The 115,343-nt window shown below is 54.8% G+C and carries 92 protein-coding genes, 1 riboswitch and 1 other annotated feature (2 of these 94 cut by a window edge); of the genes, 53 read left to right on the top strand and 39 right to left on the bottom strand.

What is annotated here, in order from left to right; genetic code table 11:
• The 6 genes from fucP to ACPXSQ_RS15255 all read left to right on the top strand — a co-directional run.
• A protein-coding gene (gene fucP, locus ACPXSQ_RS15280; RefSeq protein ID WP_426144131.1) for an L-fucose:H+ symporter permease crosses the window boundary here: on the top strand, nt 1-131 show its 3' end. The gene continues 1,195 nt to the left of window position 1, outside the view; only the last 131 of its 1,326 coding nucleotides appear in the window; the start codon falls outside the window, past its left edge; its stop codon occupies nt 129-131.
• Complete coding sequence (locus tag ACPXSQ_RS15275; RefSeq protein ID WP_029570990.1) at nt 128-1,141, top strand: aldose 1-epimerase family protein; 1,014 nt, start codon at nt 128-130, stop codon at nt 1,139-1,141. The genes fucP and ACPXSQ_RS15275 overlap by 4 nt, the downstream gene beginning before the upstream one ends.
• Before the next feature lie 659 nt (nt 1,142-1,800).
• Nucleotides 1,801-3,354, top strand: coding sequence for a pyridoxal phosphate-dependent decarboxylase family protein (locus ACPXSQ_RS15270; RefSeq protein ID WP_019106388.1), 1,554 nt, complete (start codon nt 1,801-1,803; stop codon nt 3,352-3,354).
• A 10-nt stretch (nt 3,355-3,364) separates the two neighbouring features.
• Entirely contained in the window at nt 3,365-4,657 is a 1,293-nt protein-coding gene (locus ACPXSQ_RS15265) for a lysine N(6)-hydroxylase/L-ornithine N(5)-oxygenase family protein (RefSeq protein ID WP_019106389.1), read from the top strand.
• A gap of 1 nt (nt 4,658) precedes the next feature.
• Nucleotides 4,659-7,010, top strand: coding sequence for a GNAT family N-acetyltransferase (locus ACPXSQ_RS15260; RefSeq protein ID WP_426144130.1), 2,352 nt, complete (start codon nt 4,659-4,661; stop codon nt 7,008-7,010).
• Nucleotides 7,011-7,090: 80 nt separating this feature from the next.
• Nucleotides 7,091-8,323: an MFS transporter gene (locus ACPXSQ_RS15255; protein ID WP_015700995.1), complete on the top strand. Its 1,233-nt coding sequence runs from the start codon at nt 7,091-7,093 to the stop codon at nt 8,321-8,323.
• 37 nt (nt 8,324-8,360) lie between these two features.
• Here ACPXSQ_RS15255 and ACPXSQ_RS15250 read toward each other — a convergent pair whose 3' ends face one another.
• The 9 genes from ACPXSQ_RS15250 to atzF form a co-directional block, all read right to left on the bottom strand.
• Nucleotides 8,361-10,478 carry a TonB-dependent siderophore receptor gene (locus tag ACPXSQ_RS15250; protein ID WP_015700994.1) on the bottom strand — a complete coding sequence of 706 codons (2,118 nt, stop codon included), beginning with the start codon at nt 10,476-10,478 and terminating at the stop codon, nt 8,361-8,363.
• Nucleotides 10,479-10,786: 308 nt separating this feature from the next.
• Nucleotides 10,787-11,485, bottom strand: a complete 699-nt coding sequence (gene urtE, locus ACPXSQ_RS15245; protein WP_013024535.1) for an urea ABC transporter ATP-binding subunit UrtE — start codon at nt 11,483-11,485, stop codon at nt 10,787-10,789.
• A complete protein-coding gene (gene urtD, locus ACPXSQ_RS15240) occupies nt 11,486-12,277 on the bottom strand; it encodes an urea ABC transporter ATP-binding protein UrtD (RefSeq protein ID WP_014595297.1) in 792 nt (263 codons plus the stop codon).
• Nucleotides 12,270-13,346 (bottom strand): urea ABC transporter permease subunit UrtC, encoded by a 1,077-nt coding sequence (gene urtC, locus ACPXSQ_RS15235; protein WP_013024537.1) that lies wholly within the window; start codon nt 13,344-13,346, stop codon nt 12,270-12,272. Before urtC ends, urtD begins: the two co-directional genes overlap by 8 nt.
• Nucleotides 13,346-14,911 (bottom strand): urea ABC transporter permease subunit UrtB, encoded by a 1,566-nt coding sequence (gene urtB, locus ACPXSQ_RS15230; RefSeq protein WP_014595298.1) that lies wholly within the window; start codon nt 14,909-14,911, stop codon nt 13,346-13,348. The genes urtC and urtB overlap by 1 nt, the downstream gene beginning before the upstream one ends.
• 77 nt (nt 14,912-14,988) lie before the next feature.
• A complete protein-coding gene (gene urtA / locus ACPXSQ_RS15225) occupies nt 14,989-16,257 on the bottom strand; it encodes an urea ABC transporter substrate-binding protein (protein ID WP_019106391.1) in 1,269 nt (422 codons plus the stop codon).
• Nucleotides 16,258-16,287: 30 nt separating this feature from the next.
• Nucleotides 16,288-16,989 carry a GntR family transcriptional regulator gene (locus ACPXSQ_RS15220; RefSeq protein ID WP_105082590.1) on the bottom strand — a complete coding sequence of 234 codons (702 nt, stop codon included), beginning with the start codon at nt 16,987-16,989 and terminating at the stop codon, nt 16,288-16,290.
• Nucleotides 16,990-16,998: 9 nt separating this feature from the next.
• The gene (uca, locus tag ACPXSQ_RS15215) at nt 16,999-20,616 is read right to left on the bottom strand and encodes an urea carboxylase (RefSeq protein WP_019106393.1); all 3,618 of its coding nucleotides are present in this window, start codon (nt 20,614-20,616) and stop codon (nt 16,999-17,001) included.
• A gap of 6 nt (nt 20,617-20,622) precedes the next feature.
• On the bottom strand, nt 20,623-22,416 hold the full coding sequence (gene atzF / locus ACPXSQ_RS15210; protein ID WP_105082591.1) for an allophanate hydrolase: 1,794 nt from the start codon (nt 22,414-22,416) through the stop codon (nt 20,623-20,625).
• Between the two features lie 270 nt (nt 22,417-22,686).
• Between atzF and sltY the strand changes: the two genes are divergently transcribed.
• Nucleotides 22,687-24,606 (top strand): murein transglycosylase, encoded by a 1,920-nt coding sequence (sltY, locus tag ACPXSQ_RS15205; protein WP_013024542.1) that lies wholly within the window; start codon nt 22,687-22,689, stop codon nt 24,604-24,606.
• 44 nt (nt 24,607-24,650) lie between these two features.
• Nucleotides 24,651-24,971: a trp operon repressor gene (trpR, locus tag ACPXSQ_RS15200; RefSeq protein ID WP_013024543.1), complete on the top strand. Its 321-nt coding sequence runs from the start codon at nt 24,651-24,653 to the stop codon at nt 24,969-24,971.
• Here trpR and yjjX read toward each other — a convergent pair whose 3' ends face one another.
• Nucleotides 24,972-25,490: an inosine/xanthosine triphosphatase gene (gene yjjX, locus ACPXSQ_RS15195; protein WP_013024544.1), complete on the bottom strand. Its 519-nt coding sequence runs from the start codon at nt 25,488-25,490 to the stop codon at nt 24,972-24,974.
• A 60-nt stretch (nt 25,491-25,550) separates the two neighbouring features.
• Between yjjX and gpmB the strand changes: the two genes are divergently transcribed.
• Complete coding sequence (gene gpmB, locus ACPXSQ_RS15190) at nt 25,551-26,198, top strand: 2,3-diphosphoglycerate-dependent phosphoglycerate mutase GpmB (protein WP_014606621.1); 648 nt, start codon at nt 25,551-25,553, stop codon at nt 26,196-26,198.
• A gap of 38 nt (nt 26,199-26,236) precedes the next feature.
• Here the strand turns inward: gpmB and robA are convergent, their stop codons facing one another.
• Nucleotides 26,237-27,103 (bottom strand): MDR efflux pump AcrAB transcriptional activator RobA, encoded by an 867-nt coding sequence (robA, locus tag ACPXSQ_RS15185; protein ID WP_013024546.1) that lies wholly within the window; start codon nt 27,101-27,103, stop codon nt 26,237-26,239.
• 195 nt (nt 27,104-27,298) lie between these two features.
• Here robA and creA point away from each other — a divergent pair, with 195 nt between their 5' ends.
• Nucleotides 27,299-27,772, top strand: coding sequence for a protein CreA (gene creA / locus ACPXSQ_RS15180; protein WP_019106396.1), 474 nt, complete (start codon nt 27,299-27,301; stop codon nt 27,770-27,772).
• A gap of 43 nt (nt 27,773-27,815) precedes the next feature.
• Here creA and arcA read toward each other — a convergent pair whose 3' ends face one another.
• Nucleotides 27,816-28,532 carry a two-component system response regulator ArcA gene (gene arcA / locus ACPXSQ_RS15175; protein WP_013024548.1) on the bottom strand — a complete coding sequence of 239 codons (717 nt, stop codon included), beginning with the start codon at nt 28,530-28,532 and terminating at the stop codon, nt 27,816-27,818.
• A 604-nt stretch (nt 28,533-29,136) separates the two neighbouring features.
• Here arcA and ACPXSQ_RS15170 point away from each other — a divergent pair.
• The 5 genes from ACPXSQ_RS15170 to thrC all read left to right on the top strand — a co-directional run bounded on the left by ACPXSQ_RS15170 (nt 29,137) and on the right by thrC (nt 34,868).
• Nucleotides 29,137-29,835 carry a tRNA/rRNA methyltransferase gene (locus tag ACPXSQ_RS15170; RefSeq protein WP_014606619.1) on the top strand — a complete coding sequence of 233 codons (699 nt, stop codon included), beginning with the start codon at nt 29,137-29,139 and terminating at the stop codon, nt 29,833-29,835.
• Nucleotides 29,836-30,029: 194 nt separating this feature from the next.
• Entirely contained in the window at nt 30,030-30,104 is a 75-nt protein-coding gene (thrL, locus tag ACPXSQ_RS15165) for a thr operon leader peptide (protein ID WP_109707012.1), read from the top strand.
• Nucleotides 30,037-30,161: a sequence feature (Thr leader region), on the top strand. (Overlaps the previous gene by 68 nt.)
• A gap of 25 nt (nt 30,162-30,186) precedes the next feature.
• Nucleotides 30,187-32,649, top strand: coding sequence for a bifunctional aspartate kinase/homoserine dehydrogenase I (gene thrA / locus ACPXSQ_RS15160; protein ID WP_013024550.1), 2,463 nt, complete (start codon nt 30,187-30,189; stop codon nt 32,647-32,649).
• Between the two features lie 2 nt (nt 32,650-32,651).
• Nucleotides 32,652-33,581: a homoserine kinase gene (thrB, locus tag ACPXSQ_RS15155; protein WP_024472265.1), complete on the top strand. Its 930-nt coding sequence runs from the start codon at nt 32,652-32,654 to the stop codon at nt 33,579-33,581.
• Nucleotides 33,582-33,584: 3 nt separating this feature from the next.
• Nucleotides 33,585-34,868, top strand: a complete 1,284-nt coding sequence (thrC, locus tag ACPXSQ_RS15150; RefSeq protein ID WP_013024552.1) for a threonine synthase — start codon at nt 33,585-33,587, stop codon at nt 34,866-34,868.
• A gap of 71 nt (nt 34,869-34,939) precedes the next feature.
• Here the strand turns inward: thrC and yaaA are convergent, their stop codons facing one another.
• Complete coding sequence (gene yaaA, locus ACPXSQ_RS15145; protein ID WP_014592877.1) at nt 34,940-35,713, bottom strand: peroxide stress protein YaaA; 774 nt, start codon at nt 35,711-35,713, stop codon at nt 34,940-34,942.
• A 207-nt stretch (nt 35,714-35,920) separates the two neighbouring features.
• Here yaaA and tal point away from each other — a divergent pair, with 207 nt between their 5' ends.
• From tal to ACPXSQ_RS15130, 3 genes are all read left to right on the top strand, one after another.
• Nucleotides 35,921-36,874, top strand: a complete 954-nt coding sequence (gene tal / locus ACPXSQ_RS15140) for a transaldolase (RefSeq protein ID WP_013024554.1) — start codon at nt 35,921-35,923, stop codon at nt 36,872-36,874.
• Between the two features lie 117 nt (nt 36,875-36,991).
• Nucleotides 36,992-37,579, top strand: a complete 588-nt coding sequence (gene mog / locus ACPXSQ_RS15135) for a molybdopterin adenylyltransferase (RefSeq protein WP_013024555.1) — start codon at nt 36,992-36,994, stop codon at nt 37,577-37,579.
• A 104-nt stretch (nt 37,580-37,683) separates the two neighbouring features.
• Entirely contained in the window at nt 37,684-38,991 is a 1,308-nt protein-coding gene (locus ACPXSQ_RS15130; RefSeq protein ID WP_028714804.1) for an MFS transporter, read from the top strand.
• A 45-nt stretch (nt 38,992-39,036) separates the two neighbouring features.
• Here ACPXSQ_RS15130 and ACPXSQ_RS15125 read toward each other — a convergent pair whose 3' ends face one another.
• The gene (locus ACPXSQ_RS15125; protein ID WP_014592880.1) at nt 39,037-39,597 is read right to left on the bottom strand and encodes an acetate uptake transporter; all 561 of its coding nucleotides are present in this window, start codon (nt 39,595-39,597) and stop codon (nt 39,037-39,039) included.
• Nucleotides 39,598-39,894: 297 nt separating this feature from the next.
• Here ACPXSQ_RS15125 and dnaK point away from each other — a divergent pair, with 297 nt between their 5' ends.
• The 3 genes from dnaK to nhaA all read left to right on the top strand — a co-directional run bounded on the left by dnaK (nt 39,895) and on the right by nhaA (nt 44,488).
• Nucleotides 39,895-41,805: a molecular chaperone DnaK gene (gene dnaK, locus ACPXSQ_RS15120; RefSeq protein ID WP_013024558.1), complete on the top strand. Its 1,911-nt coding sequence runs from the start codon at nt 39,895-39,897 to the stop codon at nt 41,803-41,805.
• A gap of 102 nt (nt 41,806-41,907) precedes the next feature.
• Nucleotides 41,908-43,053 carry a molecular chaperone DnaJ gene (gene dnaJ / locus ACPXSQ_RS15115; RefSeq protein WP_013024559.1) on the top strand — a complete coding sequence of 382 codons (1,146 nt, stop codon included), beginning with the start codon at nt 41,908-41,910 and terminating at the stop codon, nt 43,051-43,053.
• A 256-nt stretch (nt 43,054-43,309) separates the two neighbouring features.
• On the top strand, nt 43,310-44,488 hold the full coding sequence (nhaA, locus tag ACPXSQ_RS15110; RefSeq protein ID WP_426144129.1) for a Na+/H+ antiporter NhaA: 1,179 nt from the start codon (nt 43,310-43,312) through the stop codon (nt 44,486-44,488).
• Nucleotides 44,489-44,970: 482 nt separating this feature from the next.
• On the opposite strand, the gene rpsT is transcribed toward nhaA, so the two are convergent.
• On the bottom strand, nt 44,971-45,234 hold the full coding sequence (rpsT, locus tag ACPXSQ_RS15105) for a 30S ribosomal protein S20 (RefSeq protein ID WP_006117633.1): 264 nt from the start codon (nt 45,232-45,234) through the stop codon (nt 44,971-44,973).
• Between the two features lie 317 nt (nt 45,235-45,551).
• Here rpsT and ribF point away from each other — a divergent pair, with 317 nt between their 5' ends.
• The 9 genes from ribF to ACPXSQ_RS15060 all read left to right on the top strand — a co-directional run bounded on the left by ribF (nt 45,552) and on the right by ACPXSQ_RS15060 (nt 58,703).
• Nucleotides 45,552-46,478 carry a bifunctional riboflavin kinase/FAD synthetase gene (ribF, locus tag ACPXSQ_RS15100; protein WP_013024562.1) on the top strand — a complete coding sequence of 309 codons (927 nt, stop codon included), beginning with the start codon at nt 45,552-45,554 and terminating at the stop codon, nt 46,476-46,478.
• Nucleotides 46,479-46,507: 29 nt separating this feature from the next.
• A complete protein-coding gene (ileS, locus tag ACPXSQ_RS15095) occupies nt 46,508-49,327 on the top strand; it encodes an isoleucine--tRNA ligase (RefSeq protein WP_013024563.1) in 2,820 nt (939 codons plus the stop codon).
• Nucleotides 49,327-49,830 carry a signal peptidase II gene (gene lspA, locus ACPXSQ_RS15090; protein WP_426144128.1) on the top strand — a complete coding sequence of 168 codons (504 nt, stop codon included), beginning with the start codon at nt 49,327-49,329 and terminating at the stop codon, nt 49,828-49,830. Before ileS ends, lspA begins: the two co-directional genes overlap by 1 nt.
• Nucleotides 49,831-49,833: 3 nt before the next feature.
• A complete protein-coding gene (fkpB, locus tag ACPXSQ_RS15085; protein ID WP_426144127.1) occupies nt 49,834-50,304 on the top strand; it encodes an FKBP-type peptidyl-prolyl cis-trans isomerase in 471 nt (156 codons plus the stop codon).
• Entirely contained in the window at nt 50,285-51,235 is a 951-nt protein-coding gene (gene ispH / locus ACPXSQ_RS15080; protein ID WP_013024566.1) for a 4-hydroxy-3-methylbut-2-enyl diphosphate reductase, read from the top strand. The genes fkpB and ispH overlap by 20 nt, the downstream gene beginning before the upstream one ends.
• A gap of 210 nt (nt 51,236-51,445) precedes the next feature.
• Nucleotides 51,446-52,261, top strand: a complete 816-nt coding sequence (gene dapB / locus ACPXSQ_RS15075) for a 4-hydroxy-tetrahydrodipicolinate reductase (protein WP_014606612.1) — start codon at nt 51,446-51,448, stop codon at nt 52,259-52,261.
• A 469-nt stretch (nt 52,262-52,730) separates the two neighbouring features.
• The gene (carA, locus tag ACPXSQ_RS15070) at nt 52,731-53,879 is read left to right on the top strand and encodes a glutamine-hydrolyzing carbamoyl-phosphate synthase small subunit (RefSeq protein WP_014606611.1); all 1,149 of its coding nucleotides are present in this window, start codon (nt 52,731-52,733) and stop codon (nt 53,877-53,879) included.
• 13 nt (nt 53,880-53,892) lie between these two features.
• On the top strand, nt 53,893-57,123 hold the full coding sequence (carB, locus tag ACPXSQ_RS15065; RefSeq protein ID WP_014592889.1) for a carbamoyl-phosphate synthase large subunit: 3,231 nt from the start codon (nt 53,893-53,895) through the stop codon (nt 57,121-57,123).
• 848 nt (nt 57,124-57,971) lie between these two features.
• Nucleotides 57,972-58,703, top strand: coding sequence for a Mig-14 family protein (locus tag ACPXSQ_RS15060; RefSeq protein WP_015700978.1), 732 nt, complete (start codon nt 57,972-57,974; stop codon nt 58,701-58,703).
• A 181-nt stretch (nt 58,704-58,884) separates the two neighbouring features.
• Here ACPXSQ_RS15060 and ACPXSQ_RS15055 read toward each other — a convergent pair whose 3' ends face one another.
• Nucleotides 58,885-59,943 carry an SDR family oxidoreductase gene (locus ACPXSQ_RS15055; protein ID WP_064373201.1) on the bottom strand — a complete coding sequence of 353 codons (1,059 nt, stop codon included), beginning with the start codon at nt 59,941-59,943 and terminating at the stop codon, nt 58,885-58,887.
• A 95-nt stretch (nt 59,944-60,038) separates the two neighbouring features.
• Between ACPXSQ_RS15055 and ACPXSQ_RS15050 the strand changes: the two genes are divergently transcribed.
• The 3 genes from ACPXSQ_RS15050 to folA all read left to right on the top strand — a co-directional run bounded on the left by ACPXSQ_RS15050 (nt 60,039) and on the right by folA (nt 63,043).
• Nucleotides 60,039-60,926 (top strand): LysR family transcriptional regulator, encoded by an 888-nt coding sequence (locus ACPXSQ_RS15050; protein ID WP_014606608.1) that lies wholly within the window; start codon nt 60,039-60,041, stop codon nt 60,924-60,926.
• 262 nt (nt 60,927-61,188) lie between these two features.
• A complete protein-coding gene (locus ACPXSQ_RS15045) occupies nt 61,189-62,328 on the top strand; it encodes a porin (protein WP_426144126.1) in 1,140 nt (379 codons plus the stop codon).
• Between the two features lie 232 nt (nt 62,329-62,560).
• Nucleotides 62,561-63,043 (top strand): type 3 dihydrofolate reductase, encoded by a 483-nt coding sequence (folA, locus tag ACPXSQ_RS15040; protein ID WP_072138579.1) that lies wholly within the window; start codon nt 62,561-62,563, stop codon nt 63,041-63,043.
• A gap of 56 nt (nt 63,044-63,099) precedes the next feature.
• Here the strand turns inward: folA and apaH are convergent, their stop codons facing one another.
• From apaH to lptD, 6 genes are read right to left on the bottom strand one after another with little or no spacing between them, the layout of a single operon-like run.
• A complete protein-coding gene (apaH, locus tag ACPXSQ_RS15035; protein ID WP_013024575.1) occupies nt 63,100-63,957 on the bottom strand; it encodes a bis(5'-nucleosyl)-tetraphosphatase (symmetrical) ApaH in 858 nt (285 codons plus the stop codon).
• Between the two features lie 54 nt (nt 63,958-64,011).
• A complete protein-coding gene (apaG, locus tag ACPXSQ_RS15030) occupies nt 64,012-64,389 on the bottom strand; it encodes a Co2+/Mg2+ efflux protein ApaG (protein WP_013024576.1) in 378 nt (125 codons plus the stop codon).
• A 3-nt stretch (nt 64,390-64,392) separates the two neighbouring features.
• Nucleotides 64,393-65,214 (bottom strand): 16S rRNA (adenine(1518)-N(6)/adenine(1519)-N(6))-dimethyltransferase RsmA, encoded by an 822-nt coding sequence (rsmA, locus tag ACPXSQ_RS15025; RefSeq protein WP_013024577.1) that lies wholly within the window; start codon nt 65,212-65,214, stop codon nt 64,393-64,395.
• Nucleotides 65,207-66,199 (bottom strand): 4-hydroxythreonine-4-phosphate dehydrogenase PdxA, encoded by a 993-nt coding sequence (pdxA, locus tag ACPXSQ_RS15020; protein WP_426144125.1) that lies wholly within the window; start codon nt 66,197-66,199, stop codon nt 65,207-65,209. The genes rsmA and pdxA overlap by 8 nt, the downstream gene beginning before the upstream one ends.
• On the bottom strand, nt 66,189-67,484 hold the full coding sequence (gene surA / locus ACPXSQ_RS15015) for a peptidylprolyl isomerase SurA (protein WP_013024579.1): 1,296 nt from the start codon (nt 67,482-67,484) through the stop codon (nt 66,189-66,191). The genes pdxA and surA overlap by 11 nt, the downstream gene beginning before the upstream one ends.
• A 54-nt stretch (nt 67,485-67,538) precedes the next feature.
• Nucleotides 67,539-69,911: an LPS assembly protein LptD gene (gene lptD / locus ACPXSQ_RS15010; RefSeq protein ID WP_022622261.1), complete on the bottom strand. Its 2,373-nt coding sequence runs from the start codon at nt 69,909-69,911 to the stop codon at nt 67,539-67,541.
• A 182-nt stretch (nt 69,912-70,093) separates the two neighbouring features.
• Here lptD and djlA point away from each other — a divergent pair, with 182 nt between their 5' ends.
• Nucleotides 70,094-70,909, top strand: coding sequence for a co-chaperone DjlA (gene djlA / locus ACPXSQ_RS15005; protein WP_013024581.1), 816 nt, complete (start codon nt 70,094-70,096; stop codon nt 70,907-70,909).
• A 57-nt stretch (nt 70,910-70,966) separates the two neighbouring features.
• Here djlA and rluA read toward each other — a convergent pair whose 3' ends face one another.
• From rluA to polB, 3 genes are all read right to left on the bottom strand, one after another.
• A complete protein-coding gene (gene rluA, locus ACPXSQ_RS15000; RefSeq protein WP_015700973.1) occupies nt 70,967-71,620 on the bottom strand; it encodes a bifunctional tRNA pseudouridine(32) synthase/23S rRNA pseudouridine(746) synthase RluA in 654 nt (217 codons plus the stop codon).
• Nucleotides 71,621-71,657: 37 nt separating this feature from the next.
• Nucleotides 71,658-74,564 carry an RNA polymerase-associated protein RapA gene (gene rapA / locus ACPXSQ_RS14995; RefSeq protein ID WP_041456175.1) on the bottom strand — a complete coding sequence of 969 codons (2,907 nt, stop codon included), beginning with the start codon at nt 74,562-74,564 and terminating at the stop codon, nt 71,658-71,660.
• Nucleotides 74,565-74,719: 155 nt separating this feature from the next.
• The gene (polB, locus tag ACPXSQ_RS14990; protein ID WP_143121498.1) at nt 74,720-77,080 is read right to left on the bottom strand and encodes a DNA polymerase II; all 2,361 of its coding nucleotides are present in this window, start codon (nt 77,078-77,080) and stop codon (nt 74,720-74,722) included.
• Between the two features lie 167 nt (nt 77,081-77,247).
• Between polB and ACPXSQ_RS14985 the strand changes: the two genes are divergently transcribed.
• Nucleotides 77,248-78,012, top strand: coding sequence for a DedA family protein (locus ACPXSQ_RS14985; protein WP_013024585.1), 765 nt, complete (start codon nt 77,248-77,250; stop codon nt 78,010-78,012).
• Here ACPXSQ_RS14985 and thiQ read toward each other — a convergent pair.
• The 4 genes from thiQ to sgrR form a co-directional block, all read right to left on the bottom strand.
• A complete protein-coding gene (gene thiQ / locus ACPXSQ_RS14980; RefSeq protein ID WP_013024586.1) occupies nt 78,009-78,710 on the bottom strand; it encodes a thiamine ABC transporter ATP-binding protein ThiQ in 702 nt (233 codons plus the stop codon). The genes ACPXSQ_RS14985 and thiQ overlap by 4 nt on opposite strands.
• Nucleotides 78,694-80,304: a thiamine/thiamine pyrophosphate ABC transporter permease ThiP gene (gene thiP / locus ACPXSQ_RS14975; protein ID WP_015700969.1), complete on the bottom strand. Its 1,611-nt coding sequence runs from the start codon at nt 80,302-80,304 to the stop codon at nt 78,694-78,696. Before thiP ends, thiQ begins: the two co-directional genes overlap by 17 nt.
• A complete protein-coding gene (gene thiB / locus ACPXSQ_RS14970; RefSeq protein ID WP_015700968.1) occupies nt 80,280-81,266 on the bottom strand; it encodes a thiamine ABC transporter substrate binding subunit in 987 nt (328 codons plus the stop codon). Before thiB ends, thiP begins: the two co-directional genes overlap by 25 nt.
• Before the next feature lie 43 nt (nt 81,267-81,309).
• Nucleotides 81,310-81,414, bottom strand: a riboswitch (TPP riboswitch).
• Nucleotides 81,415-81,449: 35 nt separating this feature from the next.
• On the bottom strand, nt 81,450-83,111 hold the full coding sequence (gene sgrR / locus ACPXSQ_RS14965; RefSeq protein WP_015700967.1) for an HTH-type transcriptional regulator SgrR: 1,662 nt from the start codon (nt 83,109-83,111) through the stop codon (nt 81,450-81,452).
• Between the two features lie 255 nt (nt 83,112-83,366).
• On the opposite strand from sgrR, the gene ACPXSQ_RS14960 reads away from it, so the two are divergent.
• A complete protein-coding gene (locus ACPXSQ_RS14960; protein WP_013024590.1) occupies nt 83,367-84,545 on the top strand; it encodes an MFS transporter in 1,179 nt (392 codons plus the stop codon).
• Nucleotides 84,546-84,588: 43 nt separating this feature from the next.
• On the opposite strand, the gene ACPXSQ_RS14955 is transcribed toward ACPXSQ_RS14960, so the two are convergent.
• Nucleotides 84,589-85,896 (bottom strand): MFS transporter, encoded by a 1,308-nt coding sequence (locus ACPXSQ_RS14955; RefSeq protein ID WP_022622259.1) that lies wholly within the window; start codon nt 85,894-85,896, stop codon nt 84,589-84,591.
• A gap of 192 nt (nt 85,897-86,088) precedes the next feature.
• On the opposite strand from ACPXSQ_RS14955, the gene ACPXSQ_RS14950 reads away from it, so the two are divergent.
• Nucleotides 86,089-87,057 (top strand): LysR family transcriptional regulator, encoded by a 969-nt coding sequence (locus ACPXSQ_RS14950; RefSeq protein WP_426144124.1) that lies wholly within the window; start codon nt 86,089-86,091, stop codon nt 87,055-87,057.
• On the opposite strand, the gene aroD is transcribed toward ACPXSQ_RS14950, so the two are convergent.
• The 9 genes from aroD to leuL all read right to left on the bottom strand — a co-directional run bounded on the left by aroD (nt 87,020) and on the right by leuL (nt 97,172).
• Complete coding sequence (gene aroD / locus ACPXSQ_RS14945; protein WP_072138563.1) at nt 87,020-87,775, bottom strand: type I 3-dehydroquinate dehydratase; 756 nt, start codon at nt 87,773-87,775, stop codon at nt 87,020-87,022. The genes ACPXSQ_RS14950 and aroD overlap by 38 nt on opposite strands.
• 21 nt (nt 87,776-87,796) lie before the next feature.
• Nucleotides 87,797-89,011 carry an MFS transporter gene (locus ACPXSQ_RS14940; RefSeq protein WP_072138564.1) on the bottom strand — a complete coding sequence of 405 codons (1,215 nt, stop codon included), beginning with the start codon at nt 89,009-89,011 and terminating at the stop codon, nt 87,797-87,799.
• 11 nt (nt 89,012-89,022) lie between these two features.
• Nucleotides 89,023-89,886, bottom strand: a complete 864-nt coding sequence (locus ACPXSQ_RS14935) for a shikimate dehydrogenase (protein WP_013024595.1) — start codon at nt 89,884-89,886, stop codon at nt 89,023-89,025.
• 10 nt (nt 89,887-89,896) lie between these two features.
• On the bottom strand, nt 89,897-91,930 hold the full coding sequence (locus ACPXSQ_RS14930) for an FAD-dependent oxidoreductase (protein WP_072138565.1): 2,034 nt from the start codon (nt 91,928-91,930) through the stop codon (nt 89,897-89,899).
• Nucleotides 91,931-92,325: 395 nt separating this feature from the next.
• The gene (gene leuD, locus ACPXSQ_RS14925) at nt 92,326-92,931 is read right to left on the bottom strand and encodes a 3-isopropylmalate dehydratase small subunit (RefSeq protein WP_015700963.1); all 606 of its coding nucleotides are present in this window, start codon (nt 92,929-92,931) and stop codon (nt 92,326-92,328) included.
• A gap of 10 nt (nt 92,932-92,941) precedes the next feature.
• Nucleotides 92,942-94,339: a 3-isopropylmalate dehydratase large subunit gene (gene leuC / locus ACPXSQ_RS14920; RefSeq protein ID WP_014606594.1), complete on the bottom strand. Its 1,398-nt coding sequence runs from the start codon at nt 94,337-94,339 to the stop codon at nt 92,942-92,944.
• A 4-nt stretch (nt 94,340-94,343) separates the two neighbouring features.
• Complete coding sequence (gene leuB / locus ACPXSQ_RS14915; protein WP_013024599.1) at nt 94,344-95,435, bottom strand: 3-isopropylmalate dehydrogenase; 1,092 nt, start codon at nt 95,433-95,435, stop codon at nt 94,344-94,346.
• A gap of 2 nt (nt 95,436-95,437) precedes the next feature.
• Complete coding sequence (leuA, locus tag ACPXSQ_RS14910; RefSeq protein WP_014606593.1) at nt 95,438-97,000, bottom strand: 2-isopropylmalate synthase; 1,563 nt, start codon at nt 96,998-97,000, stop codon at nt 95,438-95,440.
• Between the two features lie 88 nt (nt 97,001-97,088).
• Nucleotides 97,089-97,172, bottom strand: coding sequence for a leu operon leader peptide (gene leuL / locus ACPXSQ_RS14905; protein WP_109707008.1), 84 nt, complete (start codon nt 97,170-97,172; stop codon nt 97,089-97,091).
• A gap of 733 nt (nt 97,173-97,905) precedes the next feature.
• Here leuL and ilvI point away from each other — a divergent pair.
• The 16 genes from ilvI to ftsQ form a co-directional block, all read left to right on the top strand.
• Nucleotides 97,906-99,630 carry an acetolactate synthase 3 large subunit gene (gene ilvI, locus ACPXSQ_RS14900; protein WP_014606592.1) on the top strand — a complete coding sequence of 575 codons (1,725 nt, stop codon included), beginning with the start codon at nt 97,906-97,908 and terminating at the stop codon, nt 99,628-99,630.
• Nucleotides 99,631-99,632: 2 nt separating this feature from the next.
• Nucleotides 99,633-100,124 carry an acetolactate synthase small subunit gene (gene ilvN, locus ACPXSQ_RS14895; RefSeq protein ID WP_014592909.1) on the top strand — a complete coding sequence of 164 codons (492 nt, stop codon included), beginning with the start codon at nt 99,633-99,635 and terminating at the stop codon, nt 100,122-100,124.
• Between the two features lie 196 nt (nt 100,125-100,320).
• Nucleotides 100,321-101,331, top strand: coding sequence for a catabolite repressor/activator (gene cra / locus ACPXSQ_RS14890; protein WP_013024603.1), 1,011 nt, complete (start codon nt 100,321-100,323; stop codon nt 101,329-101,331).
• A gap of 493 nt (nt 101,332-101,824) precedes the next feature.
• Entirely contained in the window at nt 101,825-102,283 is a 459-nt protein-coding gene (gene mraZ / locus ACPXSQ_RS14885; protein WP_014592911.1) for a division/cell wall cluster transcriptional repressor MraZ, read from the top strand.
• A gap of 2 nt (nt 102,284-102,285) precedes the next feature.
• Nucleotides 102,286-103,227 carry a 16S rRNA (cytosine(1402)-N(4))-methyltransferase RsmH gene (gene rsmH / locus ACPXSQ_RS14880; protein WP_014606590.1) on the top strand — a complete coding sequence of 314 codons (942 nt, stop codon included), beginning with the start codon at nt 102,286-102,288 and terminating at the stop codon, nt 103,225-103,227.
• Complete coding sequence (gene ftsL / locus ACPXSQ_RS14875; RefSeq protein ID WP_013024606.1) at nt 103,224-103,544, top strand: cell division protein FtsL; 321 nt, start codon at nt 103,224-103,226, stop codon at nt 103,542-103,544. Before rsmH ends, ftsL begins: the two co-directional genes overlap by 4 nt.
• A gap of 16 nt (nt 103,545-103,560) precedes the next feature.
• Nucleotides 103,561-105,327 carry a peptidoglycan glycosyltransferase FtsI gene (locus ACPXSQ_RS14870; protein ID WP_013024607.1) on the top strand — a complete coding sequence of 589 codons (1,767 nt, stop codon included), beginning with the start codon at nt 103,561-103,563 and terminating at the stop codon, nt 105,325-105,327.
• Complete coding sequence (gene murE / locus ACPXSQ_RS14865) at nt 105,314-106,801, top strand: UDP-N-acetylmuramoyl-L-alanyl-D-glutamate--2,6-diaminopimelate ligase (RefSeq protein WP_022622255.1); 1,488 nt, start codon at nt 105,314-105,316, stop codon at nt 106,799-106,801. Before ACPXSQ_RS14870 ends, murE begins: the two co-directional genes overlap by 14 nt.
• Nucleotides 106,798-108,156, top strand: coding sequence for a UDP-N-acetylmuramoyl-tripeptide--D-alanyl-D-alanine ligase (murF, locus tag ACPXSQ_RS14860; protein ID WP_072136416.1), 1,359 nt, complete (start codon nt 106,798-106,800; stop codon nt 108,154-108,156). Before murE ends, murF begins: the two co-directional genes overlap by 4 nt.
• A complete protein-coding gene (gene mraY / locus ACPXSQ_RS14855; RefSeq protein WP_013024610.1) occupies nt 108,150-109,232 on the top strand; it encodes a phospho-N-acetylmuramoyl-pentapeptide-transferase in 1,083 nt (360 codons plus the stop codon). Before murF ends, mraY begins: the two co-directional genes overlap by 7 nt.
• A 2-nt stretch (nt 109,233-109,234) precedes the next feature.
• Complete coding sequence (murD, locus tag ACPXSQ_RS14850; protein ID WP_116220018.1) at nt 109,235-110,551, top strand: UDP-N-acetylmuramoyl-L-alanine--D-glutamate ligase; 1,317 nt, start codon at nt 109,235-109,237, stop codon at nt 110,549-110,551.
• Nucleotides 110,551-111,765, top strand: a complete 1,215-nt coding sequence (gene ftsW / locus ACPXSQ_RS14845; protein WP_013024612.1) for a cell division protein FtsW — start codon at nt 110,551-110,553, stop codon at nt 111,763-111,765. The genes murD and ftsW overlap by 1 nt, the downstream gene beginning before the upstream one ends.
• Nucleotides 111,762-112,820 carry an undecaprenyldiphospho-muramoylpentapeptide beta-N-acetylglucosaminyltransferase gene (murG, locus tag ACPXSQ_RS14840; protein WP_013024613.1) on the top strand — a complete coding sequence of 353 codons (1,059 nt, stop codon included), beginning with the start codon at nt 111,762-111,764 and terminating at the stop codon, nt 112,818-112,820. The genes ftsW and murG overlap by 4 nt, the downstream gene beginning before the upstream one ends.
• Nucleotides 112,821-112,894: 74 nt before the next feature.
• Complete coding sequence (gene murC / locus ACPXSQ_RS14835; RefSeq protein WP_013024614.1) at nt 112,895-114,370, top strand: UDP-N-acetylmuramate--L-alanine ligase; 1,476 nt, start codon at nt 112,895-112,897, stop codon at nt 114,368-114,370.
• Nucleotides 114,363-115,280 carry a D-alanine--D-alanine ligase gene (locus tag ACPXSQ_RS14830; RefSeq protein WP_013024615.1) on the top strand — a complete coding sequence of 306 codons (918 nt, stop codon included), beginning with the start codon at nt 114,363-114,365 and terminating at the stop codon, nt 115,278-115,280. The genes murC and ACPXSQ_RS14830 overlap by 8 nt, the downstream gene beginning before the upstream one ends.
• A 1-nt stretch (nt 115,281) precedes the next feature.
• A protein-coding gene (gene ftsQ / locus ACPXSQ_RS14825; protein ID WP_426144123.1) for a cell division protein FtsQ crosses the window boundary here: on the top strand, nt 115,282-115,343 show its beginning. Its footprint extends 778 nt past the window's final position; the window shows 62 of its 840 coding nt (coding positions 1-62); it begins with the start codon at nt 115,282-115,284; its stop codon lies off the right edge, out of view.

The raw sequence follows: 115,343 nt of genomic DNA, 5'->3' as shown, positions 1-115,343 counted from the left end.
TGGGATCGATGCAGCTGGCATTCGGCGTATCGCTGCTGTGTTTCGCATGGGTTGGGTTCTATTTTTGGGGCGAGCTGCGCCACAAAAAGCAGCCTCGCCTTAGCGGAAACCTGGCGGAGGAGGGGCGATGAAAACCCGTTTACCGCTTTGTCGCGAACAGTTCACCTACACGCCTTGCCTGCTGCTGGAGAGCGAGGACTTCAGCGTCGAGCTGTTTCGTTATCCTGCGGGCATTGAAGCCATTCGCATTCACAACCGACGGGGCACGGTAATTGTGTTGCCGTTTCTGGGCCAGATGGTGTGGGACGTGAATTTTGACGGCCGCGCATTAACCATGGGACATCGCTTTAAACAGCCGCTGCCGGGTGATTCGATTATCGATACCTATGGCTGCTTTGCCTTTCACTCTGGCCTGCTGGCGAATGGCTGCCCTGCAGCGGAAGACACGCACGCGCTGCACGGCGAAATGGCCTGCGCACGCATGGATACAGCATGGATTGTGCTGGAGGGCGACAGACTTTCGGTGGAGGGCGAAACCGAATACATCAAGGGGTTTGGTCACCACTATCGGGCGGCTCCGGCGGTAAGATTAGGGGCCAGTCAGGCACGACTGGTGCTGGAGATGAGCGTCACCAACCTGGCTGGCGCGCCGATGCCGTTGCAGTACATGTGCCACATCAACAGCGCGTGGGTGGCGCAGGGGCAGTTCAGGCAGACGATACCGGATGAGGCATTTCAGCTGCGCCGCTCCCTACCGGCACATGTGCGGCCCACGCCGCAATGGACCGCTTTTACCGCTTCCCTTGCCAGCGATCCCGCAGCTTTACGCCGGTTGGATCAACCCGAGATGTACGATCCAGAGATTGTCTTCTTTGCCGATCATCTGGCGCAGTACGGTGAGAACGTTCAGTTTGAACTCCATTCTCCGGACGGTTACGCCCTGATGACCCGCTTTTCTACTGCGCAGTTCCCACATGCCACGCGCTGGATACTGCATAACGCGGATCAACAGGTTGCTGCCCATGTGCTGCCTGCCACCTGCCGTCCCGAAGGCTTTGCTGCGGCAACGCGCGCCGGAACGTTAATCGTGCTGATGCCCGGCGAGCAGCGCCATTTTCAGGTCGAAACCGGTCTGCTGTAAAACCCGTAAGGCGACGCTTCAGGGTCGCAACCTTACCGGGTGAAACAGGCTGTTGTTACCGCATCGTCTTTTTCCCCAGGGATTCCGGGAGCGTCATGCGCCCCGGATAATCCCTGTGGCGAAACGCGCTGGATAAGCCTGTCGGTATCTTCGTTCGCGCTGGCTTCTTACTGAAGCCAGCCTCTTCAGACCGGATAAACACACCGATATGCCGCGTCATATCAGAACCCCGCCGTCACGCCTCCTGTTTTTTGCCCGGCTGAGAGCCCTTCTTCTTTTGTTTTCGCACCGATGGAGGTGATTTTCGCCATCTCTTCCTCTTCCAGCGCCGAATATAAGCTGTTTTATGTGATCAAGATCACATAAAAAGACATTAGCCACCTTTATGAGAATGCTTACCCTTTTAAAAGTTGAATGATAATGATTATTATTAATGTTGTCATTATCGTTAAAAAGCGCATATTTAATGCAAATTAACCACATAAAATGTAGTTTTTAATGATTTTTTTAAACATAAATTCTTAATTTTCTTGATCTCATGGGTTAGCCAGCTCGGCTAAAGGTTACTGAATCTGAACTGACTCGCGCGGTCTGGCGCATGCTGCTGCCCTGTTTTCACGGTGGCCGGGCGGCCTACGTCTTTAACAAAGGAACAGGATATGGTGTTACGTAAGCAAAATCTGTCGGTGCCTCGCCGACATCTGCCTGATGAGGTCCTGACTGCTCAGGACTTTATCTTTAACGACGCGCAAATCCCTGCGTGGCATCAGCAAACGCAAGAGGCGCTGGCGCTGATCTCCAGCACCGTTCAGCGCGTTGAAAAGCCCTTCAGCGGTATTCTGCCCCACGAGCTGGCTCCGGCTTTCAGCGCTGTCGATCTTGACCAGCCGCTGGGAAATAACGAGGCCGCGCTGGAAGAGCTGCGGACGCTTTATCTGCGCGATGCCGTCTGGTTCCACCATCCCAAATACGTGGCGCACCTTAACTGCCCGGTTGTACTGCCGTCTCTGCTGGCCGAGCAGATCATGGCGGCAGTCAACAGCTCCGTGGATACGTGGGACCAGAGTGCGGGCGGAACGCTGATAGAACAGAAGGTGATTGACTGGACGCTGGGCCGCATCGGTCTGCCTGCGAGCGCAGACGGCATCTTTACCAGCGGCGGGACGCAGTCGAACCTGATGGCGATGCTGCTGGCGCGCGACAGCTGGTGCGCCGCACATCATCCGGGCCACCTGATCAAACATCAGGGCCTGCCTGCCGATGCGGCAAAATGGCGCGTGTTGACCTCCAGACTGAGCCACTTCAGCATCCAGAAATCGATGGCCATTCTCGGCCTGGGCTACGATGCGGTCATCCCGGTAGCGTATGACGACCATTACCGCATGGACAGCGTGCAGCTTGAGCAGGAGATTCAGCGCTGTCATGAGCAGGGCCTGATCCCCATCGCCGTCGTTGCCACCAGCGGCACCACCGATTTCGGCAGTATCGATCCGCTGGAAAGCATCGCGAAACTTTGTCAGCAGCACGGCATCTGGATGCACGTCGACGCGGCATACGGCTGCGGCCTCCTGGTTTCCGAACAGCATCGCCAGCGCCTCAACGGCATTGAAAAAGCCGACTCGGTGACGGTGGATTACCACAAGTCATTCTTCCAGACCGTAAGCTGTGGCGCGTTCTTTGTGCGCGAGAAACAGCACCTTAGCCATGTGACGCACCATGCTGATTACCTCAATCCGCTTAGCGCCCAGCAGGAAGGGACGCCAAACCTGGTCAATAAAAGTATTCAGACCACGCGTCGGTTTGACGCGCTGAAAATGTGGCTGACCTTACGCATTATGGGGCCGTCTGCACTGGGTGAGGCATTAGATACCATTCTGACGCTGACTCAGGCAACCCATCAGCGGCTGAACGCCCATCCGGCGATTGAGGTTCTGCATGCGCCTGAACTGACCACCCAAATCTTCCGCTTCGTGCCACGCCCTGGCATGAATCCCGCACAGCTGGACGCCATCAACGCCGGTATCCGCAAGGCGCTGTTCCGATCCGGTAATGCGGTGATTGCCGGGACCAAAGTGGAGGGGCGGCAGTACCTGAAATTTACCCTGCTGAATCCCACCACCTCGGTGGCTGACATTGAAGATGTGATCGCCCTGATTGCCCATTACGGTCGAGAACAGGCGCGTGACGTGACATTACCCGTGGCTAACCAGTGAGAACGGTGCAATGAACAACCAGGTGTATGACTTTATCGGTATTGGTATCGGTCCTTTTAATCTCAGCCTGGCCTGCCTGAGCGAACCGGTTGAGGGGCTGAAGGGGATTTTTCTGGATCAAAATTCGGGATTCGACTGGCACACCGGCATGATGCTGGAGAGTGCGCATCTGCAAACGCCCTTTATGGCTGACCTGGTGACGCTGGCCGATCCCACCAATCCCTATAGCCTGCTCAATTATATGAAACAGAAAGGGAAAATTTATTCGTTTTACATTCGCGAAGACTTCTTCCTGATGCGTAAAGAGTACAACCAGTACTGTCAGTGGGCCTGTTCACAGCTGAGTAATTTACGCTGGAACACGCGCGTAGACTATGTAAGCTACGACGATGCCCGACAGTGTTACTGCGTTCGCTCGGTGGATACGCTCACGGGTCAGCAGCAAGAGTGGCTGGCCCGTAAGCTGGTGTTGGGCACCGGACCCACCGCCTGGGTGCCGGCGTGCAGCCGACCGCACCAGTCGCGTTTCACCCATTCCAGCCAGTATCTGGCAGACAAAGCGGAATTGCAGAAAAAAAGCACCCTCACCGTGCTGGGAAGCGGGCAGAGCGCTGCAGAGATCTATTACGATCTCCTGACGGACATCGATCGGTTTGGCTATCAGCTGAACTGGATCACCCGCGCGCCGCGTTTTTATCCGCTGGAATACACCAAACTGACCCTGGAGATGACCTCGCCAGAATGGGTCGACTACTTCCACGCGCTGCCGGGGGAGAAGCGCGATGCGCTGAACGCGCGCCACAAAAATCTCTACAAAGGCATTAACAGCACGTTAATCAACGACATCTACGACCTGATGTACGTCAAGCAACTGGATGGCGCGCTAGACGTTAACCTGTTCACCCATTCTGAACTTACCGGTATGCGCTGGTTGCCAGGCGGTGAATGTGAACTCGCGCTGCATCATCAGGAACAGGATTGTGCTTACACGCGTCGTACTCAGGGCCTGGTCATGGCAACGGGTTATCAGTATCGCCCGCCGATGTTTATCGAAGGCATCAGCCAGCGTCTGCGCTGGGATGAGAAGGGCCGTTACGACGTCCAGCGCAATTACAGTATCGACCTGCACAACCAGGTCTTCGTCCAGAACGCGGAGCTGCATACGCATGGTTTTGTGACGCCGGATCTTGGCATGGCCTGCTATCGCAACTCGGTGCTCCTGCGTGAACTCACCGGGCGGGAAGTTTATCCCGTTGAGCGTCAAATCGCCTTCCAGACTTTCCCGGCCCAAACGGAACACTAATATGTCACAGTCCACACTTTTCACTGCGGCCCGTCCAGCGGGTCAGTTTACTCTTCGTCCCCTGCTGCCCGCTGATGTGAGGCTTATTCACCGCTGGGTCACGCGCGACTACGCCCGCTTCTGGGGAATGCAGGATCACGCGCCAGAGCAGGTCGCCGAATTCTATCAACAGCTGACGGCAAAAGATCCCCATGCGGCGTTAATCGGCTGCTGCGATGGCGAACCGGCGTTTCTTATCGAATGTTATCGTGCCAGTGAGGATGAGGTCGGCAGGCATTATCCCGCCCAGCCAGACGACTACGGCATGCATATTCTGATCGCGCCCGCGGTGACACCGGTCAGCCAGTTTAGCTGGCAGGTGTTCAGCACGGTCATGGACTACATGTTCAGCCGCCCCGAGGTTAACCGCGTGGTGGTCGAGCCGGACGTGCGCAATGACAAAATTCATCGCCTGAATAAACGTGCGGGTTTTCGCTATCAGCACACCATTGATATGGGACATAAAACGGCCTGGTTGGCTTTCTGCCAGCGCGATGATTATCAGCAGGCCCTACTGCAGGATTCACTTATGAATAACACCACACCGCTGTTGAACGGTTCACACCTCACCGGACATGACTGGCTGCAGGCCAACCGTTTACTGATTCGCAAAGCCATTGCCGAATTTGCGCACGAGAAGCTGATCACCCCTGTTGATGTCGGCAGTGGCCGTTACCAGCTGGCCGTGCCGAATGGCGAATCAGAATATGTTTTTTCCGCACAACGGCTGGCGCTTGACCACTGGGAAATCGATGTGGCTTCCCTGCAAAAACAGGAAAACGGCCACCGTTTACCGCTGGATGCGCTGCAGTTTATTGAAGAGTTCAATGCCCAAATCGGCATCCCTCAGGCGCTGTTGGCGACCTATATGGAAGAGATTAGCAGCACGTTGTGCAGTAGCGTGTTTAAACTGCAGAAGAACAATCCAGACAGCCAGGCGCTGGTGAAGGCGGACTTCCAGACCCTGGAGTCGTCGATGACGGAAGGGCATCCCTGCTTTGTCGCCAATAACGGCCGTATTGGTTTTGATGCACGCGATTATCTCGCTTATGCGCCTGAGGCGGCGACGCCGGTGAGATTGATCTGGGTCGCCGTGCATCGACGTAATGCTCACTTCTCCAGCATCAGTGAGCTGAGCTATGCGCGGCTGTTGCAGGAGGAGTTAGGACAGGCTGCCCTCTACCAGTTCGCCGCTCAGCTGGCGAGCAAAGACGTCGTTGCCGAAGACTATATCCTGATGCCGGTCCATCCCTGGCAGTGGCAGAATAAACTGCTGACGGTGTTTGCTGCGGATATTGCTAACCAGGACATTATTTATCTCGGAATCGGTGAGGACCACTATCAGGCTCAACAGTCGATTCGCACCTTCTTTAACCGCAGCCAGCCGCAGAAACGCTATGTGAAAACGGCGCTGTCGGTGCTGAACATGGGCTTTATGCGCGGTCTTTCGCCTTACTATATGGCGACCACGCCCGCGATTAACGAATGGCTGGAAACGCTGGTGGCAAACGATAGCTGGCTCCAGCGCTGTGATTTCCGCATCCTGCGTGAAGTGGCCGCAGTGGGCTATCACAACCGACATTACGAACGCGCGATCAAAGGCGACTCTGCCTACAAGAAAATGTTTGCGGCCCTGTGGCGTGATAATCCGGTCACTGACCTGCAGCCTGGCCAGCGTTTAATGACCATGGCGGCGTTTCTGCATGTCGATCATCAGCAGCAGCCGTTATTACCGGCGCTGATCGCCGATTCGGGGCTGCCAGCGGAACAGTGGATTGACCGTTACCTGAACTGCTATCTCAGCCCGCTGCTGCATTGCTTTTATCAACACGATCTGGTGTTTATGCCTCACGGTGAGAATCTTATTCTGCTGCTGGAAAACAATGTGCCGGTCAGCGCCTACATGAAGGACATCGGCGAGGAGATTGCGGTGATGAATCCGGATGCGGTTCTGCCTGAAAAGGTGCAGCGGCTGGCGGTGGACGTGCCTGAACATCTGAAGCTGCTGTCGATTTTTACCGATGTCTTCGACTGCATTTTCCGCTTTATCAGCGCGATTTTGCATCAGTCTGATACCTTGTCGGAAACCCAGTTCTGGCAGCGGGTGGCGCAGTGCGTCAAGGACTATCAGCAGGCCCATCCGCAGCTTGCCAGTAAGTTCGCCCGCTACGATATGTTTGCGCCCGAATTCACCCGCTCTTGCCTGAATCGCCTGCAACTGGCGAACAATCAGCAGATGATTAACCTGTCCGATCCTGCAGAAAACCTCAAGTTTGCCGGTACGCTGGAGAATCCCATCGCCAAATGGCGGTAACGGGATAATGACCTCCTTTCACATCAGCGCGGTCGCTCAGGCGACCGCGTTTTTTATCGTTTTTCTGGACATTATTCACGATGGCTCTTTTTCAACCGGTCTCGCGCCTCACGCGTCGACATTTCCTGTTCCCCTTATCGCTGGTGTTATTTGAGTTTGCCACCTATCTGGCGCACGACATGATTCAGCCAGGCATGCTGCTGGTCACGCAGGCATTTCACGTGGGTCCGGAGTGGGTCTCCACGTCACTGACCGCTTACCTGATGGGCGGCATGCTGCTGCAGTGGCTGTTGGGCCCGCTATCCGACAAGCTGGGACGACGTCCGGTGCTGCTGGCAGGCGTTGCCTTTTTCATGCTGACCTGCCTCGCAACCCACTGGGTGCAGAGCATTGGGCAGTTTATCCTGCTGCGCTTTCTTCAGGGCATCAGCCTGTGTTTCATCGGTGCAGTCGGTTATGCCGCCATTCAGGAGGCATTTGACGAAGCGCTCAGCGTAAAGATGATGGCGCTGATGGCTAACGTGGCGCTGCTGGCACCGCTGGCCGGGCCGCTGGCGGGCACGGCGTTTCTGGCTGTTGCGGACTGGCGCACGCTGTTTCTGTTTTTTGCCGCCCTGTCTGCTCTGGCATTGACGGGCCTGTGGCTCTCGATGCCGGAAACGGCGGGCGACAGAAACACCTCCGTGTCGCTGAAGTCCCTGGCTGCCGGCTATTACGCCTTGTTAAAAGATCGCCAGGTGATGTGCGGTTCACTGGCCATCGGCCTGGTGACGATTCCCTGTCTGGCCTGGGTAGCGCTTTCTCCCGTTATCCTGATTCACGATCTGGGACTGAGCCGCATGGATTATGCGCTGCTCCAGTTACCGGTCTTTCTGGCGATGATCGCCGGAAATCTGCTGCTGGGGCGGCTTGCCAGCCGTCTGCCGGTTGAACAGCCGCTGCGGCTGGGGGCCTGGCCGATTATGGCGGGTTTGACGGTGGCCGCTGTTGGCACCTTTATCAATGCAGGCAACGCGGCATGGCTGACGGCGGGCCTGAGCCTTTACGGATTCGGCACCGGAATGGTGAATGCCGGGCTGTACCGACTGACATTGTTCTCCAGCCGGGCGGGCAAGGGCAGCGTCGCGGCGATGTTAGGGATGGTCAGTATGGTGGTGTTTGCGCTGGGCATTGAGGCGGTGAAAGCGGCGTACTTCGGTGGCGGAACGGCCTGGTTCAGCCTGATTAATCTGCTGTGCGGGCTGTTATGGCTGGCACTGGTGCGGTCGTTTCTGCGCGAAAAACAGCGGCGACACAGCACCGTAACGGCCTGAGGTGAGACAGGCGGCCTGGTGCCGCCTGTGGGAAGGATCAGAAATCGTAGCCGACGGTGGCAACAATGGTGCGTTCAGCTCCCCAGTAGCAGAAGCCGGTGCCATAGCAGGCGGAGACATAGTCGCGATCGGTCAGGTTATTCGCGTTAACCTGCACAAAAGCCCCTTTCAGGCTGCTGTTCCAGACGCCTAAATCGGCACGTACCGAGGCATCAAACAGCGTAGCGGAAGGCAGACGAGTGGTGTTTTCATTGTCTGCCCACTGCCGACCAATGTAACGGACGCCTGCGCCTACGCTGATCCCGGCATCAAACTGGTATTTCGCCCACGCAGAAGCCATCGAGTTGGGCGTCACGTAAGGCGTATGACCGTTGTTACCGTCGATAGAATCTTTGAAGCGCACGTGGTTGAGCGTAAAGCTCGCCAGCGTGCTCAGGCGCGGAGTGAGCTGATTATGGGCTTCCAGTTCGAGGCCCTGAGAGTGCACTTTCCCGGCCGGTTCGTAATAAGAGCCTACCACCACGCGGTTACCCACATCATTTTGCGTCAGGTCGTACACGGCTGCTGAGTAGAGATCGGACGTGCCCACGGGCTGGTATTTAATCCCGGCCTCGTACTGCTCAGATGTAGTCGGTTTCAGCAGGTTGCCGTCCTGTCCGGAAAGCGATTGCGGCGTAATGGCCTGACTGTAGCTGGCATACGGAGAGATACCGTTATCGAATGCATAGAGCAGCGCCGCGCGACCGCTGACGTGATCGTCTTGACGACGATATTGCGTATCGGTGCTGTACTGTCTGTTTTCAGACACGATCCGATCGTAGCGGCCGGAGAGATCCAGATGCCACTTGTCCCATTTCATCTCATCCTGCAGATACATACCGGTTTGGTAGTAACGGCGCTGTGAGTTCTGGAATACGTAAGCCGGATTCGTCCCCACGGCCTGGCCTGTCAGCGCGTTAAGCTGACTGGCTAAGCCACTGGCATCACGCAAATCATTGGTGTACTGATGATATTCCGCGCCCAGTACGACCTTATGATCTACCGGACCCGTGGCAAAATCGGCTTCCAGTTGATTATCGATCGCGTACGCATTCAGTGAAGAACGTGAACCGGAATAGTAGCGATTAAGCAGTTCAGACTGCGGAGAATCCCAGCCAGCCTGATAAACCTGATCCAAATCGACATTGGAGTGGGAATAGCTGGCATTGGAGCGGAAGGCCCAGGTTTCATTAAAGCGGTGAGCGAACTCCGCGCTGTAAATTTGCTCGCGACGTTTGAACTGATCCAGTGTACTGTCGCCGTCATAAAAACCGGTGCTGAGCTTACGTCCGTTATGCTCGGTTATGCTGCCATCACCCGGCACGGCGCTGTGATAGCCACCGGAAGGATCCTTCTGCAGATAGGCGCGTAACAGCAGTGACGTATCTTCATCCGGTTGCCACAGCAGCGAGGGCGAAATCGCATATTTTTCTTCGCGGGTATGATCGTACTGCGTATCGCTGTTGCGCGTGATGCCGGTCAGACGAAAAGCCCACTGATCGTTGATCGCGTTGGTGTAATCAAATGCGGCGCTGTTGGTGTTATGGGTGCCGGTGGACAGACGGAAATGTCCTTCAGGCGCGTATTGAGGACGCTTAGAGGTCTCCATCACTAAGCCACCGGGAACGGTTTGGCCATACAGGGCAGAAGAGGGGCCTTTGATCACGTCAATGCGTTCGAGGAACCAGGGATCAACCTGCAGCACGTTGTAGCTGCCCGGATCGCTCATCAGCCGCAGGCCGTCCAGGAAAATATTATCCACGTCGCCGCCGTGGAAACCGCGCAACGATACCGTATCGTAGCGGGTGGCCGCACCGGCGAAGTTCGTAAAGGCGCCCGCGGTGTAATTCAGCGCCTGATTCACATCCATCGCACCCTGATCGTCCATTTGCTGGCGCGTGATCACCGAGACTGACTGCCCGGTGGTGATCAGCGGACGATCGGTCTTGGTTGCGCCTTTACTGACGGTCGCCGTATAGCCTTCTGTCGGGGTTGTCGACGTTTCTTCGGGCTTTGCTGTGACCACCAGCGTGTTGGCGGCAAAGGTCACTGCAGGTGTGGCAATGGCGATGGAACACAGCAACGCTAACCGTTTCCGGCAGAAAGGCATTCTCATTGTTTATCCCTTACAAATGGTAGATACGCCGCTCCCGACAGAGGAAAGGAGCGAAAATTGGTGTTAAGAACAGGTTATTTACATTGAATGCAAATGAGAATTATTTCCTTTACTGTTAATCATTACAAGATGTCTTCAGCGTTATTGTTAAAGAAATTGCAGGCTAACGGGGTAAACACGCGTGGAACGTGCGTCAGGGAAGCCTTTTCGGGCAGGTTGTATCGGGCGGGGCGGGGGAGAAACATTCAACACACTTCACGTACAACGTGAAGACAGGCCAGGCGATCTGGCCTGCCGGGGAGGAGATGTCAGATGGCGACCAGACCGCGCACATTCTCCGCCTCCATGTCACTGCCGCGACCGCGCTGGATAATCTCGCCGCGCGACATCACCAGATAGCTGTCGGCCAACTCAGCGGCGAAATCATAGAATTGCTCAACCAGCAGAATCGCCATATCGCCGCGCTGCGCCAACTGACGGATCACCATGCCAATCTCTTTGATCACCGACGGCTGGATCCCTTCCGTCGGCTCGTCGAGGATCAGCAACTGCGGACGACTTGCCAGCGCGCGACCAATCGCTAACTGCTGCTGTTGTCCCCCGGACAGGTCGCCTCCGCGCCGCGACTTCATGTCGAACAGCACGGGAAACAGCTGATAGATCTCATCAGGCACCTGTTTGGCCTGTGAGGCGGAGAAGCGGGACAGGCCCATTAGCAGATTCTCCTCAACCGTGAGACGGGGGAAAATTTCGCGGCCCTGTGGCACGTAAGCGATGCCGGACTGCACGCGCTGATGCGGCTTGCGCGTCCCGATCGGCTTGTCCTGCCAGCGTACCTCACCCGATTTGGCCGGAATCAATCCCATCAGGCATTTCAGCAGCGTGGTTTTGCCCACGCCGTTACGGCCCAGCAGGCAGGTGATTTCGCCTGTTTTTACCTCAAACGACAGGCCGCGTAGAATATGGCTGCCACCGTAATACTGATGCAGTTCAGATACCTGTAACATTTAGCGCCCCAAATAAACGTCGATGACCTGCTCGTTGGCCTGAACCTCGCGCAGCGAACCTTCCGCCAGCACCTTGCCTTGATGCAAAACCGTGACGTAGTCGGCAATGGTTTCCACAAAGCCCATGTCGTGTTCAACCACCATGAGTGAGTGTTTCCCTGCCAGGCTACGGAACAGCTCGGCGGTATAGTCGGTTTCCGCATCGGTCATGCCGGCTGCGGGTTCATCCAGCAGAAGCAGGTGCGGCTCCTGCACCAGCAGCATGCCGATCTCAAGAAACTGTTTCTGCCCATGCGACAACAGGCCCGCCTGGCGGTGACGCGAACCGGTGAGCCGCAACAGGACGAGAACCTCGTCAATCCGATCCCGCTGCTCGCTGTTAAGCCGTGCGCGCAGGCTGGCCCAAACGGTTTTGGTGGTTTTCAGGGCAATTTCCAGATTTTCAAACACCGTCAGCGCTTCAAACACCGTGGGTTTCTGAAATTTGCGTCCGATACCGCGACGGGCAATCTCAACGGGGGAGTGGCTGGTCAGGTCATTATCCTGATCGTAAATGACCCGGCCCTTATCCGGTCGTGTTTTGCCGGTAATCACATCCATTAGCGTGGTTTTTCCAGCGCCGTTAGGGCCGATCACACAGCGCAGTTCGCCCACGCCTATCTGTAAGGACAGATCGGACAGGGCGCGAAAGCCATCAAAAGAGACGGTGACGGCTTCCAGTTGCAGCACCGGATCGCGCTGAACACGATGACGATCGGCGGGAAATGATTGGGTATACGGGTGCTCAGTCATCTTTTCTCCGGCGCAGTAAGCCAATCACGCCACGCGGCAGAAACAGCGTGACCAGAATAAACATCATCCCCAGAAAGAACAGCCAGTATTCGGGGAAGGCAACGGTAAACAGGCTCTTCGCACCGTTAACAATCGCGGCGCCCAGCAGCGGGCCAATTAAGGTGCCGCGTCCACCCAGTGCGACCCAGATAGCGGCTTCGATGGAGTTGGTGGGGGACATTTCACCGGGATTAATAATGCCGACCTGCGGCACATAAAGTGCGCCCGCCATGCCGCATAACACGGCGGACAGCGTCCAGACGAACAGCTTAAAGCCACGGGGATCGTAACCGCAGAACATCAGACGGTTTTCCGCGTCGCGAACCGCAGTCAGCACCCGGCCGAATTTACTGCGTGCCAGGACAAAACCCAGGCCTAAACTGACTAACAGCAATATCACCGTCGCGACAAACAGGCCGATGCGCGTGCCCGTGGCGGTAACATTAAAACCAAGCAGGGTGGTGAAGCCGGTAAAGCCGTTGTTGCCACCAAAACCGGTTTCATTGCGGAAAAACAGCAGCATGCCGGCATAGGTCAATGCCTGGGTCATGATGGAGAAATAAACCCCTTTGATTTTCGAGCGGAAGGCGAAAAAACCAAAGACCAGCGCCAGCAGGCCGGGAACCAGCACAATCAGGCACAGCGCCCAGGCAAAATGCTGGGTGCCCGCCCAAAACCACGGCAGCCGATCCCAGGAGAGAAAGGCCATAAAGGCCGGTACGCCGTCGCCCGCCGCCTGGCGCATCAGGTACATGCCCATCGCATAGCCGCCCAGCGCAAAAAACAGGCCGTGTCCCAGAGAGAGTAAACCGGCATAACCCCAGACCAGATCCAGCGCCACCGCGACCACCGCATAGCACAGAATTTTACCCACCAGGGTTAAGGTATAGGTCGATATCGCCAGCGGATGGGTGGCCGGCAGCAGCGCCAGAAATGGCATGATCAGCAGCATCAGCGTAACCAGTGCGCCAATACCCAGCGTCAGGCGCGGGGCCTGACGAGCCAGACGTAAGGAGATGGGTTGCGTCATTAGTCAGTCACCCTTCCTTTCACCGCAAATAACCCTTGCGGACGTTTTTGAATAAACAGCACGATCATGACCAGAATCAGGATTTTCCCCAGCACCGCGCCGATTTGCGGCTCCAGCACTTTATTGAGAATGCCCAGCCCCAGCGCAGCCACGACGGTGCCGGCCAGTTGCCCCACACCGCCGAGCACCACCACCAGGAAAGAGTCAATAATGTAGCCCTGGCCCAGTTCCGGTCCGACATTTCCCAACTGGGACAGGGCCACGCCGCCCAGCCCGGCGATGCCGGAGCCCAGGCCAAAAGCCAGCATATCGACTCGGCCTGTTGGCACGCCGCAGCAGTCGGCCATGGCCCGGTTTTGCGTTACCGCCCGCACGTTCATCCCCAGCCGCGTGCGGTTCAGCAGCAGCCAGGTCAGGATCAGCACAAACACCACGAACAGAATGACCGCAATACGGTTCCAGGGCAGAACCAGATTCGGCAGCACCTGCAATCCGCCGGACAGCCAGGCGGGGTTCGCAACCTCAAGGTTCTGCGCGCCAAACAGCATCCGCACCAGCTGAATCAGCATCAGGCTGATGCCCCAGGTGGCTAACAGGGTTTCCAGTGGACGGCCATACAGGTGACGGATAATGGTGCGCTCCAGCGCCATACCGATAACCGCCGTTAACCCAAAGGCGACCGGGAGCGCCAGCAGCGGATACCAGCCGATGTAATGCGGCGCGAACTGCTGAAACAGGTTTTGCACCATCCAGGTCGCGTAGGCACCCAGCATCAACATTTCCCCGTGCGCCATATTGATCACGCCCAGCAGGCCGTAGGTAATCGCCAGGCCCAGGGCGGCAAGCAGCAGTATCGAACCCAGCGACAGGCCGCTAAACGCCTGGCCCAACAGATCGCCCCACATCAGGCGGCTTTTAATCTGTTGCAGGCTTTCTGTTGCCGCCTCGCGTACGGTTTCATCGGGCTCCACTGTGGGCTGGGTCAGCCGTTGCAGGCTTGCCTGGGTGTTAGGATCGCCGGACTCGCCCAGCAGTTTCACCGCCCGCAGCCGAACCATGGGCTGAGGGCTGGACAGTTGCAGGCTGGCCGCCGCCATCGCCAGCGCGGCATGCACGCGCGCATCCTTTTCGAGGCTCAGGCGTTGCGTAATCAGCGGGAGAAGATCGGCGGCGGCGTCATTTTGTAACTGCTGTGCCGCACTCAGGCGTACGCTGGCGTCGCTGCTCACCAGTTGATGTGCGGCGAGCGCACTGGCGACCAGCACGCGCAACCGGTTATTCATAAACAGTTTTTTTAGCGCGCCCTTCGGCTGTGATGACGTATCCAGCGGCTGGAGCCCATTACCGGTTTGGCTAAAAGGATGACGATCCTGATCCGTGACCACGGTTTCGGCTTTCAGCGCCTGAAGCAGCGGCAACCGGCTGACATCTGGCGCAGCGGCCCACTGTTGCAGCAATTCCGCCTGCTGAGCGCGGCTCGCCGCGGCGAAGTCGGCCGCCGGTCCGGCGCTGGCAAACAGCGGCAGGAGCAGCAAAAAACTAAAGAAACACAGGCGAAGCGTCATGGGAGAGCCTCATCAAATAGGCGATCATAGGAAGTCCTTACTGCCGCCCCACAGAGAGATCAGGGGCGGCACCTGTCTTACTGAGACGTTTTCACCGGGTGATCGGGTTTTTTGTCATTACCGGGGATATACGGGCTCCAGGGCTGGGCGCGTACCGGTTTGTCGGTTTGCCAGACCACGTTGAACTGACCGTTTTCTTCAACTTCGCCAATCATCACGGGTTTATGCAGATGGTGGTTAGTCTGATCCATCGTCAGGGTAAAGCCATCCGGCGCTTTAAAGGTCTGCCCGGCCATGGCGGCGCGCACCTTATCCACGTCGGTGGTGCCCGCTTTTTCGACGGCCTGCGCCCACATATGGATCCCTACGTAGGTCGCCTCCATCGGATCGTTCGTCACAACGCTGCTGGCATTCGGCAGGTTATGGGCTTTGGCATAAGCACGGTAATCGGCGACAAATTTGGCGTTGGTCGGGTTATCCAGCGATTCGAAGTAGTTCCAGGCGGCGAGCTGGCCGACCAGCGGTTTGGTATCAATTCCACGGAGCTCTTCTTCGCCCACTGAGAACGCCACCACCGGTATGTCGGTGGCTTTGATGCCCTGATTCGCCAGCTCTTTGTAAAACGGCACGTTGGAATCTCCGTTGATGGTGGAGACCACCGCGGTTTTCCCGCCTGCGGCGAACTTCTTGATATTGGACACGATGGTCTGGTAATCGCTGTAGCCGAACGGGGTATAAACTTCTTCGATGTCTTTATCCTGTACGCCTTTGGTGTGCAGGAAAGCCCGCAAAATTTTGTTGGTCGTGCGGGGATACACATAATCTGTTCCCAACAGGAAGAAGCGTTTCGCGCCGCCGCCATCCTGGCTCATCAGGTATTCCACTGCCGGAATAGCCTGCTGGTTAGGGGCTGCCCCGGTGTAGAAGACGTTCGGTGACATCTCTTCACCTTCATACTGTACCGGGTAGAAGAGCAGGCCGTTCAGCTCTTCGAAGACCGGCAGCACGGATTTTCGTGATACCGAGGTCCAGCAGCCAAACACCACCGCGGTTTTGTCCTGGGTCAGCAGCTGGCGCGCCTTTTCGGCAAAGAGCGGCCAGTTTGAGGCGGGATCCACCACCACCGGTTCGAGCTTTTTACCCAGCACGCCACCTTTCGCATTGATTTCATCAATGGTCATCAGGGCGACATCTTTCAGTGGCGTTTCGGAAATCGCCATAGTGCCGGAAAGCGAGTGCATAATACCCACTTTGATGGTGTCAGCCGCCTGGGCGTTCCATGAGAATCCCATACCTGCAACGGTAGCGGAGAGTGCAAAAGCCTTGAGCAATGAACGTCTTTTCATCAATGTTAAACCCCTGGTTAGATGGATGCGTTATTCGATGGGTTGGAGCCTGGCCTGCTGTAACATATGGATCGTGATCTTCCTGACCTCAGCCTTACTGGCGGCAATGTGTTCGCTCAGCATCTGCTGGGCTTTGCCGGTCTGCTGCAAAAAAATGGCCTGTAAAATTTGCGCGTGCTCGCGATACGTCGCCGCGATCCTGTCTTCGCGGGTAAAATCGAGACGACGAATAATGCGGATCTTCTCGGTCAGTTCAGCGTGAATACGCGCGATCTCACTGTTGCCTGCGGCGGCGACCAGCGTCATATGAAAGGCCTCATCGTGCTGCGACACTTTCTTGCCGTCATCCAGCCGGGCGGCCTCACACCAGAACTGATAAAGCTCGCGCAGCCGGGCGGCGCACTGCGCCGGGGGCAGTTCGCACAGACGCTTCACGGCTTCGCACTCCAGTACCGTGCGCAGATCGTACAGCTCTTCGAAATAGGCAAAATCGAAGGTTTTGACCTGCCATCCGCTGCGAAACCACACATCGACATAGCCTTCACGCTCCAGCCAGAACAGTGCCTGCCGGACTGGCGTGCGGCTGACCGCCATACGTTCAGCAATTTCACTCTCGCTGAAGCGGTCACCGGGCATCAGGCGAAACTCAAAAATGTCGTTTTTCAGCGTCTGGTAAACACGTTCCGCCAGGGCTTCCGGACGCGCTTTATTACGGGGTAAACGGGTTGTCATCGGCTCTCCTTATTCCAGCCACAGCAGCGTATCGCCAGGGCTGACGGCGCGCCCTGCCTGACAGGCGATGCGTTTCACCCGACCGGCGCAGGGGGCTGCAATCGCCAGCTCCATTTTCATTGCTTCAACAATCACCAGCGTCTGACCCGCGCTGACGTCATCCCCGGGCTGTACCAGCACTTTCCAGATATTGCCGTTCATATCTGCCTGCACCGCGTGCGCGCTGTCATCTTCAGCGGCGGTATGAGGCGCTTTATCTGGAGGAGAGGCGATCTCCTGTTCCTCCTGCGACCAGCGCGTGACTTCCTGCTCGAAAGCCGCTGCCTGACGCTGGCGAAACGCCGTGATGTCCTGAGCGTTATCCGCCAGGAATTGTTGGTGAGCGGCAAAGTCAAATTCAGTTTCGTCAATACGCAGCGTGGCGCGACCTTCGCGGAAATCGTCACGTAACTGCGTCAGCGCCTCTTCCGTTACGGGATAAAAGCGCACCTGATCGAAGAAGCGCAGCAGCCAGGGTTCGCCTGCAGTAAACTGCGCATTTTTGAGGAACTTGTTCCAGATAGGTAAGGTACGGCCCACCAGCTGATAGCCGCCGGGCGAGTCCATGCCGTAAATGCACATATACATCCCGCCGATGCCGACGGTGCCTTCTGCCGTAAAGGTACGGGCCGGGCTGTATTTGGAACTCAGCAGGCGGTGACGGGGATCGACAGGCACGGCGCAGGGCGCGCCAAGGTACACATCCCCCAGCCCTAAAATCAGATAGCTGGCCTCAAAGATCGTGTCGCGGACCTGGTCGCGGCTGGTTAATCCGTTAATGCGCTGAATAAAATCGACATTATTTGGCAGCCAGGGCGCGCTGGCACGCACGGTTTCTTTATAGCGTTCCACCGCACCGAGCGTCGCGCTGTCTTCAAAGGCCATCGGCAGCCAGACGATGCGTGACGGAACTTTCAGGTGACTGACATTGCCGAGCATCGCTTCCCGTTCCAGCAGCACGTTCATTAACTGCGACTGACTCAGGACCAGGCTGTCGTAGCGAATTTGCAGCGAGCGCACGCCAGGAGAGAGCTCTTCGATCCCGGTAACAGGCTGAGCACGCAGCGCCTCCATTAACAAATGCACACGCAGACGCAATGCCAGATCGAGGACGTTGTCGCCATATTCGATGAGGATGTATTTATCACCGGCCTGGCGATAGACCGCCTTGGGGGAGGTTTCCGTGGCGGCGACAGCGGCGAGCAGGGTGCCGGAACCAAAGCGGTTTTCAGCCAGCGAGGGGACGGCAAACGCGGGCGCAGAGTGCGGCCGCAGCGTGGCAATCACCTGCTTCTGAGCCTGTTCCCGCGCGGTCGCTTCCTCTACGCTGATGGGGTGAAAACGGATGCTGTCACCAGGTTTAACCTGACCGACTTTCCACAGCTCGGCTTTGGCTATCGTTACCGGGCAGACAAAGCCGCCAAGGCTGGGGCCGTCGTGGGTGAGGATCACCGGGAAATCACCGGTAAAGTTGACTGCGCCGATAGCATACTCGCAGTCATGTACGTTGGAGGGATGCAGACCGGCCTCACCGCCGTTAGCGCGAGCCCAGCTCGGTTTTGGCCCGACCAGGCGTACGCCAAGGCGGTTTGAGTTGTAGTGTACCTGCCAGTCGCTGGCAAAAAAGTCGTCGATGGCGGCCTGGGTGAAGAAGTCAGGTGCGCCGTGCGGCCCGTACAGCACGCCAATGTGCCATTCGTTCGTGTAGGTCGGTATCAGCGCCGGGCTGAGCGCCTGGGGGGCGCTGATCGGGGCCGGTGTGGTGCAGGCGGCCAGCAGCGGCTGGGAAACCGGCAGCATATCGGCAACCCGCAGCGTCCGCCCCGCGTGCCCGCCAAACTGACCAAGCGAGAAAGTGGAGCGGCTGCCGAGGTATTCCGGTACGTCAAAACCATTACGGATGGCCAGGTAACAGCGACAGCCTTGCAGCGCGCGGCCCAGCGTGAGCGTTTGTCCCGCATTGACCGTGACAGGCTGCCAGTTTGCAACGGGTTCACCATCCAGCATGGCGGCGCAGTCAGCGCCGGTCAGGGCAATTGTCGTCGCACAATGAAAACGCAGCGTCGGGCCCTGTAAGGTAAATTCCAGTCCTGCTGCGGCCTCATGATTGCCGACGATACGGTTAGCCAGCCGGAAAGCATAGTCGTCCATGGGGCCGGAGGGCGGTACGCCGATATCCCAGTAGCCAAGGCGGCCCGGAACGTCCTGCACGGAGCTAAAGGTGCCGGGCTGCAGAACTTCCACCACCGGGGCCGATGGCGTGAAATCATCCAGAAAACCAGTCCAGACGTTGCCGTTCTGGAAGGCGTCGGTGGCGATGACCTGCCGCAGGTAATCAAGATTGGTGGCGATGCCGTGCAGTTGAGTGGCATTAAGCGCGCGTTGCAGTTTGGCCAGCGCGGCGTCCCGGGTTTCAGCATGAACGATCAGTTTGGCGATCATGGGATCGTAGTAGCTCGATACGTCGCTACCGGTGCTGATTCCACTATCGACGCGCACATCCTCGGGAAAGTGCACATGGGTTAAGACACCGGGACAAGGCTGAAAGTGTTTAAGCGGATCTTCAGCGTAGAGCCGGACTTCGATCGAGGCGCCCTGAGGTGCCTGCTGCAGGCGCGGCCAGTCGATCGCTTCATCGGCAGCCACGCGCAACATGCACTCGACCAGGTCAAGACCCGTGACGCATTCGGTGACCGGATGTTCAACCTGCAGGCGGGTATTGACCTCCAGGAAATAGAAGGCGTCCTGCTGCGCATCGTAAATGTATTCGACGGTGCCCGCGCTGCGGTAATTGACCACCTCGCCCAACCGGACTGCCGAGGCGAGCAGCGCATCGCGGGTTGCAGCGGGCAAACAGGGAGCGGGCGTTTCTTCTACCACTTTCTGGTTGCGGCGTTGCAGAGAGCAGTCGCGCTCGCCCAGAGCGACCACGGTGCCTTTGCCGTCGCCAAAGATCTGTACCTCAACATGGCGGGCATGATCGATGCAGCGTTCAAGAAATACGCCTGCGTCGCTGAAGAACTGTTCGCCAAGCCGGCGCACGCTCTCCCAGGCATGCCGGAGCGCCTCGGCATCCGCGCAGCGCGTCAGGCCGATGCCGCCGCCCCCGGCCGTGCTTTTTAACATCACCGGATAACCAATATGGCTCGCGGCGGCCAGGGCGTCATCCAGCGAGTCGAGCAGCGGCGTGCCTGGCGTCATGGGAACACCGGCGTGCGCTGCCAGTTCACGGGCACGGTGCTTTAAACCGAACTCACCAATTTGCTGCGCTGTCGGTCCAACAAATACGATGCCGGCCTCCTCACAGGCGGCGGCAAACGGCAGGCTTTCAGAGAGAAAACCGTAGCCCGGCCAGACAGCCTGGGCGCCGCTTTCCTGCGCGGCCGCCAGAATTTTATCAATGCGCAGATAGCTGTCGCTGGCTTTGTCACCGCCCAGACAAATAGCGATATCGGCATCTTTGACATGTTGCGCGTTACGGTCGGCATTGGAAAAGACCGCGACGCTGGTAATGCCCAAACGTTTCAGGGTACGGATAGCGCGGCAGGCAATTTCGCCACGATTGGCAATCAGAACGGTGCTGAACATGATTGATTAACTCTCCAGAGAAGCGAGCCAGTTACGCCAGCCGCCGAATTCGGTAATCTCCAGCGCGTGCGTCAGCGCGGAACCTTCACAAATAAAGCCTTTCACCACGCGACCATCGGCAAGCGTGAGGCTGCCAATGCCCAGGGGTTGTGGGATCTCGGCCACGAATTCGCCAAAGCGCGCCAGGGGGATATCCCAGAGCTCGACGGCGATGGCGGCGCCCTGTTCCGCCCGCATCAGTCCCGGCTTTTTGACCGGGCCATCCAGCAGGGCAAACAGGCGATACTGGCTGGCCGTCTGGGTCTCTTCTACCCGGACGGCCTGGCGTTGCGTGAGCTGAAAGTTAAGTGGCATGCCGGTCAGGTGCGCGCCCACGACCGCAAGACGAACATGGTCGTCCGAAGGGGGAAGCGGCGCAGGCTCAGCGGGTTGGGCCTTGCCAGTGGCGCCGCGCGGCAGGGCCATAGCCTGCTGCCAGCGCAGGCCAAACTGCGCCAGCGCGCGGTCATGCCAGGCGGGGGCGATGAGCGTAATGCCCGCGGGCAGATCGTCGTTTCTGAAAGGGGCGGGCAGCGCCAGTGCGGCAAGATCGGCCAGATTGGTAAAGTTGGTGTAAGTACCAAAATGTGAGTTGTAAATCACCGGCTCCTGCTGCATCTCATCCAGGGTATAGATCGTGGGGGACGTGGGCACGACCAGCGCATCAAACGGCGCCAGAATCTGCTGAATCTGGCGCGCCAGCCGGGCACGCAGGTATTCGGCCTCAAAGGCCTCGACGGCACTGTATTTCAGCCCCGTCGAGATAATGCTGTGCACCACCGGATCCATCTTCTCCGGGTGGTTGAGCATCTCGCCTACGGCAGCGGTACGCTCCGCCACCCACGGGCCGTAGTAGAGCTGTTCGGCGAGCTGCGTGAAGGGGGTGAAATCAATCGGATGCAGCGTGGCGCCGTTGTCCTGCAGTGCGGTCAGCGCGGCGTCCCAGGCCGCTTCGGCAGCTGCATCATCAAAAAACACGGGGGCGGCAGGAATTGCGAAATCAGGATGGGATTTCATGCCCGCGGGCGCCGTACGAGGATGAACGCGCGAGTAGGCATCCTGAGCATCGTATCCTCCCGCCAGGCTGGCGACGCGAAAAGCATCGTCCACCGTCAGCGCAAAGACAGAAATTGTGTCGTTCAGGCGGCAGGCAGGAACGACACCGCGCGCAGACAGCCAGCCCTTGGTCGGTTTCAGACCGACAATATTGTTGAAACCGGCGGGCACCCGGCCAGAACCGGCGGTATCGGTACCCAAAGAGAACGCCACCAGCCCTCGAGCCAGTACCGAGGCCGATCCCGAACTGGAGCCGCCGCTTACAAAGTCCGGGTCAAAGGTGTTACATACCGCGCCGTAAGGTGAACGTGTACCGACCAGTCCGGTAGCAAACTGGTCGAGGTTAGTTTTCCCCATCACCACCGCGCCCGCCGCTTTAAGCTGTGCCACCACAAAGGCATCCTCGGCGGCGATGTAACGGAATGCAGGGCAGGCTGCCGTTGTCGGCCAGCCAGCCACGTCAATGTTATCTTTCACGGCAAAGGGAACACCGAACAGTGGAAGGGCATCCGGATCCTGCTGGTAACGCGCCAGGAGCGGCTCAGTTTGCGCCACTAACTGGGCGGGAGTGGCAAGACAGATCCACGCATTATCGTCTGGATCCAGCTCAGAAAGGTGTTCAGCCAGCAGCGTGTGAACCTGCTCCGGGTGTTGCCGAACGCGTTGCTGCCAGTCATTAAGGGTCAAACCGAATGTCGAAGCCATGCAGTGAATTCCAACAGGTATACAAGATGGGATTCAACAGAGCAAAGGACGTGCCAGAATTTTAATGCCATGAATCAATGAGATAATTCGAACAGCCATAAGAAGATGTGATGATAAAACGCACAGTTGTCGCGCAGGCAGTGTGACATCAGGGTGCGTTAAAGCGGTGCGAAGGTAAATTTTGTGAAGAACATGGCAAGAGTGGCTTCCCCTGGTTAGCATGAATAACGTCTGGCACAAAGCCAGCGCCCAGCAACAGAGGAGATTTACGTGGAGAAGTGGCGTAACTGGATGATAGGGATCTGCCTGGTCAGCACGGCCGGCAGCGCATGGGCTGATTCGCTTGATCAACAACGGCAACGATATCAACAAATTAAGCAGGCCTGGGACAGTAATCAGATGGCAACAGTTGAACAGCTGTTACCGACGCTACAGGATTATCCGCTTTATCCTTATTTAGAATACCGTCTGCTGGCGCAGGACCTGGACCAGGAAACCAGCCTGGCAGTACAAAATTTTATTCAAAAGTATCCGACTTTACCGCCAGCGCGCTCGCTGAAAACGCGTTTTGTTAACGTACTGGCGCATCGTCAGGACTGGCAAGGCGTGCTTAACTTCAGCCCCGACGAGCCCACGCCGGTGCAGGCACGTTGTAACTGGTACTATGCCAAATGGTCAACCGGAAAGCAGCAGGCGGCATTTGACGGTGCCAAAGCCATTTGGCTGCGCGGCACGGCCCTGCCGAATGACTGCGATAAGCTCTTCTCCGTGTGGCAGGCCAGCGGTCAGCTTTCTCCCATCACTATTCTTGAACGTATCCGCCTGGCAATGAAAGCGGGCAATGACAGCCTGGTCAGCTATCTGGCCAAAACGCTGCCTGCCGATTACAAGACGATGTCGGATGCATTACTGGCGTTGCAGAAAGATCCTCAGTCCGTCACGACCTTTGCCAACAGCGTGGGCGCAACCGACTTCACGCGCCAGGCCACGATTTTTGCCTTTACCCGCGTTGCCCGTGCCGATATGGAAACAGCCCGTAGCCTGATCCCTGAGCTGGTGCGCGCGCAAAAAATGGGGCCAGAAGATGAGCAGGCGCTGAAAGAGATTGTCGTCTGGCGGATGATGGGCAGCGATCTGACCTCCGAGCAGGCGCGCTGGCGCGATGCGGTGGTGATGAACAGCGAATCGACCGCGTTAGTAGAACGGCGGGTGCGCCTGGCGCTGAGTGAAAACGATCGTCGTGGCCTGAACACCTGGATTGCGCGTCTGCCGGTTGAAGCGAAAGAGAAAGACGAGTGGCAGTACTGGCAGGCCGATTTGCTTTATTCAAAAGATCGCAAAGAAGAAGCCGATGACATTCTGCGTAAGCTGATGAAAGAGCGCGGTTTTTATCCTATGGTTGCCGCACAACGTTTAGGGGTGGACTATCCTCTTCAGGTCGATGCGGCACCCAAACCTGACGCGGCAACCACCCAGGGGCCAGAACTCGCACGCGTGCGTGAGCTGATGTACTGGGGCATGGACAATCTGGCACGCAGCGAGTGGGCCAACCTGATCGGCAGCAAAACCCATGTCCAGCAGCAGATGCTGGCGCGCTACGCAAGCGAACAGGACTGGTGGGATCTGAGCGTACAGGCCACGATCACCGCGAAAATGTGGGACAGCCTGAAGGAGCGTTTCCCGCTGGCATGGCAGGATCTGTATAAGCAGAACACCCAGGGTAAATCCATTCCGCAGAGTTATGCGATGGCGATTTCCCGTCAGGAAAGTGCATGGAACCCGAAAGCCCGTTCCCCGGTGGGTGCCAGCGGACTGATGCAGATTATGCCGACGACCGCAACACACACCGTGAAGATGTTTAGCATCCCGGGCTATGTGAACGCGTCTCAGCTGTTCGATCCGCAGACCAACATTCAGATCGGGACGCAATATCTGGAGTATGTTTATCAGCAGTTTGATAAGAACCGGATATTCGCCTCAGCGGCTTACAATGCCGGCCCGGGACGCGTACGGACCTGGCAAGGCAGTACAGCAGGCAATCTCAACGCCGTCGCCTTTATCGAAACCATTCCGTTTTCGGAAACCCGGGGTTACGTGAAGAATGTGCTGGCCTATGATGCGTACTACCGCTACTTCCTGGGTCAGCCGGACAAGATCCTGTCCGATGCTGAGTGGAATCGCCGCTACTAGCTGTGTTAAGCTTCCGTACTCTTTAGCGAGTACGGAAGCCTCTCATGAATCAACCCTCTGTGCCATCCACGACTGACCCGGCTACGGACGCGCACTGGCTGCGTTTTGTTGAGCTGATGCAACAGGCTTTTGCGGATAACCAGGCGCTGCCGCTGTTACAGCTGATGACGACGCCAGATGAACGAGAGTCCTTTGGTACACGCTTGCGTATCATTGAATCGCTGCTGAATGGCGACATCAGCCAGCGTGAACTGAAAAACGAACTGGGCGTGGGCATTGCCACGATTACCCGCGGATCAAATAGCCTGAAAGAGGCGCCTCCGGCACTGAAGCAGTGGCTGGAAGCACACCTGACGCGTCGCTGATTACTGCTGATAGAACGGATGGGTTAGCGGGCAGAGCGCCAGTATCAGAGCCTGGTGGTAAACGCTGGAGCGGCTGAGCAGGCCCTGGGTCAGGGTGCCGATTGCGCCGCCTTTGTGCTTAATATTGTCGATGCCGGTGAGGCGCGCCATCTCCTCACCCAGTTCGCGTCCTTCACGTAAACCGGCCATCACCACCGGCGGCAGGGTAAAACTGGCCGAACGTGACTCTCCCCGCTGTTTCTGGTTTTCCACCACCATCCAGGCAAAAGCGCACTCTTCTTCAATTCCGGCTTCAATCGCCACCCAGAAGTCGGCTTCCGGACGAACCTGACGGGCATTCATCACGCGCTGGCGTGCGCCAGTTCGCGTTTCGAGGTTGGTTAAAGGCTGTGCCGCAACGCCGCTCTCGACCTCGACCCCTTCGATATGGCAGGATCCCTCGCCGAAAACGTCGTTGAATGCCTGAGCAATCGCACGAATCTTCGCTGGATTGATGGTAGCTGCGACAACATGGTACATAATTAATTGAACCCTCAGGTAATTAAGGCGATTTTGGTCGCAGTATAACGGAAACTAAGCATGCTACAGGTCTATCTTGTTCGTCACGGTGAAACGGTATGGAATGCAGAACGTCGCATTCAAGGGCACTCCGACAGTCCGCTGACGGAAAAAGGTGAGCAACAAGCCCGTCAGGTCGGTGAACGCATCAAAAGCGCCGGTATCACGCATATTATTTCCAGCGATTTAGGGCGCACCCGGCGCACCGCTGAAATCATTGCCGATGCCTGTGGTTGTGATATCACTTTCGACCCGCGACTGCGGGAGCTGAACATGGGCATACTGGAAAAACGATTGCTAGATGAACTGAGCCCGGAAGAAGAGGGCTGGCGTGCTTCGCTGGTGAACGGCAGCGAGGGCGGCCGCATTCCTCAGGGCGAATCCATGACGGAACTGGCGCAGCGTATGCAGGAGGCACTTAATGCCTGCCTGGCGCTGCCGGCAGGGAGCCGCCCGCTACTGGTCAGCCACGGCATGGCGCTGGGCGTGCTGGTCAGCACCATTCTGGGACTACCGGCCTATGCCGAACGTCGCCTGCGCCTGCGCAACTGTTCGATTTCCCGCGTTGATCATCAGCAGAGCGCATGGCTGGCACAGGGTTGGGTCGTGGAAACGGCGGGTGATATTGCCCACCTCGACGAACCCGCGATGGACGAGCTTCAGCGTTAATCGATGATGCCGTCATTACGGCGGCATCACACCAGGTATTAACGGCGAATCGGGATCAGATATTCACAACGAATCTCTGTAGGCGGTTCGCTGCGCTTTTTACCGCCGTGGGTAATAAAGCGCTCGATGTCCTGCCCCATGCGGCGCGTCAGGCCCAGCGTCGGCATGCAGGTACCGTATAACAACAGAATAAACTCCTGAAGTTCAACGCGCGGACCGCTGTAGTTGAACTGAACGTAATCCCCGGCTTCAAGAATGACCTTCTGGCCCGAATGCATATTGGTCGCGCTGTCGGTTGGCACGGCTGTGGTGTACAGAATCTCCTGCTCATCGTCTTTTTCATGACTGGCACGGACCTGGTGCAGACCGTAGAGCACGGGCGGAACCGTATCCGTTTCCAACAGAAACTGTTTCCAGAAATGGACACGCATTTCATCGCGGTAGCTGGAAATTTGTTCCAGGGTACAGGTGTAGCTCTGTGTCTGTCCCACCAGAACGGTCTCCGGCAGGGTGACGAACTGCGATTCCGGCTGCTGATCGTTTCCTAACCGAATGGGTGGGCGAATACCAAATGAATTCCAGTCAGACGAGCGGCGATACCATGCAGGTGTTTGATTAAACTGCTTTTTAAAGGCTCGTGTAAAGGTCTGCTGTGAATCAAACCGATACTGCAAAGCAATATCGAGAATCGGGCGGCTGGTCAGGCGAAGTGCCACCGCGGCTTTGGAAAGACGTCGTGCCCGGATATAGGCGCCAATGGCGTGTCCGGTAACGTCTTTAAACATCCGTTGTAGATGCCATTTAGAATAACCGGCTTTAGTGGAAACGTTATCCAGTGAAAGTGGTTGATCCAAATGGCTCTCCAGCCAGGCAAGCAAATCGCGAATGATACCGGCTTGGTCCATAAAACATCCTCATACTCTGGTGGCGCAGCTAAATGAAGTCGACGAATAATAGCACTTATTGCTTTAAAGACATGTTTGGTTTTGACTGGGATGGTTGTGCTATCTACGCGGGAATTTATACCCTTTTTACGTTGGTTATTGTATCGATTGACAGTACATTACATGCTCATCTATTACATTTGCAATGGTAACTCAATGACAATACCTCGTCTCCTGCTCGTCACCTTCGCGGGTTTGCTGTTTTCCAGTCCGCTTCTGGCTGAAGAGATTGGCTCCGTCGACACTGTGTTTAAGATGTTTGGACCCGACCACAAAATTGTGGTTGAGGCATTCGACGATCCCGACGTAAAAAATGTCACCTGCTACATCAGCCGGGCGAAAACAGGCGGTATCAAGGGCGGGCTGGGATTAGCGGAAGATACATCAGACGCGGCCATTTCGTGTCAGCAAATCGGGCCGGTAGAACTGAGCGAGAAAATTGCCAAAGGCAAAGCACAGGGTGACGTAGTGTTTCGTCAGCGCACATCGCTGATCTTCAAGAAACTGCAGGTCGTGCGTTTCTTTGACAGCAAGCGTAACGCATTAATTTATCTGGCTTACTCAGATAAAGTGGTGGATGGTTCACCTAAAAATGCGCTAAGCGCCGTACCGATTATGCCGTGGCACTAAGGCAATCATTAAACGCCCGTAAGGGCGTTAAATGATTGCCAGCTTAATCCTGCAGGTCACCACAGAAACGATAACCTTCGCCGTGAATGGTGGCGATGATTTCAGGGGTATCTGGCGTGGATTCAAAATGTTTACGGATACGACGGATTGTCACGTCAACAGTACGGTCGTGTGGCTTGAGATCGCGTCCGGTCATTTTCTTCAGCAAATCAGCACGCGTCTGAATCTTGCCGGGGTTTTCGCAGAAGTGCAGCATGGCACGGAACTCACTGCGCGGCAGTTTGTACTGCTCACCGTTGGGATTGATGAGTGAGCGGCTGTTGATGTCCAGCTCCCAGCCGTTGAACTTATAGCTTTCAACCTGGCGACGCTCTTCATTGGGTAAAGGCAAATTCATGGTGCGCAACAGCAGGTTACGTGCACGAATAGTTAATTCGCGTGGGTTAAACGGCTTAGTAATGTAGTCGTCTGCACCAATTTCCAGCCCAAGAATTTTATCGACTTCGTTATCGCGTCCGGTCAGGAACATCAATGCGACATTGGCTTGCTCACGCAGTTCACGTGCCAGTAACAGGCCGTTTTTACCCGGCAGATTGATGTCCATAATAACCAGATTGACATCATTGTCGGTCAACACCTGGTGCATCTCTGCACCATCGGTCGCTTCGTACACGACATAACCTTCCGCCTCAAAAATGCTTTTGAGGGTATTGCGCGTGACCAGTTCGTCTTCAACGATGAGAATGTGCGGGGTCTGCATGTTTAGCTACCTAATTTTGCCAACTAAATTGAAAACAGGGCGTACAGCGGTTAGGTGCTCTCCAGTGCGGAGAACGGCAAGCTTTGCTGAACCGTTGTACAAAAGTAAATTTTGATAAGCTTTTATCAAGGTCAACAACCGTATTCGCCAGCCTGCCGGGGTAAAAATTCCATGCCCTGCGGAATAATAATTTGAAACACATACTAACTGTATTAACAGCAACCTAACAGCAATAACAACAACTGGTAAGCATAAAAACAACGCTTCGTTGACTTATATCAAATGCAATTGTAGCACGTTAACATTTCTGTGAAAAACATCTCAAAAAATAGCGTGCTGGCTGACATTACGTCTCATTTTTGTCCCCGCCAGCCCGGCTTATCACCAAATATGATGTTAGAAACTTACTATTACAGTGGACTGAAATGAAAGGCTTTTATTTTGAAGGTTTTGATAATGTGCACTTTATGATAAAAAGGCGCGCTCCGGCCTTTTTTAACGTGTTTTAACATGTATGTCAGAGTCTTAACATGACCACCTATATCCCTCAATAAAGCAGGTGCGTGTTACACTAGCAGCGTGCACATTTACTGATGGAATGATCATGCTTTTTCCTCTTATCCTCGTCTCACCTGCCCGGGCAGAAAATATTGGCGCGGCGGCGCGTGCCATGAAAACCATGGGCTTTAATGAAATGCGTATTGTTGCCAGTGATGCATGGCAGGATCCGGCCGCCCGCCGCGTAGCTCATGGCGCAGGTGATATTCTGGACAGGATAAAAACCTTTGATACGCTGGCCGAAGCGCTGGCAGACATCGACTTTTCCGTCGCCACGACCGCGCGAAGTCGGGCCAGGTTCCGCTATTATGCAACGCCGCAGCAGGTGGAAGCGCAACTGCGGGAAAAACGTCAGTGGGTAAACAGCATGGCATTGGTATTTGGCCGTGAAGATAGCGGGCTGACCAATGAAGAGCTGGAGCAGGTTGACCTGCTCACCGGCATTCCAATGGCAAACGATTATCCTTCACTGAACCTGGGGCAGGCCGTTATGGTTTACTGTTACCAGCTGTCGGCGCTCAATCAGGTGGCTGCGCCTGTCGCCCCGGCGGCCGATGGTCAGCAGCTCCAAGCACTGCGCCAGCGGTTTGAACAGTTACTGAGCCGGTTAGAGGTGAGTGACGACAATAAAATGGCCGACTGGATTAATCAGCGTATTGGCCTGTTAGAGCAGCGCGACAGTGCGATGTTGCACCGTTTGTTGCATGACGTGGAAAAAAAGCTGGCAGATAAATCCTCGGGTTAAGCGTGACTATACAGTCACAGATGTTAACGAAACGCGGTATAACAAACGATTCACCAGGCTTTTTTTGTTTAACAGCATGCTAAACATTGTGGTCTGTATTTGCGCAACGGATAAAACCGTTGACTTAATGTGCGCTTTGCTTTACTTCTTGACGCAGACGGACAATCAATGACAGACAGAAAAAATAAATCTGAATGCGTAATCACAGCCTGAACACCACAATTATTACCACCACCATTACCATTACGATCGGTAAAGGGGCGGGCTGACGCATCCAGGAAAAACAGAAAAGAAGCCCGCACCTCACGAGTGCGGGTTTTTTTTTGACTCAAAATCAGGAGAGTTGACATCATGCGAGTGCTGAAATTCGGTGGGACCTCGGTTGCTAATGCAGAGCGTTTTCTGCGCGTGGCCGATATTCTGGAAAGTAATGCGCAACAGGGACAGGTTGCCACCGTGCTTTCTGCGCCCGCTAAGATTACCAACCATCTGGTCGCGATGATCGAAAAAACCATTAGCGGTCAGGATGCGCTGCCGAATATCAGTGACGCGACGCGCATCTTTGCGGAGCTGCTGCAGGGGCTGGCCGAGGCGCAACCCGGTTTCGACTATGACGGGCTTAAAAGCCGCGTAGACAGCGAGTTTGCTCAGCTTAAACAGGTGCTGCACGGGATCAGCCTGTTGGGACAGTGCCCTGACAGCGTCAACGCCGCGATGATCTGTCGTGGTGAGAAGCTCTCGATTGCGATTATGGAAAAGCTGCTTGAGGCACGAGGTTATGGCGTCAGCGTTATCGATCCGGTCGAGAAGCTGTTAGCCATCGGCCACTATCTCGAGTCTACCGTGGATATCGCAGAATCAACCCGCCGCATCGAAGCCAGTAAAATTCCGGCTGAAAATATGATCCTGATGGCCGGTTTTACCGCCGGTAATGAGCGGGGCGAGCTGGTGGTGCTGGGCCGAAACGGTTCCGACTACTCTGCTGCCGTGTTGGCGGCTTGTCTGCGTGCCGATTGCTGCGAAATCTGGACCGACGTAGACGGGGTTTATACCTGTGATCCCCGTCAGGTGCCGGATGCCCGCCTGCTCAAATCCATGTCATACCAGGAGGCGATGGAGCTCTCCTATTTCGGGGCGAAAGTCCTGCATCCACGGACTATCGCGCCTATCGCCCAGTTCCAGATCCCTTGCCTGATTAAAAACACGGCCAATCCGCAGGCCCCAGGTACGCTGATCAGCGCCAATGGTGAACAGGATGAATTCCCGGTTAAGGGCATCACCAACCTGAATAATATGGCGATGTTTAACGTGTCTGGCCCGGGGATGAAAGGCATGGTGGGCATGGCCGCCCGCGTGTTCGCGACCATGTCACGCACCGGGATTTCAGTGGTGTTAATCACCCAGTCTTCTTCTGAATACAGCATCAGCTTCTGTGTTCCTCAGAGCGAGCAGGCGCGAGCGCGCCGCGTGCTGGAAGACGAATTCTATCTTGAACTGAAAGATGGATTGCTGGATGCGCTGGACGTTATCGAAAATCTGGCGGTGATCTCGGTTGTAGGGGATGGCATGCGCACCCTGCGCGGGATTTCAGCGAAATTCTTCTCTGCCCTGGCGCGCGCCAATATCAACATTATCGCTATCGCTCAGGGATCGTCTGAACGCTCTATTTCGGTCGTGGTCAATAATGATGACGTCACCACGGGCGTGCGCGTCGTGCATCAGATGCTGTTTGCCACCGACCAGGTGATTGAGGTTTTTGTGGTGGGCGTCGGCGGAGTCGGCGGCGCCCTGCTGGATCAGCTGCATCGCCAGCAGACGTGGCTTAAACAAAAGCACATCGATCTCCGCGTTTGCGGCATTGCGAATTCCCGGGCGCTGTTAACCAACGTGCACGGTATCGATCTCAGCGACTGGAAAGGCGAAATGGCGCAGGCCAAAGAGCCGTTTAACCTGGGGCGCTTAATTCGCCTGGTTAAAGAGTATCATTTACTGAATCCGGTGATTGTGGACTGTACCTCGAGCCAGGCGGTTGCCGACCAGTACGCAGATTTTCTGGCGGAAGGTTTTCACGTGGTCACGCCGAATAAAAAGGCCAACACCTCGTCGTGGGAATACTATCAGAAGATGCGTGTGGCGGCGGCGGGATCGCGTCGTAAGTTCCTGTATGACACTAACGTCGGCGCGGGTTTACCCGTCATTGAGAACCTGCAAAATCTGCTCAATGCAGGCGATGAGTTGATCAGGTTCTCGGGAATTTTATCAGGATCGTTATCCTATATTTTTGGCAAGCTGGATGAAGGTGTATCGCTGTCAGAAGCGACCAGGATGGCACGCGAGATGGGCTTTACCGAGCCCGATCCTCGTGACGATCTCTCTGGTACGGATGTCGCGCGCAAGCTGCTGATTCTGGCGCGTGAAGCGGGGCATTCGCTCGAAATGAGCGACATTGAAATCGAACCCCTGCTGCCCGCGCATCTGAATGCCATCGCCGATGTCGACCAGTTTATGGCGCAGTTACCCGAAGCCGATGCGGCGATTGCAGCCAGGGTGGAACAGGCACGTGCTGAAGGCAAAGTGCTGCGTCTGGTTGGCGTGATCGAAGAGGGCGGGGCATGTAAAGTGAAGATCGATGCGGTTGACGGTAACGATCCGCTTTTCAAAGTCAAAAATGGCGAAAACGCGCTGGCCTTTTACAGCCGCTATTATCAGCCGATTCCGTTAGTATTGCGCGGATACGGTGCAGGAAACGATGTGACAGCTGCGGGCGTGTTTGCCGATCTGCTGCGCACACTGTCATGGAAGTTGGGAGTGTAATGATGGTAAAAATTTATGCGCCGGCCTCAATCGGTAACGTCAGCGTGGGTTTTGACGTGCTGGGCGCGGCGGTATCGCCAGTGGATGGTACATTGCTGGGTGACTGCGTGTCGGTCGAGGCGGCCGACAGCTTTAGCCTGAGCAATGCGGGACGTTTTGTCAGTAAGCTGCCCAGCGATCCCAAAGAGAACATCGTCTATCAGTGCTGGCAGCGTTTCTGTGAAGCGATTGGCAAAACCGTACCTGTAGCGATGACGCTGGAAAAAAATATGCCGATCGGCTCCGGCCTCGGCTCCAGCGCCTGCTCCGTGGTGGCTGGCCTGATGGCGATGAATGAATTTTGTGGTAACCCGCTTGATGAAACTCAGCTCCTGACCCTGATGGGAGAACTGGAAGGGCGCATCTCCGGTAGCGTACATTACGATAATGTCGCGCCCTGCTTCCTTGGCGGTATTCAGCTGATGCTGGAAGAAAACGGCATTATCAGTCAGGCCGTACCCGGATTTGACGACTGGCTGTGGGTCATGGCCTATCCGGGTATTAAAGTCTCGACGGCGGAAGCGCGGGCGATTTTACCTGCGCAGTATGCAAAGCAGGACTGCATCAAACACGGTCGTCTGCTGGCAGGCTTTGTTCACGCCTGTCATACGCGCCAACCTGCGCTGGCGGCTAAACTTATGCAGGATGTCATTGCTGAGCCTTATCGTACTCAGCTGTTACCGGGCTTTGCCGAGGCTCGCCAGGCCGCGCAGGATATTGGCGCGCTGGCCTGTGGAATATCGGGCTCCGGCCCCACGCTATTTGCCGTTTGCAACCAGATGGAAACGGCGCAGCAGATGGCCGACTGGCTGAGCCAGCACTATCTGCAGAACGATGAAGGCTTCGTCCATATCTGCCGTCTTGATACGGCTGGCGCACGTAAACTGGGATAACGCATGAAACTCTACAACCTTAAGGATCATAACGAGCAGGTCAGCTTCGCCCAGGCGGTGAAACAAGGTCTGGGTTCACAGCAAGGGCTGTTTTTTCCGCTCGAACTGCCGGAATTTGAACTGACCGACATCGATGCCATGCTGGAAATGGATTTTGTTACCCGTAGCAGTAAAATCCTTTCAGCCTATATCGGGGATGAAATCCCGGCAGCGCACCTGACTGAACGCCTGAAAACCGCGTTCACCTTCCCGGCGCCGGTTAAGGCCGTCAGCGACGACATTGCCTGCCTGGAGTTGTTCCACGGCCCGACGCTGGCGTTCAAAGATTTTGGCGGCCGCTTCATGGCGCAGATGCTGTCATACGTCAGCGGGTCCGATGAGCAAATTACCATTCTGACGGCGACGTCCGGCGATACCGGTGCTGCCGTGGCTCACGCTTTTTACGGTATGGAGAATGTGCGTGTTGTCATCCTCTATCCGCAGGGGAAAATCAGCCCGTTACAGGAGAAGTTGTTCTGCACGCTGGGCGGCAACATCGAAACCATTGCGATTGACGGCGATTTTGACGCCTGCCAGTCGCTGGTTAAGCAGGCGTTTGACGATCAGGCGCTGAAAAAGGCGATCGGCCTGAACTCCGCTAACTCGATTAACATCAGCCGCCTGCTGGCGCAGATTTGCTACTACTTTGAAGCGGTTGCCCAACTGCCGCAGGAGAAGCGTAATCAGCTGGTGGTCTCCGTGCCAAGCGGAAACTTTGGTGATTTAACGGCCGGCCTGCTGGCGAAATCACTGGGCCTGCCGATTAAACGCTTTATCGCCGCGACCAACGCCAACGATACGGTGCCACGTTTCCTGGGCAAGGGTGAATGGCAGCCTAACGCCACCGTGGCGACGCTGTCGAATGCTATGGACGTTAGCCAGCCAAACAACTGGCCGCGTGTGGAAGAGCTGTTCCGCCGTAAAACCTGGCGTCTGAGCGATCTGGCTTACGGTGCGGTAACGGACGATGTTACGCGTGAAGCGATGCGCGAGCTGGCTAAGCTGGGTTACGTCTCTGAGCCGCATGCGGCAATTGCCTGGCGTCTGTTGCGTGACCAACTGCAGGAAGGGGAGTTTGGTTTATTCCTCGGAACGGCCCATCCGGCTAAGTTCCTGGAGAGCGTGGAAAGCATTCTGGATCAGAAACTGGCATTGCCTGCCGAGCTGGCTGAGCGCGCGGATCTGCCCCTGCTGTCGCATCAGATGGGCGCAGATTTTGCCCAGCTGCGGGCGTTTCTGCTCAAGTAATGCTCTGTCAGTCAGGATGAGGTGGGCTGACCACCTCATCGCTTTTGCAGGGCTAATGCGTCGGGCTGTTGTTACTGCTCGGCGCGTTTAAACACCATCTCATTCTCACGGCTTTCCTCAGCCGCAAAAGCATAGCCATCCACGTCGAACCGCGTAAGCTGCTCTGGCTTCGTCAGGCGATTCTGAATGATGTAACGGCTCATCAGTCCCCGCGCTTTTTTCGCATAGAAACTGATCACTTTGAATTTGCCATTTTTCTCATCCAGAAAGACCGGTTTAATCAGGCGCGCCTGCAGTTTCTTGGGTTTGATGGCTTTGAAGTACTCATCGGAAGCCAGATTGATTAGCACGTCATCGCCCTGACTGGCCAACGCGTCGTTCAGTTTTTCCGTTAACAGATCGCCCCAGAAGCTGTAGAGATCCTGACCGGCCGGGTTAGCCAGTTTGATGCCCATCTCCAGCCGATAGGGCTGCATTAAATCCAGCGGCCGCAGCAGGCCGTAAAGTCCGGACAGCATACGCAGATGCTGCTGGGCAAAGTCGAAATCTTGCTCGCTAAACGTCTCAGCCTGTAAACCGGTATAGACATCACCTTTAAACGCCAGAATAGCCTGACGGGCATTCTTCAGATTGAAATCCGGCTGCCAGCTGTTAAAGCGGTCAGCGTTTAAGTGTGCCAGCTTGTCGCTAATACTCATCAGTGAAGCGACCTGTGCCGGCGAGAGCTTACGCGCAATTTCAATCAGCTGTTGTGACTTTTCTAACAGCGCGGGCTGGGTAAAACGCTGCGTCGTCAGGGGGCTTTCATAATCCAGCGTCTTGGCAGGAGAAATCACCATCAACATCGTCGCTTCCTCAATGAGTCCCTTTTTTTAAGGGGTTAGCCTGTAATTGTTGCCTGCGAGTGTAGCAAAAAAGCCGCAAGGATCGGCAAATCACTCCTATTTGTTCGCGCTATCGTAAACGGCATTCCCTGACCTTGCACCACCGTTACCGCGTGATATTATCCCAACAGCCTTTTATCACCCTGACAGTTAACTAAGAGAAAAAACATGACGGACAAACTGACCTCCCTGCGTCAACTGACCACCGTAGTGGCCGACACTGGTGATATCGCAGCGATGAAGCTGTATCAGCCTCAGGACGCAACGACCAACCCTTCTCTGATTCTCAATGCTGCTCAAATCCCTGAATACCGCAAACTGATTGATGAAGCGATCGCCTGGGCGCGTCAGCAGAGCAGCGATAAAGAACAACAGCTGCAGCTGGTATCCGACAAGCTGGCCGTTAACATCGGTCTGGAAATTCTTAAGCTGGTGCCGGGCCGTATCTCCACCGAAGTGGATGCTCGCCTTTCTTATGACACCGAAGCCAGCATTGCCAAAGCTCGCAGCCTGATTAAATTGTACAACGATGCCGGTATCAGCAACGATCGTATCCTGATCAAACTGGCCTCCACCTGGCAGGGCATTCGTGCAGCAGAGCAGCTGGAAAAAGAAGGTATCAACTGTAACCTGACCCTGCTGTTCTCCTTCGCTCAGGCGCGTGCCTGTGCTGAAGCGGGTGTTTACCTGATTTCGCCGTTTGTTGGCCGTATCCTCGACTGGTACAAAGCTAACACGGATAAGAAAGAGTACGCGCCACACGAAGATCCTGGCGTGGTGTCCGTGTCTGAAATCTACGATTACTACAAGCAGCACGGTTACGAAACCGTTGTGATGGGCGCCAGCTTCCGTAACGTCGGTGAGATCATCGAACTGGCCGGTTGTGACCGTCTGACCATTTCGCCTGCGCTGCTGAAAGAGCTGGCGGAGAGTGAAGGCACACTGGAGCGTAAGCTGAGCTACAAGGGTGAAGTTAAAGCGCGTCCGGCCAAGATGACAGAATCCGAGTTCCTGTGGCAGCACAATCAGGATCCTATGGCTGTGACCAAGCTGGCCGAAGGCATTCGTAATTTTGCCATCGACCAGGGCAAGCTTGAGAAGATGCTGGCAGAAATGCTGTAATCGTTTTACCGTGGCGGCGCTGTCGCCACGGTTTTCCCTTTCCGCCACCGTTTGTTATTCTTCTTAGTACTTCCTTCCCCATGCACCGCACTGCGGTAAATCACAGCGAATATCATCATGAACACATTACGTATCGGATTGATCTCGGTTTCCGATCGCGCCGCGAACGGGATTTATCAGGATCAGGGGATCCCTGCCCTGGAAGCCTGGCTGAACAGCGCGATCAGCACGCCTTTTGAAGTGGAAACGCGCCTGGTGCCCGATGAGCAGCCCATGATAGAACAGACGATTTGCGAGCTGGTCGATGAGCGTTTTTGCCACCTGGTATTGACCACCGGTGGGACAGGCCCGGCCCGGCGTGATGTTACGCCCGATGCCACGCTGGCCGTTGCCGATCGCGAGATGCCGGGCTTTGGTGAGCAGATGCGGCAAATCAGCCTGCAGTTTGTGCCTACTGCCATTCTGTCGCGTCAGGTAGGGGTAATCCGTAAACAGTCGCTCATTCTCAATCTGCCCGGCCAGCCGAAGTCCATCAGGGAAACCCTTGAAGGCCTGAAAGACGACCAGGGCAAGATAAACGTTCCGGGCATCTTCGCGGCTGTACCTTATTGTTTACAGCTTCTGGAAGGCCCTTACGTGGAGACGCACGCGGATGTGGTAGCAGCTTTTCGCCCCAAAAGCGCGATACGTGAGATAAATAACTAAATATTTTGCTTTTCAGGAATAAGCTACAGGCTCGCTGGTGTGGTGATAAATTGACGGTATAGTAAGCGAATCTTTACAACTGTTTTCACTTTCTCTGGACGCTTATGACCACATTTAAGACACCGCGCCTGAAACCCCAGGATTACAAAACGCTGGCACTCGCGGCGCTGGGTGGCGCGCTGGAATTTTACGACTTCATTATTTTCGTTTTTTTCGCTGCCGTGATCGGCGAGATTTTCTTCCCCAGCGATATTCCTGAATGGCTCCGCCAGCTCCAGACGTTCGCCATTTTTGCAGCGGGCTACCTGGCGCGTCCGCTGGGCGGCATCATCATGGCCCACTTTGGCGATAAAGTGGGTCGCAAAAAAATGTTCAGCCTGAGTATTTTGTTGATGGCGCTGCCCACGTTGGCTATGGGCGCACTGCCTGGCTGGGACGCGATTGGCCTGGCGGCCCCCCTGTTAATGCTGCTGATGCGCATGCTACAGGGCGCGGCGATTGGTGGGGAAGTCCCGGGCGCATGGGTTTTTGTGGCGGAGCACGTGCCCTACAAACGTATTGGTATCGCCTGCGGCACGCTGACCGCCGGACTCACTATCGGCATCCTGTTAGGGTCGGTCGTGGCAACCTTAATTAATACCACCATGACCCAGCAGGCCATTCATGATGGCGGCTGGCGCATTCCTTTTTTCCTGGGCGGATTGTTTGGCCTGGGGGCGATGTATCTTCGCCGCTGGCTACATGAAACGCCGGTTTTCATTGAAATGCAGCAGCGTAAAACGCTGGCGCAGGAGCTGCCGCTGAAAACCGTAATCCTTAAACACCAAAAATCGGTCGTGATTTCGATTCTGCTGACCTGGATGCTGTCTGCCTGCATCGTGGTGGTGATTTTAATGGCGCCGGTCTGGCTGCAGAAACAGTATGGTATGGCCCCGGCGCTCACCTTAAAGGCCAACAGCATCGCGATTATCATGTTATGTATCGGGTGCATCGTTGCCGGGCTGTTGGTGGACCGTTTTGGCGCCAGTCGGACGTTGAGCCTCGGTAGCGTGCTGCTGGCATTGTGTAGCGGGATGTTCTATTCCCTCGCGCCTCAGTATCCTGATTACCTGTTTCAGCTCTATGGGCTGGTGGGTTTTAGCGTGGGCGTCGTGGGGATTGTGCCCTTTGTGATGGTACGTGCGTTCCCTGCTGAGGTGCGTTTCACCGGCTTGTCGTTCTCTTATAATCTTTCTTATGCGGTATTTGGTGGCCTGACGCCGATTTGCGTGACGCTGCTGATGAACGTTTCCACCATGGCACCCGGCTGGTATGTCATGACGCTTGCGCTGGTCGGGTTGCTGATCGGTCTCTGGCTCAGACAGGATATCAGCCATGAGCCGAATCTGTGTGACGGGATAAAACAGGCATAAACACGCACGCGGAGCCGGGCTCCGCGTGCTGCCTCGACCATTTGCTTACGCGCCGATGGGCAGAACGATCCGTCCGAAGGTTTCGTTTAGCACTTCACCTATGGCCAGGTAACAGGCGCTGGCACCGCACACCAACCCGACCCAGCCTGCGCAGGGGATCAGCGCGGGAAGATGCGCCAGGTGACCCGTCGCCAGTAACAGGAACAATAACGCCAGCGAGCCGAAAACAAACTGCAGCATCGTTGCGCTCCGCAGCGTGCCAAAGAACATAAACAGGGTAAACAGGCCCCACAGTCCTAGCCAGGCGCCTAAAAAGGTCTCATTGGCCGGTTTCGCCAGCCCCATTTCAGGCAGTAACTGAATAGCCACAAAGCTTAGCCAGAACATGCCGTAAGAGGTAAAGGCCGTCAGTCCAAACGTATTATTCTTTTTAAACGCCAGCAGTCCGGCCAGCACCTGCGCAATCCCACCATAAAACATGCCCATCGCCAGAATGGTCACATCCATGGCAAACAGGCCCGTATTGTGCAAATTCAGTAAAATCGTTGTCATGCCGAATCCCATCAACCCCAGGGGGGCAGGATTGGCCAGTGTTGTCGTTGTCATCGTTCCTCAGCGGTGTTGTTAGCGTAAAAGGCGCTGCCCGCCTCAATGCAGAATAAGCGCGGCGAGCCGCATAATAGTCAGCGTATTCATAGCCGTCTTTGATCCTGGTCTGACAGGGACTGAAAATTTTTTTTCATTTAACCCTTGATGCGCTTCTAAGCGACCCCATTTACTTGTCATCGAGCGTTGTGAACGTTGTAAAAAAAAGCATGTGAGGTTGGGTTGAATGTAAACAACCTGCCCACATAAAAGGTTCACAACCCAAACTGGCAACGAATTTAAGTGGGAGATGTTTAGATGGGTAAGATTATTGGTATTGACCTGGGTACAACCAACTCTTGTGTTGCGGTCATGGACGGCACCAAAGCGCGCGTACTCGAAAACGCGGAAGGCGATCGCACCACGCCTTCGATCATCGCTTACACCCAGGATGGGGAAACTCTGGTCGGACAACCGGCTAAACGTCAGGCCGTCACCAACCCGCAGAATACCCTGTTTGCGATTAAGCGCCTGATCGGCCGTCGCTTCCAGGACGAAGAAGTGCAGCGTGATATCAAAATCATGCCATACAAAATTGTGGGTGCCGATAACGGCGACGCATGGCTGGAAGTGAAAGGCCAGAAAATGGCACCGCCGCAGATTTCTGCGGAAGTCCTGAAAAAGATGAAGAAAACGGCTGAAGATTTCTTGGGTGAGCCAGTGACTGAAGCGGTTATCACTGTTCCAGCCTACTTCAACGATGCGCAGCGTCAGGCGACCAAAGATGCCGGCCGTATCGCAGGTCTGGAAGTCAAACGTATCATTAACGAACCTACCGCCGCGGCACTGGCTTACGGTCTGGATAAAGGCCAGGGCAACCGCACGATAGCGGTTTATGACCTGGGTGGCGGTACATTCGATATCTCTATCATCGAAATCGATGAAGTTGATGGCGAGAAAACCTTTGAAGTGCTGGCAACCAACGGTGATACCCACCTGGGTGGTGAGGACTTCGACAGCCGTCTGATCAACTATCTGGTCGCGGAATTTAAGAAAGATCAGGGCATCGATCTGCACAACGATCCGCTGGCGATGCAGCGCCTGAAAGAAGCGGCAGAGAAGGCGAAGATCGAGCTGTCTTCTGCGCAGCAGACCGACGTTAACCTGCCGTACATCACGGCGGACGCAACCGGTCCTAAGCACCTGAACATTAAAGTGACTCGTTCTAAACTGGAATCACTGGTTGAAGATCTGGTTGCTCGCTCTATCGAGCCGCTGAAAGTGGCACTGCAGGACGCCGGACTGTCAGTTTCTGACATCAACGATGTCATCCTGGTAGGTGGTCAGACTCGTATGCCACTGGTTCAGGCGAAAGTGACCGAGTTCTTTGGTAAAGAGCCACGTAAAGATGTGAACCCGGACGAAGCGGTTGCCGTAGGTGCTGCGGTACAGGGCGGTGTGTTAGGTGGTGATGTTAAAGACGTTCTGCTGCTGGACGTGACCCCGCTGTCGCTGGGTATCGAAACCATGGGTGGCGTGATGACATCGCTGATCAGCAAGAACACCACCATCCCAACCAAGCACAGCCAGGTGTTCTCGACGGCAGAAGACAACCAGTCTGCCGTAACGATTCACGTGCTGCAGGGTGAACGCAAGCGTGCCAACGACAACAAGTCTTTGGGCCAGTTTAACCTGGACGGCATTCAGGCTGCGCCACGCGGTATGCCGCAGATTGAAGTGACCTTTGACATCGATGCGGACGGTATCCTGCACGTGTCGGCGAAGGACAAAAACAGCGGTAAAGAGCAGAAGATCACCATTAAAGCGTCTTCCGGCCTGAACGAGGACGAGATTGCGAAGATGGTTCGTGATGCTGAAGCGAACGCAGAATCTGACCGTAAGTTCGAAGAGCTGGTGCAGACCCGTAACCAGGGCGACCAGATCGCGCACAGCACACGTAAGCAGCTGGATGAAGCGGGCGACAAGCTGTCAGCTGATGATAAAGCGCCTATCGAAGCTGCACTGAGCGCGCTGGAAACTGCGCTGAAAGGCGAAGATAAAGCAGAGATCGATGCCAAAATGCAGGCGCTGATGGAAGTATCCAGCAAGCTGATGGAAGCGGCACAGCAGTCTCAGGCAGGTGCAGCGGATGCCCACGATGCGTCAGCGAAGAAAGATGACGACGTGGTTGATGCTGAATTCGAAGAAGTGAAAGACAATAAGAAATAATTGCCCCTGACCGGGCGCGACGGTTGCCCTGACAGCCGTTGAAACCAGCACGGGCGTAGGAGTTTTCTCCACGCCCGTGCGATCATGTTAAGGGCTAAATAAATGGCGAAGAGTGATTACTACGAGATTTTAGGCGTCGCCAAATCTGCAGACGAGCGTGAAATCAAAAAGGCTTACAAACGCCTGGCGATGAAACATCATCCGGACCGCAATCCCGGTGATAAAGAATCTGAAACCAAATTTAAAGAAGCGAAAGAAGCCTACGAGATTCTGACCGACCCTCAGAAGCGTGCGGCCTACGATCAGTACGGCCATGCTGCCTTTGAACAAGGTGGTATGGGCGGTGGCGGATACGGCGGCGGCGGCTTTGGCGGCGGCGGTGCAGATTTCAGCGATATCTTTGGCGACGTTTTCGGTGACATCTTTGGTGGTGGCCGCCGTCAGCGCGCAGCCCGTGGTGCAGATTTGCGCTACAACATGGAGCTGACGCTGGAAGAAGCGGTTCGCGGCGTGACCAAAGAGATCCGTATACCGACGCTGGAAGAGTGTGACGTTTGCCACGGCAGCGGTGCCAAAGCGGGCACCAAACCGCAAACCTGTTCAACCTGTCATGGTGCAGGCCAGGTACAGATGCGTCAGGGCTTCTTCACCGTACAGCAGGCTTGTCCGACCTGTCACGGTCGCGGCTCGGTGATTAAAGATCCGTGCAATGCCTGTCACGGGCACGGTCGCGTAGAGAAATCGAAAACCCTGTCGGTAAAAATTCCTGCCGGTGTGGATACGGGCGACCGTATTCGTCTGAGCGGCGAAGGTGAAGCCGGTGAGCAGGGCGCACCTGCGGGCGATCTGTACGTGCAGGTGTCGGTGAAAAAACACCCGATCTTCGAGCGTGAAGAGAACAACCTCTACTGCGAAGTACCGATTAACTTCGCGATGGCCGCCCTGGGTGGCGAGATTGAAGTGCCGACGCTGGACGGTCGCGTGAAGCTGAAAGTCCCGGCAGAAACCCAGACCGGCAAGCTGTTCCGCATGCGCGGGCGCGGTGTGAAATCGGTGCGCGGCGGTGCGGTAGGCGATCTGCTGTGTCGTGTGGTGGTGGAAACGCCAGTCAGCCTGAACGACAAGCAGAAAGCGTTGCTGCGTGAGCTGGAAGAGAGCTTTGGTGGGCCCAGCGGCGAGCATAACAGTCCGCGCTCCAAAAGCTTCTTCGACGGCGTGAAGAAATTCTTCGACGACCTGACGCGTTAATCGCGTTACTGACGTCAGACCCGATGAAAGCGGAGAGGAAACTCTCCGCTTTTTTTTGCGTCCTGCACTGCTGAAACGGTTTCTCGCACAGACCAGCCCTGCACCTTTCACGGCTATCCGGTTCTCCCGTCGGGTTGTCGGGCTGTTGTAGCCAAAAGTCTAACGTAATGTAAAAGCGACTAAATAAGCTTTTTATCAGGTTCGTTGAATCGTTACACTGCTCAGCATTCTGTATTACGCTCAGGAGGAGTGCATTTTGTCAAAACCTCGTCGAATTAAGCATTTACTGAAAAGTTTTATTGAGAGCGATGCCAGCAACGGCATGGTGCTCATTCTGGCTGCGGTCGTCGCTATGATCCTCGCCAATGGCGCTTCCACCGCCCAGTGCTACCAGGCTTTGCTGGATACACCGGTACAGATTCGCTTCGGCGAACTGGATATCAGTAAAAATCTGCTTCTATGGATCAACGACGCCCTGATGGCACTGTTCTTCCTGCTGATTGGTCTGGAAGTGAAGCGCGAGCTGATCTCAGGCGAACTCGCCAGCCGCGATCGGGCCATCTTTCCGGTGATTGCCGCGTTAGGGGGAATGGCGGCACCAGCACTGGTGTTTTTGCTGTTTAACCACGGTGATGAGATTGCCCGAAATGGCTGGGCGATCCCCACCGCGACGGATATCGCGTTTGCGCTCGGAGTCCTTGCCCTGCTTGGCTGCCGTGTGCCGACCGCCCTGAAGGTATTCCTGATGGCGCTGGCGATTATTGATGACCTGGGTGCCATCGTGATCATCGCGCTGTTTTACACCAGCGATCTGTCTTTGATGTCTCTGAGCGTGGCGGCAGGCGCTATCGTGGTGCTGGCGGTGCTGAACCGCTGTAACGTGCGGAATATCGCCATCTATATGCTGGTCGGCATAGTGCTGTGGACGGCCGTGCTGAAATCGGGCGTCCATGCTACGCTGGCGGGCGTGATCGTGGGCTTCTTTGTCCCGCTGGAAGAGAAAGACGGCCATTCGCCTGCGGAACATCTGGCACATGGATTAATGCCGTGGGTGAACTGGCTGATTCTGCCGCTGTTTGCCTTTGCTAACGCTGGCATTTCGCTGACGGGCATCACCTTTGGCGATGTGCTGTCGCCAGAGCCGCTGGGCATCATCCTGGGCCTGTTAATCGGTAAGCCGCTGGGGATTACGCTGTTTTGCTGGCTGGCGGTGAAGCTGAGGCTGGCAGCCTTGCCGAGCGGCACGACTATTCGCGATATCATGGCGATTGGCGTGCTGTGCGGTATTGGCTTTACCATGTCGATATTTATCAGTTCGCTGGCCTTTGACGCTGCCCACGAACAGTTAGTGACGTTCTCTAAGCTGGGTATCCTCAGCGGTTCGTTGCTTTCCGCCGTTCTGGGTTACACTTTATTGCGAATCAAGCTGCGATAAAAATCCATTGCTGCAACACATTCATCCGGTGTTGCAGCAATGCTGGTTCCTGTCTCAACATCTCAACATCTCAACATCTCAACATCTCAACATCTCAACATCTCAACATCTCAACATCTCAATATGGCCTGTGACCCACGATGACATCGCGCGTTGACTGGCTGTTATCGCGTTACTCTGCGGCCGGTCTGAACTCGCAAGGACGCCGTGATTGACCTTTTCTGTTCACCCTGGACCTGATAACCCGACGGAGGGCTCGTGAGAGAGGCTGTCCGGAGCGCTACGAGCCTGAACCTGGGGCAGCATTGTTCGGCTGGTTGAGAGCAGTGCAGAGGCGTTGGGTTGTCTGGCAGGGCAGGGCTGGAAGATAAAGTCAGGAAGATAAAGTCAGGAAGAGACAGTCGCCTGGCGGCGCTAAACAGCAGGCATAAAAAAACCGGCTTAGCGCCGGTTCTTTCAACAAAGCGATGAACAAATGGCGATTAAGCCAGTTTGTTGATCTGTGCAGTCAGGTTTGCTTTATAACGTGCAGCTTTGTTTTTGTGGATCAGACCTTTAGCAGCCTGACGGTCCACAATTGGTTGCATTTCATTAAATGCGTTCTGCGCAGCAGCTTTGTCGCCTGAAGCGATCGCCGCGTATACTTTCTTAACGAAGGTACGCATCATAGAGCGACGGCTTGCGTTATGCTTGCGACGTTTCTCAGATGTTACGGCACGTTTCTTAGCTGATTTGATATTAGCCAAGGTCCAACTCCCAAATATGTTCGATAGAGACAAATCAAAGGCCGAGGACTATGCCTTTTGGACCTTCTGTTGTCAATGGATTTGTGCAAATAAGCGTCGTTTACAAGTGATAACCTGTATGACACTCGGTTACGTATTTGATGGCGCAAGATTCTACCAGCTTCCGCTCCCTGAATACAGTATTTCGCAACAAAATTCTCTCAGCGGCTTTGCAAGGCAGTAAATACGGCCTGTAACGCATGAAAGGCGTGTTCACGGGTTAACCTTGGCGGCTTTCGAGGGTATAATCCGCCGATTTCCACCGGTTTGAGTCAGCCATGAAGTTTATCCGCGGTATTCATAATCTTAACGCGCAGCATCACGGCTGCGTTTTGACCATTGGTAATTTCGATGGTGTGCACCGCGGTCATCAGGCGCTGATGGGGCGGTTGCTGGAAGAGGGACGGAAACGTAACCTGCCAGTGATGGTGATGGTGTTTGAACCCCAGCCGCTTGAACTGTTTGCGGGCGAAAGCGCACCCGCCAGGCTCACTCGCTTGCGAGAGAAGCTAAAATATCTGGCAGAAATCGGCGTGGACTCCGTGCTGTGCGTGCGTTTTGACCATCGCTTTGCCGCGTTGTCGGCGCAGAGTTTTATCAGCGAACTGCTGGTGAACAAGCTGGGCGTGAACTATCTTGCCGTCGGGGATGATTTCCGCTTTGGCGCTGGTCGCCAGGGGGATTTCCTGTTATTACAGAAAGCCGGCGCCCAGTATGGCTTTGATGTGGTTAGCACAGAAACCTTTTGTGACGGCGGTAAGCGCATCAGCAGCACGGCGGTGCGTCAGGCACTGGCCGAGGACAACTTAGCGCTGGCGCAGTCACTGCTGGGCCATCCTTTCAGTATCTCTGGGCGCGTCGTGCACGGTGATGCACTCGGACGCACGCTGGGGTTCCCTACGGCTAATCTTCCTTTACGCCGCTGCGTGTCGCCGGTTAAAGGCGTTTATGCGGTGGAAGTCCATGGGCTGGGGCCACAACCCCTGCCTGGCGTTGCCAATATCGGCACCCGCCCGACGGTAAAAGGTTTGCGCCAACAGCTTGAAGTTCACCTGTTGGACATCAATATGGATCTCTATGGTCGCCACATTGATGTGGTGTTGAAGCAGAAAATACGAAACGAGCAGCGCTTTGCTTCACTGGATGCGTTGAAAGAGCAAATTGCGAAAGATACGGTAACGGCCCGACAATTTTTTGGTCTGTAACCTGAGCGAAAAACGGAATCGAGAATCTGATGAGTGACTATAAATCAACCCTGAATTTGCCGGAAACGGGGTTCCCCATGCGTGGCGATCTGGCCAAGCGCGAACCGGGAATGCTGCAACGTTGGTATGATGACAACCTGTACGGCATCATCCGCGAAGCCAAGAAAGGGAAAAAAACCTTTATCCTGCATGATGGCCCTCCTTATGCGAACGGCAGCATTCATATTGGTCACTCTGTTAACAAGATTCTGAAAGACATTATTGTGAAGTCTAAAGGCATGGCAGGTTACGACTCGCCGTATGTGCCAGGCTGGGACTGTCACGGTTTGCCTATCGAGCATAAAGTTGAGCAGATGATCGGCAAGCCGGGCGAAAAAGTCAGCGCCGCCGAATTCCGCGCTGCCTGCCGTCAGTATGCCGCCGAACAGGTTGAAGGGCAGAAAGCCGACTTTATTCGCCTGGGCGTGCTGGGCGACTGGGATCGTCCTTACCTCACCATGGACTTCACCACCGAAGCCAATATCATTCGTGCGCTGGGTAAAATCATCGGCAATGGCCACTTGCACAAAGGCGCCAAGCCGGTGCACTGGTGCATGGATTGCCGTTCTGCTCTGGCGGAAGCCGAAGTGGAATACTACGACAAAACCTCCCCCTCCATCGATGTGATGTTCAATGCCGTTGATGCGGACAGGGCGCGCGCAGCCTTCGGTGTGACCGCCTCAGAAGGCCCGGTTTCGCTGGTGATCTGGACGACCACGCCGTGGACCATTCCGGCTAACCGCGGTATTTCACTGCATCCCGAGTTCACCTATCAGCTGGTGCAGATTGCAGGACGTAGCCTGATCCTGGCAAAAGATCTGGTTGAGAGCGTCATGAAACGCGCGGGCGTCAGCGACTGGACCGTGCTGGGCGAATGTCAGGGCGCGGCCCTGGAATTGCAGCTGTTCCAGCATCCTCTGCTTGAGCAGATCCAGTCCAAAGTCGTATTAGGTGAGCACGTCACGCTGGATGCCGGTACGGGGGCTGTTCATACCGCGCCAGGCCACGGCCCGGATGACTACGTGATTGGTCAGAAATATGGTCTGGAAACGGCTAACCCGGTCGGCCCTGATGGTGCCTACCTGCCGGGGACGTATCCGGGACTCGACGGCGTTAACGTCTTTAAAGCCAATGATATGATCGTTGAGCTGTTGAAAGAGAAAGGCGCATTGCTGCACGTTGAAAAACTGCTGCACAGCTACCCACACTGCTGGCGCCATAAAACCCCGATTATCTTCCGTGCCACGCCGCAGTGGTTTATCAGCATGGATCAGAAAGGCCTGCGTGCTCAGTCATTACAGGAGATCAAAGGCGTGCAGTGGATCCCGGACTGGGGTCAGGCGCGCATTGAGTCCATGGTTGCCAACCGGCCTGACTGGTGTATTTCCCGCCAGCGTACCTGGGGCGTGCCAATGGCGCTGTTCGTACACAAAGAAACCGAAGCCCTGCATCCGGATACCCTGGCGCTGATGGAAAAAGTGGCGCAGCGCGTTGAGCAGGATGGCATCCAGGCATGGTGGGATCTCGATCCGCGCGATCTGATGGGCGACGATGCTGACCACTACGTGAAGGTGCCGGACACGCTGGACGTCTGGTTTGACTCAGGTTCCACCAGCTATTCGGTCGTGGATGCCCGCCCGGAATTTGGTGGCAATACACCGGATATGTATCTGGAAGGTTCCGATCAGCATCGTGGCTGGTTTATGTCGTCGCTGATGATCTCGACCGCGATGAAAGGCAAAGCGCCTTATCGCCAGGTACTGACGCACGGTTTTACCGTCGATGGTCAGGGCCGCAAGATGTCCAAATCCATCGGCAATACCGTTGCACCCCAGGATGTCATGGACAAGCTGGGTGCGGACATTCTGCGCCTGTGGGTTGCTTCTACCGATTACTCGGGTGAGATGGCGGTATCCGATGAAATCCTGAAACGCTCTGCGGATGCCTATCGTCGTATTCGTAACACCGCGCGCTTCCTGTTAGCCAACCTGAGCGGCTTTAACCCGGCCACCGATCTGGTTAAACCGGAAGAGATGGTGGTGGTCGATCGCTGGGCGGTGGGACGTGCGCAGGCGGCGCAGGCGGATATCATCGCCTCTTACGAGCACTACGATTTCCACGAAGTGATTCAGCGCCTGATGCAGTTCTGCTCCATCGAGATGGGCTCCTTCTACCTGGATATCATTAAAGATCGTCAGTACACCGCGAAAGGCGACAGCCTGGCCCGCCGTAGCTGCCAGTCAGCGCTGTGGCACATTGTTGAAGCGCTGGTACGCTGGATGGCACCGATCATGTCTTTCACGGCCGACGAAATCTGGGGCTATCTGCCAGGCGATCGGGCGAAGTATGTCTTCACTGAAGAGTGGTATACCGGCCTGTTTGGTCTGCCAGAAAACGAAGCGCTGAACGATGCGTACTGGGCAGAACTGCTGAAAGTACGTGGTGAAGTGAACAAGGTGATCGAGCAGGCGCGTAGCGACAAACGTATCGGTGGCGCGCTGGAAGCGTCCGTTACTCTGTATGCCGATGCGGACCTGGCGACGAAACTGCAGGCGTTAGGTAACGAACTGCGTTTTGTGCTGTTGACCTCCGGTGCTCAGGTCGCTGATTACGCAGAGGCAGAGGCTGAAGCGCAGCAGAGCGAACTGGTAAAAGGGCTGAAAATCGGCCTGCATAAGGCAGAAGGCGAGAAATGCCCGCGCTGCTGGCACTACACGACTGACGTCGGTCAGAATCCGGAGCACGCTGCGGTGTGCGGTCGCTGTTACACCAACGTAGCCGGCAACGGCGAAGAGCGTAAGTTTGCCTGATGAGTAGACCTGTTTTCTCCACCGGATTGCGCTGGCTGTGGCTGGTGCTGGTTGTTATCGTTGTTGATTTCGTCAGCAAGCAGTGGGTCATGAACAACATGATGCTACATGAAACGCAGCCGCTGATGCCGTTCCTTAACCTGTTCTATGCGCATAACTATGGCGCGGCGTTCAGCTTCCTCGCGGATAAAGGCGGCTGGCAGCGCTGGTTCTTTTCCGGCATTGCCCTGGCGATCGTGGTGTCGTTACTGGTCATGATGTACCGCAACAGCGCCAGTCAGAAGATCGCCAATATCGCCTATGCCTTAATCATTGGCGGCGCAGTGGGCAATCTGTTTGACCGTTCGTATCATGGCTTTGTGGTAGATTTTATCGATTTCTACGTCGGTAACTGGCACTTTGCTACATTTAATATCGCTGACTGCGGCATCTGTATCGGGGCCGCGTTGGTGGTGCTGGAGGGCTTTTTCAATCCTTCCAGCAAGCAGGTTAAAAAAGGGTAAACCATGACTGAGTCTGTAAAGGGCGACAGCGCGGTATTGTTGCATTTCGTCATGAAGCTGGAAGACGGCTCAGTGGCGGAATCCACTCGTGCCAACGGTAAACCTGCGCTGTTTCGTCTCGGCGACGGTAGCCTGTCCGGCGCGCTGGAGCAGGCACTGTTGGGATTGACGCCGGGTGAAAAACATCAATTCACGCTGGCACCAGAAGACGCGTTTGGTAGCGTCAGCCCCGATCTTATCCAGTACTTTTCCCGCCGTGATTTTATTGACACGGGAGAGCCTGAGATTGGCGCCATCATGCTGTTTACCGGAATGGGCGGTAGTGAAATGCCGGGCGTGATTCGGGAAATTTCCGGTGATTCAATCACCGTGGATTTCAACCATCCGCTGGCAGGCCACCGCGTTCAGTTTGATATTGAAGTGCTGGATATCGATCCGGTACTGGAGGCGAACAATGCAAATTCTGTTGGCTAATCCACGGGGTTTTTGTGCAGGTGTAGATCGCGCCATCAGCATTGTTGAAAACGCACTAACGCTGTTTGGTGCGCCGGTGTACGTCCGGCACGAAGTGGTTCATAACCGCTACGTGGTGGACAGCCTGCGCCAGCGCGGCGCGATCTTTATTGAGCAGATCGCGGAAGTGCCTGATGGCGCTATCCTGATTTTCTCTGCCCACGGCGTCTCGCAGGCGGTACGCAATGAAGCAAAAGGGCGTGATCTCACCGTCTTTGATGCCACCTGCCCGCTGGTGACCAAGGTGCATATGGAAGTGGCCCGCGCCAGCCGTCGGGGTGAAGAATCGGTGCTGATTGGCCACGCGGGCCATCCGGAAGTGGAAGGCACCATGGGGCAGTACAACAACCCTAAAGGTGGGATGTACCTGGTGGAGTCGCCGGACGACGTCTGGAAGCTGGACGTTAAAGATGACAACCGCCTGTCCTTTATGACCCAGACGACGTTGTCGGTGGATGACACGTCAGAAGTGATTGATGCGCTGCGCGCTCGCTTCCCGAAAATCGTGGGCCCACGTAAAGATGATATTTGTTATGCCACCACCAACCGTCAGGAAGCCGTGCGGGCGATGGCCGAGCAGGCCGATGTGGTACTGGTAGTCGGATCGAAAAACTCCTCTAACTCCAATCGCCTGGCCGAACTGGCCCAGCGCATGGGCAAAGCGGCGTATCTGATTGATGATGCGGCGGACATTCAGCCTGAGTGGGTGGTTTCTGTCGATTGTGTTGGCGTAACGGCGGGCGCTTCGGCTCCCGATATTCTGGTTCAGAACGTGATTAGTCGCCTGCAGGCCTTGGGCGGTGGTGAAGCGAGAGTGCTGGAAGGGCGGGAAGAAAACATTGTGTTTGAAGTGCCCAAAGAGTTGCGGGTTGACGTCCGCAACGTGCAGTAATCCGCACACGTTAAGCAATGAAAAGGCCGACTCTGTTCGGCCTTTTTGCTTTTCAGACCGGGCGGCGGCGGCGGAAATTGCTTTTACTGATAATCCGCCCCACCTGGCATAAAAATTCTTATTATCCCCGAGAAAGAGTGGCGCAGTTGTTATCTCATGGTTAACCTGATTGCGCTTGCATGCATAGATTTGTTTTAGGAATGAATAAATATGAAGAATATCCGCATTGCCATCGTGGGCGCGCCGGGGCGCATGGGGCGCAATCTGATTCAGGCGGTTGCTCAGCTGGAAGGCGTTGAGCTGGGCGCAGCGTTAGCCCGACCGGGCTCCTCGTTGATCGGCAGTGACGCAGGTGAACTGGCCGGTATCGGCCACGCTGGCGTTACCCTGAGAGATGACTTACGCGCCGTCGTCGATGATTTTGACGTCGTGATTGATTTCACCCGCCCGGAAGGAACGCTGGAATACCTTGCCATCTGTCGTGAGCACCGCAAAGCCATGATCATCGGTACGACAGGCTTTGATGACGCCGGTAAAGCAGCGATTCGCGACGCGGCGGCGGATATTGGCATTGTGTTTGCCGCTAACTTTAGCGTAGGCGTTAATCTGGTCCTGAAGCTGCTGGAGAAAGCCGCCAAAGTGATGGGCGATTATGCGGATATTGAAATTATTGAAGCGCATCATCGCCACAAGGTGGATGCGCCCTCCGGCACGGCGCTGGCGATGGGCGAGGCGATTGCAGAGGCGATGGACTGGAAACTGGATGAACATGCCGTTTACAGCCGTGAGGGCCATACCGGTGAGCGCAAAGCGAATACCATTGGTTTTGCCACTGTGCGGGCAGGAGACATTGTCGGAGAGCATACCGCGTTATTTGCCGACGAAGGGGAACGCATAGAGATAACGCACAAGGCGTCCAGTCGCATGACCTTTGCCAATGGCGCCGTAAAGGCTGCAATTTGGCTGAGTGAGAATAAAACCGGGCTTTACGATATGCGTGACGTGCTGGATTTATCAAGTTTGTAATGAGTTTTACCTGTGTGATGTGGTGATTTCAATCGCTAATAAATTGATTGAGAAGGGCAATTTTTTAATTGCCCTTAATTTTATCTAAAAAATAGTCGCTTTAACCTTTTTTTTCATTGTGATGAATGAAAGTTGGGTTTTTATTCCTTTCGCTTCTCAGTAAACCTGCTAATTTTGACCATTTGGTCAAAATTAGCAGGTGGTTTTCCCGGAATAAACATCGAGTGCGATCGGCAAACGTTTATTCGGCTGTGTTTACCCCTGTTTTTAACGCTTATCCTCTTCATTTTCGCTCTGAGCCTGAAAAGATGTTAAAAATGTTGCTTCAGGGTGGACAAGTATCAGGACGATCATTAGAATGCGCGCAATTTGCCAAAAATTGACCACTCAGGCAGTTTTTGCATTGATTCAGATCACTATTTTGAATTAATATGCAGATATTGTGACTGTTTATTCCCTGGAGGATGTTTTGATTAAGTCAGCGCTCTTGGTTCTGGAAGACGGAACCCAATTCCACGGTCGGGCCATCGGGGCTACAGGGTCGGCAGTGGGGGAAGTCGTTTTCAATACGTCAATGACCGGTTATCAAGAAATCCTCACTGATCCCTCCTATTCCCGCCAGATTGTTACTCTCACTTATCCCCATATCGGCAATGTTGGTGCTAACGCCGCCGATGAAGAATCCAGTCAAATCCATGCGCAGGGCCTGGTCATTCGTGACCTGCCGCTAATTGCCAGCAACTACCGTAGCGAAGAAAGCTTATCGGCTTATCTGCAGCGCAATAACATCGTGGCGATTGCCGATATTGATACGCGCAAGCTGACGCGACTGTTACGGGAAAAGGGCGCGCAGAACGGCTGCATTATTGCAGGCGATAATCTGGATGCGGCTCTGGCCTTACAAAAAGCGCAGGCTTTCCCTGGCCTGAAAGGCATGGATCTGGCAAAGGAAGTGACGACGGCTGAAACCTATGCCTGGCAGCAGGGGAGCTGGACACTGGAAGGGGATTTGCCAGAACAGAAACAGGCAGAAGCACTGCCTTACCACGTCGTCGCTTATGATTACGGCGCGAAACGCAACATCCTGCGTATGCTGGTGGACCGCGGCTGCCGCCTGACAGTGGTGCCGGCCAAAACGCCAGCAGAAACGGTCCTGGCGATGAATCCGGACGGTATCTTCCTCTCTAACGGCCCTGGCGATCCTGAGCCCTGCGATTATGCCATTGAGGCGATTCAGGCCTTCCTGAAAACCGATATCCCGGTGTTTGGTATTTGCCTGGGCCACCAACTGCTGGCCCTGGCCAGCGGCGCGAAAACCGTCAAAATGAAGCTGGGCCACCACGGCGGCAACCATCCAGTTAAAGATTTGGACAACAACCGCGTCATGATCACGGCGCAGAACCACGGCTTCGCGGTGGATGAGGCGAATCTGCCTGCGAACCTGCGTGTGACGCATATCTCCCTGTTCGATAAGACGGTGCAGGGCATCCATCGCACCGATAAGCCTGCGTTTAGCTTCCAGGGCCATCCGGAAGCCAGCCCGGGACCGGGTGATGCTGCACCGCTGTTTGACCACTTTATTGAGTTGATTGACGCATTCCGTTCGAAAGCAAAGTAATCAGGAGCTAATCATGCCAAAACGTACAGACATAAAATCCATCCTGATTCTTGGTGCCGGTCCGATTGTGATCGGTCAGGCCTGCGAATTCGACTATTCCGGTGCGCAGGCGTGTAAAGCCCTGCGTGAAGAGGGTTACCGCGTCATTCTGGTGAACTCCAACCCGGCCACCATTATGACCGACCCGGAAATGGCCGATGCAACCTACATTGAGCCGATTCACTGGGAAGTGGTACGTAAAATCATTGAAAAAGAGCGCCCGGATGCGGTGCTGCCCACCATGGGCGGCCAGACAGCGTTGAACTGTGCGCTGGAGCTTGAGCGTCAGGGCGTGCTGGAAGAATTCGGCGTCACCATGATTGGTGCAACCGCAGACGCTATTGATAAAGCAGAAGACCGTCGTCGTTTTGACGTGGCGATGAAAAGCATCGGTCTGGATACCGCGCGCTCCGGTATCGCGCATACCATGGATGAAGCGCTGGCAGTGGCGGCCGATGTGGGCTTTCCCTGCATTATCCGTCCGTCTTTTACCATGGGCGGCACCGGCGGCGGCATCGCGTATAACCGCGAAGAGTTTGAAGAGATCTGTGAACGCGGCCTCGACCTTTCCCCAACCAACGAGCTGTTAATTGACGAATCGCTGATTGGCTGGAAAGAGTATGAGATGGAAGTGGTGCGTGACAAAAACGACAACTGCATCATTGTCTGCTCAATTGAAAACTTTGATGCCATGGGGATCCACACGGGCGACTCCATCACGGTTGCGCCCGCGCAGACGCTGACCGACAAAGAGTACCAGATTATGCGTAACGCCTCGCTGGCGGTGCTGCGTGAGATTGGTGTGGAAACCGGCGGCTCCAACGTACAGTTTGCGGTGAACCCGAAAAATGGTCGTCTGATCGTGATCGAGATGAACCCGCGCGTGTCACGTTCCTCGGCGCTGGCCTCCAAAGCAACCGGCTTCCCGATCGCGAAAGTGGCGGCAAAACTGGCGGTTGGCTTTACGCTCGATGAGCTGATGAACGACATTACCGGTGGACGGACGCCGGCTTCGTTTGAGCCTTCAATCGATTACGTCGTCACAAAGATTCCTCGCTTCAACTTTGAAAAGTTTGCTGGTGCGAATGACCGTCTGACCACGCAGATGAAGTCAGTGGGCGAAGTCATGGCGATTGGTCGCACCTTCCAGGAGTCGGTGCAGAAAGCGCTGCGCGGCCTGGAGGTTGGCGCGAATGGTTTTGATCCGAAAGTTCACCTTGACGATGCGGAAGCCTTAACCCGTATCCGTCGTGAGCTGAAAGATGCCGGTTCCGATCGGATCTGGTACATCGCCGATGCCTTCCGTGCGGGGATGTCGGTGGACGGCGTATTCAATCTCACCAATATTGACCGCTGGTTCCTGGTGCAGATTGAAGAGCTGGTTCGTCTTGAAGAGCAGGTAGCGCGCGAAGGCGTGAACGGTCTGAACGCCGATTTCCTTCGCACGCTGAAGCGCAAAGGTTTTGCCGATGCGCGCCTGGCCTCACTGGTGGGCGTGGCAGAAGGTGAAATTCGTAAGCTACGTCAGCATCACAATCTGCATCCGGTTTACAAGCGGGTGGATACCTGCGCGGCAGAATTCTCGACCGATACAGCCTATATGTACTCTACCTATGAGGAAGAGTGCGAAGCGAATCCTAACCAGGATCGTGACAAGATCATGGTACTGGGTGGTGGACCAAACCGTATCGGCCAGGGCATTGAGTTTGACTACTGTTGTGTTCATGCGGCACTGGCGCTGCGCGAAGACGGTTTCGAAACCATCATGGTGAACTGTAACCCGGAAACCGTCTCCACGGATTATGACACCTCTGATCGCCTTTACTTCGAGCCGGTAACGCTTGAAGACGTGCTGGAAATCGTCCGCATCGAAAAACCGAAAGGGGTGATTGTGCAGTACGGTGGTCAGACGCCGCTGAAACTGGCTCGCGCACTGGAAGCCGCTGGCGTACCGGTCATCGGGACCAGCCCGGATGCGATTGATCGGGCAGAAGACCGCGAACGCTTCCAGCAGGCCGTTGACCGCCTGAACCTGAAGCAGCCTGCCAACGCCACCGTTGCCACCCTGGAGCAGGCGGTAGAAAAAGCTGCCGGGATTGGTTATCCGCTGGTGGTCCGTCCCTCGTACGTGCTGGGCGGACGTGCGATGGAAATCGTCTACGACGAAATAGACCTGAAGCGTTATTTCCAGACGGCGGTGTCGGTTTCTAACGATGCGCCGGTCTTGCTGGATCGCTTCCTTGACGATGCTGTAGAAGTCGATGTGGATGCCATCTGTGATGGTGAGCGTGTACTGATCGGCGGCATCATGGAGCACATTGAGCAGGCAGGCGTTCACTCAGGTGACTCGGCCTGTTCTCTGCCGGCCTACACGCTGAGCCAGGATATTCAAAACGTAATGCGTCAGCAGGTTGAAAAGCTGGCGTTTGAGCTGAACGTTCGCGGCTTAATGAACGTGCAGTTCGCGGTGAAAGACAATGAAGTCTACCTGATTGAAGTTAACCCACGTGCTGCGCGTACCGTTCCTTTTGTGTCAAAAGCGACGGGCGTACCGCTGGCGAAAGTCGCCGCACGCGTGATGGCAGGCAAAACGTTGGCAGAGCAGGGCGTCACCGAAGAGGTGATTCCGCCTTACTACTCTGTCAAGGAAGTGGTGCTGCCGTTTAACAAGTTCCAGGGCGTTGACCCCATTCTGGGGCCAGAAATGCGCTCAACCGGTGAAGTCATGGGCGTGGGCCGTACCTTTGCAGAGGCCTTTGCCAAAGCGATGCTGGGTGCGCAAAGCAACATGAAGAAAACCGGACGCGCGCTGCTGTCGGTCCGTGAGGGCGATAAGAAACGTATCGTTGACCTGGCCGCGAAGTTGCAGAAGTTTGGCTTTGAGCTGGATGCCACTCACGGCACCGCTGTGGTGTTGGGGGAAGCGGGCATTAATCCTCGCCTGGTTAACAAGGTTCACGAAGGTCGTCCACATATTCAGGACCGGCTGAAAAACGGCGAATATGCCTACATCGTGAATACCACGGCAGGCCGCCAGGCTATTGAAGACTCCAAGCTGATTCGTCGTAGTGCGCTGCAATACAAAGTTCATTACGACACTACGCTAAACGGGGGTTTTGCAACGGCCATGGCGCTAAACGCCGACCCGACTGAAAAAGTGATTTCAGTACAGGAAATGCATGCGCAGATCCTTGCGCATAAATAGCGCTGGCTGAGTGGCTGTAATAGCCCCTGTGGTAGGACGATTTGCCAGTGTGCTGGCTTAACGCTCCTCGCAGGGGCTTTTTTTTTGAGAGATCGGGCCTGAACTGAGCAGTTCTACAGGCACGGGTAAAGATCACCCTCCGCTGAGTGCGTTTCTGTCTTAGCAGGCAGCGTGGAGGCTGTACCTGCCTGCGGCAAGTGCCGCCTGTAAAAAAGGGCATCGCCTTTAGAATGGTTGGTGAGTCTGGGGTTGGTCAGAAAGTAGTCTTTTCCCAACAGAACAGGATGAACCCTGTTTCTGGGCAGCGATTCTCAGGTCAGCGCGACATTTCGAATAAACCGGTATTTTTTTAATATTCTTTTCAGGCTCATGAACGTTTCTGAGTAAACAGACTTTAATTAAATAGGTTTTTTAAATATTGATGCCTTGATGTTTAAATATGCATTAATATTTTTAATTATTTACGATCTGTTTCTTAACGTTCTACTGTATTTTCGCTATTTGATCGTTGCTCAACCGATTTTAAACAAACCCGCATTACTGCTTACAGTGCTCGATAATCACCTGTTCAGCCGCAGCGCTTATCTTTAAAATACCCTGTATTTTTCATGGTTTACATATCCAGAGAACCCATTCGCTTCTCTGAAGTTTACATGCTTGATTAAGAGTTAGCGCCTGACATGTTTATTCCCAAGTTTTTCAGATGGGGGCAGTGCTCTTTTGAGGATTATCAAAGAGCCTGTAATCATTTTGGTTATAACTGCGAGTCCGCACCGGAATTTATTGCCTTTAAAATGCGATGTGGGCAGTCCTTTGACTTTTATTCTTATCAAAGGAAAGGGAAAACGATGGGGAGCGTCTGCGTTGAAAAGGGCTGGCTTGCCAACGATGGCAGACATCGGCAGCGTTCGCTTCCCGCGCTACTGGCTCCCTCAACCTCTGTCTATGTGCCGTTTTGCAACGAGGCGTCGAAAAAGGTGCTTTTACCTTTCCGGTGCAAGTCGCTACATCATTTGCAGCGTCATCGCTTCCTCAATACCTCCTATAGCCTGTTTAGTAAGAGCCATGCCGCTTTTACCAAGAGCCCTGTCGCCGACTTTTCCCGTAAAACGGTCTCGACACGGGAGAGAGAGCTCAGAAAGTTTCTCAATGACGGGGGGAGTTTTCTCAATGTCAGCCAGCTTGACGGGGAACATATTTTTGAGGTGTTTGAGATTCTCTATCAGGCGAGACGCAATCAGGCCATCGCGGAGAGGGCCATTAATAAAGCGTTTTTCCGGGAGTTTCAGCCCTGTTTCAAAGGCTATATGATGTTCCTGCATAATGAACCTGTTGCACTGCAGCTCCTGCTTTCTGTCTCGAGCAGTGCCGGGATGTTCGTTGATTTTATTAATATTGGCTACCGGATAGACAGCAATGCTGGCGCGGTGGGGACAATGCTGATGTGGAAGAACCTGACAGCCTTGTATCAGGAAGCAGCAGAAAAGCAGCTTCCTCTTCATTACTCCTACGGTTCGATGTCCGGAGACTATAAAAACCGCTGGTGCCATTCGGTTAATAACGGCCGGGTCATCATCTGATTGATCCGTTCTGTCGGCGCGTTGACATACCTCTGCGTCGTGAAGCCAGTTTAGCGTGATTCGACCAGGTGCCTGATGGCCCTGTTTTTCCGCTCCCGTGGGCGGCTTTTGCCTGCGAAGCGCGATTGATCAATGCTCCCCTGCCAGCGCTGCGGCAGGGGAAAATGGCTCGCTGCATGCCTCAGGGAATAATGTTCGCCATCCTGAACTGAGTAAACAGGCGGATAAACATCTCATCCGTGGCGCAAAATTCGGTAAACCCTGCCCGCCTCAGTTTGCTGCCATCACCAAACATATCGTAATCCCAGCTAAAGACAAAATCGGCGAACTGACCGTCACTCAGCCTCATGATGTCAGCCTCAACCAGCTGTTTTTTTTCCGCCAGGGCATGCCATGTCCTGCGGTAATCGCCGAAAAGCTGCTGAAATGACAACGCAACCGGGGGCGCCGTCTCCAGTTCAAACCAGCCTGCAATGAGGGGCCAGAGCTCACACCATCGCCAGATATCACCGTTATTGATGTTAAATGCTTGATTCCTGGCGGAGGATGCGGTCGATGCCCACAAGGTGGCGGCAGACAATAAGCTATCATCGGTGTGATCGATAATGCTGTGCCAGGTGCGCTGCGACCCTGGAAAGCGCAGGGGCAGATTTTGCGCTTTGCACAGTGAAGCGTATATCGCGATACTCAGCGCAAGATTCATGGTATTGCCGGTTAACGCGCTGCCGACAACGCCAGGACGAAGTGCATGCCAGTGCCAGGTTTTATGATGCTGAAAGCGGCACAGCCAGTCCTGTTGCGCCGTATTGAATTCGGCGCCGGGAATAGCGGCATCGCTTTCTCTGGCGGGGGTTTTGAACGGGCCAAGATGAGCGCCGTAAATTTTGTAGCCCTGCATCAGGCTCACCGTTTCCAGCGGAGCCACGTTCTCAACCTGAGTGACCAGGTTACGTAACATGGTGACGTTGGGTTCAACCATTTCCCGCCAGCTCGCGGCATTAAGCCAGGCGCTGTAGAAAATGTGGGTAACGTGCCGAAGGGGCTTGAGGGCGCGCGCAGTGTCTTTTTCATTGAGCAGATCGACGTTAACAAACGGCACCGTGCCCCGGTCAGCGCCTCCTGCGCGAGACAATCCAATAACCTGCCATTCATTCTGCAACAGCGTTTTAACCAGGTTGCTGCCGACGATACCGCTTGCACCCGCAACCAGTGCGACTTTAGATTGAGGCTTCTGTGACATTTTTTGTCCTCCAGTTTGGTTGCAGACAGCCTGCTATAAATTGTTTTTTGCCGGTATCCCCGAAAGCTGATGTCACTTATAAGAGAAATGCGTAAATGAATAACAAGCTCAATGCCATTCGAACGTTTTTACGCGTGGCTGAGGCGGGGTCTTTTTCTGAGGCAGCACGCCAGTTGAATATCAAACAGTCTGCGGTCAGCCAGCAGATCGCCGCGCTTGAGGCTGAACTCGGCGTAGTGCTGCTGCACAGGACGACGCGGGTGAGGGTACTGACAGCGCAAGGAGAATATTACCGGCGTAAGATGCAGCCCATACTTGAGGCAATGCAGGCGGTCGAGAACCAGCTATCCCCTGTCGCACAGCAATGGCAGGGCAAGATAAACGTTCAACTCCCGGGCGGATTAGGGCGTTTGTTTCTTCCTCATCTGCTCGGATTGCAAAAAGCGAATCCGGGTTTGCATCTGACGCTCTCGCTTGATGACAGGATATCCGACCTGGCCAGAGAAGGCGTGGATGTGGCGTTCCGCCTTACTCAGGATGCGCCGGAAGTGTATCCGGCACGGAAAATCGCGCGTATTGAAACACCGCTTTTCGCATCACCGGATTTCCCGCCGCTCAATTCACTGGATGCATTGATGTGCCAACCGCACGTGCGTTTCAGCAGCATTGCCGAGTCTGCGCCATTGCGGCTTGTCAGGGGCGATGAAACCGTAGAACTGGCCGTAAAGACAGCCTTCAGGGCCAATAGCAGTGAAGGGTTATTACAGGCGTTGCAGGCGGGAATCGGTGTAGGCGGTATGCAATTACCCCTTGCAACTGAGGCGTTGAAATCCGGCTCGCTTATCAGGGTGTTGCCAGCGTATCGCTATCCCGATCGCTTTGTGTATGCCGTTTTCCCGGATGCGCGCTTTATCCCTCCCAGGGTTAGAGGCATCGTCGCGTTAATCGAAAAAGTGCTGGTCGATCTGCCAGGGGCAAACTAAATACGGCTCACAGCCAAAGGGAAGACCGGCGATGTAACGCATTCTCAGTCAGGCTGCTGATGCGGCCCACTGGCGCTGTATCAACCCGTTCATACTGGGATAAGCGGCAGCAATCTCAAATAAATTTGATTTAATTTTTAGCCAATAATGCCCAATCTGCTCATTCGCACAAATCTATAATACAAAAAACTACCAGGCTGACATTGACCGCTGTAATATCCGGCTCGCTCATTATTAGAGCGTAAACAGGATAGTTATAACAATGAAAGCGCGTTCTTTTTCACTGAGTGCAGTGGCTGCACTCCTGGCTCTGGCGTCTTTTTCCAGCCAGGCTGAAATCACTCTTCTCAAACAAGACCCACAAGCAGGCGATCCCCTTAGCCGTCTCGATTTTAAATTCGGTGGCAGTATTCGTCCTCAGTTTAACCATCAAACCGGCGTGAATGATAAATCCTATAAGCGTAATGGCTTTGACGGTGGTTCACGTTTCCGCTTTAGCGCGGATTACTACCTGTTCGACGATATCAGTTGGACCAGCTACTACGAGCTGGGCGTTAACATTCCGGCCGTATTCAACTGGGATAATCACTACGCTGAAGGGGCGCATGAAACCACGCGCCGCCAGCTCTATACCGGCCTGAAAAGTAAAACCTGGGGCCAGTTGACCTTTGGTCAGCAGAACAGCGTTTATTACGACGTTGTGGGTGCCAAGACGGATATCTGGGATTACGACATGCTGGCCCAGGCACCGGGTAACGGCATTAACGGTGATTACGACGGTTCATACCGTTCTCGTAAGCAGCTGAAATACAAAAACAGTTATGGTGCAGTTGATCTTTATGCCTCTTACCTGTTTAGCGATAACGAATATTTGCCGGGCAATGGACTGCGCTACAAGCGTCAGGGCGGCGGTTCGCTGGGCGTGAATTACAACATTACGCCAACGCTGGCATGGGGCACGGCTTGGAACTACACCCGCGCCAGCATGCGTGATCCGGTCACGGGCAACAATAAAGATTACGACCAAAACATTTTTGGCACGGCACTGAGCTGGACGCCGGGTAACTGGACACTGTCAGCAGGCGGTGGCTGGTATCAAAACTTCCTGACGACCAAACAGCGCAACGTGAATAACTATTTTGCGGACGATGCCTGGGGCATCGAATATTACGCCGGATACAAAATCCCGGTGGCGCAATATGGTGTCAAAGCCTTTCAGCCTTACGTGATGGGCGACCGTTTAGAATACGTGAATGGCCGCAACTACCAGCGCATTGACAATGGCCTGGGCGTAACGTTATTCCTGGACTACGGTTTCCGTGTGGATTACGAACATGTCTTCACTTCCAGTACGGACAATCAGGGCGATATGAACCTGGTTCGTTTCCGCTACGATTTCTGATGACACACAACGGCTCCCCAGGGAGCCGTTTTTATTATCATGATTTATAGCGAGGTGACGCCATTATCTGGCGACTTTTGCGGTGGACTTGCCCTTCTTATGGAGTAAAACCCTGTACAACGTCTGAAACATGGTGGCAATGCCGCTTTATGCAATAAGCACCTTCCTGCTATCGACGAAGGTTTAACCTTTACGTATCATGGCGCCTGTTTTTTTCAGCGAGCCTTTTAACATGATTAGTCTTATCGCGGCATTAGCAGCAGATCGCATTATTGGAATGGAAAACGCCATGCCGTGGGACCTGCCTGCAGACCTGGCGTGGTTTAAGCGCAACACACTGAAAAAGCCAGTTATTATGGGCAGACTGACCTTTGAATCTATTGGTCGTCCATTGCCTGGCCGGCTCAACATTGTGGTCAGCAGCAAGCCGGGCAGTGCCGAAGGCGTAACCTGGGTAACTTCGCTGGCCGACGCCATCAGTGCGGCGGGTGAGGCTGAAGAGATCATGGTCATTGGCGGCGGCCGCATCTATGAGCAGATGCTGGCGCGCGCCGACCGTCTTTATCTGACGCACATTGATGCGGAAGTGGAAGGCGATACGCAGTTCCCGGATTACGAGCCGGATGAGTGGCACTCCACGTTCAGTGAGTTTCATGATGCCGATGAGCAGAACTCGCACAGTTACTGCTTTGAGATCCTCGAACGCCGCCGTTAATTTACGCGCAGTAAATAACGCCTTGTTGTGACAAGGCGTTTTTTTATGGCTGCGCGTTAGCGGGTTGACGATTGCGGAGTAAGATCGTCCGGTACGGACAACTGACGGTTCGATGGCTGAACATAGTAGCGTTGGGTTTCCCAGTGCAGGAGCGTCAGGTTCCCGCCCCAGCAGCATCCGGTATCCAGACCAATAATGCCCTCTGGCGTGCCTTTCCCTTCCAGCGACGCCCAGTGACCGAAAACAATGGTGTGATCGCGTGCGACCGGGCCTTCAATCATGAACCAGGGTTTTAACGGCGGCGGGGCGGATTCCGGCGCATCCTTACAGATCATGTCTAGCTGACCGTTAGGAAAGCAGAAACGCATACGGGTTAGTGCGTTGGTCGAGAAGCGCAGGCGGGCCAGGCCGGTCAGGGATTCATTCCAGTTATTCGGCATGTCGCCGTACATCGCGTCAAGAAACAGTGGGTAACTGTCGCTGGACAGCACGGCTTCCACTTCGCGTGCGCACTGTTGTGCTGTATCCAGATCCCACTGAGGCGTAATGCCGGCATGGCCCATCACCAGCTTTTTCTCTTCATCGACCTGCAGCAACGGCTGGCGACGCAGCCAGTTAATCAGGTCATCGGCATCTTCCGCTTCCAGCAGCGGTGTCAGGCGATCTTTGGGTTTATTACGACTGATTCCGGCATAAACGGCCAGCAAATGCAGATCGTGATTACCCAGCACCAGACGGACGCTGTCACCCAATGACTTTACGTAGCGCAGAACCTCCAGCGAGCCGGGCCCTCGCGCCACCAGGTCACCCGTCAGCCATAAGGTATCCTGACTGGGATCGTAATTAACCTGGTTCAGCAGAGCACGTAATTCATCATAACAACCGTGAACGTCGCCAATCAGGTAAGTATTCATAGAGGATTATCCAACTCAGACAGTCGCCCGCCAGGCGGGCGAAGGGCGCCAGTATCAATGGATGTGGGTTTGAATCGCGAGGCGGAATACCGGGATCTCGACGTGGAATTCATCGCCTTGCTCATCGACCATCACATAGTGACCTTGCATGGTGCCCATCGGGGTTTCAAGAACAGCACCGCTGGTGTACTGATATTCATTTCCCGGTGCAATATGCGGCTGTTCGCCTATGACGCCTTCACCCTGAACTTCCGTCTCACGGCCGTTGCCGTTAGTGATGAGCCAGTAGCGTCGGAGCAGTTGCACTGAGGACCGGCCTACGTTGCGAATCGTGACGGTATAAGCAAAGACATAGCGCTCATCTTCCGGTGAGGACTGTGAGGCGACATACAGACTTTGTACGTGCAGCGATACGCGGGCCGGTTCACTCATGGGTTACTCCTGGGGTTGATCCAGATGATCTGCCAGCCAGTTTGCTAACTGGCAATACTGCGCGACCGAAACATTTTCGGCACGCAGGCTGGTGTCGATTTCCAGCTCATCCAGTGCGCCAGCAACGACCATATGGCTCAGGCTGTTACGCAGCGTTTTGCGGCGTTGACCGAATGCTTCAGTGGTAATGCGGCTCAGAATACGCACGTCTTTGACCGGATGAGGCGGTGTCATGTAAGGGACTAACCGCACAACCGCCGAGTCCACCTTCGGGGGCGGGGTAAAGGAGTGCGGCGGCACTTCCAGCACCGGAATCACCTGACAATAGTACTGAGCCATTACGCTCAGACGACCATAGGCTTTGCTGCCGGGACCCGCAACCAGACGATTAACCACCTCTTTCTGCAGCATGAAGTGCATATCTTTAATCGAACCAGTATAGCTGAACAGATGGAACATCAGCGGGGTCGAAATATTATATGGCAGGTTACCGAAGACCCGCAGCGGCTGGCCTTTCTCTTTGGCCAGCGCAGCGAAGTCAAACGTCATGGCGTCCTGCTGGAAAATCGTCAGCTTGGGCCCTAAAAACGGATGAGTTTGCAGGCGTGCAGCCAGATCGCGATCTAACTCCACCACGGTTAAACTGTCCAGGCGTTCGCCCACGGGTTCAGTAAGTGCACCCAAACCCGGACCGATTTCCACTATTGCCTGATCGCGCTGTGGATGGATGGCGGAGACGATGCTGTCGATAATATATTGATCGTTCAGGAAGTTTTGCCCGAAACGTTTACGGGCGTAGTGCCCCTGATGGACGCGATTATTCATTACTGCTCTTGATCATAGTGATGGCGAGGTTAAGCGCCGTGATAAAGCTGCCCGCGTCAGCCTGACCCAACCCGGCTAATTCAAGCGCGGTGCCGTGGTCGACTGAGGTACGGATAAACGGCAGGCCGAGGGTAATATTAACCGCCCGACCAAATCCCTGAAATTTAAGCACCGGTAACCCCTGATCGTGATACATCGCCAGCACCGCATCGGCATGTTGCAGATATTTGGGCTGGAACAGTGTATCCGCAGGCAGCGGACCGGTGAGTTGAATGCCTTGCTCGCGCAGCGCATTGAGTGCCGGGATGATCGTGTCTATCTCTTCCCGCCCCATGTGACCGCCTTCTCCGGCATGGGGATTCAGTCCGCAGACAAAAATATGCGGCTGAGCAATGGCAAACTTATGCTTGAGATCCTGATGCAGAATGGTGATGACTTCATGCAGACAATCGCGGGTGACGGCACCAGCAACATCTTTTAACGGCAGATGCGTAGTGGCAAGCGCGACACGCAGTTGCTCGGTGGCCAGCATCATCACCACGCGCTGCACGCCCGCGCGCTCGGCAAAAAATTCGGTATGCCCGGTAAACGGAATGCCCGCGTCGTTAATCACGCCCTTGTGAACGGGGCCAGTAATTAAGGCAGAAAACTCCCCGGATAAACATCCGTCGCAGGCGCGTGCCAGGGTTTCCAGCACATAGTGGCTGTTGGCGACGCATAGCGTGCCGGGCGTGACCGGCTGCGGTATTTCAACGGGGAGAACGGTGAGCGTGCCAGCCTGTTGCGGTTCGGGTTCGCCTGCGGCGTCGTAAACGCGCAGCGTCAACGGCAAACCCAGCTGAGCAGCACGTTGCAGCAACAGCTGGGGAGAAGCACACACAACCAGTTCAACAGGCCAGGCTCGCTGAGCCAGTTGAACGGCAAGATCGGGACCAATCCCGGCGGGTTCGCCGGGCGTGATCACCACACGAAAATCACTGCGCATTGTTATCCAGGATTTTCACGTAAGCGCCGGCGCGCTGTTCCTGCATCCAGGTTTGCGCTTCTTCCGCAAACTTACGATTAAACAGCATACGGTAAGCGCGCTCTTTCTGGGCTGCATCGGTTTTATCCACCTGACGCGTATCCAGCAGCTGAATCAGATGCCAGCCAAAAGAGGAGTGGACCGGCTGACTGGTTTCGCCTTTTTTCAGACGCAGCAGCGCATCGCGGAATGCCGGGTCAAACACTTCTGGTGAGGTCCAGCCCAGATCGCCGCCCTGATTAGCCGAACCCGGATCGTCGGAGAACTGTTTGGCGGCCGCGGCAAAGGTCGTCTTACCACTGCGAATGTCGGCAGCGATCTGTTCCAGCTTAGCGCGAGCCTGATCGTCAGTCATGATCGGAGACGGCTTCAGCAGAATGTGGCGCGCATGCACTTCGGTAACAGAGACGTTTTTGCTCTCGCCGCGCAGATCGTTCACCTTCAGGATATGGAAACCCACACCTGAACGGATAGGGCCAACAATGTCGCCCTTCTTCGCTGTGGTCAGCGCCTGAGCAAACAGGGTAGGCAGCTCTTCGATTTTTGCCCAGCCCATGTTGCCGCCCTTCAGCGCCTGAGAATCGGCGGAGTAGGTCACGGCCAGCTTGCCAAAGTCTGCGCCACCTTTCAGTTCCGTTATCAGCTGTTTTGCCAGCTTCTCCTGATCGTCAACCTGCTGCTGCGTAGGGTTTTCCGGCAGAGGCAGCAGGATATGACTGATATTCATTTCAGTGCCCTGCGTATTCTGAGCGCCAACCTGCTGCGCCAGCGTATCGACTTCCTGCGGCAGGATAGTGACACGACGGCGGACTTCATTATTACGCACTTCAGAGATCAGCATCTCTTTACGGATCTGAGCACGATAGGTGTTGTAGTTCATCCCGTCGTAAGCCAGGCGGCTTCTCAGCTGATCAACGCTCATGCGGTTTTGCGCGGCGATATTCTGAATAGCCTGATCCAGTTGCTGATCGGTAATCTGTAAACCGGCTTTATCACCTAACTGCAGGATGATCGCGTCCATGATCTCACGTTCGAGGATCTGATGGCGCAACGTCTTATCATCAGGCAACTGTTGACCTGCCTGCTTCGCCTGAGATTTAACGGTGCTCATCATGCTGTCCACGTCACTCTCGAGGACCACGCCGTTATTCACTACAGCTGCAACTTTATCAACCACTTGTGGTGCTGCGAACGCGGTGTTGGCACTGAGCGCCACACCAAGAATCAGCATTCTCCAGTTCTTCATACTTTATCCATTATTGGTTCCGCACTGCGGGATTGCCTGTCAAACATCACAACATCAGAATGCACGCTGATAAGGGATGATACCCTGACTCAGCATCTGGCCGGTTCCCAGGCCATAATTTGAGCTCAGGCCACGTAACTCAATGTTGAATGAGATTTGGTTGTCATACTTACTGTCGTTGTTTTCCCAACCGTTGATTTTGCGCTCATATCCCAGACGAATTGCGTAGCAACAAGAGCTGTACTGCAGGCCAACCAACTGTGATGCAGGACGATTATTACGCGTATCATAGTAATACGCGCCAACCACCGACCAGGCATCATGAATCGGCCAGCTCGCCGTCGTACCGACCTGTGAAATCCCGTTTTTATAAATCGGGTTATTCACCAGTGAACTGTCGTTCAGCGCAGAAGCAACATACTCCGGGCTACTGTAACGGTAGCTCAACTGCACCATACGGTCAGCATCACGGCGGTATTCCAGCACGGTATTTCCCTGTGCCACGTTATTCAGGCGGGTATCGTACTGCAGCCCGCCGCGCACGCCCCAACGGTCACTTATCTTCCAGTAGCTGTCACCCGCCCACAGAAGACTACCGGTATCGTCTTCTTTATTGACCTGGTTAACACCCGTACGAGAAGGCGTGAACGAATAGATTTGACCTACAGAAACGTTAAAACGTTCAACCAAATCGGTATCATAAATTCGCGTAGTGACACCGGTGGCAACCTGGTTGGCCGAAGCGATGCGATCCAGGCCGCTGTATGAACGATCGCGGAACAGGCCGGTATAGTCGGTTTGCAGCAGAGTGGAGTCGTAAGGGTAGATATCACTCTGGTTACGATACGGGATATACAGGTACTGAACCCGGGGTTCCAGCGTCTGCGTGTAGCCCTGCGCCCAGTCCATATCGCGGTCAAACACCATACGACCGTCAACTTTAAACTGTGGCAAAGTCCGGTTAACAGAGTCTTTCAGCACGCCACTGCTTGTACTGGTTGGCGCAAAATTCGTGTTGTAGTAATCAACATCTTTCTGCTGATAGTGCGTCGCCAGAAACTTCGCTTCGGTATCCAGACTGGCCCAACCGTTGGACAACGGCAGATTAATCGTGGGCTCAACATGTAAACGCGTGGTTTCAGGATAGTTGCTGTTGACGTTGGTAAACTTGACGGCCTGCGCATAGATGCGGGTGTCGAACGGACCCACATCGTTCTGGTACCAGTTCAGATCCAGTTGCGGGAAGGCGCGATAGACGTTGCTGTTGCTCGTGTTGCCAAAAATCTGGAAATCTTTGGTCGACAGCGTTGCGTCCCAGTTGGTATCCGCATAGCCCACGCTGAATTTTTGCGAGGCGTAACCATCTGTCGAACTATAGTAAGGCGAGGTCAGATCGTTAAAATAATACTGATCGCTGACTTTGGTGTAGTCAGCACTGAAACGCCAGTGTTGGTCGTAAACACCAGAGTGACGCCAGTAAAATAACCAACGGTCCGAACTGTCATTTTGGGCAATGCCGCGTGCAGCTTTGTCGTTGTCATACTGTTTATCTGAGGCCAGATAGTCAAACTCAACGATGCCTGCGCCAGCCTGTGTCAGATAACGGAACTCATTCTGTAATTGCAGCCCGCGATTACTCATGTAATGCGGCGTAATGGTCGCATCGGCCTGCGGCGCGATGTTCCAGTAGTAGGGCAGAATGAACTCAAAACCGTTGCTGCTGCCGTATTTAGCATTGGGGATCAGAAAACCGGAACGGCGACGATCGCCCAATGGCAATTGCAGATAGGGGCTGTAAAACACCGGAACGGAACCCAGTTTAAAGCGCGCATTCCAGATTTCAGCCACTTCTTCCTGACGATCCTGAATGATCTCAGAACCCGCGACGCTCCAGCTGTTGCTGCCGGGCAGACAGGAAGTGAAGGTGCCGTTTTCCATGATGGTGTAACGGTTTTCACCGCGCAGCTTCATCTGATCGCCCGTTCCACGGCCCTGACGGCCTACCATCTGATAATCGCCGTTCCAGACGTTGGTATCTTTGGTATTCAGATTTGACCAGGCTTTCGGACCTTTCAGGATGACCTGATTATCATCGTAGTGCACATTACCTAGCGCATCGACGGTACGAACGGGAACGGTCTGACCTTCAGGCTGGCGTTGGTGAAGCTGTACTTCATCTGCCAGCATGCGGCTGTTACCCTGCTGCACATCCACATCGCCTGTGAAGACCGCATCGTCAGGATAGTTGCCTTTCAGGGAATCCGAGTGAATAGTAACGGGCAGCTGATTAGGATCGCCGTTAACCAGGGGGCGATTGTAGCTCGGCACGCCTAACATACACTGCGACATTAAATCATCGGCGAAGGCTTGCTGGCTAATGGCTGCGCCGATCATGGTGGCCAGCAGAGTAGGTATATGTTTTTTCATACGCGGTATCGAGAATTCCATGAAAACTGGCATCATGCCGACAATCGGGTCAGAGACTAACGCACTGCCTGGCGTTGCGCCAGTGTTAATCCTTTTCTGTCCGCGCTGCCGTTAGGCGCTGAGATAAATGACAGGTATGATAATGCAATTTTCAGCCGTAAGCATGGCGAATTGAGGAGTTTATGCGCTACTGGGGAAAAGTAATAGGTTTAGTGCTTGGATTGCTGTCCGGCGCAGGCTTTTGGGGAATTGTTATTGGTCTGATCATTGGGCATGGATTTGACAAGGTTCGCGGCGCGCAGAGCAAAGCTTACTTCTCAAATAATCAGACCCGGCAGTCACTCTTTTTCAGCACGACTTTTCAGGTCATGGGGCACTTAACCAAGTCGAAAGGGCGCGTAACCGAAGCGGATATTCAGATTGCATCGCTGTTTATGGATCGCATGCAGCTGCATGGCGATGCCCGAATGGCTGCACAGCGCGCCTTTCGCGAAGGCAAGCAGGGGGAATATCCGCTCCGTACCAAACTGCGTGAATTGCGCAGTGCCTGCTTCGGACGTTTTGATCTGATTAGGATGTTTCTGGAAATTCAGATCCAGGCCGCGTTTGCCGATGGGTCGCTGCATCCCAATGAACGTCAGGTGCTGTATGTGATTGGTGAAGAACTGGGGATTTCTCAGAGTCAGTTCGACCAGTTTCTGCGCATGATGGAGGGGGGACAGCAGTTCGGCGGCGGTCGCAGCTATTCACAGCAGGGCGGTTTTCAGCAGGCGCAGCGAGGCCCGACGTTATCCGATGCCTGTAACGTTTTGGGTGTGAAAACCACCGACGATGCCACCACCATCAAACGCGCCTATCGCAAACTGATGAGTGAACATCACCCGGATAAGCTGGTGGCGAAAGGTCTGCCGCCCGAAATGATGGAGATGGCGAAACAGAAAGCGCAGGACATTCAGTCGGCTTACGATCTGATTCGCAAAGAAAAAGGCTTTAAATAAGTGAGATGCGCGCCCGGCTGATGGCGAGGGCGCGCGAAGCATTAGCATCATGGCAGATTAAAAATCGGCAGGCTGCCTGAAGGTCATGGCATTACCAAACGCCGGGTGCGTGATGGTCAGCGATTCGGCGTGCAGCAGAAGACGATCTGACATGGCTTTTGCTTCCGGATGTGCGTAAAAACCGTCACCCAGAATCGGATGGCCCAGCGCCAACATATGTACGCGCAGCTGATGCGAGCGCCCGGTAATCGGTTTGAGCGCGACGCGCGCGCTGTTATCGTCACCGTATTCCACAACCTGATAGTCGGTTTGCGCCGACTTGCCGGTGTCGAAACACACTTTCTGCTTCGGGCGATTAGGCCAGTCGCAAATCAGCGGTAAATCCACCATGCCCTTCTCCTGCGCCGGATGGCCCCAAACCCGGGCCACATAGGTCTTTGCAGGCTCGCGTTCACGAAACTGACGTTTAAGCTCGCGCTCTGCGGCCTTTGTCAGGGCGACCACAATCACGCCGCTGGTCGCCATGTCCAGCCGATGCACAGATTCCGCCTCAGGATAATCGCGTTGGATCCGCGTCATCACGCTGTCTTTGTGCTCGTCAAGCCGACCGGGTACCGAAAGCAGGCCGCTGGGCTTATTCACCACCATGATATGGGCATCCTGATACAGAATGTGCAGCCAGGGCTCAAGCGGCGGATTGTAGGGTTCCATACTCTATTCCAAAAAAGAGGGCCTTGCGGCCCTGAACTTATTGATGCGTAACCACAATCAGACGCAGTGCATCCAGTCGCCAGTTCGCTTCATCCAGACTCTCCAGTACCTGCTGGCGATTCGTTTCCAGCGCCTCGACCTCATCGTCACGGATGTTGGGGTTAACGGCTTTCAGTGCTTCCAGACGTGATAACTCGGCCCCCAGCTTTTCGCTCGCCTCGCGCCGTGCCGCGTCAATAACGGCACGTGCTTCACTGACGACTTCTTTTTCAGCCAGCGTCAGGATCGCGTGAACGTCCTGCTGTACGGCATTCACCAGCTTACTTCCGGTGTGGCGGTTAACGGCATTCAACTGGCGGTTGAAGCTTTCGAATTCCACTTTACCGGCCAGGTTCGTCCCGTTGCGATCCAGCAGCAGGCGCACCGGCGTAGGGGGCAGGAAGCGGGTTAGCTGCAGATGTTTCGGTGCCTGGGATTCCACCACGTAGATCATCTCGACCAGCAGTGTTCCCACAGGCAATGCCTTGTTCTTTAACAGCGACAGCGCACAACTGCCGGTGTCACCTGACAGAATCAGATCCAGGCCATTACGGATTAACGGATGTTCCCAGGTAATAAACTGCGTATCTTCACGCGACAGGGCCTGATCGCGATTGAAGGTGATCGTACAGCCGTCTTCCGGCAGGCCAGGAAAGTCCGGAACCAGCATATGATCTGAAGGTGTCAGCACGATCAGGTTATCACTGCGGTCTTCCTGATTAATGCCGACGATATCAAACAGGTTAAGAGCAAAGTTAACCAGTTCGGTATCATTATCCTGTTCGGCAATGGTATTGGCCAGCGCCTGGGCGGCTTCACCACCGTTAGAGTTTAGCTCCAGCAGGCGGTCGCGGCCCTGTTCGAGTTGGGATTTCAGCGCATCATGCTGCTTACGGCATTCGCTAATGAAATCATCAAACCCGTCGCTGTTTTCCGGTGCGGCCAGGTAGTTAATCAGCTCTGCGTTGACGCTGTCGTAGATGGCTCTGCCGGTCGGGCAGGTGTGCTCGAACGCGTCCAGCCCTTCGTGATACCAGCGCAGCAGCACGGCCTGGGCCGTTTTCTCCAGCCAGGGGACCAGAATCTGAATATCGTGCGCCTGGCCAATACGATCCAGTCGGCCAATACGCTGTTCCAGCAGATCCGGGTTAAACGGCAGATCGAACATCACCAGACGGCTGGCGAACTGGAAGTTACGGCCTTCGGAACCAATTTCGGAGCACAGCAGGACTTGTGCGCCGTTCTCTTCAGAAGCGAACCAGGCGGCAGCCCGATCGCGTTCAATGATCGACAGCCCTTCATGGAACACGGCGGCGCGAATCCCTTCACGTTCACGCAGCACCTGCTCCAGTTGAAGTGCTGTAGCGGCCTGAGCACAGATCACCAGCACTTTTTCTTTACGGTTGCTGGTCAGGTAACCCATGAGCCATTCAACGCGCGGATCGAAGTTCCACCAGGTGCCGGTATCGCCTTCGAACTCCTGATAAATCTGTTCCGGATAGAGCAGATCGCGCGCGCGCGCTTCTGCGCTTTTACGTGTGCCCATAATACCGGACACCTTAATGGCCGTTTGATACTGAGCCGGCAGGGGCAGACGAATAGCGTGTAACTCACGTTTCGGGAAGCCTTTCACCCCGTTGCGGGTATTACGGAACAGCACGCGGCTGGTACCGTGGCGATCCATCAGCATGGAAATGAGTTCGCTGCGCGCGTCCTGTTTGCCTTCACGATCGCTGTTTGCCACCTGCAGCAGCGGTTCAATATCCTGCTCGCCGACCAGCTCATTGATCATATTCATCTCGTTTTGTGAGATGGCATGATCGGCCAGCAGCGATGTCACCGCATCGGCAATCGGGCGGAAGTGCTGCTGCTCTTCAACAAAGGCGGCAAAATCATGAAAACGGTCGGGGTCAAGCAAGCGCAGGCGCGCAAAATGACTCTCCATGCCCAGCTGTTCTGGCGTCGCGGTCAGTAACAGGACGCCCGGCGTTTTTTCAGCCAGTTTTTCGATCACCTGATACTCGCGGCTTGGTTCGCCTTCGGACCAGGCCAAATGGTGCGCTTCATCCACCACCATTAAATCCCAGTCGGCGTCCGCCAGCTTATCCAGACGCTGTTTGTTGCGACGCACAAAGTCCAGCGAGCAGATAATCAACTGTTCGGTGTCAAAGGCATTGTCGCTGTCGTGCTGCGCTTCAGCGTAACGATCGTCGTCAAACAGGGCGAAGCGCAGGTTGAAGCGGCGCAGCATTTCTACCAGCCACTGATGTTGCAGGGTTTCTGGCACGACGATAAGTACGCGTTCAGCACGGCCTGCCAACAGCTGCTGCTGGATGATCATGCCGGCTTCGATGGTTTTCCCCAGGCCGACCTCATCCGCGAGCAGGACGCGCGGCGCATGGCGGCGGCCTACGTCGTGGGCGATATGCAGCTGGTGGGGGATCAGATTGGTACGCATGCCGCGCAGGCCGCTGACGGGTAGGCGATACTGCTCACTTTGATATTTACGTGCGCGAAAACGCAGGGCGAAGCGATCCATACGGTCGAGCTGGCCTGCAAACAGCCTGTCCTGAGGTTTGCTGAACACCAGTTTGCTGTCGAGCATCACTTCACGCAGCATGACGTGGGTTTCTTCGGTATCAAGGCGCGTGCCGATATAGGTTATCAGGTCATTGTCATTGCGTACTTCATCGACCTGCATCTGCCAGCCTTCGTGGCTGGTAACGGTATCACCCGGATTAAAAATCACGCGGGTGACCGGCGAGTCGCTGCGAGCGTAGAGGCGATTTTCCCCTGTGGCCGGGAACAGCAGGGTGATCATGCGCGTATCAATCGCCACCACGGTGCCTAATCCCAGTTCACTTTCTGTATCACTAATCCAACGCTGACCTAATGTAAAAACCATATAATTTTTGCTCGAATTTTTAACGTTTTTGAAGGTGTTCCCCATTCTCAGGCAATAGCATTTCATCCAGGCAAAAGGGCCTGGTGCGTCATGTCAGAGCAGTGAGTTTTGAGGAAGGGCGTTATGGTACTGGATGGCAGGGCATTCGTCACCTGTCAAAAAAGGCCTAACTGCCCGGTAATGAGTGTAGCAAAGTCGCCATCGACAAAAGGCAGAATGCCTTCGGCTACGGGCTGCAGCTGTTTAGTCACGTAGTGATCGTAGTCCAGCGGCGTGGTTCGGGCCTCTACCGGCTCGGGGCCGCCAGTGGCAATCACATAACTAATGCGGCCCCCGGTCTGATATTGCAACGGACGGCCCAGCTTACGATTCTGCTCATCAGCCAGACGGGCGGCGCGGACATGGGGCGGCACATTGCGTTCATACTCGTTCAGTGGGCGGCGCAGGCGCTTTTTATAAATCAGCCTGTCGTCCAGCTCACCTGCCAACAGCTGGGCCACCGTGTTACGAACATAGTCTTCCCACGGCTGGCGATGAAATATGCGGCTGTAAAGCTCCTGCTGAAACTGCTGCGCCAGCGGCGTCCAGTCGGTACGTACCGATTCCAGTCCTTTGAACACCATACGCTCACTTTCGCCTTCCCGAATTAAGCCCGCATAGCGTTTTTTACTGCCCTGTTCAGCACCGCGAATCGTCGGCATCAGGAATCGGCAAAAGTGATTTTCATACTCCAGCTCCAGGGCGCTGGTCAGGCCGTATTGCTGCTGCAGATGTTCACGCCACCAACCGTTGACCTTCCCGGCCAGTGCCCGGCCAATTGCCTCTGCCTCGTCTTCATCCCGGGCGGATTTCAGCCAGACAAAGGTCGAATCGGTGTCGCCATAAATCACATCGTAGCCTTCGGCTTCAATGAGTTCACGGGTTTGCTGCATGATGGCATGACCGCGCAGCGTAATAGACGAGGCCAGGCGAGGGTCAAAAAAGCGGCAGGCGCTGGTGCCGAGCACGCCGTAAAACGCATTCATGATGATTTTCAGGGCCTGCGACAGGGGTTTATTGCCCTGTGTTTTTGCGGTTTCGCGCCCCTGCCAAATCTGCTCTACGATGGCGGGCAGGCAATGCGTCTCACGTGAGAAGCGCGCCTCGCGAAAACCGGGCACCGAGTCCGCATCCGTTGGGTGCGCCAGACCTTCGATGAGCCCGACGGGATCGATCAGAAAGGTGCGGATAATCGAGGGATACAGGCTCTTATAATCCAGCACTAACACGGAATCATACAGGCCGGGCCGGGAATCCATCACGTAGCCGCCGGGGCTGGCTTCCGGCGCCACATCGCCCAGATTCGGGGCGACAAAACCGGCCCGGTGCATGCGGGGGATGTACAGATGACCGAATGCCGCGACGGAGCCACCGTGGCGATCGACTGCCAGCCCGTTAACGGCAGCGCGCTCCAGTAAAAACGGCATGATCTCGGTTTTATGAAAGATGCGCGTGACCAGCTCGCAATCCTTCAGGTTGTAGCGCGCCAGCGCCGGTTTATCGTTGGCAAAACGCCAGTTGATCTCTTCCATGCGCTGCCATGGGTTATCAATGGCTTTGCCTTCACCGAGCAGCTGTTGCGAAACAGATTCCAGACTAAAAGAGGGAAAATCCCAGAAGGCGGATTTCAGGGCATCAATGCCGTCAATAATCAGGCGACCTGTCGCCTGGGCAAAAAACACGCCGGGTTTAAACCCATGCTCGCGCCACTCCAGCGCGGCCTGCTGGCGGCCAAGACGTAACGGAATGCCGTAGCGATCGGCGTGTTTCTGCAGCACGCGCAGGTCAAACTGCACCACGTTCCAGCCGATGATCACATCCGGATCGTTATCGGCAAACCAGCGATTCAGCGCCTCCAGCAACTGCGGGCGGCTCTCAAGATAGATAAGTTCGAAATCCAGTTCGCTGGCGTCGCCGTTAGGCGGTCCCAGCATGAAAACCTGGCGCTGCCCGCAGCCTTCCAGACCAATACAGTAAAGCTCGCCATGCTGGGTCGTTTCAATATCCAGCGAGACCCACTTCAGCGGGGGCCGGTAATCGGGATGGGGTTTCAGACGGGCGTTAACCCATGCGTCGCCCTGAATGTCACCATCAAACCACACGGGCGCGGTAATAAACCGTTCCATCAGGTAGCGTTCGGGTGGACGAATGTCGGATTCATACAGGGGGATACCGCTTTCGCGCAGTTTCTTTTCAACCCACTGCAACTGGCGATGCTGCCGGCAGTACAGGCCAAATACTGGACGGCGGCGAAAATCTTTTAATTGCAGAGGCTGCATCCGCAGCTGGCGCTCGCCCTGCAACAGCGTGTCGACCTGCGCCTGATATTCACAGGGAATAAACGTCACGGATTCCTGCAAAGGCAGCACAACGCGCTGAGCACCCTCGTCGGTGGCCAGCCACAGCGTAATTTCTGTGCCTTGCGGCGTGTCGCGCCAGTGACGGCTGAGCAGAAACCCTGCGCGGGGCTTATTCACGTATTCTCCAGGCAGATAGCGAGTCGGACATCTCATTGACCAGTATAACATGGATATTTATACAGTGTCTTCCGGTGCGTTTTGTCAATATTGGCCTACAATTCTTGCCTTGACGCTGTGATGTCTGCTCTGGACAATCCAGCCTTCTGCTTTTTCTGAGGATTGATATGGAAGCCTGGGTTGAACACCTGATTACACAGTCGCTGGAGTGGGCGCTGTTTGCCGTCGCGCTGGTGACGTTTCTGGAGTCATTGGCGTTCGTGGGGCTGTTACTCCCTGGCACCGTCATGATGGCGAGCCTGGGTGCGCTGGTGGGCAGTGGACAGATCGGCTTATATCCCGCCTGGGCCGCGGGCTTCATTGGCTGCCTGCTGGGCGACTGGGTTTCCTATGGCATTGGCTGGAAGTTTCAGGGGCCGCTCCATCGCTGGAAATACCTGCAAAAGTACAAAGGGCTGCTGGATAAGACCGAACACGCGCTGTATCAGCACAGCATGTTTACCATTCTGGTCGGGCGCTTTGTCGGGCCAACCCGGCCGCTGATCCCGCTGGTGGCGGGCATGCTGGAATTGCCGGTACGCAAATTTCTGCCCCCCAATCTGATCGGCTGTATTTTATGGCCACCGCTCTATTTATTGCCGGGTATTCTGGCAGGCGTCGCGATTGATGTTCCGAAAGAAGCCCAGGGCGGCCATTTCATCTGGCTGTTATTAGGCGTTGCTATCCTGGTATGGCTGGGATGCTGGCTGTGCTGGCGCTGGTGGCGCAGTGGAAAAACGCGCGACTGGGCGACGGCGTATTTGCCACCCGAACGTCTGCGCTGGCTGGCGCCGCTAAGTTTTGTGGTGGCCGTTGCGGCGTTCGTCGGCATCCAGTTTCATCCGATGATGCCGATTTTCCGCCACCTGTTGTGGCAGGTCTTTATCGGTTAACGGCGCGGGATGCCGAGCACATCGGCTTCCCGTATGTTCCCTGACAACAGTGCGTCCGTCGATCCCTGCCAGTAAACGCGTCCATCCACCACCACCACGCTACGTGGCGCTATCTGCTGTGCGTCTTCAAGACTGTGCGACACCATCAGCAACGTAATCGCACGGGTTTCGCAGACGGTGCGTACCAGATTAAGCATCTCGCCGCGCAGGGCCGGATCGAGCGCCGAAAAAGGTTCATCCAGCAGCAGCACCGGGCGATCGCGCAGTAAACAGCGTGCCAGGGCAACGCGCTGGCGTTGTCCTCCCGAGAGCTGGCCCGGCAGGCGTGACAGCATCTCACTGAGTCCGACCTGCTGCGCAATGGTCGTCACCTGCTGGCGCTGATCTGAGGTCAGCTTCAGACCGGGATGTAAGCCCAGCCCCAGGTTCTGTTCTACGCTCAGGTGCGGAAACAGGTTATTTTCCTGAAACAGCATTGATACCGGGCGCTGGGCGGGCACGCTATTCGTATGGTCAACACCGTTAATCGTCAGGCTGCCCTGGCTGACGGGCAGAAAACCGGCAATCAGGTTTAATAACGTACTTTTACCTGCCCCGCTTGGGCCGAGAATCGCCAGTCGTTCGCCGCGCCCGGCGTGAAGGGAAAAACGCATCGGCAAATGCTGATACAGGTAAGTCAGATTATTCAGTGTCAGCATGGCGGCCCGGTAATTTTTCCATCAAGGTGAACAGAGACAGGCAGAGTAGCAGCAATAACAGTGCAGTAACGGCACCATCGGCACCGCGATAGGCGCCTATCTGCTGATAAAGGTAGAACGGCAGCGTGCGGAAATCGGCATTACCAAACAGCGCTACGACGCCAAAATCACCAATCGACAGCACGCAGGCAAACGCCAGCGCCTGCGCCAGCGGACGTTTCAACGCCCGCAGTTCAATCAGCCACAGGCGGTTCCAGCCGCTGATGCCCAGTGCCCCGCACAGGTGTGCGTAACGTTCAGCGATATCCCGCATCGGGTTTTCCAGCACTTTCAACGCGTAGGGAATCGCGATTAACGCATTGGCAAAGATCACCACGCCATCCGCGGAGTCCGGCAAGCCGGTCGTGGCGTTCAGTAGCAGGAAAAAGCCGGTTGCCAGCACGATACCGGGCATTGCCAAAATCAGCATGCCGCTGGTGTCCATGATCTGTGCGGCGAGTGTATGCCGCCGCAGGCGCAGCTCCCGGCTGCTCCACAACAGCATGGTGGTCAGGACCAGACACAGCACGCCGGCGCCGAGCGCGATACGTAACGAGGTCAACGTTGCCTGCCATAACGCCGGTTGCTGTAACGCGCCCCGAAGCCCGCCATCCAGACCATTTACGATCACCGCCAGCAGCGGTGGGAGTAGCAGCAGCAGGGCGAAAAAGATGATGGCGGCGTCGCTGACGCGGGCCAGCGTGGAATCCTGAGGATCGCGCCAGCCGTTCAGTTGCGGGCTACCTGCCGGAATGGCGTTGCTGAAGCGCTGGCTGAGGAGCACCAGCACCAGGCAGCAGCTGAGCTGAATCAGCGCCAGGAGCGCCGCGCGGCCCGGATCGTAGTCATAGCTTAACGCCTGGAAGATGGCCAGTTCGATGGTGGTCGCCTGCGGCCCGCCACCCAGCGATAGCACGGTGGCAAAACTGGCAAAACAGAGCATAAAGATTAATGCCCCGGTGGGCAGGAGCTGGCGGCGCAGCCAGGGCCATTCAAGCAGCCGGAAATGATGCCAGCCACGTATGTTCAGTTGGGCAGCAAGCTGACGCTGTTCGGCAGGAATGCTTTCCAGCGCCTGCAGCATCAGGCGCGTGGCCAGCGGCAGGTTGAAAAACACATGGGCCAGTAAAATTCCCTGAAGCCCGTAAGGCGAGAAGTGATAGTCCACGCCAAGCCAGGCGCAAAGCTGTGCCAGCCAGCCCACCCGACCATAGACGGTGAGCAGGCCGAATACGGCCACCAGCACGGGCAGAACCAGCGTCATGGCGCACAGGCGCAGCAACACCTGACGTCCGGGAAAGCGCCGCCGATAAAGGGCTCGGGACAATGGAATGGCCGGCAGCAAGGAGAGCAGGGCGGAAAGCAGCGCCTGCTTAAACGAAAAGCCAATAACATGATGCAGATACGTATCCTGCAGGACAGACCGCCAGTTGGTCGCTGGCGCCGCCATCCACAGTGCTGTGAAGGCCAGCAGCGCCACGCTGCAGAGCAGCAGCGTGGCGAGCGAACCCGGAATCAGCCAGAAAGGGATTAACGGCTGACGGCGCGTTGCCATTGGCTAACCCATTGCGAACGGTGGCTGGCAACCTCTTCCGGTGAAAACTGCAATGTTGTCTTTGGCACGCTGAGCGAGGCAAACCCGGCGGGCAGGTCAGTTTTGATCACCGGATACATCCAGTTCCCGGTAGGGATGGTGTTCTGAAAGGCTGGCGTAACCATGAATTGCATAAACTGTTCTGCCAGTTTGGGCTGCTTGCTGTTCGCCAGTCGGGCGGCCACCTCAACCTGCAGATAGTTGCCTTCGGCGAAGGATGCCGCAGCATAGTTATCTTTTTTCTCTTCAATGATGTGATAAGCCGGTGACGTGGTATAGCTCAGCACCAGATCGCTCTCGCCTTTAAGAAACAGGCCGTAGGCTTCACTCCAGCCTTTGGTGACCGTGACGGTTTTCTTCGCCAGCTTTTGCCAGGCCTCAGGCGTGTTGTCCCCGTAAACCTTTTGCATCCACAGCAGCAGGCCAAGGCCTGGCGTGCTGGTGCGAGGATCTTCATAAATCACGCGCCATTTCTCTGGGCTTTCGACCAGTTCTTTCAGGCTTGTAGGGGGATTTTTTAGCGTGTTTTTGTTGTACACGAATGCGAAATAACCGTAATCGAACGGCACAAAGGTGGTGTCCTTCCAGCCGCCGGGCACCTGCAGCTCACGGGTATCCACGTCGCTTTTGGCAAACAGGCCGGTTTGCTGCGCGGCCTGCAGAAGGTTGTTATCCAGGCCTAGTACCACATCGGCCTTTGTGTTCTTGCCTTCCATACGTACACGGTTCAGCAGCGAAACACCGTCTTCCAGCGCGACAAATTTCAGCTCGCAACCGCACTGGGCTTCAAAGGCTTTTTTGACGGCCGGACCCGGCCCCCAGTCAGCGGAAAAGGCGTCGTAGGTGTAAACCGTCAGGACAGGTTTGGCCGCAAAGACCGGGGCAGAAAGTAACAGCAGCACGGGCAGGACGTTTTTTAACACTTTGCGCTCCTAGGGCGGCAGGGTTGAGTCGCAAAGGATCTGAGCAAAACAACCTCTCAAATCCCTACGTCGGTATTAACCGATTCAGGTTCGACGGGTATTTCTCAGCGCCCTGACACTGTGGAAAGGGGCACCCCGTTGAGAACGCCACATTCTAGTCATTAAATGCGCAAGGGGAAAGGCTCACAGCGTAGGCGGGGCAAACCAGGCGGATTTAAAATCAAACCAGCCCAATGTATTCATCCGCACGCCGCGCATACTGCGCTGGCCCTCCAGCAGCAGCCAGTGATGAAACAGCGGATGAAGCCAGCTATTTTCCACCAGATATTTACCCCATTCAGCGAGGGAGAGCGTTTTTTCACGCCAGCGCGTGGCATCCTGCTGCCAGTTAACAGGCAGACAGTGCTGCATCAACGGCGTTTCGTATAACAGGGCAAACAGGGAATATTCGAGGGGCAGGGTAAAATTGACGCTACCCAGCCAGATATCACTCTCGCCTTCGCCCTGATGCCAGCTTTCGTAACTGACTTCCCGGGTGTTCAACGTAACGCCCTGTTCTGCCAGCAACGGACGTAAGGCATCCGTAATACTGACATGCTCAATATGCTGGTTATACCAGGTTAACGTCAGGCTCGTGAGGCCCGCCGGTTTGTCCACTGGGGTCAGATCGCGGCGATGGTGCCAGCGGGGTAGCAGGCCGTAAGCCGGGAACCAGTAGCGCTGATAACCCCTGCCCGCATTATTGAGGAGTGCAATCGGGTTAAGCAGGTCGCTGAGCCAGCGTCGAATGTCTCGATCGGCCATTTTTTCTGAACGCTGATCGAACAGTAAATAGTAGCAACCTTCTTCAAGCCGGCTCTCTTCCTGTTTCTCATCGGCTTTTTCGCCCTGCAGGCGAACCCCTGCATAAACCAGCTCGTCACTGATCTCTGGCAGTACCCACACCGACACATCATCGATCAGCGCGCGATAGCCAAAGTAGTCGTCAAACGCTTCTATCTTCAACTGGCTGTGCTGATTACGGACGACCCGATAAGGACCTGTTCCCACAGGTTGACGGGCAAAATCGCGAATTTCAGGCCATTCCCGTGGCAGAATCATGGCGCTGACGCTGCCCAGCAGCCAGGGCAGCCAGCTGTCGGGCTGATCCAGATAGATATCCAGGGTCCAGGGGGCCGGTGAGTCGAGCCGTTGGATATGAGAAAACAGGGGATACTGACGCAGGCGTTCCAGGCTTGCGATCACATCGGCCATGTCCAGCTCCCGGCCATGATGAAATCGAATGGCAGGACGTAAAAAAAAGCGCCAGTGGAGATCGGATGTTTGCTGCCAGTGATGGGCGATATCGGCCTCGATTTCCCCCTTTTCCTCATTTATGCGCGTCAGGCCGCTAAAGATCTGGCGGGCAATATGGGTTTCCGAACGGCGCAGGGGCGAACCGGGTAACAGATTCAGCAGAGGGCGATAATAGAGGACGCGCAAAATATGTTTGCCCTGGCGGAAGCTCCGCCCCAGGTGGGCGCTGATCATCTGTCTGACCTGATCTTTATCCCCCACCAGCTGGACTAACTGATCGATACGATCCTGCTCCAGAAGATCTTCGGCACGCTGCTGCTGGAGCGCCAGCCCGGTGTAGCAGAAGGTCATCAGGGAACGTTTGCCCCGTCCGGCTTCGGCCTGCCAGGTGAGCCAGCCAGCCGCTTGCATTCTGTTGAGCAGGTTTCGCATATGGCGACGCGAACAGTGCAGCAAATCAGCCAGTTCGCCCAGGGTTGTTTCCTGTGGTTGTCCCTGGCAATTTTGCCACAGACGAATGAACTGCTGCTTCAGACGTGATGACGACATAAAAGAGGAACTCCCTGATAAAGGTGCTCTGTTTTTCTTACCCCATTTTAGAGGCAATCTTTCCTGTATTGGAAGAGCGGGAGGCATTCAGTAATGAATGGTGCTCTGACATGGACTGGCAGCGATGTCTGTCCCTTCTGAGTAGTGTGTTACGATTTCGCCAGCAGGGTTATTCTGCTGGTTTTTTTTACGTTGCAGGTTTGGGTCGGGGTTCCATTGTTCCCGTTTCTCCCGTTGTTCTGTCAGGGATAAGGCATGAAATCTTTGTTATCGTTCTCGCGCCGTTTCAATCCGGTCTTTTTGGCTTTTATGGTGACCGCCTTTATCCTCGGCGTGGCCGGTGCGCTGCAGGCGCCGACGCTGAGCCTGTTTTTATCGCGAGAAGTGCAGGTGCCACCGCTGTGGGTCGGGCTGTTTTTTACCATCAATGCCATCGCCGGCATTGTGGTCAGCATGATGATCGCAAAGCGCTCCGACAGCGTCGGCGATCGGCGGAATATCATCTTAGTGTGCTGTATCCTTGCCCTGGCAAACGCCATACTGTTCGCGTTTACCCGCCATTACCTGACGCTGATAACGCTGGGCGTGCTGTTATCGTCGCTGGCGAACGTCGCCATGCCGCAGCTCTTTGCGCTGGCGCGAGAATATGCCGACAGTTCCTCGCGCGAAGTGGTGATGTTCAGTTCCATTATGCGCGCTCAGGTGTCGCTGGCGTGGGTGATTGGGCCACCGCTGTCGTTTGCGTTGGCGCTGAATTTTGGTTTCGTTACGCTGTTCAGCGTGGCGGCCGGCTTGTTTTTTCTCTGTTTCCTGCTGATCTGGTTTACCGTGCCCTCGGTGCCGCGTGCGGCTTCCCTGATGCAGTCGGGCGGGATCCCCCTGAGCGGCTGGCGGATTCGTGACGTGCGCATTTTGTTTGCCGCATCAACGCTGATGTGGACCTGTAACACCATGTACATTATCGATATGCCGCTGTGGATCAGCAACGATCTGGGCCTGCCCGAAAAGCTTGCCGGTCTCTTAATGGGCACGGCCGCCGGGTTGGAAATCCCGGTCATGATCCTGGCCGGTTTCTATGCCAAACGTTGGGGTAAGCGAAAGATGATGGTGGGCGCGGTGGCCTCCGCCGTTGTGTTTTACAGCGGCCTGATTCTGTTTCACAGTCACCTGGCGCTGCTGGTCCTGCAGGTGTTCAACGCTCTGTTTATCGGCGTTGTCGCGGGCATTGGAATGTTGTGGTTTCAGGATCTGATGCCGGGGCGGGCAGGCGCAGCCACAACCCTGTTTACCAACAGCATTTCGACCGGCATTATTTTGGCGGGGTTATTTCAGGGCATACTGGTTGAACATTTTGGTCACGGCAGCGTGTACTGGGTGATCGCCGCGATTGCTTTACTGACGCTGGGAATGATACGCAACGTTAAAGACGTTTAATAAGCACGTTCCCCCGGCAGAACAGTGCCGGGGGAACGGTGCTTTAGAGCACAATCCGCTTAATATCGCCAATGATAAAGATATAGGCGACTAAGCCAATCACCGCAGTGATGCCGATATACACGAGCGCATAAAAAAAGCTGCTTGTCATTGAAATGATAATGCCGATAATCAGGGGCGCTAAAATCGAAGCCATATTGGCGCAAAAGTTAAATATACCACCAGTGAGTCCTGCCATAGAAGCCGGGGCAATATCTGCGATTATTGTCCAGCCCAGACCGACCATGCCTTGTCCAAAAAAGGCAATGGACATAACGATGATAACGGCGCTGTCTGAACTCATCCAGTTAGCCGCAATAATCGTGCCGGAAAGCACCAGGCCGCTAATAACCGGAAGTTTTCGGCTCAGATTAATAGATCCTGTTGCATTCAACAGTTTATCTGAGAGCCACCCGCCAAAGATAACGCCTACAGCGGCAGCCATAAATGGCCATACAGAGAAAAAGCCCACCTGAAGCCATTCCAGTTGCCGTTCTTTCGCTAAATAGGTGGGAAACCATGTCAGAAAAAACACCAGGGTAGTATTTCCAGCGAATTGTCCGAGACTGGCACCAATAATTTGCCGGCAGCAGAGTAAACGTTTGGCATCGGGCCAATTAAAGGGCGTGTTTTTTAATGTTTCAATGGGTTCATTATTGATAATGTAATCAATTTCTTCCTGATTGGCTTTTTGGGATGCTTCAGGCTCATGGTAAAGTCGCCACCAAATAAACGTGAACAGAATACCGGCTCCGCCGGTAATAAAAAAAAGGCTGCGCCAGCCGTGATACTCCAGAATGAGATAGAGTAAGGGCGAGAAAGCCGCCAGACCAATATATTCCCCGACGGTATAGGTTGCGGTGGCGCGGGCACGTTCATGACGCGGGAACCATTTTGCCACTACGCGACTGTTAACCGGAAAACAGGGTGCTTCGCTCAATCCCAGCCCCAGTCTCAGGAAGATCAAAGACTTGAGCCCAAGAGTAAATGTTTGCAGTAGAGTGAAAATCGACCAAAACAGCACGGAAAGGGCGTAGGTCAGTTTGTTACCAAAGCGATCTAAAAACATCCCTCCGGGGATTTGTGCCAGCGTATACGTCCAGGCGAAGGCAGAAAAAGCCACGCCCATCATAGCGGGATCGATTTCAAGTTCGCGGGTGATTTTTGGCGCAACGATGCCTAAAATTGTCCGATCAAGATAGTTAATCATTGTGCCAGCGGATATTAATAGCAGAATGATTATTCTGACTTTCGTGGGTTTATTTTTCGGCGTGCGCCTGCCAGCGTGTTCCTCATTGTATAACTTTTCCATGATGTATCCCTGAAGTTTAAACTATTTTTTGATGTTTTTTTTACATTGAAAAATAGTCTGATATTGCTAATTTTTTTGTTTCTTTATAGCATTTTTTAAGCGTCATTAATTTTGACCTGAGTACATAATTAGTCCTTTTAACGGTGATAAAGTAGCGATAGCAGATTTACTTTTCATTCAAAGGCAAATGCCATGAACCTCAAGCAACTTTATTATTTTAAACTCCTGTCAGAAACGGAGCATTACACGGAAGCGGCATCCAGTCTTTTTATCACCCAGCCCTCTCTTAGCCATGCTATCGCTGAGTTAGAAAAGGAGTTAGGCGTTTCACTCTTTTTCCGTCAGGGCAGAAATGTAAGGATTAGTGAAAGTGGGAAATGTTTTTTACCCTATGTTGAGACAGCACTGTCGGCACTGGAAAATGGCAGGGATAGGCTAAAAAACAATCACCTTCTGTGCCGGGAAAATATCCGAATTGGGTTTATCTATACAATGGGAGAATATGTTATTCCGCAAATTATCAACAATTACTCCCAACACTTTCGTCATAATGATGTGACATTCTCTTTTAAACAGGGGACGTCAGTTGCGTTGTTGCAGTCACTCAAAGCGGATAAGGTTGATATGGTCATCTGTTCGCGGATTGGCGACGATCCTGATATTGAATTTATCCCGGTTATTGAACAAGAATTAGTGGTAGTGACAGCGAAAGATCATCCGTTAGCGCGTCTTCACGAAAGCGACGTTGATTTAGCGGAAACCATCCATTATCCCTATGTCTATTTTTCAGAAAGTAGTGGGCTACGTCCGTTTATTGACGACATCTTTCACCAGCAAACGCTGTCACCGGATATTGCCTGTTATGTGGAAGAGGATTTAGCAATGGCCGGGTTGGTCAGTATCGGCTATGGTATTGCCATCATGCCAAGAATTGCGGCGCTCACGCACTACAATCTCCATATCCTGACGATCAAAAATTCGCTTCCACCGCGTTATATTTGTCTGGCGACAATTAAAACAAAAATGCTTTCACCGGCGGCGCTGAGGCTAAAAAACTTTATTATTACTCACAGTGATGTCGCCAGGAAACATGCCCAAAGCGCGGCTTTGGGCATGTCCGCCGCTAGGAAAGCGTCTCCATCATCTCCCGCAGTTGTGTAACGGCGATTTGCCCTGGTGCCGAGGACTGGCCCAGGGTGCCAAACGTCATTGCGGAACCGAACAGGCGTCCGGTGACCCGACTGACTCCGCCCATTTTTCCCATCGACATCGTGATAAGCGGCCGCGTTGCGTAGTGCTCTTTCATTAACAGGGTCGCAGACAGCAGCGTCAGCACATCCTGAGGTGTTTGAGGCATTACGGCAATCTTGGGCAGGTCTGCACCTAAATCCTGCATGCGACGTAACCGGTAAATGATCTCTTCCTTCGCGGGCGTTTGGTGAAAATCATGATTACTCATAATGACCTTAACACCTGCGTTATGCGCCTCGCTTACCAGCGAACGGATGCGTGACTCATCGTTAAACAACTCAATATCAATCACATCAGCCAGCCCGCTTAAGGCGGCCGCGCGGTTGAGCGCGAAGTATTGGTCATCACTGATGTCCATTTCGCCACCTTCTTTTTTACTGCGGAAGGTAAAGAGCAGCGGCGTTTCCCCAAGTTGCTGACGAATGTCGGCCAGCGCCAGCAAGACTTGCTTCTCGTCTTTACCCTCGATGAAGTGGTCGACGCGCCATTCGATAATGTCTGCCTGTGCGGAAGTCAGTAACTGTGCTCTGGCCTGAAGCTCCTCGCGAGTGCGGCCTGTCAAGGGCACACAAAGCCGCGTTTGCCCTGCCTGAAAGACGATGTTTTTAACCCTAACCGTTTGAGTCATAGTCATTCCTGTTTTAACTGTTCAACTAGCCGCTGTAGCGGACTGACGGCGTGTTTCCGCACAATGACGTTGAAATTGGCGGGAAGCGATATAAAGCGCAAGGATAAAACCTGTCACCGCAATAATCAGATCAAACCACATGATGCTGGCGATACTGGTTCGTGAGAGATGCGCTGTAAATAAAGGGATGGTAAAGCTGGCCAGACTGCCGGCGGTATAAAACACGCCTGTCGCAAAGCCTTTCGCTTGTGGAAAACTCATCGCCATAATCGTTGCACCCAGTTGCATAACGCCGCCCGCGGCCGCAAACCCAAATACGAACGCAAAACCGGTAACAATCAGTGGTGTTGGATAGAGGCAGACGATCAGCAGTGAGAGGGCCGACAGGAAGGTGTAAATGACCATCGCGATGGCTGAGCTCAACACTTTTTTCACCATGACCGCAGTGACGAATACGCAGGTCAGCGATCCTGCCGTGTAGATACTGAGTAACTTCACCGATGCGGTGTAGGGCATGCCCGCGACAAACTGCCCATACTGTGCCAGCCATTGGCTCACCAGATAAAACGTCGCCATGCTGATATAGCCGTAAAAGGTGAACACAACCATATCCAGCTGATACAGACGACTACGCGGTGGCGCGGTCACGCTGGCTGATGTTTCCGAGACTTTCTGTACCCGGTGATCGGGAAACGGCATTTTGATCAGGTAGATTCCGCTCATCGTCATTAAGGCTGCTGCCAGAACGAATGACCAACCAAACCACAAATCCGCCCAGATAAGCAGGCTAATGATAAACGGCAATAAAAATTGTCCGGCGGAGACAAACGCTTTTATCAGCACGTTAGCGCGGCTGGCGTAGTCCGGGAAGGCCTCCATCAGCGCCGGATAGGTGGCAGAATCAAGGAAACTGTTAGCCATTCCTGCCAGCACGCCAAAGAAATAGGCCGTATAAATATCCCGGGTAAACAGGATACCGATGAAAAAGGCCACGTAACTGATGATGCCAAAATAGACAAAAGGCTTACGGCCAAAACGATCCGACAGAAAACCCGTAACGATGGTAATCAGTTTGCCAATGCCCAGTGAGGAAATCACAATCGATACGCCCGCCGCATCGGTATTCCATTGTGCCTGCAGGTTAGCCATGTTGAGAGTGATGACCAGCACGCCCATGCCATGAATGAGGTAATTGAGATACAGCCCGGCGGCGGTGGGAATATACTTGTTTTTCATCTCAGCCATCCTCAAAAAAGGATGTTTTTGATGTGATCAACCGGCATCGGTTTTCCCGTCCAGATTTCGAACGCGCTTGCGCCTTGCCACAGCATCATGCCGAGACCGTTAATAATACGGCAGCCTTTTTTCTCGGCCGTCTCAAGCAAATGTGTTTTACGTGGGATATAGACCACATCGGAGACAATAAGCTCAGGACGCAGGAAGCTCTCGTCGGGAAGCAGCATCTGTCCTTCAAAGGGTTTCATGCCGACGCCGGTCGCATTGGTCAGAATAACGCTGTCGTTAATTTCAGCACGCAAACGATCGTGGTCGTCGAGGTCAAAAAGGTGAATCTCACAGTCAGTATGGGCGCGAATCTTCGCAACGGTTTCCTGGGCATTTGCAAAGAATTTATCGCGTTGGTTAAAGACCGAGATCGCCTTAACGCCATCCAGGGCGGCCTGAACGCAAATGGCCGTTGCCGCACCGCCCGCGCCCAGAATCGTCATCTTTTTGCCCAGAATATCGATGCCCTCTTCAGCGAGGGCGCGCATATAACCTGTCCCATCCGTGATGTGCCCGGTCAGCACGCCGTTATCATTGACGACGGTATTCACCGCGCCCACAAGCTGTGCTGCGGGAGACAACTTATCCAGATAGCGGCAAACCTCCGTCTTATTGGGCATGGAAACATTGCATCCGCGCAGCTTCAGCGCACGAAAACCCTGCACCACCTTCTCCAGTTCCGCAGTGCCGACCTCAAAAGCCAGATAAACATAGTCCAGCCCAAGGTGCGCGAAAGCTTCGTTGTGCATGGTTGGCGACATGCTGTGGCGAATGGGGGTGGCGATCAGCCCAATCAGCTCGGTATGCCCGGTAATACGTTCTGCCATGATAGTGTCCTCAGTAAGTTAAAAGTGGAATGCTTGTCGCTTCGTGGCTGCCCAGTGCGCCAGTCTCTTCCAGGGCATCCAGTACGTTGCGTCCTTCGCGTACACCATCAATAATTCGCCGGGCTTTCAGGCTGTCGCCGATGTTCATTATTTTGATATGTCTGGCGGTGGCCCAGCGCTCAACGGCCTCGAAACCGCTGCGGTTGGGGCACATCCCCAGACAGATAAAGCCGTAGTCGAAGGCGATGTCGAAGGTGTGGTGGGCGTTTTTAACGCGGAAGCGATCGGGTTTGACCTCAATGAGCTGCGTGTCCATGTGTTGTTCTACCTGGTGCTGTTCAAGCAGCGCTAACATGGCACTCTTTGTGATGATGTCGAGGTCGCGTCCTGGTGAATTCTGCATTTCAATCAGTACTGCTTCAGCGCCCCGGGTGGCAAAATACTCGATGACATCCAGTCCAACGGCACCGCCGCCGACCACGGCGATACGTTTGCCTTGCAGAGCGCTGAATGTATCCAGGTGTTGAATCATGCCCGTAATCGTGAACACGACGCTGCCGGGGCGGTCGATCGTCTCATGTAATCCCGCAATGGGCGGCAGCAGGGGGACAGAGCCCGTGGCATTAACAATTAAGTCGGGACGCAGAACCTCAAGCTGCTCGGGCTGAACCTGTTGTCCCAGATGCAGTTGCAAATTCTCCAGCCGGGCCATACGGTTGCGCAGGAATTGCGGAAAATCGGCAATACGTTTTTTTTCGGGTAATCGTGCGATCTCGACAGCCAGCCCACCGATATGGTTTTTGGCTTCGAACAGCCAGGTCTTGCACCCTACCTCTGCGGCGGTGCAGGCGGCTTCGATGCCTGCCGTGCCAGCCCCGATCACGACGACACGCGTCGGTCGCTTGACCTGGCGCTGCTTATAAGCGTCGCCATGGATGATATCGGGGTTAACTGAGCAGCGAAGGGGAAGAGAGCGGGCGATGCGATGGTCGGCGCATCCAATATTGCATGAGATACACTTACGCATCGTCTCCTCATGCCCACTCTGTACCTTTTGTACCCAATCCGGTTCAGCAATCAACCCACGACCAATGGCGATCAGGTCTGCGTCACCCTGAGCAAGAATGTCTTCAGCAAGTTGCGGGGTGCGAATATTGCCTGCGACAACGGTGGGCTTATTAAATCTGGTGCGAACGGCACGTGACAGATAGCGTTTCCAGCCATCCTCTTGAGACATTTGGTCTATCTGTAAATACAGGTTGTCATTCTGCGCCGCTGACACATTGATGATGTCGACCTTTTCCTGACAACGTTCAAGAATGTGTAGCGAATCTTCCAGCGTGTTTCCGCCTTGTAAGAAATCATCCGCGCTGATACGCAGGCTGATGGGGAACATCGGTCCCACGCAGGCCCGAACTTTGTCGACAATCAGGGTTAAAAAGCGCGACCGATTCTCGATATTGCCACCAAATTCATCAGTACGCTGATTAAACAGTGGAGATAAAAACTGACTGATTAAATAAGAGTGACCGGCATGAATCTCTACGCAGTCAAAATTGGCGCGTCTGATGCGTTCTGCTGCGTCGCCAAATTTGTCAACCGCCCGATATATTTCCTCATGCGTCATCGGACGGGGAATATTACCATTCTTTTTGGAGGGGACCGCGGAGGCGGAAATGGGCATTTCCCCATTGAGGCGATAGGCATAGGCTGATGCACCGGCGTGGTTTAACTGGATGGCGACACAGGTTCCATGTTTATGCAACGTCTCGGTAAGTTTGTATAAGCCAGGAATATACTGATCATTATCAATGCGCAGTTGTGTGGTGCCGTTCGACGCGAAGGGAAAATCCACACAAATATTCTCAATCGTAATGAGCCCAGTGCCGCCCCTGGCACGAAGTGAATAGTAATCAAGCTGTTCCTGAGACACTTCGCCATTCAGACTGGCCAGGTTGGTGCCCATTGGCGGCATGATGACACGGTTTTTTAACGTCATTCCGTTGATTGTGAGCGGGGTAAACAGGTGAGGATAAGCGTGCATACAGAGTCTCCACAAAAGATCCGACAGCCAGGCTGAGACGATCTCGATGTGTTTTGCGTTAATCTTTATCTGTGGCGATGATAGCGAGGGAGAATGAGCGGAAATAATGCTTTTTTTTCTACAAGCTATAGGTGAGCTCTATGGAGTTAACGATCAAATAACATAAAAATGAAAATGATATTAATTAAATCAGCAAGCCATTTACGTCTTGTGAAAAAAGAGAAGGGAAAGTTGAGAGGAAAATGATGCGAGTCAAAATATCAACGTTGTTGCTGAATAAATAACAGGAGTTCTGCAATAAAATAAATCGCGATTAATTGTTTTAGCGCAGTTTTTGCCAGATGAAAAAAAGCCCGAACGGCAGAGCCGAACGGGCTGGTTACATTATTTACGCGTTAACGCATAAAGGCAGGCTGGTTACTTTCGTAAGCCGAGATCGCGCTTTCGTGCTGCAGCGTCAGGCCGATACTGTCCAGCCCGTTCAGCATGCAGTGACGACGAAAGTCATCAATCTTAAAGCTGTAGGTGTTGTTGCCCGCTTTCACGACCTGCGCTTCCAGATCCACTTCGAAGTGGATACCCGGATGCGCATTCACCAGCGTAAACAGCTCCTCCACCTGCTCATCGCTCAGCGTAACCGGCAGCAACTGGTTGTTGAAGCTGTTGCCATAGAAAATATCGGCAAAGCTGGGCGCAATCACGACTTTAAAGCCGTAATCGGTCAGTGCCCAGGGCGCATGCTCACGTGACGAACCACAACCAAAGTTTTCCCGCGTCAGCAGGATAGAAGCACCTTTATACTCCGGAAAGTTGAGCACGAAATCCGGATTGGGTTCAAGGCCGTGATCGTCCAGGAAACGCCAGTCATTAAACAGGTGGGCGCCAAAGCCTACGCGGGTGACTTTCTGCAAAAACTGCTTTGGAATGATGGCATCGGTATCGACGTTAGCGGCGTCCAGTGGAACCACCAAACCAGTATGTTGGGTAAATTTTTCTGCCATGATGGTGTCCTTATGTCAGGCTGCGAATGTCGGCGAAATGGCCATTAACGGCGGCAGCGGCGGCCATTGCCGGGCTAACCAAATGCGTCCGTCCGCCACGGCCCTGGCGGCCTTCAAAGTTACGGTTACTGGTTGAGGCACAGCGCTCGCCGGGGTTCAGACGGTCGTTGTTCATGGCCAGACACATTGAGCAGCCGGGCAGGCGCCACTCAAATCCTGCTTCAATAAAGATCTTATCCAGCCCTTCCGCTTCGGCCTGTGCTTTAACCGGGCCTGAACCCGGCACCACCAGTGCCTGAACGCCAGGCGCGACCTTACGCCCTTTGGCAATCGCGGCGGCGGCACGCAGATCTTCAATGCGTGAGTTTGTGCAGGAGCCAATAAAGACTTTATCAATGCTGACATCGGTCAGTTTGATGCCGGGTTGCAGATTCATGTAAGCCAGCGCTTTCTCCGCAGAGGCGCGCTCGACCGGATCGGCAAACGAAGCCGGATCGGGAATCTGCGCATCCACCGCGATCACCTGGCCGGGGTTGGTTCCCCAGGTCACCTGCGGTGCAATCTCTTCCGCATGCAGCGTCACCACGCGGTCAAACTTAGCGCCTGGGTCGGACTTCAGCGTGCCCCAGTACTCAACGGCCTGCTCCCATTTTTCACCTTGAGGTGAAAACTGGCGACCTTTCAGGTAAGCGAAGGTGGTCTCATCCGGGGCGACCAGACCGGCTTTTGCGCCCATCTCGATAGCCATGTTGCACAGCGTCATGCGGCCTTCCATGCTCAACGCTTCAATCGCCGAGCCACAGAATTCAACAACGTGGCCGGTACCGCCTGCGCTGCCGGTTTTACCAATAATCGCCAGTACGATATCTTTCGCCGTAATGCCCGGCGCAACCGTACCTGTCACTTCAATCTTCATGGTTTTGGCACGGCCCTGTTTCAGGGTTTGCGTGGCAAAAACATGCTCAACCTCTGACGTACCAATACCAAAGGCCAGTGAACCAAAGGCACCGTGCGTCGCCGTGTGGGAATCGCCGCAGACAATGGTCATGCCGGGCAGCGTCATGCCTTGCTCTGGCCCAATCACATGCACGATGCCCTGGAACGGGTGATTCAGGTCATACAACTGCACGCCGAATTCGGCACAGTTTTTCATCAGTTCCTGCATCTGAATACGCGCCATTTCACCCGAAGCATTAATATCTTTGGTCTGGGTGGACACGTTGTGATCCATGGTGGCAAACGTCTTTGAAGGCTGACGAACTTTACGACCGTGGGCACGCAAGCCATCAAAGGCCTGTGGCGAAGTCACCTCATGAATCAGATGACGATCGATATAGAGCAACGGTGTTTCATTCGGCGCTTCGTGAACGACATGTGCATCAAATAACTTCTGGTATAAGGTTTTCATTTTATTATTTTTCCTCGGCGATAAAGCGGGCAATGATGCTGCCCATCTCATCTGTGCTGATCGCAGGGCCGTCACCGGCCAGGTCTTTGGTGCGATAGCCTTCCGCTAACGCCCGGCTGATGGCGCGCTCAATAGCGGCGGCGGCGTCATCGGCATTCAGGCTGTAGCGCAGCAGCAGCGACAGTGACAGGATCTGGGCAATGGGATTAGCAATATTTTGCCCGGCGATATCCGGCGCCGAGCCGCCAGCCGGTTCATACAGGCCAAAACCGTCTTCGCTCAGGCTGGCGGACGGCAACATGCCCATTGAGCCGGTGATCATCGCGCACTCGTCTGACAAAATGTCGCCAAACAGGTTAGAGCACAGCAGCACGTCGAACTGAGAAGGATCTTTGATCAACTGCATGGTGGCGTTGTCGATGTACATGTGGCTCAGCTGAACATCGGGATAATCTTTCGCGATCTCGTTCACGATTTCCCGCCACATAACGGATGTTTGCAGCACGTTAGCTTTATCGACAGAGGTGACTTTATTACGGCGCTTGCGGGCGGACTCGAAAGCCTGACGCGCAATGCGTTCGATTTCAAAACGATGATAGACTTCGGTATCAAAAGCGCGCTCGTGCGGGCCGCTGCCTTCGCGTCCTTTCGGCTGACCAAAATAAATGCCGCCGGTCAGTTCACGTACGCACAGGATATCGAAACCGCGTGCTGCGATATCGCTGCGCAAGGGACAAAAAGCTTCCAGGCCGCTGTAGAGCGCCGCAGGACGCAGGTTGCTGAACAGCTTAAAGTGTTTACGCAGCGGCAACAGCGCCCCGCGCTCGGGTTGAGAGGCCGGGGGCAGGTGCTCCCACTTAGGGCCACCTACCGATCCAAACAGGATTGCGTTGGCCTGTTCGCAGCCTGCAACGGTAGCCGGTGGCAAGGGTTCGCCGTGACGGTCAATGGCGATACCACCGACGTCGTACTCACTGGTGGTAATACGCAGGTTAAAACGCTGACGAATCGCATCCAATACTTTGATAGCCTGGGCCATCACTTCCGGGCCGATTCCGTCGCCCGCCAGTACTGCGATATGTGAAGAGTTTGACATGATTACACCGTTTCCTTCTGATCTTTAGACTTGCGCTGTAACTCTTTCTCGACCTGTTTGGCTCGCCAGATGTTGTTTAATGCGTTCACCATCGCTTTGGCAGAAGACTCGACGATATCCGTCGCCAGACCGACGCCGTGGAACTTACGATTGTTGTAGCCCACCACGATATCAACCTGACCCAGCGCATTCTCGCCGTGGCCTTTTGCCGTCAGCTTGTAATTAACCAGCTCTGCGTTGAACTGGGTAATTCGGTTAATGGCCTGATAAACCGCATCAACCGGACCGTTACCGGTCGCCGCTTCTGATTTCGTTTGTTCGCCGCAGCCCAGATTCACCGACGCGGTGGCCGTGATACTGGAGCCTGACTGCACATTGAAATCATTCAGTTGGAAAAATTCAGGCTCTTCGTTTTGTTTATTAATGAAAGCCAGCGCTTCCAGGTCGTAATCAAACACCTGACCTTTCTTGTCCGCCAGTTTCAGGAAAGCGTCATACAGGGAGTCCAGATTGTATTCGCTTTCTGTGTAGCCCATCTCTTCCATACGATGTTTTACCGCTGCGCGGCCAGAACGGGATGTCAGATTAAGCTGAATTTTGTGCAGGCCAATGGATTCTGGAGTCAGGATTTCATAGTTTTCACGGTTTTTAATGACGCCGTCCTGATGAATGCCCGAAGAGTGGGCAAAGGCGTTAGAACCGACCACCGCTTTATTAGCCGGGATTGGCATGTTGCAGATCTGACTAATCATCTGGCTGGTACGATAAATTTCCTGATGGTGAATGTTGGTGTGAACATTCATGATCTGCTGACGGGTTTTAATCGCCATGATCACTTCTTCCAGTGCGCAGTTACCGGCGCGCTCACCTAACCCGTTCAGCGTACCCTCCACCTGACGCGCGCCAGCCTGCACGGCAGCAATCGCGTTGCCGGTCGCCATACCTAAATCATCATGGGTATGAACAGACAGGATGGCTTTATCGATGTTTGGCACGCGGTGAATTAACTGGCTGATAATGTTGGCGTACTCGTTTGGCAAGGTGTAGCCAACGGTATCCGGAATGTTAATGGTGGTGGCACCGGCATTAATTGCGGCTTCGACCATGCGGCACAGGTCGTCAATCGGTGTACGGCCACCGTCTTCGCAGGAAAACTCCACATCGTCCGTGTAGTTACGGGCGCGTTTCACCATGCGCACCGCACGTTCAATCACTTCAGGCAGGGTGCTGCGCAGCTTGGTGGCAATGTGCATGGGTGAGGTGGCAATAAAAGTATGGATACGGAAGGCCTCGGCGACGCGTAAAGACTCGTAGGCGGCATCAATATCTTGTTCAACACAGCGTGCCAGGCCGCAAACCCGGCTGTTTTTAATCGTGCGTGCAATGGTTTGCACGGATTCAAAATCACCCGGTGAGGACACAGGGAAACCGACTTCCATAACATCAACGCCCATACGTTCCAGCGCTAACGCAATTTGCAGTTTTTCTTTCACACTCAGGCTGGCTTGTAATGCCTGTTCACCATCACGCAGAGTGGTATCGAAAATAATAACTTGCTGGCTCATCGTGTTCATCCTTTTGCGTTTCTTGCCTTGCAACGAGCATAAAAAAACCCGCGACAGGCGCGGGTTTTTAACTTTTAGCAGGTTCGAATCAGTGTTTGATTTCGCCCACAAGTCTACCGCGCAGATAAGTTGCGTTTAGTAGTAGACCTGATAGACGGAAAGAACGTGACATGTTTCAAACCTCGTGAATTTTTTGCTGCCTCTATTGGTACTGGAATCGCCAATCAATGTCAACCATAAGCGAAGGGTTATTTTTTTGTCACAGTAAAGAAAAATGTTCTGACATTTAACGCCTGCGCAGAGTATTAAACGAGACCCTTTGCACGCGCGGCGTTTAGTGCCGACGATCCGGGCCTGAAGGGCTACGGTGATGGAGTAATGCAATGAAATATAATGATAATTTACTGTCGTGGCATTATTTTACCCAGGCGGTTTTGTTTAAAGGCAGCATAATCGAATGTGCATGACGCGTTTATAAGAGACTTACGCCATAAAAGTGCCCGACCAAAACACGGCTGCCTGAAGGCCTGCATCATATGTTTTTTTTATTTCTTAGATACGGCTGGAAAAAATATCAATCCCAGCATTTTCCTCTGCTATTAACAGACGTATTTAGTTTAATAATCGTAAGCCAAAGTTGGCGAGCAGAGCCTTTGTATCCTGTGCCCTTTAATAAAAGGCGTTTGGCGTTTGCCAGCCCGTTTTTCTGCGGTTATGGTAATCGACCTACTCTTAGAAAAATAACCCAGCAGAATTCTCTGTATCGGGACAGCAGAAATGAATTCTGCTGTCTTTGCAAAAACATAAGGTTTTGATCTTAATTGGCGAATAGCAGGGCAGGATGCATGTGGCTAGCGGGAAAGCAGTCGTCAGTAGATTCAGTTCCTCAAGCCGGGAGGCAGAAAATGGAGATGTTGTCAGGAGCCGAAATGGTCGTCCGGTCGTTAATCGATCAGGGCGTTAAGCAGGTATTCGGTTATCCGGGTGGCGCAGTGCTCGACATTTACGATGCGCTGCAGACCGTCGGCGGTATTGATCACGTTCTGGTTCGTCACGAGCAGGGCGCCGTGCATATGGCCGATGGCCTGGCTCGCGCAACCGGCGAAGTGGGCGTGGTGCTGGTAACGTCGGGTCCGGGCGCAACCAATGCGATCACCGGTATTGCGACGGCCTATATGGATTCTATTCCGTTGGTTATTCTGTCAGGTCAGGTGCCTTCATCCCTGATCGGCTACGACGCCTTCCAGGAATGTGACATGGTCGGTATTTCCCGTCCGGTGGTGAAACACAGTTTCCTGGTGAAAAATACCGAAGAGATCCCGACGGTACTGAAAAAAGCCTTCTGGCTGGCATCCACGGGGCGTCCTGGACCGGTAGTTATCGATCTGCCAAAAGATATTCTCAATCCTGCCAATAAGCTGCCTTATCATTATCCGCAGGAAGTGAGCATGCGCTCCTATAATCCGACGATTCAGGGGCATAAGGGCCAGATCAAGCGTGCGTTAAACACGTTGCTGGCAGCGCATAAGCCGGTGATCTACGCCGGAGGCGGCGCGATTACCTCTTCGTGCGAAGCCGAACTGCTGCAGCTGGCCGAGCGCCTGAATATTCCGGTTACCACGTCATTGATGGGGCTGGGCGCGTTTCCCGGCAGTCATCGTCAGTGCGTAGGCATGCTTGGCATGCATGGCACCTACGAAGCAAATATGACCATGCACAATGCCGATTTGATCTTCGGGGTGGGCGTCCGTTTTGATGACCGCACCACGAACAATCTGGCGAAGTATTGCCCGAACGCTACCGTGATGCACATCGATATCGATCCTACTTCCATTTCAAAAACGGTGGCGGCCGATATTCCGATCGTTGGGGATGCCAAACAGACGTTACAGCAAATGCTCGAACTGCTTGACCAAAGCGAAGCGAAGCAGCAACTGGACAGTCTGCGCGACTGGTGGCAGTCGATTGAAACCTGGCGTGGTCGTCAATGCCTCGAATACGATCGCACCAGCGACAAAATCAAACCGCAGGCGGTTATCGAAACCATTTGTCGTCTCACCAACGGGGAGGCCTATGTGACCTCGGATGTGGGTCAGCATCAGATGTTCGCCGCCCTCTATTACACCTTCGATAAACCCCGTCGCTGGATCAACTCCGGTGGTCTCGGCACCATGGGCTTTGGCCTGCCTGCCGCACTGGGGGTGAAAATGGCCCTGCCTGACGAAACCGTCATCTGCGTTACGGGCGATGGCAGTATTCAGATGAACATCCAGGAGCTCTCTACCGCACTGCAGTACGATTTGCCGGTGTTGGTGCTGAACCTGAATAACCGTTTCCTGGGCATGGTGAAGCAGTGGCAGGATATGATCTATTCTGGCCGCCACTCTCAATCCTATATGGAATCGCTGCCTGATTTTGTTCGTCTGGCAGAAGCCTATGGCCACGTGGGTATTGCCATTAATCATCCCGCTGAGCTGGAAGAGAAGCTGGCCATGGCGCTGGAAACCCTGGCGACAGGACGGCTGGTCTTTGTTGACGTCAACGTTGACGGCAGCGAGCATGTTTACCCGATGCAGATTCGCGGTGGCAGTATGGACGAAATGTGGTTGAGCAAAACGGAGAGGACATAATTATGCGTCGCATTTTATCGGTTTTGCTGGAAAACGAATCCGGCGCATTGTCTCGCGTAGTGGGCCTGTTTTCACAACGCGGCTATAACATTGAGAGTCTCACCGTTGCGCCCACTGACGATCCTACGTTGTCACGCATGACGATTCAGACCGTGGGCGACCAGAAAGTGCTGGAGCAGATCGAGAAGCAACTGCACAAGCTGGTCGATGTACTGCGCGTCACGGAGTTGGGGCAGGGCGCTTACGTTGAACGTGAAATTATGCTGGTGAAAATTCAGGCAACGGGCTATGGCCGTGAAGAGGTAAAGCGCAGCGCCGAAATTTTCCGTGGACAGATCATTGACGTCACGCCTTCGCTTTACACGGTTCAGCTGGCAGGGACGAGCGACAAGCTGGATGCCTTTTTGAACACCGTCCGGGAAGTGGCGGAAATTGTTGAAGTAGCCCGCTCGGGGATTGTGGGCGTGTCTCGTGGTGAGCGCATTATGCGTTAATGACGCACTGGTAGCCTCAGCGAAATTTGCAACCCGGCGAAATGCCGGGTTTTTTCTTTTTAATGCGTAAGACAGCCAACCATCGGAAAAGCGGTTGCTACGCGCACTTTTCTGCTGTTAGATGTGCTAGAAAGGATGTCCATAGCTTATCTGCGGATTAACGATCAGCTTAAGCCTGTTTAATGGTGGGGTTACAGTGAAACTGGATGAAATTGCGCGTCTGGCGGGTGTATCGCGCACCACGGCCAGTTACGTTATTAATGGGAAAGCACGGCAGTATCGTGTCAGCGACAAAACCGTTGAGAAAGTCATGGCGGTGGTGCGCGAGCACAATTACCATCCCAATGCGGTAGCGGCAGGTCTGCGCGCCGGTCGCACGCGCTCGATTGGGCTGGTCATCCCCGATCTGGAAAATACCAGTTACACGCGTATTGCTAACTACCTTGAACGCCAGGCCCGCCAGCGCGGCTACCAGCTGTTGATCGCCTGTTCTGAAGATCAGCCCGATAACGAGATGCGCTGTATTGAACATCTGCTGCAACGCCAGGTTGATGCGATTATCGTTTCAACGTCGCTTCCGCCCGAGCACCCTTTTTATCAGCGCTGGATTAATCACCCGCTGCCGATTATTGCGCTGGACCGGGCGCTGGATCGCGAACACTTTACCAGCGTGGTGGGTGCCGATCAGGATGATGCCTTTGCGCTGGCTGCTGAATTGCGTCAGCTTAAAATCAGTAATGTGCTGTTTATGGGCGCGTTACCTGAATTGTCGGTCAGTTTTCTGCGCGAGCTGGGCTTCAGAGATGCCTGGAAAGAGGATGAGCGCCCGATAGATTACATTTACTGTAACAGTTTTGAACGCACTGCCTCCGCAGCCCTGTTCGAAACCTATCTGGAAAATCATCCAATGCCAGATGCGCTTTTCACCACTTCTTTTGGCCTGCTGCAGGGCGTTATGGATGTTACGCTGAAACGTAACGGCCGCTTACCGGCCGACCTGGCGATTGCCACCTTCGGCGATCATGAGCTGCTGGACTTTCTTGAATGTCCGGTCCTGTCTGTGGGTCAACGTCATCGTGATGTCGCCGAACGGGTGCTGGAATTAGTGTTGGCTTCTTTAGATGAGCCCAGAAAACCCAAACCCGGTTTAACCCGAATTCGTCGTAATTTATTACGGCGGGGACAATTAAGCAGAATTTCTAAATAAAATCAGGGCAGCAATGCGTCTGCCCCTGACTATTACCTGCTGTTTTTAAACTCTTTCCTTACAAAGTAAAAAAGCGTCAGCGCTAATCATCTATGCTAACAAATTAACTTAACAGACCATTCTTGTTTACTTACAACTTAGCCGCTGTTTAAAACCCCCGTCCGCGCGCGTGCCGCTGTGCATCCTTTAAGAAATCCCCTAAAATGCGTCCCCTGTCTCAAAACGACGCGCCGCCGTTCGGCCGGAATAAGCGCGCTAATTTTAGCCATGCTGTTTCGGGGCAGGTTTTTTTATTCAGTTATTCATTAGTTTAATTTTGATTAATCATCTTTTGGCGTTTTGAAACCTTCCCAGCGTTAATTCCCGCCTCGGTAAATAATCATATTCACCTGCCGCTCCGGCTTGACAATGATTTCCTACGATCCTTAAACTCGTTTTGTGGTAAAAAGTGGGATAAAGTGGTGTTATTGGGTAATTGAGGGGTGAGACTGGCATGTTCCGTGGAGCAACGTTAGTCAATCTCGACAGCAAAGGACGCCTGGCGGTACCAACCCGCTATCGCAATTTGCTGAACGAGGAATCACAGGGGCAGATGGTGTGTACCATCGACCTCCACCAGCCATGCCTGTTGCTCTACACCTTGCCCGCCTGGGAAATCATTGAGAAGAAGCTGGCGAGTCTTTCCAGCATGAATCCTCTGGAGCGCCGCGTGCAGCGCTTGCTGTTGGGGCATGCCAGTGAATGTCAGATGGACAATGCGGGCCGCTTACTGGTGGCGAATACGCTTCGTCAGCATGCAAATTTAAGCAAAGAAGTGATGCTGGTTGGGCAGTTCAACAAGTTTGAACTGTGGGATGAACAGACCTGGTATCAACAAGTCAGGGAAGATATTGACGCAGAACAGTCAGCTCAGGCGCCTTTATCTGAGCGGTTGCAGGATTTATCGCTATAGCTATGCAGGAAAATTACAAACACACCACCGTGCTGTTGGATGAGGCGGTTAATGGCCTCAACATCAAGGAAGACGGAATCTACATCGACGGCACTTTTGGTCGTGGCGGTCACTCACGCTTAATTTTGGCGCAGCTTGGCGCCAGCGGAAAGCTCATCGCCATTGACCGTGACCCGCAAGCTATCGCCGCGGCGGCTGAGATAAAGGATCCGCGCTTTTCCATTGTTCACGGCCCTTTTTCCGCCCTGGCGGACTACGTGGCAGAGCGTGAACTGGTTGGGCGCATCGACGGCATCTTGCTGGATCTGGGGGTTTCGTCCCCGCAGCTGGATGATGCTGAACGTGGCTTTTCTTTTATGCGCGACGGACCGCTGGATATGCGAATGGATCCAACGCGGGGCCACTCTGCCGCCGAATGGTTAATGCAGGCGGAAGAAGCCGATATCGCATTTGTGCTGAAAACGTATGGGGAAGAGCGTTTTGCAAAACGCATCGCCCGCGCCATCGTCGAGCGCAACCGTGAACAGCCAATGACGCGCACGAAAGAGCTGGCAGAGGTGATCGCCGCGGCCACGCCGATTAAAGACAAGTTTAAACATCCGGCCACCCGCAGCTTCCAGGCGATTCGGATCTGGATTAACAGCGAACTGGAAGAGATCGATACCGCCCTGAAAGGCGCGGTCGAGGTCCTGGCTCCACAAGGGCGTTTGTCCGTTATTAGCTTCCATTCGCTGGAAGACCGTTTAGTAAAACGCTTTATGCGCGATCAAAGCCGGGGTCCGCAGGTGCCGCGCGGACTGCCAATGACCGAACAGCAGCTCAATGCGCTGGGCGGTCGTCAGTTAACGTTACTGGGCAAGATGGTACCGGGTGACGCCGAGGTGAAAGAGAACCCCCGTGCGCGTAGTTCCGTTTTACGCATCGCGGAGAGAACCGACGCATGATCGGCAACGAAAGGCACAGCCTACCCGGCGTTATCGCCGGGGATATTTTGCGCAAAGGCAAAATTCCGCTGCTGTTGCTGATTGCTGTACTGGTTTCTGCCGTGTTGGTGGTCACCACTACGCATAAAACGCGCCTGTTAACTGCCCAGCGAGAGCAGCTGGTGCTGGAGCGCGATGCGCTGGACATTGAATGGCGCAATTTGATTCTGGAAGAGAACGCCCTTGGCGATCACAGCCGCGTTGAGCGGATCGCCACCGAAAAGCTGCAGATGCAGCACGTTGATCCTTCGCAGGAAAACATCGTGGTGCAAAAATAAGGATCTGTTACTGCTAATGAACGGCGTAAAAAGAACGCTGAAGTTAAAAAAACCAGAAGATAAAGCCAGCTTTGTAAGCTGGCGTTTTGCGTTGTTATGCGGTTGCATTTTGCTGGCGTTAGGTGGGCTGCTGTCCCGGGTTGCATGGCTGCAGGTAATCAATCCAGACAAGCTGGTTAAAGAGGGCGATTTACGCTCCTTACGCGTTCAGGCGGTGCCGACCGCGCGCGGGATGATCAGCGATCGCGGTGGCCGTCCGCTGGCGGTCAGCGTGCCGGTTAATGCGATCTGGGCCGATCCTAAAGAGCTGCACGATGCCGGTGGCGTCACGCTCGACAGCCGCTGGAAAGCGTTGTCAGATGCGCTTTCCATCCCGATCGATCAGCTGGCCGCGCGCGTAAATGCCAATCCCAAAGGGCGCTTTATTTATCTGGCGCGCCAGGTTAATCCCGCCATTGGGGAATATGTTAAAAAACTCAAGCTGCCGGGCATTCACCTGCGCGAAGAGTCCCGTCGCTACTATCCGGCGGGGCAGGTCACCTCACACCTCATCGGCTTTACCAATATTGATGGCGAAGGCATTGAAGGCATCGAAAAGAGCTTCGATAAATGGCTGACCGGCGAGCCGGGCGAGCGAACCGTACGTAAAGATCGCTATGGCCGTGTTATCGAAGATATCTCCTCTGTAGACAGCCGTGCCGCGCATAACCTGACGCTGAGCATCGACGAACGCCTGCAGGCGCTGGTCTACCGCGAACTTAATAACGCGGTGGCGTTTAACAAAGCGGAATCAGGCACGGCGGTGCTGGTGGACGTTAACACCGGTGAAGTGCTGGCGATGGCCAACAGTCCGGCATACAACCCGAATAATCTGAGCGACACGGCCAAAGACCTGATGCGTAACCGCGCCATCACCGACATTTTTGAACCCGGTTCAACGGTGAAGCCGATGGTAGTGATGACGGCGCTGCAACGTGGCGTGGTGAAAGAGAACAGCGTGCTGAATACCGTTCCCTACCGCGTCAACGGCCATGAAATCAAAGATGTCGCGCGCTATAACGAACTGACTTTGACAGGTGTTTTACAGAAATCGAGTAACGTCGGTGTTTCACGACTGGCGTTAGCGATGCCCTCCTCAGCACTGGTAGAAACTTACGCGCGCTTTGGGCTGGGCAAACCGACCAATTTGGGGCTGGTCGGGGAAAGTAGTGGCTTATACCCTAAAAAACAACGGTGGTCTGACATAGAGAGGGCCACCTTCTCTTTCGGCTACGGGCTAATGGTAACCCCGTTACAGTTAGCGCGAGTCTACGCAACCATTGGCAGCTTTGGCATTGCCCGTCCGCTGTCGATAACGAAAGTTGATCCGCCGGTAGGCGGAGAGCGCGTGTTTCCTGAGGCCCTCGTGAAAACCGTGGTCCACATGATGGAAAGCGTGGCGCTACCGGGCGGCGGCGGGGTGAAAGCCGCCATTAAAGGCTATCGCGTCGCGATCAAAACCGGTACGGCGAAAAAGGTCGGCCCGGATGGTCGTTACGTGAATAAATACATTGCGTATACCGCAGGCGTTGCGCCTGCCAGTCGCCCTCGTTTTGCGCTGGTGGTGGTCATTAACGATCCCCAGGCCGGTAAATATTATGGTGGTGCGGTTTCTGCACCGGTGTTCGGTGCCATCATGGGCGGCGTGCTGCGCACCATGAACATCGAACCGGATGCCCTGCCGACCAATGACAAAAACGAGTTGGTGACAAACAGAAGTGAGGAATCAAGTGACAGATCGTAACCTGCGCGACTTACTCGGACCGTGGGTGCCTGACGCACCTGCGCGCCCGTTGCGTGACATGACTCTGGACAGTCGCTTAGCGGCTGCAGGTGATCTGTTTGTTGCAATTGCAGGCCATCAGGTTGACGGACGCCGGTTTATTCCTCAGGCAATTGCGCAGGGTGTGGCGGCCGTTATCGCGGAAGCGGAAGGGGAAGCAAGCGACGGTGAAATTCGGGAGATGCACGGCGTGCCGGTGATTTATCTGGCGCAACTGCATCAGCGCCTTTCTGCCCTGGCAGGCCGTTTTTACCAGCAGCCGGGCGAAAAGCAGAAACTGATTGGCGTGACCGGTACGAACGGCAAAACCACTACCACACAGCTGCTGGCGCAGTGGGCCAGCCTGCTGGGTGAAACCAGCGCGGTGATGGGGACAGTCGGCAATGGTCTGGTCGGGCAACTGGTCCCGGCCGAAAACACCACCGGTTCAGCGGTGGATGTGCAACATAACCTGGACGAACTGGTCAGGAAGGGCGCATCGCTGACGGCAATGGAAATTTCCTCGCACGGGCTGGTACAGCATCGGGTCGCAGCGCTGCCGTTTTCCGCTGCCGTCTTTACGAATCTCAGCCGCGACCATCTTGATTATCACGGTGACATGCAGCAGTACGAGTCCGCTAAATGGCTGCTGTTTTCCGAACATCAGGTCGGTGTGGCCATTATCAATGCTGACGATGAGGTCGGTCGCCGCTGGCTGGCAAACCTGCCAGACGCTGTGGCCGTCACGATGGAAAATAATCTGCAGCCCGGCTGTCATGGCCGCTGGCTTCGTGCGACTGACGTGAATTATCACGACAATGGTGCGCACATTCGTTTTGACTCCAGCTGGGGAGAGGGCGAAATGAACAGTCGCCTGATGGGCGCCTTCAACGTCAGCAATTTACTGCTGGCGCTGGCGACGCTGCTGGCGCTGGGCTACGCCCTGGACGATCTGCTGCGCGTAGCGGCAAGACTGCAGCCGGTGAACGGACGCATGGAGGTCTTTAGCGCCACCGGTAAACCCACCGTGGTAGTGGATTATGCCCATACGCCAGATGCATTAGAGAAAGCGCTGGAAGCGGCGCGGCTGCATTGCAAAGGTAAACTATGGTGCCTGTTTGGATGTGGCGGCGATCGTGATAAAGGTAAGCGCCCACTAATGGGAGCGATCGCTGAGCAATTTGCCGACATCGTGGTGGTGACAGATGATAACCCACGAAGCGAAGATCCGCAGGCTATCGTACAGGATATTCTGAGTGGGCTGCTTGACCCTGGCCGTGCCCGCGTGGTCGCCGGTCGGGCGCAGGCCGTGACCAGCACCATTATGCAGGCCCAGCCCGATGATATCGTACTGGTGGCTGGAAAAGGTCACGAAGACTATCAAATTATTGGCAATCAACGCCTGGATTACTCCGATCGTGCCACGGTCGCCACACTGCTAGGAGGCGTAGCATGATTCCGGTTTCATTAAGCACATTGGCAGAGATCGCCAGCGGCACCCTGCACGGCGATGACCTGGTTTTAAATGACGTCACGACGGATACCCGTAAGGTCACCGCAGGCAGCCTGTTTGTGGCCATCGTGGGCGAGCGTTTTGATGCCCACGACTTTGCAGAAGATGCCATCGCCAAGGGTGCCAAAGCCTTGCTGGTGAGTAAGCATTTACCTGTCTCAGTGCCTCAGGTGGTTGTAAAAGATACGCGTATCGCCTTTGGTAAGCTGGCAGCATGGGTGCGCCAGCAGGCCACTGCCCGCGTTGTTGCGCTGACCGGCTCATCCGGCAAAACGTCAGTGAAAGAGATGACCGCGTCCATTTTGCGTCAGTGCGGCGAAACGCTGCATACCGCCGGTAACCTGAATAACGATTTTGGCGTGCCCATGACCTTGCTGCGTCTCACGCCAGAACATCAGTATGCCGTCATTGAGCTTGGCGCCAATCATCAGGGCGAAATCGCTTACACCACTGACCTGGTTCGTCCGGAAGCGGCACTGGTCAATAATCTGGCCGCCGCGCACCTCGAAGGCTTCGGGTCGCTGGAAGGTGTAGCAAAAGCGAAGGGTGAAATTTTTTACGGCCTGCCTGCCAGGGGAACGGCCATTTTAAATGCTGAAAGCAATGACTGGCCGCGCTGGCAGGAGAACCTGCACGGTAAAACGGTCTGGCGTTTCTCGCCTCAGGCCGCAGACTGTGACTTCGGTGCGCATGATATCCGCATTCGTCAGGATGGGACCCATTTTGTGATGCACACGCCCCGTGGAGAAGCCGACATCATTCTGCCGTTGCCCGGGCGGCACAATATCGCCAATGCGCTGGCCGCTGCTGCGCTCGCCCTGTCGGTCGATGCGCCGCTTAGCGCAGTTCAGGCGGGCCTGAAAAGTCTTCAGTCCGTTCCCGGCCGCTTATTCCCTGTTCGCCTCTCTGAGCATCAACTCATTCTGGATGACAGCTATAACGCCAACGTAGGATCGATGGTTGCGGCGGCACAGGTGCTGTCTGAGATGCCGGGCTACCGTGTGATGGTCGTGGGCGATATGGCTGAATTAGGTGATGAAAGCGAAAAGTTTCATCGTGAAGTCGGGCTGGCGGCTAAAGCTGCAGGGCTGGATCGGGTGCTCAGCACCGGTCAGTTCAGCCACTTCCTGAGTGAAAGCAGTGGCGTTGGCGAACATTTCAGCGATAAAACCGCGCTGACTGAACGTTTACGCCAGCTGCTGTCCGAACACCAGGAAATGACCGTATTGATTAAGGGCTCGCGTAGTGCCGCCATGGAGCAGGTAGTACAGAGTTTACAGGAGAAAGGAACATGTTAGTTTGGCTGGCCGAGCATCTGGTCGCATTTTATTCCGGCTTCAACGTCTTTTCGTATCTGACGTTTCGCGCCATTGTCAGCCTGCTGACCGCACTGTTTATTTCACTGTGGATGGGCCCACGGCTGATTGCGTGGCTGCAAAAACTGCAAATCGGCCAGGTTGTGCGTAACGATGGTCCGGAGTCGCACTTTAGCAAGCGCGGTACGCCGACCATGGGCGGCATCATGATTTTGACGTCGATAACCCTGTCAGTATTGATGTGGGCTTACCCTTCCAACCCGTACGTCTGGTGCGTACTGGTGGTGCTGGTGGGCTTTGGCGTGATCGGCTTTGTCGACGATTACCGCAAAGTGGTCCGTAAAGACACGAAAGGGCTGATTGCGCGCTGGAAATATTTCTGGATGTCGGTGATCTCTCTGGGCGTCGCTTTTGCGCTTTACCTGGCCGGAAAAGATACCCCGGCGACCGAGCTGGTGGTGCCTTTCTTTAAAGATGTTATGCCACAGCTGGGCTTGTTTTACATCGTACTGGCTTACTTCGTCATCGTCGGCACCGGCAATGCCGTTAACCTCACCGATGGTCTGGACGGCCTGGCGATCATGCCGACCGTCTTTGTTGCGGCGGGCTTTGCGCTGGTTGCCTGGGCAACGGGTAACGTGAAATTCGCAGAATATCTGCATATTCCTTATCTGCGCCACGCTGGCGAACTGGTAATCGTCTGTACCGCTATCGTGGGGGCGGGCTTAGGGTTCCTCTGGTTCAACACCTATCCGGCCCAGGTGTTTATGGGGGATGTCGGATCGCTGGCGCTGGGCGGCGCACTGGGCACCATCGCCGTGCTGCTGCGTCAGGAATTTTTACTCGTGATCATGGGCGGCGTGTTTGTTGTTGAAACCCTGTCGGTGATCCTGCAAGTGGGATCGTTCAAGCTCCGCGGGCAACGCATTTTCCGTATGGCGCCGATTCACCACCACTATGAACTTAAAGGCTGGCCGGAGCCGCGCGTGATTGTGCGCTTCTGGATTATTTCGCTCATGCTGGTGCTGATTGGCCTGGCGACGCTGAAGGTACGTTAATCATGGCTGACTATCGCGGGAGAAAAGTTGTCATCATCGGACTGGGCCTGACCGGGCTGTCCTGTGTTGATTTCTTTGTAGCGCAGGGCGTAACGCCACGCGTGATGGATACCCGTATGTCACCGCCCGGGCTGGACAAGCTGCCTGAGCAGGTGGAGCGCTATGTGGGCGGGATCAACAGCGACTGGCTGTTGGCTGCCGACCTGATTGTTGCCAGCCCCGGTATTGCGCTGGCACATCCGGCGCTGTGCGAAGCCGCGGATGCGGGCATCGAAATCGTGGGCGATATTGAGCTGTTTTGCCGTGAAGCACAGGCACCCATCGTGGCAATTACCGGTTCGAACGGAAAAAGTACGGTCACCACCTTAGTCGGCGAAATGGCGAAGGCCGCAGGCTGGCAGGTCGGTGTCGGCGGCAACATTGGCTTACCCGCCCTCAGCCTGCTGAAAGCGCCTGCGCAGCTCTATGTCCTTGAACTGTCGAGCTTTCAGTTGGAGACCACTCACAGCCTGAAAGCCGCAGCGGCCACCATCCTTAACGTGACTGAAGATCATATGGATCGCTATCCGTTAGGTATGCAGCAGTATCGGGCAGCAAAACTGCGGATTTACGAAAACGCGCAGGTCTGTGTCGTGAACGCGGATGATGGCATGACGATGCCGGTACGCGGCGCTGACGCGCGCTGCGTGAGTTTTGGCATCGATATTGGCGATTATCACCTTAATAAGCAGCAGGGCAGCATCTGGCTGCGCGCCAAAGGCGAGAAGGTCCTGAATACCGACGAAATGACGCTGGTAGGCCAACATAATTACACCAATGCGCTGGCGGCTTTAGCGCTGGCAGATGCGGTAGGGCTGCCCCGCTCAACCAGCCTGTCTGCGCTGGCAGCGTACTCTGGACTGCCACACCGCTTTCAACTGGTTCATCAGAGTCGCGGGGTGCGCTGGATCAATGATTCAAAAGCGACCAACGTTGGCAGCACGGAAGCGGCACTGAAAGGCTTACAGGTTAACGGCACGCTCTGGCTGCTGCTCGGGGGCGATGGTAAATCGGCTGATTTCTCGCCGCTAGCCACTTATCTGCAAGGCGATCGTATCCGGCTGTTCTGCTTTGGTCGCGATGGCGATGCGCTCGCCGCGCTGCGGCCTGACGTGGCGGTGCGTACCGATACGCTGCAGCAGGCCATGGAGCAGATCGCCAGACAGGTCCAGCCGGACGATATGGTACTGCTTTCCCCCGCCTGTGCCAGCCTCGATCAGTTTCGCAATTTTGAACAGCGCGGTGACGTCTTCGCGCAGCTGGCCAGGGAGTTAAGCTGATGCGGATTCCTGGTGCAGGCATAGTGAATTATCTGTCAGGTCGCCTGAGCAACTGGGTGATGGGGTCGCGTGAGAGCGACGATACCTCACTGGTGCTCTACGATCGTACGCTGCTGTGGTTAACCCTGGGATTAGCCGCGATTGGTTTTGTGATGGTGACGTCGGCATCAATGCCGGTAGGTCAGCGTCTGAATGACGATCCGTTCTACTTTGCCAAGCGTGATGCGTTCTACATTGCGCTGGCATTCGGCATGGCGCTGGTCACGCTGCGCGTTCCGATGGATTTCTGGCAGCGCTACAGCAACATAATGCTGATGGTTTCCGTCGCCATGCTGCTGATTGTGTTGGTGGTGGGCAGTTCGGTAAACGGTGCGTCACGCTGGATTGCCTTGGGGCCGCTGCGTATTCAGCCCGCCGAGTTATCTAAACTCACGCTCTTTTGCTATCTCGCCAGTTACCTGGTGCGCAAGGTAGAAGAGGTGCGAAATAACTTCTGGGGCTTTTGTAAGCCAATGGGCGTGATGGTGGTGCTGGCCGTACTGCTGCTGGCCCAGCCCGATCTGGGGACGGTGGTCGTGCTGTTTGTCACTACGCTGGCGATGCTGTTTCTGGCGGGGGCCAAACTGTGGCAGTTCCTGGCCATTATCGGCTCCGGCATCTTTGCTGTGGTGCTGCTGATCATCGCCGAGCCATACCGTATGCGCCGTGTCACCTCGTTCTGGAATCCGTGGGAAGATCCGTTCGGCAGCGGCTACCAGCTGACGCAGTCTCTGATGGCGTTTGGCCGCGGTGAATTCTGGGGGCAGGGGCTGGGGAATTCGGTTCAGAAACTGGAGTATTTGCCCGAAGCCCATACCGACTTTATTTTCTCCATTATCGGAGAAGAACTGGGTTACATCGGTGTGGTTTTAGCGCTGTTAATGGTATTCTTCGTGGCTTTTCGTGCGATGTCAATTGGCCGGCGCGCGCTTGAACTTGATCAACGTTTTTCCGGCTTTTTAGCCTGTTCAATTGGCGTGTGGTTCAGCTTTCAGGCACTGGTCAACGTGGGCGCTGCGGCTGGTATGTTACCGACCAAAGGTCTGACGTTGCCGCTGATTAGTTACGGTGGCTCGAGTTTGATCATTATGTCGACGGCCATCGTATTTTTGTTACGTATTGATTATGAAACGCGTCTGGCTAAAGCGCAGGCGTTTACCCGAGGTGGTCGATGAGTGGTAAACGATTGATGGTAATGGCAGGTGGCACCGGTGGACACGTTTTCCCGGGGCTGGCTGTTGCCCATCATCTGAAAGCGCAGGGCTGGGAAGTTCGCTGGTTAGGCACTGCAGATCGTATGGAAGCCGATCTGGTACCGAAGCACGGTATCGACATCGACTTCATTCGTATCAGCGGATTACGCGGCAAGGGCATCAAAGCCCTGCTGTTGGCACCGGTGCGTATTTTCAACGCCTGGCGTCAGGCTCGCAAGATTATTAAAGCCTGGAAGCCTGACGTTGTGCTGGGCATGGGTGGCTATGTTTCGGGGCCGGGTGGCCTGGCTGCATGGAGCTGCGGTGTTCCTGTGGTGCTGCATGAGCAAAACGGGATCGCCGGGCTGACAAACAAGTGGCTGGCAAAAATCGCCACCAAGGTTATGCAGGCGTTTCCCGGCGCCTTTCCTCACGCAGAGGTGGTAGGAAACCCGGTACGTACAGACGTGCTGGCACTGCCCTCACCGGCTCAGCGTCTGGCCGGGCGCAGCGGCGCTATCCGTATTCTGGTGGTGGGTGGCAGCCAGGGCGCACGTATCCTTAACCAGACCGTGCCCCAGATTGCGGCTCTACTGGGTGAGCAGATTACCGTCTGGCATCAGACCGGAAAAGGCGCGTTGCAGGACGTTCAACATGCTTATCAGCAAGTGGGTCAGGACCATCACAAGGTGACCGAGTTTATTGATGATATGGCAGCGGCCTACGCCTGGGCAGACGTCGTGATTTGTCGCTCAGGTGCACTGACGGTGAGTGAGATCGCCGCGGCAGGATTACCGGCGATCTTCGTGCCGTTTCAGCATAAAGATCGTCAGCAGTACTGGAATGCCTTGCCGCTTGAGGGCGCAGGTGCAGCCAAAATTTTTGAGCAGCCGCAGTTTACAGCGGAGGCGGTAGCGGAAACGTTGCGTCACTGGGATCGACCAACATTACTCGCGATGGCTGAAAAAGCCCACGAGGTGGCGGTACCCGATGCGACTGAACGGGTCGCGCAGGAAGTGGCTCGCGCCGCACATTAACGCATCAGGTCAGCCTGGCTGACCCGTGCTCATATTGAGCACAAACTGAATGAGTAGGTAGGTAATAAAGCGTAATGAATACACAACAACTGGCGAAACTGCGTTCTATCGTGCCCGAGATGCGTCGCGTCCGGCACATTCACTTTGTCGGCATCGGTGGTGCTGGCATGGGCGGTATTGCCGAAGTGTTAGCGAATGAAGGTTACCATATCAGCGGTTCTGATCTGGCGCCAAATCCGGTGACACAGAATCTGATCAATCTGGGCGCGACCATTTACTTTAACCATCGCCCGGAAAACGTAACGGATGCCAGCGTTGTCGTGGTCTCCAGTGCGGTGGCGCAGGACAACCCTGAGCTGGTGGCTGCACGCGAACAGCGAATCCCGGTCATCCGCCGCGCAGAGATGCTGGCAGAGCTGATGCGTTTTCGCCACGGTATTGCGATTGCCGGCACGCACGGCAAAACCACCACGACGGCGATGGTCTCGAGCATTTACGCGGAAGGCGGTCTGGACCCCACCTTTGTGAATGGGGGGCTGGTAAAAGCCGCAGGCACGCATGCACGTCTGGGCAGTAGCCGCTACCTGATCGCCGAAGCGGACGAGAGCGATGCGTCATTCCTGCACTTGCAGCCAATGGTCGCCGTTGTCACCAATATCGAAGCGGATCATATGGACACCTATCAGGGCGATTTTGAAAACCTGAAGCAGACGTTCATTAATTTCCTGCACAATTTGCCGTTTTACGGTCGTGCGGTGATGTGTGTTGATGATGCCGTGATCCGCGATCTGCTGCCGCGTGTCGGCCGCCAGATTACTACTTATGGTTTCAGCGACGACGCCGACTTTCGCATCGAGGCGTTTGAACAACGCGGCGCGCAGGTTCATTTCAGCCTGATTCGTCAGGACAAGGCGCCGTTACAGATCACTCTGAATGCGCCGGGTCGACACAATGCTTTAAACGCCGCCGCCGCCGTGGCGGTGGCCAGCGAAGAAGGGATTGAAGACAGCGCGATTCTGGCTGCGCTGGAAAGCTTCCAGGGTACCGGTCGTCGTTTCGACCAGCTGGGTGAGTTTCCTACGGAGCCGGTTAATGGGCAGCCTGGCACCGCCATGCTGGTGGACGATTATGGTCATCATCCCACGGAAGTTGACGCCACCATTAAAGCCGCGCGAGCGGGCTGGCCGGATAAAAAACTGGCGATGGTGTTTCAGCCGCACCGTTATACCCGCACGCGTGACCTGTTTGATGATTTTGCCAACGTGCTGTCTCAGGTTGACGTTTTGCTGATGCTGGATGTCTACGCCGCAGGCGAAACGCCCATCCCAGGCGCAGACAGCCGTGCACTGTGCCGCGCCATTCGTCATCGCGGCAAGGTCGATCCTATTCTGGTGCCGGAACATGATGCGCTCGTTGAAATGCTGGCGCCTTTGCTGTCAGGCAACGATCTGATTCTGGTTCAGGGGGCAGGAAACGTCGGTAAAGTGGCGCGGAAGCTGGCTGAATGCAAACTGCAGCCAGCACGCAAAGTGGAGGGCCGTCATGACTAAAGTTGCCGTTTTAATGGGCGGCACGTCAGCCGAGCGCGACGTGTCCCTGATGTCCGGCGGTGCCGTGCTGGCGGGCCTGCGTGAAGCCGGTATCGATGCACAGGGTATTGATACTCGTGACGTTTCAGTGCTGGAGTTAACCGCGCAAGGTTTTGAAAAGGTGTTTATCGCCCTGCATGGTCGCGGCGGCGAGGACGGCACGCTTCAGGCGGTGCTGGAATTCCTGCAGTTGCCTTACACCGGCAGCGGTGTGATGGCTTCCGCCGTCACCATGGACAAGTTGCGCACCAAACTGCTGTGGCAGGGCAGGGGACTGCCGGCGGGTAAATTTGTCTGGATTACGCGTGAACAGATGCAGAGCGGTCTGGATGCGGCGACCGAGGCGGCGATTAGCGCATTGGGATTACCCCTGTTCGTGAAACCGAGCAGCGAGGGATCCAGCGTCGGCATCAGCCGTGTAAACCAGTTAAGCGATCTGTCAGCTGCGCTGGAAGAGGCGTTTCGCCACGACGACAATGTGCTGGTCGAAGCTTTTCTGAGCGGTGAGGAATATACCGTTGGCATTCTGGGTGACCAGATTCTGCCCGCGATAAAAATAAAGACCGCCAGCGAGTTCTATGACTATGAAGCGAAATACATTTCTGACGATACTCAGTACTTCTGTCCAGCCGGGCTGAGTGCCGAGCGCGAGGCGGAATTACAACAGCTGGTGTGGTCAGCCTGGCGTGCACTCGGATGCAGCGGCTGGGGACGCGTTGATGTCATGACTGACGATCAAGGACACTTCCAACTGCTGGAAGCGAACACCTCACCGGGCATGACCAGCCACAGCTTAGTGCCGATGGCGGCAAAGCAGGCCGGGCTGACATTTTCTCAACTGGTCGTACGTATTCTGGAGTTGGCCGACTGATATGTCACAGGCGGCGATGAATGTACGTAATCGTGAAGCGCAGGAGCGGGCACGCACCGGTCG

Origin of the sequence: Pantoea sp. EEL5, from assembly GCF_049892805.1 — a bacterium.
GTDB lineage: Bacteria > Pseudomonadota > Gammaproteobacteria > Enterobacterales > Enterobacteriaceae > Pantoea > Pantoea ananatis.
This window is presented reverse-complemented; position numbering and strand designations above follow the sequence as displayed.

Coding starts and splice junctions, on each gene's coding strand:
- ACPXSQ_RS15275 (WP_029570990.1), top strand. CDS start 128: ATGAAAACCCGTTTACCGCTTTGTCGCGAACAGTTCACCTACACGCCT.
- ACPXSQ_RS15270 (WP_019106388.1), top strand. CDS start 1,801: ATGGTGTTACGTAAGCAAAATCTGTCGGTGCCTCGCCGACATCTGCCT.
- ACPXSQ_RS15265 (WP_019106389.1), top strand. CDS start 3,365: ATGAACAACCAGGTGTATGACTTTATCGGTATTGGTATCGGTCCTTTT.
- ACPXSQ_RS15260 (WP_426144130.1), top strand. CDS start 4,659: ATGTCACAGTCCACACTTTTCACTGCGGCCCGTCCAGCGGGTCAGTTT.
- ACPXSQ_RS15255 (WP_015700995.1), top strand. CDS start 7,091: ATGGCTCTTTTTCAACCGGTCTCGCGCCTCACGCGTCGACATTTCCTG.
- ACPXSQ_RS15250 (WP_015700994.1), bottom strand. CDS start 10,478: ATGAGAATGCCTTTCTGCCGGAAACGGTTAGCGTTGCTGTGTTCCATC.
- urtE (WP_013024535.1), bottom strand. CDS start 11,485: ATGTTACAGGTATCTGAACTGCATCAGTATTACGGTGGCAGCCATATT.
- urtD (WP_014595297.1), bottom strand. CDS start 12,277: ATGACTGAGCACCCGTATACCCAATCATTTCCCGCCGATCGTCATCGT.
- urtC (WP_013024537.1), bottom strand. CDS start 13,346: ATGACGCAACCCATCTCCTTACGTCTGGCTCGTCAGGCCCCGCGCCTG.
- urtB (WP_014595298.1), bottom strand. CDS start 14,911: ATGACGCTTCGCCTGTGTTTCTTTAGTTTTTTGCTGCTCCTGCCGCTG.
- urtA (WP_019106391.1), bottom strand. CDS start 16,257: ATGAAAAGACGTTCATTGCTCAAGGCTTTTGCACTCTCCGCTACCGTT.
- ACPXSQ_RS15220 (WP_105082590.1), bottom strand. CDS start 16,989: ATGACAACCCGTTTACCCCGTAATAAAGCGCGTCCGGAAGCCCTGGCG.
- uca (WP_019106393.1), bottom strand. CDS start 20,616: ATGTTCAGCACCGTTCTGATTGCCAATCGTGGCGAAATTGCCTGCCGC.
- atzF (WP_105082591.1), bottom strand. CDS start 22,416: ATGGCTTCGACATTCGGTTTGACCCTTAATGACTGGCAGCAACGCGTT.
- trpR (WP_013024543.1), top strand. CDS start 24,651: ATGAATCAACCCTCTGTGCCATCCACGACTGACCCGGCTACGGACGCG.
- yjjX (WP_013024544.1), bottom strand. CDS start 25,490: ATGTACCATGTTGTCGCAGCTACCATCAATCCAGCGAAGATTCGTGCG.
- gpmB (WP_014606621.1), top strand. CDS start 25,551: ATGCTACAGGTCTATCTTGTTCGTCACGGTGAAACGGTATGGAATGCA.
- robA (WP_013024546.1), bottom strand. CDS start 27,103: ATGGACCAAGCCGGTATCATTCGCGATTTGCTTGCCTGGCTGGAGAGC.
- creA (WP_019106396.1), top strand. CDS start 27,299: ATGACAATACCTCGTCTCCTGCTCGTCACCTTCGCGGGTTTGCTGTTT.
- arcA (WP_013024548.1), bottom strand. CDS start 28,532: ATGCAGACCCCGCACATTCTCATCGTTGAAGACGAACTGGTCACGCGC.
- ACPXSQ_RS15170 (WP_014606619.1), top strand. CDS start 29,137: ATGCTTTTTCCTCTTATCCTCGTCTCACCTGCCCGGGCAGAAAATATT.
- thrA (WP_013024550.1), top strand. CDS start 30,187: ATGCGAGTGCTGAAATTCGGTGGGACCTCGGTTGCTAATGCAGAGCGT.
- thrB (WP_024472265.1), top strand. CDS start 32,652: ATGGTAAAAATTTATGCGCCGGCCTCAATCGGTAACGTCAGCGTGGGT.
- thrC (WP_013024552.1), top strand. CDS start 33,585: ATGAAACTCTACAACCTTAAGGATCATAACGAGCAGGTCAGCTTCGCC.
- yaaA (WP_014592877.1), bottom strand. CDS start 35,713: ATGTTGATGGTGATTTCTCCTGCCAAGACGCTGGATTATGAAAGCCCC.
- tal (WP_013024554.1), top strand. CDS start 35,921: ATGACGGACAAACTGACCTCCCTGCGTCAACTGACCACCGTAGTGGCC.
- mog (WP_013024555.1), top strand. CDS start 36,992: ATGAACACATTACGTATCGGATTGATCTCGGTTTCCGATCGCGCCGCG.
- ACPXSQ_RS15130 (WP_028714804.1), top strand. CDS start 37,684: ATGACCACATTTAAGACACCGCGCCTGAAACCCCAGGATTACAAAACG.
- ACPXSQ_RS15125 (WP_014592880.1), bottom strand. CDS start 39,597: ATGACAACGACAACACTGGCCAATCCTGCCCCCCTGGGGTTGATGGGA.
- dnaK (WP_013024558.1), top strand. CDS start 39,895: ATGGGTAAGATTATTGGTATTGACCTGGGTACAACCAACTCTTGTGTT.
- dnaJ (WP_013024559.1), top strand. CDS start 41,908: ATGGCGAAGAGTGATTACTACGAGATTTTAGGCGTCGCCAAATCTGCA.
- ribF (WP_013024562.1), top strand. CDS start 45,552: ATGAAGTTTATCCGCGGTATTCATAATCTTAACGCGCAGCATCACGGC.
- ileS (WP_013024563.1), top strand. CDS start 46,508: ATGAGTGACTATAAATCAACCCTGAATTTGCCGGAAACGGGGTTCCCC.
- lspA (WP_426144128.1), top strand. CDS start 49,327: ATGAGTAGACCTGTTTTCTCCACCGGATTGCGCTGGCTGTGGCTGGTG.
- fkpB (WP_426144127.1), top strand. CDS start 49,834: ATGACTGAGTCTGTAAAGGGCGACAGCGCGGTATTGTTGCATTTCGTC.
- ispH (WP_013024566.1), top strand. CDS start 50,285: ATGCAAATTCTGTTGGCTAATCCACGGGGTTTTTGTGCAGGTGTAGAT.
- dapB (WP_014606612.1), top strand. CDS start 51,446: ATGAAGAATATCCGCATTGCCATCGTGGGCGCGCCGGGGCGCATGGGG.
- carB (WP_014592889.1), top strand. CDS start 53,893: ATGCCAAAACGTACAGACATAAAATCCATCCTGATTCTTGGTGCCGGT.
- ACPXSQ_RS15060 (WP_015700978.1), top strand. CDS start 57,972: ATGGGGAGCGTCTGCGTTGAAAAGGGCTGGCTTGCCAACGATGGCAGA.
- ACPXSQ_RS15055 (WP_064373201.1), bottom strand. CDS start 59,943: ATGTCACAGAAGCCTCAATCTAAAGTCGCACTGGTTGCGGGTGCAAGC.
- ACPXSQ_RS15050 (WP_014606608.1), top strand. CDS start 60,039: ATGAATAACAAGCTCAATGCCATTCGAACGTTTTTACGCGTGGCTGAG.
- ACPXSQ_RS15045 (WP_426144126.1), top strand. CDS start 61,189: ATGAAAGCGCGTTCTTTTTCACTGAGTGCAGTGGCTGCACTCCTGGCT.
- folA (WP_072138579.1), top strand. CDS start 62,561: ATGATTAGTCTTATCGCGGCATTAGCAGCAGATCGCATTATTGGAATG.
- apaH (WP_013024575.1), bottom strand. CDS start 63,957: ATGAATACTTACCTGATTGGCGACGTTCACGGTTGTTATGATGAATTA.
- apaG (WP_013024576.1), bottom strand. CDS start 64,389: ATGAGTGAACCGGCCCGCGTATCGCTGCACGTACAAAGTCTGTATGTC.
- rsmA (WP_013024577.1), bottom strand. CDS start 65,214: ATGAATAATCGCGTCCATCAGGGGCACTACGCCCGTAAACGTTTCGGG.
- pdxA (WP_426144125.1), bottom strand. CDS start 66,199: ATGCGCAGTGATTTTCGTGTGGTGATCACGCCCGGCGAACCCGCCGGG.
- surA (WP_013024579.1), bottom strand. CDS start 67,484: ATGAAGAACTGGAGAATGCTGATTCTTGGTGTGGCGCTCAGTGCCAAC.
- lptD (WP_022622261.1), bottom strand. CDS start 69,911: ATGAAAAAACATATACCTACTCTGCTGGCCACCATGATCGGCGCAGCC.
- djlA (WP_013024581.1), top strand. CDS start 70,094: ATGCGCTACTGGGGAAAAGTAATAGGTTTAGTGCTTGGATTGCTGTCC.
- rluA (WP_015700973.1), bottom strand. CDS start 71,620: ATGGAACCCTACAATCCGCCGCTTGAGCCCTGGCTGCACATTCTGTAT.
- rapA (WP_041456175.1), bottom strand. CDS start 74,564: ATGGTTTTTACATTAGGTCAGCGTTGGATTAGTGATACAGAAAGTGAA.
- ACPXSQ_RS14985 (WP_013024585.1), top strand. CDS start 77,248: ATGGAAGCCTGGGTTGAACACCTGATTACACAGTCGCTGGAGTGGGCG.
- thiQ (WP_013024586.1), bottom strand. CDS start 78,710: ATGCTGACACTGAATAATCTGACTTACCTGTATCAGCATTTGCCGATG.
- thiP (WP_015700969.1), bottom strand. CDS start 80,304: ATGGCAACGCGCCGTCAGCCGTTAATCCCTTTCTGGCTGATTCCGGGT.
- sgrR (WP_015700967.1), bottom strand. CDS start 83,111: ATGTCGTCATCACGTCTGAAGCAGCAGTTCATTCGTCTGTGGCAAAAT.
- ACPXSQ_RS14960 (WP_013024590.1), top strand. CDS start 83,367: ATGAAATCTTTGTTATCGTTCTCGCGCCGTTTCAATCCGGTCTTTTTG.
- ACPXSQ_RS14955 (WP_022622259.1), bottom strand. CDS start 85,896: ATGGAAAAGTTATACAATGAGGAACACGCTGGCAGGCGCACGCCGAAA.
- ACPXSQ_RS14950 (WP_426144124.1), top strand. CDS start 86,089: ATGAACCTCAAGCAACTTTATTATTTTAAACTCCTGTCAGAAACGGAG.
- aroD (WP_072138563.1), bottom strand. CDS start 87,775: ATGACTCAAACGGTTAGGGTTAAAAACATCGTCTTTCAGGCAGGGCAA.
- ACPXSQ_RS14940 (WP_072138564.1), bottom strand. CDS start 89,011: ATGAAAAACAAGTATATTCCCACCGCCGCCGGGCTGTATCTCAATTAC.
- ACPXSQ_RS14935 (WP_013024595.1), bottom strand. CDS start 89,886: ATGGCAGAACGTATTACCGGGCATACCGAGCTGATTGGGCTGATCGCC.
- ACPXSQ_RS14930 (WP_072138565.1), bottom strand. CDS start 91,930: ATGCACGCTTATCCTCACCTGTTTACCCCGCTCACAATCAACGGAATG.
- leuD (WP_015700963.1), bottom strand. CDS start 92,931: ATGGCAGAAAAATTTACCCAACATACTGGTTTGGTGGTTCCACTGGAC.
- leuC (WP_014606594.1), bottom strand. CDS start 94,339: ATGAAAACCTTATACCAGAAGTTATTTGATGCACATGTCGTTCACGAA.
- leuB (WP_013024599.1), bottom strand. CDS start 95,435: ATGTCAAACTCTTCACATATCGCAGTACTGGCGGGCGACGGAATCGGC.
- leuA (WP_014606593.1), bottom strand. CDS start 97,000: ATGAGCCAGCAAGTTATTATTTTCGATACCACTCTGCGTGATGGTGAA.
- leuL (WP_109707008.1), bottom strand. CDS start 97,172: ATGTCACGTTCTTTCCGTCTATCAGGTCTACTACTAAACGCAACTTAT.
- ilvI (WP_014606592.1), top strand. CDS start 97,906: ATGGAGATGTTGTCAGGAGCCGAAATGGTCGTCCGGTCGTTAATCGAT.
- ilvN (WP_014592909.1), top strand. CDS start 99,633: ATGCGTCGCATTTTATCGGTTTTGCTGGAAAACGAATCCGGCGCATTG.
- mraZ (WP_014592911.1), top strand. CDS start 101,825: ATGTTCCGTGGAGCAACGTTAGTCAATCTCGACAGCAAAGGACGCCTG.
- rsmH (WP_014606590.1), top strand. CDS start 102,286: ATGCAGGAAAATTACAAACACACCACCGTGCTGTTGGATGAGGCGGTT.
- ftsL (WP_013024606.1), top strand. CDS start 103,224: ATGATCGGCAACGAAAGGCACAGCCTACCCGGCGTTATCGCCGGGGAT.
- ACPXSQ_RS14870 (WP_013024607.1), top strand. CDS start 103,561: ATGAACGGCGTAAAAAGAACGCTGAAGTTAAAAAAACCAGAAGATAAA.
- murF (WP_072136416.1), top strand. CDS start 106,798: ATGATTCCGGTTTCATTAAGCACATTGGCAGAGATCGCCAGCGGCACC.
- mraY (WP_013024610.1), top strand. CDS start 108,150: ATGTTAGTTTGGCTGGCCGAGCATCTGGTCGCATTTTATTCCGGCTTC.
- murD (WP_116220018.1), top strand. CDS start 109,235: ATGGCTGACTATCGCGGGAGAAAAGTTGTCATCATCGGACTGGGCCTG.
- ftsW (WP_013024612.1), top strand. CDS start 110,551: ATGCGGATTCCTGGTGCAGGCATAGTGAATTATCTGTCAGGTCGCCTG.
- murG (WP_013024613.1), top strand. CDS start 111,762: ATGAGTGGTAAACGATTGATGGTAATGGCAGGTGGCACCGGTGGACAC.
- murC (WP_013024614.1), top strand. CDS start 112,895: ATGAATACACAACAACTGGCGAAACTGCGTTCTATCGTGCCCGAGATG.
- ACPXSQ_RS14830 (WP_013024615.1), top strand. CDS start 114,363: ATGACTAAAGTTGCCGTTTTAATGGGCGGCACGTCAGCCGAGCGCGAC.